At 68.4% G+C, this 112,356-nt stretch carries 101 protein-coding genes, 2 tRNA genes and 1 other RNA gene (2 of these 104 running past the window's edge); 70 read left to right on the top strand and 34 right to left on the bottom strand.

The window, feature by feature from the left end; genetic code table 11:
• Together ACVCMG_RS08840 and ACVCMG_RS08835 are read right to left on the bottom strand one after the other, a co-directional pair.
• On the bottom strand, nt 1–2,621 hold the 5' portion of the coding sequence (locus tag ACVCMG_RS08840) for an ABC transporter permease/M1 family aminopeptidase (protein ID WP_447113896.1). 964 nt of this gene lie to the left of the window's left edge; only the first 2,621 of its 3,585 coding nucleotides appear in the window; its start codon is at nt 2,619–2,621; the stop codon falls past the left edge of the window.
• A 23-nt stretch (nt 2,622–2,644) separates the two neighbouring features.
• The gene (locus tag ACVCMG_RS08835) at nt 2,645–3,529 is read right to left on the bottom strand and encodes an ABC transporter ATP-binding protein (protein ID WP_395121118.1); all 885 of its coding nucleotides are present in this window, start codon (nt 3,527–3,529) and stop codon (nt 2,645–2,647) included.
• A gap of 232 nt (nt 3,530–3,761) precedes the next feature.
• Between ACVCMG_RS08835 and aceF the strand changes: the two genes are divergently transcribed.
• The 3 genes from aceF to dapB all read left to right on the top strand — a co-directional run bounded on the left by aceF (nt 3,762) and on the right by dapB (nt 7,928).
• Entirely contained in the window at nt 3,762–5,111 is a 1,350-nt protein-coding gene (gene aceF, locus ACVCMG_RS08830; RefSeq protein ID WP_447113895.1) for a dihydrolipoyllysine-residue acetyltransferase, read from the top strand.
• Nucleotides 5,112–5,125: 14 nt separating this feature from the next.
• Entirely contained in the window at nt 5,126–7,024 is a 1,899-nt protein-coding gene (gene lpdA, locus ACVCMG_RS08825; protein ID WP_447113894.1) for a dihydrolipoyl dehydrogenase, read from the top strand.
• A 103-nt stretch (nt 7,025–7,127) separates the two neighbouring features.
• Nucleotides 7,128–7,928, top strand: a complete 801-nt coding sequence (gene dapB / locus ACVCMG_RS08820; protein ID WP_447097440.1) for a 4-hydroxy-tetrahydrodipicolinate reductase — start codon at nt 7,128–7,130, stop codon at nt 7,926–7,928.
• Between the two features lie 96 nt (nt 7,929–8,024).
• On the opposite strand, the gene ACVCMG_RS08815 is transcribed toward dapB, so the two are convergent.
• Both ACVCMG_RS08815 and ACVCMG_RS08810 read right to left on the bottom strand, forming a co-directional pair.
• A complete protein-coding gene (locus ACVCMG_RS08815) occupies nt 8,025–8,489 on the bottom strand; it encodes a hypothetical protein (protein ID WP_447113893.1) in 465 nt (154 codons plus the stop codon).
• Nucleotides 8,486–9,067 carry an RNA polymerase sigma factor gene (locus ACVCMG_RS08810; protein ID WP_395121126.1) on the bottom strand — a complete coding sequence of 194 codons (582 nt, stop codon included), beginning with the start codon at nt 9,065–9,067 and terminating at the stop codon, nt 8,486–8,488. Before ACVCMG_RS08810 ends, ACVCMG_RS08815 begins: the two co-directional genes overlap by 4 nt.
• Before the next feature lie 115 nt (nt 9,068–9,182).
• On the opposite strand from ACVCMG_RS08810, the gene ACVCMG_RS08805 reads away from it, so the two are divergent.
• The 4 genes from ACVCMG_RS08805 (at nt 9,183) to ACVCMG_RS08790 (ending at nt 12,576) form a co-directional block, all read left to right on the top strand.
• Nucleotides 9,183–9,509, top strand: coding sequence for a hypothetical protein (locus ACVCMG_RS08805; protein WP_395121128.1), 327 nt, complete (start codon nt 9,183–9,185; stop codon nt 9,507–9,509).
• 57 nt (nt 9,510–9,566) lie between these two features.
• Nucleotides 9,567–10,193, top strand: coding sequence for a trimeric intracellular cation channel family protein (locus ACVCMG_RS08800; RefSeq protein WP_447113892.1), 627 nt, complete (start codon nt 9,567–9,569; stop codon nt 10,191–10,193).
• A 119-nt stretch (nt 10,194–10,312) separates the two neighbouring features.
• The gene (locus ACVCMG_RS08795; RefSeq protein WP_395121131.1) at nt 10,313–11,263 is read left to right on the top strand and encodes an ABC transporter ATP-binding protein; all 951 of its coding nucleotides are present in this window, start codon (nt 10,313–10,315) and stop codon (nt 11,261–11,263) included.
• Nucleotides 11,260–12,576: an ABC transporter permease gene (locus tag ACVCMG_RS08790; RefSeq protein WP_447113891.1), complete on the top strand. Its 1,317-nt coding sequence runs from the start codon at nt 11,260–11,262 to the stop codon at nt 12,574–12,576. The genes ACVCMG_RS08795 and ACVCMG_RS08790 overlap by 4 nt, the downstream gene beginning before the upstream one ends.
• Nucleotides 12,577–12,583: 7 nt before the next feature.
• Here ACVCMG_RS08790 and coq7 read toward each other — a convergent pair whose 3' ends face one another.
• Nucleotides 12,584–13,225: a 2-polyprenyl-3-methyl-6-methoxy-1,4-benzoquinone monooxygenase gene (gene coq7 / locus ACVCMG_RS08785; RefSeq protein ID WP_395121133.1), complete on the bottom strand. Its 642-nt coding sequence runs from the start codon at nt 13,223–13,225 to the stop codon at nt 12,584–12,586.
• Nucleotides 13,226–13,419: 194 nt separating this feature from the next.
• On the opposite strand from coq7, the gene rplM reads away from it, so the two are divergent.
• The 4 genes from rplM (at nt 13,420) to ACVCMG_RS08765 (ending at nt 16,426) form a co-directional block, all read left to right on the top strand.
• Nucleotides 13,420–13,848, top strand: coding sequence for a 50S ribosomal protein L13 (gene rplM, locus ACVCMG_RS08780; RefSeq protein ID WP_136258848.1), 429 nt, complete (start codon nt 13,420–13,422; stop codon nt 13,846–13,848).
• A 10-nt stretch (nt 13,849–13,858) separates the two neighbouring features.
• Nucleotides 13,859–14,251, top strand: a complete 393-nt coding sequence (rpsI, locus tag ACVCMG_RS08775) for a 30S ribosomal protein S9 (protein WP_136258847.1) — start codon at nt 13,859–13,861, stop codon at nt 14,249–14,251.
• Nucleotides 14,252–14,264: 13 nt separating this feature from the next.
• Nucleotides 14,265–14,339: transfer RNA gene (locus tag ACVCMG_RS08770), tRNA-Gln, on the top strand.
• 164 nt (nt 14,340–14,503) lie between these two features.
• Nucleotides 14,504–16,426 (top strand): chloride channel protein, encoded by a 1,923-nt coding sequence (locus tag ACVCMG_RS08765; RefSeq protein WP_395121135.1) that lies wholly within the window; start codon nt 14,504–14,506, stop codon nt 16,424–16,426.
• Nucleotides 16,427–16,494: 68 nt separating this feature from the next.
• Here the strand turns inward: ACVCMG_RS08765 and rpiA are convergent, their stop codons facing one another.
• The 6 genes from rpiA to ACVCMG_RS08735 form a co-directional block, all read right to left on the bottom strand.
• Nucleotides 16,495–17,136 (bottom strand): ribose-5-phosphate isomerase RpiA, encoded by a 642-nt coding sequence (rpiA, locus tag ACVCMG_RS08760; RefSeq protein ID WP_395121137.1) that lies wholly within the window; start codon nt 17,134–17,136, stop codon nt 16,495–16,497.
• Nucleotides 17,137–17,266: 130 nt separating this feature from the next.
• Nucleotides 17,267–17,719, bottom strand: a complete 453-nt coding sequence (locus tag ACVCMG_RS08755; protein WP_395121139.1) for an EVE domain-containing protein — start codon at nt 17,717–17,719, stop codon at nt 17,267–17,269.
• Complete coding sequence (locus ACVCMG_RS08750; RefSeq protein ID WP_447101081.1) at nt 17,716–18,348, bottom strand: 5-formyltetrahydrofolate cyclo-ligase; 633 nt, start codon at nt 18,346–18,348, stop codon at nt 17,716–17,718. Before ACVCMG_RS08750 ends, ACVCMG_RS08755 begins: the two co-directional genes overlap by 4 nt.
• A gap of 78 nt (nt 18,349–18,426) precedes the next feature.
• Nucleotides 18,427–18,613, bottom strand: a non-coding RNA gene (gene ssrS / locus ACVCMG_RS08745) — 6S RNA.
• A gap of 65 nt (nt 18,614–18,678) precedes the next feature.
• Nucleotides 18,679–18,987 (bottom strand): cell division protein ZapA, encoded by a 309-nt coding sequence (locus ACVCMG_RS08740; protein WP_447105431.1) that lies wholly within the window; start codon nt 18,985–18,987, stop codon nt 18,679–18,681.
• Between the two features lie 8 nt (nt 18,988–18,995).
• Nucleotides 18,996–19,229, bottom strand: coding sequence for a TIGR02449 family protein (locus ACVCMG_RS08735; protein ID WP_136258838.1), 234 nt, complete (start codon nt 19,227–19,229; stop codon nt 18,996–18,998).
• 108 nt (nt 19,230–19,337) lie between these two features.
• Here ACVCMG_RS08735 and ACVCMG_RS08730 point away from each other — a divergent pair, with 108 nt between their 5' ends.
• The 4 genes from ACVCMG_RS08730 to cydB all read left to right on the top strand — a co-directional run bounded on the left by ACVCMG_RS08730 (nt 19,338) and on the right by cydB (nt 23,728).
• Nucleotides 19,338–19,901, top strand: a complete 564-nt coding sequence (locus ACVCMG_RS08730; protein WP_447113890.1) for a UPF0149 family protein — start codon at nt 19,338–19,340, stop codon at nt 19,899–19,901.
• Between the two features lie 71 nt (nt 19,902–19,972).
• Nucleotides 19,973–21,238, top strand: coding sequence for an aminopeptidase P N-terminal domain-containing protein (locus tag ACVCMG_RS08725; protein ID WP_447099591.1), 1,266 nt, complete (start codon nt 19,973–19,975; stop codon nt 21,236–21,238).
• 100 nt (nt 21,239–21,338) lie between these two features.
• The gene (locus ACVCMG_RS08720) at nt 21,339–22,715 is read left to right on the top strand and encodes a cytochrome ubiquinol oxidase subunit I (RefSeq protein ID WP_447113889.1); all 1,377 of its coding nucleotides are present in this window, start codon (nt 21,339–21,341) and stop codon (nt 22,713–22,715) included.
• Nucleotides 22,716–22,717: 2 nt separating this feature from the next.
• The gene (gene cydB / locus ACVCMG_RS08715) at nt 22,718–23,728 is read left to right on the top strand and encodes a cytochrome d ubiquinol oxidase subunit II (protein ID WP_395121149.1); all 1,011 of its coding nucleotides are present in this window, start codon (nt 22,718–22,720) and stop codon (nt 23,726–23,728) included.
• A 13-nt stretch (nt 23,729–23,741) separates the two neighbouring features.
• On the opposite strand, the gene pepQ is transcribed toward cydB, so the two are convergent.
• The 6 genes from pepQ to rph form a co-directional block, all read right to left on the bottom strand.
• Nucleotides 23,742–25,058: a Xaa-Pro dipeptidase gene (gene pepQ, locus ACVCMG_RS08710; protein WP_395121151.1), complete on the bottom strand. Its 1,317-nt coding sequence runs from the start codon at nt 25,056–25,058 to the stop codon at nt 23,742–23,744.
• Between the two features lie 112 nt (nt 25,059–25,170).
• Nucleotides 25,171–25,530 (bottom strand): PilZ domain-containing protein, encoded by a 360-nt coding sequence (locus ACVCMG_RS08705; protein WP_395121153.1) that lies wholly within the window; start codon nt 25,528–25,530, stop codon nt 25,171–25,173.
• On the bottom strand, nt 25,527–27,860 hold the full coding sequence (locus ACVCMG_RS08700; RefSeq protein ID WP_395121155.1) for a DUF1631 family protein: 2,334 nt from the start codon (nt 27,858–27,860) through the stop codon (nt 25,527–25,529). The genes ACVCMG_RS08705 and ACVCMG_RS08700 overlap by 4 nt, the downstream gene beginning before the upstream one ends.
• A 73-nt stretch (nt 27,861–27,933) precedes the next feature.
• Nucleotides 27,934–29,100: a radical SAM family heme chaperone HemW gene (gene hemW, locus ACVCMG_RS08695; protein ID WP_447113888.1), complete on the bottom strand. Its 1,167-nt coding sequence runs from the start codon at nt 29,098–29,100 to the stop codon at nt 27,934–27,936.
• Nucleotides 29,097–29,696, bottom strand: coding sequence for an RdgB/HAM1 family non-canonical purine NTP pyrophosphatase (rdgB, locus tag ACVCMG_RS08690; RefSeq protein ID WP_447101075.1), 600 nt, complete (start codon nt 29,694–29,696; stop codon nt 29,097–29,099). The genes hemW and rdgB overlap by 4 nt, the downstream gene beginning before the upstream one ends.
• A 1-nt stretch (nt 29,697) precedes the next feature.
• Nucleotides 29,698–30,423, bottom strand: a complete 726-nt coding sequence (gene rph, locus ACVCMG_RS08685; RefSeq protein WP_395121160.1) for a ribonuclease PH — start codon at nt 30,421–30,423, stop codon at nt 29,698–29,700.
• Between the two features lie 76 nt (nt 30,424–30,499).
• On the opposite strand from rph, the gene ACVCMG_RS08680 reads away from it, so the two are divergent.
• From ACVCMG_RS08680 to ACVCMG_RS08640, 9 genes are all read left to right on the top strand, one after another.
• Nucleotides 30,500–31,360: a YicC/YloC family endoribonuclease gene (locus ACVCMG_RS08680; protein WP_395121161.1), complete on the top strand. Its 861-nt coding sequence runs from the start codon at nt 30,500–30,502 to the stop codon at nt 31,358–31,360.
• A gap of 62 nt (nt 31,361–31,422) precedes the next feature.
• Entirely contained in the window at nt 31,423–32,037 is a 615-nt protein-coding gene (locus tag ACVCMG_RS08675) for an AHH domain-containing protein (protein WP_447115383.1), read from the top strand.
• Nucleotides 32,034–32,582 carry a hypothetical protein gene (locus ACVCMG_RS08670; RefSeq protein ID WP_447097427.1) on the top strand — a complete coding sequence of 183 codons (549 nt, stop codon included), beginning with the start codon at nt 32,034–32,036 and terminating at the stop codon, nt 32,580–32,582. Before ACVCMG_RS08675 ends, ACVCMG_RS08670 begins: the two co-directional genes overlap by 4 nt.
• A 96-nt stretch (nt 32,583–32,678) precedes the next feature.
• Nucleotides 32,679–33,308, top strand: coding sequence for a guanylate kinase (gene gmk, locus ACVCMG_RS08665; RefSeq protein ID WP_447097426.1), 630 nt, complete (start codon nt 32,679–32,681; stop codon nt 33,306–33,308).
• Between the two features lie 74 nt (nt 33,309–33,382).
• Nucleotides 33,383–34,219, top strand: coding sequence for an ABC transporter ATP-binding protein (locus tag ACVCMG_RS08660; protein WP_447097425.1), 837 nt, complete (start codon nt 33,383–33,385; stop codon nt 34,217–34,219).
• The gene (gene mlaE / locus ACVCMG_RS08655; protein WP_395121167.1) at nt 34,216–34,992 is read left to right on the top strand and encodes a lipid asymmetry maintenance ABC transporter permease subunit MlaE; all 777 of its coding nucleotides are present in this window, start codon (nt 34,216–34,218) and stop codon (nt 34,990–34,992) included. Before ACVCMG_RS08660 ends, mlaE begins: the two co-directional genes overlap by 4 nt.
• Before the next feature lie 34 nt (nt 34,993–35,026).
• On the top strand, nt 35,027–35,881 hold the full coding sequence (mlaD, locus tag ACVCMG_RS08650; RefSeq protein WP_395121169.1) for an outer membrane lipid asymmetry maintenance protein MlaD: 855 nt from the start codon (nt 35,027–35,029) through the stop codon (nt 35,879–35,881).
• Nucleotides 35,882–35,941: 60 nt separating this feature from the next.
• Nucleotides 35,942–36,625, top strand: a complete 684-nt coding sequence (locus ACVCMG_RS08645) for an MlaC/ttg2D family ABC transporter substrate-binding protein (RefSeq protein ID WP_395121170.1) — start codon at nt 35,942–35,944, stop codon at nt 36,623–36,625.
• Nucleotides 36,622–36,921 carry an STAS domain-containing protein gene (locus tag ACVCMG_RS08640; RefSeq protein ID WP_447115382.1) on the top strand — a complete coding sequence of 100 codons (300 nt, stop codon included), beginning with the start codon at nt 36,622–36,624 and terminating at the stop codon, nt 36,919–36,921. Before ACVCMG_RS08645 ends, ACVCMG_RS08640 begins: the two co-directional genes overlap by 4 nt.
• Before the next feature lie 16 nt (nt 36,922–36,937).
• Here the strand turns inward: ACVCMG_RS08640 and ACVCMG_RS08635 are convergent, their stop codons facing one another.
• Nucleotides 36,938–37,738: an MlaA family lipoprotein gene (locus tag ACVCMG_RS08635; RefSeq protein ID WP_395121174.1), complete on the bottom strand. Its 801-nt coding sequence runs from the start codon at nt 37,736–37,738 to the stop codon at nt 36,938–36,940.
• Nucleotides 37,739–37,964: 226 nt separating this feature from the next.
• Here ACVCMG_RS08635 and rpoZ point away from each other — a divergent pair, with 226 nt between their 5' ends.
• The 7 genes from rpoZ to ACVCMG_RS08600 all read left to right on the top strand — a co-directional run bounded on the left by rpoZ (nt 37,965) and on the right by ACVCMG_RS08600 (nt 46,228).
• On the top strand, nt 37,965–38,255 hold the full coding sequence (rpoZ, locus tag ACVCMG_RS08630; RefSeq protein ID WP_007509529.1) for a DNA-directed RNA polymerase subunit omega: 291 nt from the start codon (nt 37,965–37,967) through the stop codon (nt 38,253–38,255).
• Between the two features lie 121 nt (nt 38,256–38,376).
• Nucleotides 38,377–40,545 (top strand): RelA/SpoT family protein, encoded by a 2,169-nt coding sequence (locus ACVCMG_RS08625; RefSeq protein WP_395121176.1) that lies wholly within the window; start codon nt 38,377–38,379, stop codon nt 40,543–40,545.
• A 156-nt stretch (nt 40,546–40,701) separates the two neighbouring features.
• Nucleotides 40,702–41,085 (top strand): RidA family protein, encoded by a 384-nt coding sequence (locus ACVCMG_RS08620; RefSeq protein ID WP_395121177.1) that lies wholly within the window; start codon nt 40,702–40,704, stop codon nt 41,083–41,085.
• Nucleotides 41,086–41,166: 81 nt separating this feature from the next.
• Nucleotides 41,167–43,281 carry an ATP-dependent DNA helicase RecG gene (gene recG / locus ACVCMG_RS08615; protein ID WP_447101071.1) on the top strand — a complete coding sequence of 705 codons (2,115 nt, stop codon included), beginning with the start codon at nt 41,167–41,169 and terminating at the stop codon, nt 43,279–43,281.
• A gap of 70 nt (nt 43,282–43,351) precedes the next feature.
• Complete coding sequence (locus ACVCMG_RS08610) at nt 43,352–44,287, top strand: nucleoside hydrolase (RefSeq protein WP_395121181.1); 936 nt, start codon at nt 43,352–43,354, stop codon at nt 44,285–44,287.
• A 75-nt stretch (nt 44,288–44,362) separates the two neighbouring features.
• On the top strand, nt 44,363–44,617 hold the full coding sequence (locus tag ACVCMG_RS08605) for a type B 50S ribosomal protein L31 (RefSeq protein ID WP_395121183.1): 255 nt from the start codon (nt 44,363–44,365) through the stop codon (nt 44,615–44,617).
• A 315-nt stretch (nt 44,618–44,932) separates the two neighbouring features.
• Nucleotides 44,933–46,228, top strand: coding sequence for a citrate synthase (locus ACVCMG_RS08600; RefSeq protein WP_447097419.1), 1,296 nt, complete (start codon nt 44,933–44,935; stop codon nt 46,226–46,228).
• Nucleotides 46,229–46,309: 81 nt separating this feature from the next.
• Here ACVCMG_RS08600 and ACVCMG_RS08595 read toward each other — a convergent pair whose 3' ends face one another.
• Together ACVCMG_RS08595 and ACVCMG_RS08590 are read right to left on the bottom strand one after the other, a co-directional pair.
• A complete protein-coding gene (locus ACVCMG_RS08595; protein ID WP_395121187.1) occupies nt 46,310–46,984 on the bottom strand; it encodes a hypothetical protein in 675 nt (224 codons plus the stop codon).
• 57 nt (nt 46,985–47,041) lie between these two features.
• Nucleotides 47,042–49,573: a penicillin-binding protein 1A gene (locus tag ACVCMG_RS08590; RefSeq protein WP_447105439.1), complete on the bottom strand. Its 2,532-nt coding sequence runs from the start codon at nt 49,571–49,573 to the stop codon at nt 47,042–47,044.
• A gap of 254 nt (nt 49,574–49,827) precedes the next feature.
• On the opposite strand from ACVCMG_RS08590, the gene ACVCMG_RS08585 reads away from it, so the two are divergent.
• The 11 genes from ACVCMG_RS08585 (at nt 49,828) to ACVCMG_RS08535 (ending at nt 62,289) form a co-directional block, all read left to right on the top strand.
• On the top strand, nt 49,828–50,886 hold the full coding sequence (locus tag ACVCMG_RS08585) for a pilus assembly protein PilM (protein ID WP_395121191.1): 1,059 nt from the start codon (nt 49,828–49,830) through the stop codon (nt 50,884–50,886).
• Nucleotides 50,886–51,605 (top strand): PilN domain-containing protein, encoded by a 720-nt coding sequence (locus ACVCMG_RS08580; RefSeq protein ID WP_447115381.1) that lies wholly within the window; start codon nt 50,886–50,888, stop codon nt 51,603–51,605. The genes ACVCMG_RS08585 and ACVCMG_RS08580 overlap by 1 nt, the downstream gene beginning before the upstream one ends.
• Nucleotides 51,602–52,252, top strand: a complete 651-nt coding sequence (gene pilO, locus ACVCMG_RS08575; RefSeq protein WP_395121195.1) for a type IV pilus inner membrane component PilO — start codon at nt 51,602–51,604, stop codon at nt 52,250–52,252. Before ACVCMG_RS08580 ends, pilO begins: the two co-directional genes overlap by 4 nt.
• Entirely contained in the window at nt 52,252–52,794 is a 543-nt protein-coding gene (locus ACVCMG_RS08570; RefSeq protein ID WP_395121197.1) for a pilus assembly protein PilP, read from the top strand. The genes pilO and ACVCMG_RS08570 overlap by 1 nt, the downstream gene beginning before the upstream one ends.
• A gap of 55 nt (nt 52,795–52,849) precedes the next feature.
• On the top strand, nt 52,850–55,072 hold the full coding sequence (pilQ, locus tag ACVCMG_RS08565) for a type IV pilus secretin PilQ (RefSeq protein WP_395121199.1): 2,223 nt from the start codon (nt 52,850–52,852) through the stop codon (nt 55,070–55,072).
• A gap of 170 nt (nt 55,073–55,242) precedes the next feature.
• On the top strand, nt 55,243–56,238 hold the full coding sequence (locus ACVCMG_RS08560) for an AAA family ATPase (RefSeq protein ID WP_395121201.1): 996 nt from the start codon (nt 55,243–55,245) through the stop codon (nt 56,236–56,238).
• A complete protein-coding gene (locus ACVCMG_RS08555; protein WP_447105440.1) occupies nt 56,235–57,170 on the top strand; it encodes a DUF58 domain-containing protein in 936 nt (311 codons plus the stop codon). The genes ACVCMG_RS08560 and ACVCMG_RS08555 overlap by 4 nt, the downstream gene beginning before the upstream one ends.
• Nucleotides 57,167–57,703, top strand: coding sequence for a DUF4381 domain-containing protein (locus ACVCMG_RS08550; protein ID WP_395121205.1), 537 nt, complete (start codon nt 57,167–57,169; stop codon nt 57,701–57,703). Before ACVCMG_RS08555 ends, ACVCMG_RS08550 begins: the two co-directional genes overlap by 4 nt.
• Nucleotides 57,696–58,679, top strand: a complete 984-nt coding sequence (locus tag ACVCMG_RS08545) for a VWA domain-containing protein (protein ID WP_395121207.1) — start codon at nt 57,696–57,698, stop codon at nt 58,677–58,679. The genes ACVCMG_RS08550 and ACVCMG_RS08545 overlap by 8 nt, the downstream gene beginning before the upstream one ends.
• Entirely contained in the window at nt 58,676–60,583 is a 1,908-nt protein-coding gene (locus tag ACVCMG_RS08540) for a tetratricopeptide repeat protein (protein ID WP_447115380.1), read from the top strand. Before ACVCMG_RS08545 ends, ACVCMG_RS08540 begins: the two co-directional genes overlap by 4 nt.
• On the top strand, nt 60,580–62,289 hold the full coding sequence (locus ACVCMG_RS08535) for a BatD family protein (RefSeq protein ID WP_447105442.1): 1,710 nt from the start codon (nt 60,580–60,582) through the stop codon (nt 62,287–62,289). The genes ACVCMG_RS08540 and ACVCMG_RS08535 overlap by 4 nt, the downstream gene beginning before the upstream one ends.
• Here the strand turns inward: ACVCMG_RS08535 and ACVCMG_RS08530 are convergent.
• Entirely contained in the window at nt 62,276–62,827 is a 552-nt protein-coding gene (locus ACVCMG_RS08530) for an O-acetyl-ADP-ribose deacetylase (protein WP_447105443.1), read from the bottom strand. The two genes, ACVCMG_RS08535 and ACVCMG_RS08530, sit on opposite strands and share 14 nt — an antisense overlap.
• Nucleotides 62,828–62,891: 64 nt before the next feature.
• On the opposite strand from ACVCMG_RS08530, the gene ACVCMG_RS08525 reads away from it, so the two are divergent.
• The 7 genes from ACVCMG_RS08525 to ACVCMG_RS08495 all read left to right on the top strand — a co-directional run bounded on the left by ACVCMG_RS08525 (nt 62,892) and on the right by ACVCMG_RS08495 (nt 74,526).
• Nucleotides 62,892–63,353, top strand: coding sequence for a MarR family winged helix-turn-helix transcriptional regulator (locus ACVCMG_RS08525; RefSeq protein ID WP_395116007.1), 462 nt, complete (start codon nt 62,892–62,894; stop codon nt 63,351–63,353).
• 177 nt (nt 63,354–63,530) lie between these two features.
• Nucleotides 63,531–64,661, top strand: a complete 1,131-nt coding sequence (locus tag ACVCMG_RS08520) for an efflux RND transporter periplasmic adaptor subunit (RefSeq protein ID WP_395116009.1) — start codon at nt 63,531–63,533, stop codon at nt 64,659–64,661.
• 7 nt (nt 64,662–64,668) lie between these two features.
• Nucleotides 64,669–67,776, top strand: coding sequence for an efflux RND transporter permease subunit (locus tag ACVCMG_RS08515; RefSeq protein WP_447105444.1), 3,108 nt, complete (start codon nt 64,669–64,671; stop codon nt 67,774–67,776).
• 52 nt (nt 67,777–67,828) lie between these two features.
• Entirely contained in the window at nt 67,829–69,268 is a 1,440-nt protein-coding gene (locus ACVCMG_RS08510; RefSeq protein WP_447105445.1) for a Wadjet anti-phage system protein JetA family protein, read from the top strand.
• Complete coding sequence (locus tag ACVCMG_RS08505) at nt 69,265–69,906, top strand: DUF4194 domain-containing protein (protein ID WP_447105446.1); 642 nt, start codon at nt 69,265–69,267, stop codon at nt 69,904–69,906. The genes ACVCMG_RS08510 and ACVCMG_RS08505 overlap by 4 nt, the downstream gene beginning before the upstream one ends.
• On the top strand, nt 69,893–73,324 hold the full coding sequence (locus ACVCMG_RS08500) for an SbcC/MukB-like Walker B domain-containing protein (RefSeq protein ID WP_447115379.1): 3,432 nt from the start codon (nt 69,893–69,895) through the stop codon (nt 73,322–73,324). The genes ACVCMG_RS08505 and ACVCMG_RS08500 overlap by 14 nt, the downstream gene beginning before the upstream one ends.
• A complete protein-coding gene (locus ACVCMG_RS08495) occupies nt 73,321–74,526 on the top strand; it encodes a Wadjet anti-phage system protein JetD domain-containing protein (protein ID WP_447105448.1) in 1,206 nt (401 codons plus the stop codon). The genes ACVCMG_RS08500 and ACVCMG_RS08495 overlap by 4 nt, the downstream gene beginning before the upstream one ends.
• Here the strand turns inward: ACVCMG_RS08495 and ACVCMG_RS08490 are convergent.
• The 4 genes from ACVCMG_RS08490 to ACVCMG_RS08475 form a co-directional block, all read right to left on the bottom strand.
• Complete coding sequence (locus ACVCMG_RS08490) at nt 74,509–75,177, bottom strand: hypothetical protein (protein WP_447105449.1); 669 nt, start codon at nt 75,175–75,177, stop codon at nt 74,509–74,511. The genes ACVCMG_RS08495 and ACVCMG_RS08490 overlap by 18 nt on opposite strands.
• A gap of 128 nt (nt 75,178–75,305) precedes the next feature.
• Nucleotides 75,306–76,742, bottom strand: a complete 1,437-nt coding sequence (locus ACVCMG_RS08485; RefSeq protein WP_447105450.1) for a M20/M25/M40 family metallo-hydrolase — start codon at nt 76,740–76,742, stop codon at nt 75,306–75,308.
• 106 nt (nt 76,743–76,848) lie between these two features.
• Nucleotides 76,849–77,262 carry a large-conductance mechanosensitive channel protein MscL gene (gene mscL, locus ACVCMG_RS08480; protein ID WP_447105451.1) on the bottom strand — a complete coding sequence of 138 codons (414 nt, stop codon included), beginning with the start codon at nt 77,260–77,262 and terminating at the stop codon, nt 76,849–76,851.
• A gap of 82 nt (nt 77,263–77,344) precedes the next feature.
• Nucleotides 77,345–78,031: a fumarylacetoacetate hydrolase family protein gene (locus ACVCMG_RS08475; protein WP_395116017.1), complete on the bottom strand. Its 687-nt coding sequence runs from the start codon at nt 78,029–78,031 to the stop codon at nt 77,345–77,347.
• Nucleotides 78,032–78,269: 238 nt separating this feature from the next.
• Here ACVCMG_RS08475 and ACVCMG_RS08470 point away from each other — a divergent pair, with 238 nt between their 5' ends.
• The 4 genes from ACVCMG_RS08470 to ACVCMG_RS08455 are packed head-to-tail and all read left to right on the top strand — an operon-like array spanning nt 78,270 to nt 82,704.
• Complete coding sequence (locus ACVCMG_RS08470) at nt 78,270–79,511, top strand: efflux RND transporter periplasmic adaptor subunit (RefSeq protein WP_447105452.1); 1,242 nt, start codon at nt 78,270–78,272, stop codon at nt 79,509–79,511.
• Between the two features lie 43 nt (nt 79,512–79,554).
• Nucleotides 79,555–80,241, top strand: a complete 687-nt coding sequence (locus ACVCMG_RS08465) for an ABC transporter ATP-binding protein (RefSeq protein WP_395116021.1) — start codon at nt 79,555–79,557, stop codon at nt 80,239–80,241.
• Between the two features lie 10 nt (nt 80,242–80,251).
• Nucleotides 80,252–81,418, top strand: a complete 1,167-nt coding sequence (locus tag ACVCMG_RS08460) for an ABC transporter permease (protein WP_447115378.1) — start codon at nt 80,252–80,254, stop codon at nt 81,416–81,418.
• A gap of 11 nt (nt 81,419–81,429) precedes the next feature.
• Nucleotides 81,430–82,704, top strand: a complete 1,275-nt coding sequence (locus ACVCMG_RS08455; RefSeq protein WP_395116025.1) for an ABC transporter permease — start codon at nt 81,430–81,432, stop codon at nt 82,702–82,704.
• Nucleotides 82,705–82,745: 41 nt separating this feature from the next.
• Here ACVCMG_RS08455 and ACVCMG_RS08450 read toward each other — a convergent pair whose 3' ends face one another.
• The 3 genes from ACVCMG_RS08450 to ACVCMG_RS08440 form a co-directional block, all read right to left on the bottom strand.
• Nucleotides 82,746–84,134, bottom strand: a complete 1,389-nt coding sequence (locus tag ACVCMG_RS08450; RefSeq protein ID WP_447107179.1) for a short-chain fatty acid transporter — start codon at nt 84,132–84,134, stop codon at nt 82,746–82,748.
• 189 nt (nt 84,135–84,323) lie between these two features.
• Entirely contained in the window at nt 84,324–85,247 is a 924-nt protein-coding gene (yedA, locus tag ACVCMG_RS08445) for a drug/metabolite exporter YedA (RefSeq protein ID WP_395116027.1), read from the bottom strand.
• 63 nt (nt 85,248–85,310) lie between these two features.
• Nucleotides 85,311–85,589 (bottom strand): hypothetical protein, encoded by a 279-nt coding sequence (locus ACVCMG_RS08440; RefSeq protein ID WP_395116029.1) that lies wholly within the window; start codon nt 85,587–85,589, stop codon nt 85,311–85,313.
• A 77-nt stretch (nt 85,590–85,666) separates the two neighbouring features.
• Between ACVCMG_RS08440 and ACVCMG_RS08435 the strand changes: the two genes are divergently transcribed.
• Nucleotides 85,667–86,038, top strand: coding sequence for a Rieske (2Fe-2S) protein (locus tag ACVCMG_RS08435; RefSeq protein WP_395116031.1), 372 nt, complete (start codon nt 85,667–85,669; stop codon nt 86,036–86,038).
• 28 nt (nt 86,039–86,066) lie between these two features.
• Here ACVCMG_RS08435 and ACVCMG_RS08430 read toward each other — a convergent pair whose 3' ends face one another.
• From ACVCMG_RS08430 to ACVCMG_RS08420, 3 genes are all read right to left on the bottom strand, one after another.
• Nucleotides 86,067–87,908, bottom strand: coding sequence for an SLC13 family permease (locus ACVCMG_RS08430; protein ID WP_395116033.1), 1,842 nt, complete (start codon nt 87,906–87,908; stop codon nt 86,067–86,069).
• A gap of 392 nt (nt 87,909–88,300) precedes the next feature.
• A complete protein-coding gene (gene trmB, locus ACVCMG_RS08425; protein WP_447097403.1) occupies nt 88,301–89,005 on the bottom strand; it encodes a tRNA (guanosine(46)-N7)-methyltransferase TrmB in 705 nt (234 codons plus the stop codon).
• Nucleotides 89,006–89,152: 147 nt separating this feature from the next.
• Nucleotides 89,153–91,324: a DUF6600 domain-containing protein gene (locus ACVCMG_RS08420; protein WP_447115377.1), complete on the bottom strand. Its 2,172-nt coding sequence runs from the start codon at nt 91,322–91,324 to the stop codon at nt 89,153–89,155.
• Between the two features lie 267 nt (nt 91,325–91,591).
• Between ACVCMG_RS08420 and ACVCMG_RS08415 the strand changes: the two genes are divergently transcribed.
• The 8 genes from ACVCMG_RS08415 (at nt 91,592) to ACVCMG_RS08380 (ending at nt 98,551) form a co-directional block, all read left to right on the top strand.
• Nucleotides 91,592–91,665: transfer RNA gene (locus tag ACVCMG_RS08415), tRNA-Gly, on the top strand.
• 36 nt (nt 91,666–91,701) lie between these two features.
• A complete protein-coding gene (locus tag ACVCMG_RS08410) occupies nt 91,702–92,178 on the top strand; it encodes an ATP-dependent zinc protease family protein (RefSeq protein WP_447115376.1) in 477 nt (158 codons plus the stop codon).
• On the top strand, nt 92,175–93,077 hold the full coding sequence (gene rimK, locus ACVCMG_RS08405; RefSeq protein ID WP_395116059.1) for a 30S ribosomal protein S6--L-glutamate ligase: 903 nt from the start codon (nt 92,175–92,177) through the stop codon (nt 93,075–93,077). Before ACVCMG_RS08410 ends, rimK begins: the two co-directional genes overlap by 4 nt.
• A 132-nt stretch (nt 93,078–93,209) precedes the next feature.
• A complete protein-coding gene (locus ACVCMG_RS08400) occupies nt 93,210–93,698 on the top strand; it encodes a hypothetical protein (RefSeq protein WP_447105457.1) in 489 nt (162 codons plus the stop codon).
• A gap of 115 nt (nt 93,699–93,813) precedes the next feature.
• Nucleotides 93,814–94,209 (top strand): BlaI/MecI/CopY family transcriptional regulator, encoded by a 396-nt coding sequence (locus ACVCMG_RS08395; RefSeq protein WP_395116063.1) that lies wholly within the window; start codon nt 93,814–93,816, stop codon nt 94,207–94,209.
• On the top strand, nt 94,209–95,918 hold the full coding sequence (locus ACVCMG_RS08390) for a TonB family protein (RefSeq protein ID WP_447105459.1): 1,710 nt from the start codon (nt 94,209–94,211) through the stop codon (nt 95,916–95,918). Before ACVCMG_RS08395 ends, ACVCMG_RS08390 begins: the two co-directional genes overlap by 1 nt.
• 679 nt (nt 95,919–96,597) lie before the next feature.
• Complete coding sequence (locus ACVCMG_RS08385; protein ID WP_395116067.1) at nt 96,598–97,284, top strand: response regulator transcription factor; 687 nt, start codon at nt 96,598–96,600, stop codon at nt 97,282–97,284.
• Entirely contained in the window at nt 97,268–98,551 is a 1,284-nt protein-coding gene (locus ACVCMG_RS08380; protein WP_395116069.1) for a sensor histidine kinase, read from the top strand. Before ACVCMG_RS08385 ends, ACVCMG_RS08380 begins: the two co-directional genes overlap by 17 nt.
• A gap of 20 nt (nt 98,552–98,571) precedes the next feature.
• On the opposite strand, the gene dinB is transcribed toward ACVCMG_RS08380, so the two are convergent.
• The 3 genes from dinB to ACVCMG_RS08365 form a co-directional block, all read right to left on the bottom strand.
• The gene (gene dinB / locus ACVCMG_RS08375; RefSeq protein ID WP_447105460.1) at nt 98,572–99,678 is read right to left on the bottom strand and encodes a DNA polymerase IV; all 1,107 of its coding nucleotides are present in this window, start codon (nt 99,676–99,678) and stop codon (nt 98,572–98,574) included.
• A 61-nt stretch (nt 99,679–99,739) separates the two neighbouring features.
• Complete coding sequence (locus ACVCMG_RS08370) at nt 99,740–101,056, bottom strand: hypothetical protein (RefSeq protein WP_447105461.1); 1,317 nt, start codon at nt 101,054–101,056, stop codon at nt 99,740–99,742.
• Nucleotides 101,057–101,081: 25 nt separating this feature from the next.
• Complete coding sequence (locus tag ACVCMG_RS08365) at nt 101,082–101,996, bottom strand: ATP-grasp domain-containing protein (protein ID WP_447105462.1); 915 nt, start codon at nt 101,994–101,996, stop codon at nt 101,082–101,084.
• Nucleotides 101,997–102,089: 93 nt separating this feature from the next.
• Between ACVCMG_RS08365 and ACVCMG_RS08360 the strand changes: the two genes are divergently transcribed.
• The 8 genes from ACVCMG_RS08360 to ACVCMG_RS08325 all read left to right on the top strand — a co-directional run.
• Complete coding sequence (locus tag ACVCMG_RS08360) at nt 102,090–103,427, top strand: APC family permease (protein WP_395116078.1); 1,338 nt, start codon at nt 102,090–102,092, stop codon at nt 103,425–103,427.
• 33 nt (nt 103,428–103,460) lie between these two features.
• The gene (locus ACVCMG_RS08355) at nt 103,461–105,596 is read left to right on the top strand and encodes a beta-galactosidase (RefSeq protein WP_447115375.1); all 2,136 of its coding nucleotides are present in this window, start codon (nt 103,461–103,463) and stop codon (nt 105,594–105,596) included.
• 95 nt (nt 105,597–105,691) lie between these two features.
• Nucleotides 105,692–106,318 (top strand): OmpH family outer membrane protein, encoded by a 627-nt coding sequence (locus ACVCMG_RS08350; protein WP_395116082.1) that lies wholly within the window; start codon nt 105,692–105,694, stop codon nt 106,316–106,318.
• A gap of 67 nt (nt 106,319–106,385) precedes the next feature.
• Nucleotides 106,386–107,312 carry a M14 family metallopeptidase gene (locus tag ACVCMG_RS08345; protein ID WP_395116084.1) on the top strand — a complete coding sequence of 309 codons (927 nt, stop codon included), beginning with the start codon at nt 106,386–106,388 and terminating at the stop codon, nt 107,310–107,312.
• A 328-nt stretch (nt 107,313–107,640) separates the two neighbouring features.
• A complete protein-coding gene (locus ACVCMG_RS08340; protein ID WP_447115374.1) occupies nt 107,641–108,408 on the top strand; it encodes a TerC family protein in 768 nt (255 codons plus the stop codon).
• A gap of 366 nt (nt 108,409–108,774) precedes the next feature.
• Nucleotides 108,775–108,975 (top strand): hypothetical protein, encoded by a 201-nt coding sequence (locus ACVCMG_RS08335; RefSeq protein ID WP_395116088.1) that lies wholly within the window; start codon nt 108,775–108,777, stop codon nt 108,973–108,975.
• Between the two features lie 72 nt (nt 108,976–109,047).
• Nucleotides 109,048–110,679 (top strand): carboxylesterase/lipase family protein, encoded by a 1,632-nt coding sequence (locus tag ACVCMG_RS08330; protein WP_447115373.1) that lies wholly within the window; start codon nt 109,048–109,050, stop codon nt 110,677–110,679.
• A 93-nt stretch (nt 110,680–110,772) separates the two neighbouring features.
• Nucleotides 110,773–112,356 carry the 5' portion of a M3 family metallopeptidase gene (locus tag ACVCMG_RS08325; protein WP_447097393.1) on the top strand. 606 nt of this gene lie beyond the right edge of the window, so 1,584 of the gene's 2,190 nt are visible here — the first part of the coding sequence; it begins with the start codon at nt 110,773–110,775; its stop codon lies beyond the right edge, outside the window.

Raw genomic sequence — 112,356 nt, 5'->3', positions numbered from 1 at the left:
GCAAGCGAATCGCGCGCGCTCTCCAGCATGCGGTCCACGTTGAAGGCATGCGCGGGGTCGTGATAGACCGACACCTTCACCCCGCCGACATCTTCGCTCTTCACGGCATAGCGCGCGGAAAGATAGGCGAAAAAGTTCAGCATCGGCTGCTGCATCACGTAATGGAAGTAGCGGCGATCGCCCTGCACCCACTCCTTCTGCAGCGTGCCCGGCGCCAGCGCGATCTGGTCGGCGGCCGTCGACACCGTGGTGTCGAAGCTGATCCAGTCGGCGTCGTGGCTGATGTAGGTGTTGGCGCGCGCGGCCTGGTCGCCCAGCGGCGGCATGCGCGGCACGTCGAGCCTGAGGCCGTACTTCCTGCGGTCATTGCGGTCGGTGAGCTGGAACCGACTCTGGTAGCCGAACTGGGGCAGCGTCTGGTTGTTGAAGAAGGTGCCGTTGTGCACCAGGAAGGTTTCGCCCGAGTCGTTGGTGAAGCCCCTGGGTGCGTAGTCGAGGGTGAAGTCGAAGGACATCGACGCGCCCGGCGCCAGCGGCGTCCTGAGCCGGTAGATGGTCACATTGAGGCGCTTGTCCTGCTTCACCGTGTCGTGCGGCGCGAAGTCCAGCGTCGTGGGCGCGAAGCCGTCGGCATGGTTCACGAACAGCTCGGTCACCGGTACCGCGAGCTTGTTGGTGAGGGTGTAGTGCCCGCGGATGAGCAGCTTGCGCTGGTAGGGGTAGATGTCCACGTCGGCCTTGACTGCCGTGATGCGCGGCTGCGGCATCGTGGCGTATTCCGCATAGCGCTTTTCGTAGTCGGCCTGTTCGCGTTTCTGCTCCGTGCTGCTGGTGTAGGTGTTGAGCACGTGGGTGTTGTAGTAGATGAAGCCGCCCAGCCCGGCGAAGCCGAGCAGCGACAACGTCAGCACCGCGGCCAGCGCCGGGTTCGCCCGCGCGCGCGCCTCGCGCAGGCGGCCGCGCCAGCCGGCACCGGTGCCGCGCACCCACAGCAGCGCGGCGAGCACCAGCAGGGCCAGCGCCAGGCAGCCCCAGTACGCGTTGAACCACAGCGCGCCGACGATGAAATGGCCGAAGCCGTTCATGTCCGAGTACGGCACGCTGGGCGCGCTGCCGTAGTTGTAGAGGTTGTCTTCCCAATGCAGCAGGCTGAAAGCCAGTGAGCTGACCAGCCACAGGATGCTGAGCAGATACGCGGCGAACTTGTGGTTGCAGACCACCTGCAGGAACAGCGCCAGCGCCGCCACCAGCACGAACGGGATCGCGTACAACCCCAGCATGCGCAGATACAGCCACGGTTCGATATGCGTGTAGCCGTGGGCGAGTTGCCAGCCCATGCCGACCAGGGCGCCGGCAAGAAGCATCAAGACGATCACCGCAAGCAGCGCGCCGAGCTTCGCCAGCATCGCCACCCAGTCGGGCGCGGGGAAGGCGTCGCTCACTCCGGCCATGCCGTGCGTGCGTTCGCGCCACATCAGTTCGCCGGCGTAGAAGATCACCACGATCATCAGCGACAGGCTGAAACTGCCGTTGATGGTGGCGAGCACCTGGTGGGTGACCGGCCATACCGGCGTGCCGTAGACCAGGCCGGCCGTCGACAGCGAGACGAACATCACCGCCAGCGCCAGCAGCAGCAACACCAGGAACGCGGCGCCGCGCAGCACGCCCAGCGTGTCGAACACGAACTGTGCACGCAGCTGCGCCAGTCGTGCGCGACGGTCGTTGCCGATGGAAACTTTCGGCAACGCGAGCGCGCTGCTGCCGGCCTGCGGGCGCAGCATCGGCGGCTCCGCGCGTTTCTTGCGCCGCGGCAGCTTCAGGCCTTCGCGGTCGGTGCGGAACAGCGCGAACGCGGCCACCAGCAGCAGCGCCGACACCGCCAGCCACAGCAGGCGGTTGAACAGCAGCACGCCATCCAGCGCGGGCAGCAGGTGGTTGGTCTGCTCGGCCGTCCAGTAGCGGGTGACCAGGCCAACGGTGCGCCCGCCGAAGGGATCGAGCATCGCCGCGAGCCAGCGGTTGTCGAGGTCGCGGCTGAGTGCGCCGACGATGCCTTGCAGCACGAAGTAGGCGATCACGCCGATGTAGCTGGCCAGCAGCGAGCGCGTGACCGTGGCCAGCAGGAACAGCAACGCGGCGATGAACAGCAGATTGGGCAGCACCAGCACGCCGAAGCCCCAGGCGTAGCCGCGCCAGTCGGGCGCGCCCATGCGCGCGGCGTCCACCCACGGCATCGCGCCGCCCAGCGCAATGGCCAGCGCGCAGGCGGCGAGGATCGCCACCAGCACCAGGTAGCCGGCCAGGAAGCGCCCGCCGAGGAATGCCTTGCGGCTCATCGGCGTGGCGAACAGCAGCTCCGCCGTGTTCTGCTCGAAATCGCGCGTGGCGGCGGCGGCGATGAACACCACCACCAGCAGGATGCTGAACACCGTCATCACGTCGAGCAGGCGCGCGATCACCAGTGGCGCGTTGCGCGTCACGTTGCCGGTGGCGCCGGCCACCACGATGGCATCGGTGCTGGCCAGTGCGAAGGCGATGCCCACGGCGGCGGCGAGGATGACCCAGAACAGCGGCGCCCTGAGCTGCTGGCGCCATTCGAAGCGGAGGATTTCGAGCAACATGGCTTCCTTCCCGATGGGCGACGTCAGGCGGCGCGCGCGGTGGCCTGCGCGCGCAGGCGGCCGAAGTAGACGTCTTCCAGGTCCGGCGCCACCGGTTCGAAGCCCGCTTCGGGCCGCTCGTCGGCGAGCACGTGCAGCAGGGTGCGCCCCGCGGCGAGGCGCGTGGAGAGGATGTTCATGCGCGCGCGGTAGCCGTCCAGCTCGGCCTTGTCGATGCTGCGCCGCCAGACCCTGCCCTCCAGCGCACGGATCGCCTCGTACGGTTCGCCGGTCAGCAGCACCTGGCCCTGGCCGATGATCGCCATGCGCGAACACAGGTCGGTGACGTCCTCCACGATGTGGGTGGACAGGATCACCACCATCCGCTCGCCCAGCTCGGCGAGCAGGTTGAGGAAGCGGTTGCGTTCTTCCGGATCGAGGCCCGCGGTGGGCTCGTCGACGATGATCAGGCGCGGTTCGCCGATCAGCGCCTGGGCAATGCCGAAGCGCTGGCGCATGCCGCCGGAGTAGGTGCCGAGCTTGCGCTTGCGCACGTCCCACAGGTTGACCTGGCGCAGCAGCGCCTCGACCAGCTCGCGCCGCTCGCCCTTCACGGTGACGCCCTTGAGCACGGCGAAGTGCTCCAGCATGGCCTCGGCCGAGACTTTCGGATACACGCCGAACTCCTGCGGCAGATAGCCAAGCAGGCGGCGGGTGGCCTGCTTGTCGGCGAGCAGGTCCATGCCGTCCAGCGTGATGGTGCCTTCGTCCGGGTCCTGCAGCGTGGCGATGGTGCGCATCAGCGAGGACTTGCCCGCGCCGTTGGGACCGAGCAGGCCGAACATGCCGGCCGGGATGTCCAGCGACACGCCGCGCAGCGCCCGGACGCCATTGGCATAGGTCTTGGAAAGGTCACGCAGGATCAGCATCGAGAAGGTTCCTGTGCCGCGTGCTGCGGCTTGTCATGGCATCAGGGTAGGGCACGAACGCGAACGCCGCGCCCGCTCAAGGTAATGCATACGCCTGCGAATGGAAGGTGCCGTTGGTATGGCCCGGCATGGCGCCGCCCGGGCGCACCGCGCGCGCCTTGGTTATGATTGACGTCTTGACTGGCGCCGCGCCATCCCCGAGCGCCGCACCAAAAGCCTTGCAGGAGTCATCATGGCCGACCTCAAAGAAGCCCGCGTCCCCGACATCGGCCACGACGGCGTGCCCGTCATCGAAGTACTGGTCAAGGCCGGCGACAGGGTCGAGAAGGACCAGAGCCTGGTCACGCTTGAATCGGACAAGGCCACGATGGAAGTGCCCGCGCCGTTCGCCGGCACCATCAAGGAGATGAAGCTCAAGGTGGGCGACGAGGTTTCCGAGGGTGCGGTGATCGCCCTCATCGAAGCCGACGGCGCAGCCGCCGAAGCGCCTGCCGCCAAGCCCGCCGCCGCAGCGCCGGCGCCGGCGGCGCCCGCGCCTGCCCCGGCCCCCGCCGAACCGAAGCCCGCCCCCGTCGCCGCCCCGGCCGCCCAGCCGGGCCACGCGCCCGAAGGCGACGTGTCGCCGCAGGCGCGCCCGCCGATGGATGCCAGCATCGTGATGCCCGGCGACGCGCCGTATGCCAGTCCCGCCGTGCGCGCCTTCGCGCGCGAGCTGGGCGTGGACATCCGCCAGGTCAAGGGCAGCGGCCGTGGTGGGCGCATCCAGCGCGACGATGTCAGCGGCTATGTCAAGCATGCGCTGGCCTCCGGCGCGCGGCCGTCGGGCGGGGCCAGCGCTGCGGTCGGCGGCCTCAGCCTGCTGCCGTGGCCGAAGGTCGACTTCGCCAAGTTCGGCGCGATCGAGGAGAAGCCGCTGTCGCGCATCCAGAAGATCTCCGGCGCGAACCTGGCGCGCAACTGGGCGATGATCCCGCACGTCACCCAGCACGAGGACGCCGACATCACCGAGATGGAGGCGTTCCGCAAGCAGCTCGGCGCCGAGAACAAGGACCTCAAGATCAGCCCGCTGGTGTTCCAGATCAAGGCGGTGGTGGCCGCGCTGAAGGCGTTCCCGCAATTCAACGCCTCGCTCGACGACTCGGGCGAGAAGCTGATCCTGAAGAAGTATTTCCACATCGGCATCGCGGTGGACACGCCCGACGGCCTGGTGGTGCCGGTGATCCGCGATTGCGACAAGAAGGGCCTGCTCGACCTGGCCCGCGACCTGGCCGAGATCTCGAAGAAGGCGCGCGACAAGAAGCTCGGCCCGGCCGAGATGTCCGGCGGCTGCTTCTCGATAAGCTCGCTCGGCGGCATCGGCGGTACCTACTTCACGCCGATCGTCAACGCGCCGGAAGTGGCCATCCTCGGCGTCTCCAAGTCGGTGACCAAGCCGGTGTGGAACGGCAAGGAATTCGCGCCGCGGCTGATCCTGCCGCTGTCGCTGTCGTACGACCATCGGGTGATCGACGGCGCGCTCGCCGCGCGCTTCGCCAGCTTCCTCGCCAATCAGCTCGGCGACATCCGCCGGCTGCTGCTCTGACGGGGGCGATGACCATGGCGAACACGATCGAGATCAAGGTTCCCGACATCGGCGGCCACGACAGCGTGCCGGTGATCGAAGTGCTGGTGAAAGTCGGCGACACGGTGGCGACGGAACAGAGCCTGATCACGCTGGAGTCGGACAAGGCGACCATGGAGATTCCTTCCAGCGCCGCCGGCGTGATCAGGGAGCTGAAGCTCAAGGTGGGCGACGAGGTTTCCGAGGGTGCGGTGATCGCCGTATTGGAAACCGACGGCGCAGCCGTCTCGCCGTCCCCCTCTCCCGCTTCGGGAGACGACCGCAAGGATGCGGGAGGTAGAGCAATGCAAGGAGCAATTGCCGAGGGCAGGGGTGAGGGTGCGGGGTCGCCGGGCAGCCCCAACGAAGAAGCGACCAAGAGCAGCCAGCCTCCTGCGAGCACCCGCCCCTCACCTCAATCTTCTCTCCAGGGGAGAGAGGAAGCGAAGGCGCCGCAGGCGGCAGCGGCATCGTCCAAGCCCGCCGACATCGAGTGTCAGCTGGTCGTGCTCGGCTCCGGCCCCGGCGGCTACTCGGCCGCGTTCCGCGCCGCCGACCTCGGCGTCGACACCGTGATGGTGGAGCGCTATGGCACGCTCGGCGGCGTCTGCCTCAACGTGGGCTGCATCCCGTCCAAGGCGCTGCTGCATGCCGCGGCGGTGATCGACGAGGCCGCGGCGATGGCCGCGCACGGCGTCAGCTTCGGCGCACCGAAAATCGACCTCGACAAGCTGCGCGGCTTCAAGAGCAAGGTGGTCGGCCAGCTCACCGGCGGCCTCGCCACGATGGCGAAGCAGCGCAAGGTGCGCACGCTCGTGGGCACCGGCATGTTCGTGTCGCCGCACGAGATGGAAGTCCAGACGGCCGAAGGCACGAAGCTGATCCGCTTCGAGCACGCGATCATCGCTGCCGGTTCGCAGTCGGTGAAGCTCCCGGCGTTCCCGTGGGACGACGAGCGCGTGGTGGATTCCACCGGCGCGCTGGAACTCAAGGACGTGCCGAAGAACCTGCTGGTCGTCGGCGGCGGCATCATCGGCCTGGAAATGGCCACGGTGTACTCGGCGCTGGGCAGCGCGGTGACCGTGGTTGAGTTCATGGACCAGCTGATCCCCGGCGCCGACGCCGACCTGATCAGGCCGCTGGCCAAGCGGCTGGGCAGCAGGCTCAAGGGCGTGCACCTGAAGACCAAAGTGGTCAGCGCCAAGGCGACGAAGAAGGGCATCGAGGTCGGCTACGAGGGCGACAGCATCCCCGAGACCACGCTGTTCGACCGCGTGCTGGTCGCGGTGGGCCGCTCGCCGAACGGCAACAAGATCGGCGCGGACAAGGCCGGCGTGGCGGTGAGCGAGCGCGGCTTCATCAACGTCGACACGCAGATGCGCACCAACGTGCCGCACATCTACGCCATCGGCGACCTGGTCGGCCAGCCGATGCTGGCGCACAAGGCCACCCACGAGGCGCACGTGGCGGCCGAAGCGGTGGCGGGGCTGAAGAGTCACTTCGACGCGCGGGTGATCCCGTCGGTGGCGTACACCGACCCGGAAATCGCCTGGGTCGGCGTGACCGAGCGCGAGGCGAAGGAAAAGGGCCTGAAGGTCGGCGTCGGCAAGTTCCCGTGGGGCGCCTCGGGCCGCGCCATCGGCATCGACCGCACCGAGGGTTTCACCAAGCTGATCTTCGACGAAGACACCCACCGCATCGTCGGCGCCGGCATCGTCGGCGTGCACGCCGGCGACCTGATTTCCGAGCTGGCGCTGGCGATCGAGATGGGTGCCGAGGCGGCCGACATCGCGCTCACCATCCATCCGCATCCCACCCTGGGCGAGTCGGTCGGCATGGCGGCGGAAGTCTACGAAGGCACCATCACCGACCTGTACCTGCCGAAGAAGAAGTAGGCAGGGCGGTGGCGGAAAGCGGAAGCCCGGGGTGATCCGGGTTTTTCCGCGGGCAGATCCGAAGGTAGCGCGAGCGCCGGGCGCTCAAGGCAGCGAGGCCGCCATGTCATTGAAGGTATGCGTCGCCGGCGCCACGGGATGGGCCGGCTCCGAACTCGCCCGTGGCATCGCCGCGGCCGGGGACCTGGCACTGCTGAGCGCGGTGTCGCGTCGCCATGCCGGGCAGCTGCTCGGTGACGTGCTGGGCGAACCGCGGCTGGCGGCGCCGGTGTTCGCCACGACCACCGAGGCACTGGCGCAACCCTGCGACGTGTTCGTCGAGTACACCCATCCGGACAGCGCCAAGGCGAACATCCTCGCTGCGCTGGAGCAGGGCGCGCACGTGGTGGTGGGCACCTCGGGCCTCACCGACGCGGATTACGCGCAGATCGACGCGCTGGCGCGCGAGCGGCGGCGCGGCGTGCTGGCCTGCGGCAACTTCGCGCTGACCGCGGTGCTGCTGATCAAGTTCGCCGAGATGGCGGCCAAGCTGATCCCGCAGTGGGAACTCATCGACTACGCCGGCGCCGGCAAGCCGGACGCGCCCAGCGGCACCGTGCGCGAGCTGGCCACGCGCATGGGCAAGGTGCGCCAGCCGCAGCTGGAGGTGCCGCTGGAGCGGACGGTCGGCCTGCGCGAGACGCGTGGCGGCACGCTGGCCGGCAGCCAGGTGCACGCGTTGCGCCTGCCCGGTTTCGTGCTCGGCGCCGAGGCGATCTTCGGCCTGCCGGACCAGACCCTGACGATCCGCCACAACGCCGGCGGCAGCGCCAAGCCCTACGTGGACGGCGCGCTGCTGGCGATTCGCAAGGCGCCCGGCCTGCTCGGCCTGCACCGCGGGCTGGACGCCGTGCTGGATCTGTAGGAGCCCGCTGGCGGGCGATGCTTTTACGTCACGCGACGAAGAGCATCGCTCGCCAGCAGGCTCCTGCAAGCCGGGTGGAAGGGCATCGTGGCCGGCTCAGTTCGGCCGCTCCCCTATCTGCCGCTGCCATAGCCCCAGCAGCCACGACACGCCGAGGCAGCCGCCCAGCGCCAGCAGCCAGCGCGTGGCCGGGGCGTGCGGGGCCGGCAGCAGCGCCGCGAACGAGGGCAGCCAGGTGCCGCCGTAGATCGCCACCACCGCGCCCGCGGCCACGGCCAGGGCAATCGCCAGCGCCAGCGTCAGCAGGGATTCGACCGAGCGACCGGCGGGACCGGCCGCGACCCGCGCAGCCAGCTGTCGCGCGAAATCTGCCGACAGCGCGTCCGGCAACGGTTCGCGCAGGGTGCGCGCGAGCAGGCGGTAGCGTCGGCTGCGCGCATCGTCGCCGGTGGAGTCGAGCTGCAGGCGCTCGCGCCGCATGGCGTTTTCCTGCGCCAGCCATTCGCGCTCCTGCGCGGCGTCGTCGAAGGGCGGGATGTGGTCGTCGATGTGCTGGATCATGCTGCAACTCCGGTCCGTGTTTCGAGCGCACCGCGCAGGCGCAGGCGCGAGCGGAACAGGTGGCTCTTGATGGTGCCGTTGGCCAGTCCTGTCATCCGGGCGATCTCCGGAATGGTGGCCTCTTCGAGGTAGTACAGGGTCAGCAGCGTGCGCTGCAGGGGCGGCAACTGCTCGATCGCGGCGTGCAGGTGCCGCGCCGTTTCCTCATCCGCGCAGGCCGCCTCCAGGTCGAAGCCGTCGCCGATGTTTTCCACCAGCGCGTAGTCGTCGCTGTCGTCGCTGGGCTCGACCAGCGCAATGCGCTTGTGCTGCAGGTGGCGCAGCGCGATGGTGTACGCGACGCGGCCGATCCAGGATTTCAGCGCGCTCTCGCCGCGGTACTGGTGCAGGCACTGGTGCACGCGCAGGAAAGTGTCCTGGCACAGCTCGCGCGCGTCCTCCGGGTTGCGCACCATGCGCTGGATGATGTGCCAGCACAGTCCCTGGTGTTCGCGCACGAGACGTTCGAACGCGCCCGGCCGGTTGGCCAGCACGGCGTCGACCAGCTCGCGGTCGGGGCTGCTGCGGATGTCATCCATGGGCAATGGATACGTGCCGGCGGGAAACGGTTGCGGCGATCTTGCTGCAACCGTTCGGTGAAAGCCCGTATCCAAGGTCACGAAGGTCCACCATCCGCCACCGAGGAGTCACCCCATGAATTTCGAAGCCCTGATCCCGATCAGCCTGTTTGTCTGCATTGCCTATGCCATCAAGGTCGTGGTCGACGCGCGGGTGCGCCAGCGCATGGTCGCCGCCGGTGGTTCGGCGGACCTGGTCGACTCGGTGCTGCGCGACGAGGAGCTGCGCCGGCGCCATTCCTCGCTGCGCTGGGGCATCGTGCTGGTCGCGCTGGCGCTCGGCTTCGGCCTGATCCAGTGGTTCGGCTGGCAGGACGTCACCCCCGGCATGGTCGCCGTGCTGGCCGGCGCCACCGGCCTGGGCAACCTGGCGTTCTTCGCGATCTCGCGCAAGCTCGCCTGAAGCTGGTTCAATGGCGGGCATCGCCGCGCTGTCGGCATGCCCGCATGAGCCGGTCGCGTGAACGAACAACTGCTGTTCAACCTGGTGGACCTGGCCGGCACGTTCGCGTTCGCGATCAGCGGCGCGACCGCGGCCAGGCGCGGCAACCTCGATCTGTTCGGCATCCTGGCAATCGCCTTCATTACCGCGTGCGGCGGCGGCATCGCGCGCGACCTGTGCATCGGCGCGATCCCGCCGGCCGGCCTGTCGGACTGGCGCTACCTGTTCACCGCCGTGGTCGCCGCGCTGCTGACCATCGTGGCCTATCCGTGGGTGGAGCGGCTGACCTATCCGGTGCGGCTGTTCGATGCGATGGGGCTGGGCCTGTTCGCGGTGTATGGCGCGCACAAGGCGCTGGCGTACGGCAACCACGCCGAGGTCGCGATCCTGCTCGGCATCGTCACCGCGGTCGGCGGCGGCATGGCGCGCGACGTGCTGCTGACCCGCGTCTCGATCGTGCTGCAGCGGGAGATCTACGCTTCGGCGGCACTGATCGGCGCCGCACTGACGGTGCTTGGCGAACATCTCCACTGGCCGGCGGTGTGGGCGACCTGGCTGCCGATCCTGGTGTGCTTCGGCCTGCGCTTCCTGTCGCTGCACCTGCACTGGAACCTGCCGCGCTTCGGACGCAGCAAGCCGCACTGACGTGCCGCTCTTCCTCCCGTGCGCGGCACGCACTGCCATTGGTCACCTTTGCCCGGTTGGCATCGCATGCTAGTTTTCCGGATTCGGGCGGGGAGCCCGTCATTCCAGGGAACTGCTACATGACTGCAGCGAGCGTGCGCATCGAGTCCGTCACCAAGCGTTTTTCCGGGCACACGGCGGTGAACCGCCTGTCCATGGAAATCCCCGGCGGCGGCATCTTCGGGCTGCTTGGCCCCAACGGCGCCGGCAAGTCCACCACGATCCGCCTGATCATGGGCATCCTGGAGCCGGACGAAGGCAGGATCGTGCTGTTCGACTCGCCGCACAACAGCCGCGCGCTGTCCCAGCGCATCGGCTATCTGCCGGAAGAGCGCGGGCTGTACAAGAAGATGAAGGTGCTCGACCACCTGATCTTCCTGGGCGAGACCAAGGGCATCGGCCGCGCCGACGCGCGCAAGCGCGCGCAGGCCTGGCTGGAGCGGCTCGGCGTCAGCGACTGGGCGCAGAAGAAGGTCGAGGACCTGTCCAAGGGCATGCAGCAGAAGGTGCAGTTCGCCGGCGCGCTGCTGCACGAGCCCGAGCTGGTGATCCTCGACGAACCGTTCTCCGGCCTCGACCCGGTCAATGCGCAGGTGATGAAGGACATCGTGGTGGCGATCGCCGCGGAGGGCCGCACCGTGCTGTTCTCCACCCACGTGATGGAGCAGGCCGAGCGCATGTGCGACCGCATCGCGATCATCGCGCGCGGCGAGATGGTGGTGAACGGCACGGTGGCGCAGGTCAAGGAGGATTTCGGCGGGCGCCACGTGGCGCTGGGCTTCACCCACGACAAGGCGCGCGCCGCGAACATCCTGGCCGATCGCGCGCTGATCGCCCGCGTGGACGATTACGGTGCCTCCGCCGAGCTGCAGATGGCCGATGGCGCCGACCCCGAACAACTGCTCGCGGCGCTGGTGCGCGAAGGCGTCGGCCTGCGCCGGTTCGAGGTGGTCGAGCCGTCGCTGCATGCCATTTTCATCGCCAAGGTCGGCGCCGAAGCCGCCACCGCCCACGCCGGAGTCGCCGCATGAAGAAGATCATTGCCGTTGTCCGCCGCGAGTTCGTCGAACGCGTGCGCACCAAGGCGTTCGTGATTTCCACCGTGCTGCTGCCGGTGTTCATGGTGGCGATGGTGTTGTTGCCCGTGCTGATGATGAGCGGCGGCGACCGCACCAGCCGCGTGGCGCTGGTGGATGCCTCCACCACGAATCTCGGCCAGCGCGTCAGCCAGGCGCTCGAGTCCGAAAAAATCGGCAAGGGCGCCGACGCCAAGTCGCGCTACACCGTGCAGGTGTTTCCCGCCACCGGCGACGAGCTTGCCAGGGTGCGCGACGGGCTGATCGCCGAGACCGGCTTTTCCAGCAGCAAGAAAAAGAATGGCTGGAACGGCGTGATGGTGCTCACTGACGAAACCCTGGCTACCGGCAAGCTCGCCTACTACGGCGGCAACGTGGGCTCGCTGGAAGCCATGAGCAAGTTGCAGCGCGTGGTGTCGAATGCGCTGACCGGCGTGCGCCTGGCCAAGTCCGGCGTGGACACGGCCCTGCTCAAGCAGGCGATGAAGCCGGCCGACATGGACACCACCAAGGTCACCGACGGCAAGCAGACCGGCCAGAGCGGCACCGAGTCGTACCTGATCGCGTACTTCATGGGCTTCATCCTGTACATCGCGATCCTGATCTACGGCCAGCAGACGATGACCTCGGTGATCGAGGAAAAGACCTCGCGCATCATGGAGGTGCTGACCTCGTCGCTGACCCCGTTCCAGATGCTGCTGGGCAAGGTGCTCGGCGTGGGCCTGGCCGGGCTGGCGCAGATGGGGATCTGGGGCGGCACCGCGCTGGTGCTCAGCAGCCAGCGGTTGCCGCTGGCCGGCATGTTCGGCATGAGCGCCGATGCGGCGCAGAGCTTCCCGATCCCGAGCATGCCGCCGGGGTTGCTGGTGGTGTTCCTGCTGTATTTCGCGCTGGGTTTCATGCTCTACGGCGCGCTGTACGCGGCGATCGGCGCGATGTGCAACACGATCCAGGAGACCCAGCAGTACGCGATCTTCGTCACCGTGTTCATCATCGTGGGCTTCTTCGCGGTGTTCGCCCTGATCAAGGACCCGACCGGTCCGCTTGGCGTGACGATGTCCTACGTCCCGTTCTTCGCGCCGTTCACGATGCCCGTGCGCTGGTCGCTGACCTCGGTGCCGCCCATGGAACTGGTGTTGTCGCTGACGCTGATGGTGCTCGCCCTGCTGGCCTGCGTGTGGCTGGCCGCGCGGATCTACCGCACCGGCATCCTGATGTACGGCAAGAAGCCGTCGTGGGGCGAGCTGTGGCGCTGGATCAGGGCGTGATGCGGGTTCAGATGCGGTAGGCGACGGTCTTCATCAGCATCGAGCTCACGTGCATCAACTGCGGCAGGGGAAATGGCAGCTCGATGCCGCCACGCTGCTGCGCGGCTTCGGCGTGGCGGATCTCGTCGGCCTGCATGGTGGTCAGCACCGCGCGCGAGCGCGCATCCTGCGGCGGCAGCTTTTCCAGGTGTTCGGCCAGGTGGGTTTCCACCTGACGTTCGGTTTCCACCACGAAACCGAGGCTGAGCGGGTCGCCGGCCAGTGCGGCGGCGGCACCGATGGCATAGCTGCCGGCGTACCACAGGGGATTGAGCAGGCTGGGGCGGCTGTGCAGTTGCTGCAGGCGTTCGGCGCACCAGGCCAGGTGGTCGGTCTCCTCGCTCGCGGCGTGCAGCAGGTGTTCGCGGTTGTCGGCGTCGCGCGCCAGCGCGGCCTGGCCCACGTAGAGCGCCTGGGCGCAGACCTCGCCGGTGTGGTTGACCCGCATCAGGCCGGCGGCGTGGCGGCGCTCGGTCTCGTCCAGGTCCGACTCGGCGATGCCGGCGGCGGGCGAGGGGCGTGTGGCGGGCGGCGTGCCCGCGATCGCTTCCAGGGCGCGTTCGCCGGCCATCAGCAGGCGATCGAGGCGGCTCAGGTGACGGATGCTCATGGTCTTCCAGGCGGCGGGCAGGGGCGGGACTTCTCAAGCCCGCCGGCGTTCATGCTATCATTGCCGACTCACAGCTCGCCGGCCGGTGGGCTTGCGCCCTGGATGACAGCTCCGCTATCATCTTGCGCCTTTGTTCCACCGAAGCATGCTTCCCATCATGGGTACCGCCTCCCGGCGGTCGACAGGTATTTGAAATGAAAACGTTCAGCGCCAATGCCGACAACGTCAAGCGCGACTGGTTCGTGGTCGATGCCACGGACAAGACGCTCGGTCGCCTGTCGACCGAGATCGCCCGTCGTCTGCGCGGCAAGCACAAGCCGGAATACACCCCGCATTGCGACACCGGCGATTATATCGTCGTGGTCAATGCCCAGAAGGTGCATGTCACCGGCGCCAAGCTGGACGACAAGATGTACCACCGCTTCACCGGCTACGTCGGCAACCTGAAGACCATGAGCCTGAAGGACCTGCTGGCGACCCACCCGGAGCGCGTGATCGAGATCGCCGTCAAGGGCATGCTGCCGAAGAACCCGCTGGGCCGCGAGATGTACCGCAAGCTCAAGGTGTACGGCGGCGCCGAACATCCGCATACCGCACAGCAGCCGCAGGCGCTGGAGATCTAAGGAAATGAGCATGACGACCCAGCAGAATTACGGCACTGGCCGCCGCAAGACCTCCGCCGCCCGCGTGTTCCTGCGCAAGGGCAGCGGCGCCATCGAAGTCAACGGCAAGTCGCTCGAGCAGTTCTTCGGTCGCGAGACCTCCTGCATGATCGTGCGCCAGCCGCTGGAGCTGACCGAGAGCACCGGCAAGTTCGACATCAAGGTGACGGTCGCCGGTGGCGGCATCACCGGCCAGGCCGGCGCGATCCGCCTGGGCATCGCCCGCGCGCTGGTCGAGTACGACGAAAGCCTGAAGTCGCCGCTGCGCAAGGCCGGTTTCGTGACCCGCGACGCCCGCGAGGTCGAGCGCAAGAAGATCGGCCTGCACAAGGCCCGTCGTGCGACCCAGTTCTCCAAGCGCTAAACTGAAGCTCTACAGCCCCGTCGCCAAGCGGTAAGGCACCTGACTCTGACTCAGGCATTCGGTGGTTCGAATCCATCCGGGGCTGCCAAATCCGATCGAAAGCCCGCCTTCCGGCGGGCTTTTTCGTTGGCGCGGCCGGTTGTGGCAGCGATACGCAAATTCGCAGAAAATTACGTGATCTGGCGCGGCCTTACTCTTTTTTTCTGCATTGCAGCAGCGTAAAATTCCCGCTTTCCACGCTGTGAAACCTCGATGACGCCAGCCACTGACGATCCTGTCGGGCACGCCGACGTGCGCACGGTCGGCAGCACCGACGCGCTGCCGATCGCCCCCGCCCTGGGGCTGTCGCTGGATGCGGCGCGGATGCCGCGCAAGTCCACCCTGGTCAACCACCGCATCCTGCTGATCAGCGTGCTGGCGGTGATCCTGGGCGTGGCCTCGGCCTACGTGGCGCAGCTGCTGATGCTGCTGATCAACCTCATCACCGACCTGTGCTACTACGGCCGCATCTCCGACGTGATCGGGCCGAACGCGAGGCCAGGTTCGTTCGTGTTGTCGCCGGCCGGCACTGCCATCGGCGCCTGGGTGATCCTGATGCCGGCCATCGGCGGCCTGACTGCCGGCATCATGGCGCGCTGGGGCTCGCGCGCGATCCAGGGTCACGGCATCCCCGAGGCGATGGAGCAGATCCTCACCAACGAATCGAACATCCCCGCGCGGATGACCTGGCTCAAGCCGGTGTCCTCCGCCTTCGCCATCGGCACCGGCGGCCCGTTCGGTGCCGAGGGCCCGATCATCTCCACCGGCGGCGCGCTGGGTTCGCTGATCGGGCAGTTGCTGCGCGTCACCGCCAACGAGCGCAAGGTGCTGCTGGCAGCCGGCGCGGCGGCGGGCATGGCGGCGGTGTTTGGTGCGCCGGTGGCCTCGCTGGTGCTGGCCGTGGAGCTGCTGCTGTTCGAATTGCGCCCGCGTTCGCTGATCCCGGTGGCGCTGGCCACGGTGACCGCGGTGGGCGTGCGCTACGCCAGCTACGGCGCGGCGCCGGTGTTCCCGATGCCCGACGTGCCCGAGCCCGGCAGCCTGGCGCTGGCGGGTTTCGTGCTGATCGGCGGGCTGGTCGGGTACGCCTCGATCTGGGTGACCCGCGCGGTGTACGGCGTCGAGGACCTGTTCGAGAAACTGCCGATCCATTGGATGTGGTGGCCCGTCATCGGAGCACTGGTCGCCGGTTTCGTGGGCTGGATCGACCCGCGCACCCTGGGCGTGGGCTACGACAACATCGACGCCCTGGTGCAGGGGCATTTCGGCCTTGCCGTGCTGCTCAGCTTCGGCGCGCTGAAATTCATCTCCTGGGTGATCTCGCTGGGCAGCGGCACCTCCGGCGGCACGCTGGCGCCGCTGTTCATGATCGGCGGTTCGCTCGGCGCGGCGCTGGCCATCGGCTTCAACTACGCGCTGCCGGCATTCCACATCGACCTGCGCATCGCGGCGCTGGTGGGCATGGCGGCGATCTTCGCCGGCTCCTCGCGCGCACTGCTCACCGCCGTGGTGTTCGCCTTCGAGACCACGCGCCAGCCGGCGGCGCTGTTGCCGCTGCTGGGCGGCTGCACGGCGGCCTACCTGATCTCGGCGTTGATCATGCGCAACACCATCATGACCGAGAAGATCGCCCGCCGCGGCGTGCGCGTGCCCTCGGAATACGCCGCCGACTACCTGGAGCAGGTCAGCGTGGGCACGGCCTGTTCGCGCGACGTGGCCACGCTCAAGACCACCCAGGCGCTGGCCGAGGTACGTCGCTGGCTGAACGACGAGGCGCCGCACTCGCATCACCAGGGTTTCCCCGTGGTGGACGAGCGCGGCCGCGTGCAGGGCGTGCTGACCCGGCGCAGCCTGCTCGATCCGCAGTGGCATTACACGCTGACCCTGGGTGAGCTGATCACGCGCCCACCGGTCGCGGTGAACGAGAACCACTCGCTGCGCGAAGCGGCCGACCACATGGTGGCCGAGAGCGTAGGCCGCGTGGTGGTGGTGAGCAAGGACGACCCGCACAAGCTGGTCGGCATCCTCACCCGCGGCGACATCCTGGCCGCGCACGGCAAGCGGCTGCGCGAGGCGCGCTACGCCGGACGCCACATCAAGCTCGGCAAATCGAACAAGCCAAGCCCCGCCGCGTAGGGCAGGCACGGTCCGCCGCCCTCCCGCGAGCACCGACGACAGCGGCGCGCCGTGGGTGCCGCTCCGACTTACATCTCGCGATCGCCGACCAGCACCACGTCGGCCGGCCGGCGCGCGAACAGGCCGACGGTGACGATGCCCGGGAGCTGGTTCAGCTGCTCCTCCAGTCCTACCGGGTCGGTGATCTGCCAGCCGTGCACGTCGATGATCCAGTTGCCGTTGTCGGTGACCACGCCATCGCGCCATACCGGATTGCCGCCCAGCTTGACGATCTCGCGGCCGATCAGGCTGCGCGCCATCGGGATCACCTCGATCGGCACCGGGAACTTGCCGAGCAGCTCGACCCGCTTGCTGGAATCGATGATGCAGACGAACTTGTCGCTGGCCGCGGCGACGATCTTCTCGCGCGTGAGCGCCGCGCCGCCGCCCTTGATCAGCCGCTTGTGCCCGTCGCACTCGTCGGCGCCGTCGATGTAGATCGACAGCGGGCCGGTCGCGTTGAGGTCGAGCACCGGGATGCCGAGCTTCTTCAAGTGCGCGGTGGATTGCTCCGAGCTGGACACCGCACCCTGGATGCGATCCTTCAGGTCGGCCAGTGCGTCGATGAAGAACGCCACGGTGGAACCGGTGCCCACGCCGACGATGGCGCCATCCTCGACATAGCGGATCGCGGCTTCGCCGGCCTGGCGTTTTTCGTTGGCGTTGCTCATGGGGGTGCGGTCCCGAAGAAAACCGCATTATGGCGGTCAGCAGTCCGCGCGGCGAGCACGGCTCTTGCGGCTCCCGATTCAGAGGGCGGGCAATGCCACCCTGCGAGCGGAGCCCGGTGGATGCGGGTCATCACTCGAGAGCGAGGATGTACTCCCAGTGCGCCGCCTCCACCGGCATCACCGACAGCCGGTTGCCCTTGCGCAGCAGGGCCATGCCCTCCAGCGCGGGATCGCCCTTGAGCTCGTCCAGGCTGATCGTGCGCTTGAGCTTCTTCACGAACTTCACGTCGACCAGCATCCAGCGCGGGTTGTCGCGCGAGCTGCCGGCGTCGAAGTACTTGCTCTTGGGATCGAACTGGCTGGGATCGGGGTAGGCGTCAGTGGCCACTTCGGCGATGCCGACAATACCGGGTACGGCGCAGTTGGAGTGGTAGAAGAACACCTTGTCGCCGGGACGCATGCCGTCGCGCATGAAGTTGCGCGCCTGGTAGTTGCGCACGCCGTCCCAGGGTTCGCGCTTCTTGCGTTTCAGGTCATCGATCGAGAAGGCGTCCGGTTCGGACTTCATCAGCCAGTGGTTCATGCGGCGTGCTCCGGCGAGTCAGGATGGTCGGGACCGGTGCGGTTGCAGTCGATCAGTTCGCGTTCGGTGGCGACGAAATCCAGCGGCACGTCCCAGTCCTGCTCGTCGATCTCGGGCAGTTCCTGGAACGCATAGGCGATGCCGACCAGGAGTGGTTCGGTGGGGCGCACCTGTTCATTGAGGAAGGCGAAGCCGCGGTCGTAGTAGCCGCCGCCGTGGCCGAGCCGGTTGCCGCGGCGGTCGAAGCCGAGCAACGGGACCAGCACCAGGTCGAGCTGGAACGGTTCGAACAGTTCGCCCGGCTGCGCCGGTTCGGGAATGCCGTAGCGGTTGGCCTCCACCGCGTCGCCGGGCTTCCAGGCGGCAAAGCGCAGCTGCCGGCCCGGGCCGGTCACCGGCAACAGAAACTGCTGCCCGCGTGTGGCCAGCGGGGGGATCACCAGGTTCAGCGGCAGCTCGCCGTGGCTGGCCCAGTAGCCGGCGACCCGCTGGTCGGTGAAGTACTCGGGAAGTTGTTCCAGGCTGCGGCGCAGACCCTGCGCGGCCGTGATGCGTTCGGTGGGGGGCAGTGCGCGGCGCTGCTGGGCCAGGCGCTGGCGAAGCTCGCGGCGTTGGGCGGGGGCGTCCACGTGTCGCTCGGCTCCGTCATGGGTGCGCCCTGTTCGTCATCCGGCAATCCGGATGACGAACAGGGCGGGAATCAAGTGGCGTAAACCGCAATGCCGCTGCCCACCAAACGACCTTGATCCACGATGGATCAGGTGGGAGGGCAACATGGCCTCGAGGCTTTCCGCACGCGGCGGACATGCACAACAGCCGATGTAGAGCCGACCCGGGGCCGTATTTAGGAACAAGGCAAATGTAAGAGTGTGCTGGCGAACACCGCAGAAAACGCCGAGGTCAATTCTAGGCGCTTGCCCGGAAATGTCCACCGTTCGCCACGGCGTGGCGCGCGCCGTTCAGGACTTGGCCGGGTCGCCTTCGAGCGCCGCGCTGAGCTTGTTGCGCAGGCTGGCCAGCCCGTCGCTGAGGCGCTGGTTCTGCCCCTCGTGCTGCTTGCGCAGGATGATGAACTCGTGCGCGACGCTGATCGCCGCGAGTACGGCAAGGCGCTCGAAGCCCGGTGCCTTGGCGTGGGCGCGCAATTCGCGCATCTTGCGGTCGAGGTATCCGGCCGCCTCCAGCAGGCCTTCGCGTTCTTCCGGCGCGCAGGCGATCAGGAATTCGCGATCGATGAGTCGCAGCGCGACCGGTTCAGTGCTGGACATGGGTTCGGTCAACCGTTGCTCTCAAGCGATTTCAGCCGCTGGATCATCGCCTCGACCCGGCTGCGTGCCTGCTCGTTGCGTGCCAGCAGGCCGGCGCGTTCGCCGGAAAGCTGCTCCTGGCTCTGGCGCAGGCTGCGGTTCTCCTCGCTGAGCCGGCGCACGGTATCGAGCAGGCGATCCATCTGCTGGCCCAGGGCGGCCAACTCTTGCTGGACAGGGTCAACATGGTCTGGCGTGCTCATGCGCGAAACTATAGCAGGACGCCGGCGGATTTCCGCCTCGTGGCGCACGCTGCCGGCAGCGTGCGGCGGCTGCATTAAACTTGGCTCACTGACCGCAGGACAAGCGCCGTGACCGATACCGACGAGATGGACCACGAGGAGCTGCAGGCACTGGTCGTGCGGCTGCGCCTGGGCACCAGCGCCAGCGAATTGCATGGCTCGCTGACCGGCTACCTGGCCGGTGGCGGGGCGGTGGGCGGCGATGCGCTGCTCGGCGTGCTGGAACTGGATGGCGAGGCAACCGAACCCACCGCCGCGGACCGCGCCGAACTCGATGCACTGGCGCGGCAGAGCCAGGCGGCGCTGGTCGATGCCGAGCTGGGCTTCGAGCCGCTGCTGCCGGCGGACGACCGCCCGCTGCACGAACGCGCCGACGCCGTGGTGGAATGGTGCCGCGGCTTTCTCGGCGGCTTCGGCCTGGCCGGCGCCGCCGTCCAGGCGTCGCTGTCGGGCGAGGCGCAGGAGGTACTGCGCGACCTGGGCACGATCGCCGGCTCCTCGTTCGATTTCGGCAACGAGAGCGAGGACGAGGACGCGCTGATCGAGGTGCACGAATTCGTGCGCATGGCGGCGATGCTGCTGTTCGCCGAGTGCGGCGCGCGCGATGGCGTTGGCGGGAACACCGTGCATTGAATGCTCCCACGGCCAGCCTGGCGGGGCTTGCGATCGCCGCCGAGGAGTTCGCGCGTCGCCGCCGCCAGCTGATGCAGATGGCCGGCCCCGACGCGGTGCTGCTGGTGGCCGCCGCGCCCGAGCGCATGCGCAACGCCGATGCGGCGTGGCCGTATCGGCAGAACTCCGACTTCCACTATCTGGCCGGCTTCCCCGAGCCCGATGCCGTGCTGGCGCTGCTGCCCGGACGCGCGCATGGCGAGGCGGTGCTGTTCTGTCGCGAGCGCGACATCGAGCACGAGCGCTGGCACGGCCCCAGCATCGGCACCGAGCAGGCGGTGGCGGCCTGGGGCATGGACGATGCGTTCCCGATCGACGATATCGACGACATCCTGCCCGGCATGATCGAGGGCCGCGCGCGGGTGTACTGCCACTTCGGCCACGAGCCCGCGTTCGACGCGCAATTGCTGGGCTGGATGCGCCGCCTGCGCCAGTTGCGCGGCGGCGGCGTGGTGCCCAAGGAGTTCGTCGCGCTGGGCCACTTGCTGCACGATCTGCGCCTGTTCAAGTCGCGCGCCGAACTCAAGCTGATGCGCGCTTCTGCAGCGATCGCGGTGGAGGCGCAACTGGCCGCGCTGCGGCTGGCGCGGCCGGGTCGTCACGAGTACGAGGTCGAAGCCGAACTGCTGGGCACGATCCGCCGCCACGGCGCGGTGCCCGCGTTTGCGCCCACCGTGGCCGGCGGCGCGAATGCCTGCGTGATGCACTACCAGGGCAATCGCGCACCGCTGCGCGAGGGCGAGCTGCTGTTGATCGACGCGGGCGCGGAACTCGATTGCTACGCCTCGGACATCAGCCGCACGTTTCCGCCCAACGGTCGCTACAGCCGCGAGCAGCGCGCGCTGTACGAGGTGGTGCTGGCCGCGCAGCTGGCGGCGATCGAGCAGGTGCGGCCCGGCCTGCCGTTCAACGCCGCGCACGGTGCGGCGGTGCGCGTGCTGAGCGAAGGCCTGTGCGCGCTCGGCCTGCTCGACGGCGATGCGGACGCGGCGGTCGCCAGCGGCAGCTACCGGCGGTTCTTCGCCGCCAAGACCGGCCACTGGCTGGGCCTTGACGTGCACGACGTGGGCGACTACCGCATCGACGGCGAATCGCGCCTGCTCGAACCGGGCATGGTGCTGACGGTGGAACCGGGGCTGTACGTGGCGCCGGACGATCGCTCGGTGGCCGAGCGCTGGCGCGGCATCGGCATCCGCATCGAGGACGACGTGGCGGTGACCCGCGACGGCCACGAGGTGCTGACGGCGGCGATGCCGAAGGACCCGGTCGAGATCGAGGCGCTGCTCGCGGGGCGCTGATCCCCACGCGGCGAAACGCCACGCGGCGTACCGCCGCGCACCACGAGGCGTGCACGTTTGCCGGCTTATAGTCGGGCGATCCAAGCCGCAGGCGATGACGATGACGGCCGAGTTCCTGTCGCGGATCCAGTTCGGTTTCGTGATGTCGTTCCACATCCTGTTTCCCGCGTTCACCATCGGCCTGGCCAGCTGGCTGGTGTTCCTGGAGGCGCTGTGGCTGCGCCGGCGCAGCGAGATGTTGCGCGACCTGTACTTCTTCTGGCTCAAGGTGTTCGCCGGCTCGTTCGGGCTGGGCGTGGTTTCCGGCATCGTGATGAGCTTCCAGTTCGGCACCAACTGGGCCGGCCTCTCCACCGTGGCCGGCAACGTGCTCGGGCCGCTGCTCAACTACGAGGTGATGACGGCGTTTTTCCTGGAGGCCACCTTCCTCGGCGTGATGCTGTTCGGCTGGAATCGCGTGGGCCACCGCACGCATTTCTTCGCCACCTGCATGGTCGCGCTGGGCACGCTGATCTCCAGCTTCTGGATACTGGCGGCGAACAGCTGGATGCAAACGCCGCAGGGCTACGCGGTCGTCGACGGGGTGATCCATGCCACCGACTGGTGGGCGGCGATCTTCAACCCGTCGTTCCCGACCCGGCTGGTGCACATGGTGCTGGCGTGCTTCCTGAGCACGGCACTGGTGATCGGCGGCGTGGCGGCGTGGTATCTGCTGCGCGGCATCTGGCAGGACAAGGCGCGGCTGATGCTGCGCTGCGCGCTGGCGCTGGTGGCGTTGGTGATCCCGTTGCAGATCTTCGTGGGCGATCTCTCCGGCCTGGTGGTGCGCGAGTACCAGCCGGCCAAGCTGGCGGCGATCGAGGCACGCTGGACCACCGGGAAAAGCGTGCCGCTGACCCTGTTCGCGTGGCCGGACGAGAAGGCCGAGCGCAACGATTACGCGCTCGACGTGCCGCACCTGGGCAGCCTGATCCTCACCCACAGCTGGAGCGGCGAAGTGCAGGGGCTGAAGGATTTTCCCGTGCACGACCGCCCGCCGGTCGCCGCGCCGTTCTTCAGCTTCCGCATCATGGTCGGCCTCGGCGTGCTGATGTTGCTGCTGGCACTGACGGGCGTGCTGCTGTGGTGGCGCCGACGCCTGTTCGAGCACCGCTGGTACCTGCGCTGCTGGATCGCGATGATGCCGGCCGGTTTCATTGCCCTGCTCACCGGCTGGTACACCGCCGAGATCGGCCGCCAGCCGTGGGTGGTCTACGGCGTGATGCGCACCGTCGACGCCGCCAGTCCGGTGGCAGCCTCCAGCGTGCTCACCTCGCTGATCGTGTATTTCGTCACCTACATGATCCTGTTCGGCTTCGGCAGCTGGTACCTGTTCAAGGTGCTGCGCCACGGTCCGGAGGCGGCACCGCCGCGATTCGGCGCCGAGGCCACCGCGGCGCGGCCGCTGGCCGTGGTCGACGATGGCGGGGAGGACTGAGCATGGAACTTTCCACGACGCTGCCGGTGGTGTGGTTCCTGATCATCGGCTTCGCGATCATGATGTACGTGCTGCTGGACGGTTTCGTGCTCGGTATCGGCATCCTCACCCCGTTCGCCGATGACGAGGCGCAGCAGGAGCTGATGATGAACACCGCCGCGCCGATCTGGGACGGCAACGAGACCTGGCTGGTGATGGGCGGCGCCGGGCTGATGGCGGCGTTCCCGCGCGCCTATGCGGTGATCCTGTCCAGCCTGTACCTGCCGGTGCTGGCGATGCTGATCGCGCTGATCTTCCGCGGCGTGGCGTTCGAGTTCCGCTTTCGGGCGCATACCTCGCGACGCATCTGGGGCGTGGGGTTCCACCTGGGCTCGGTGGTTGCGGCGTTTGCGCAAGGCCTGATGCTGGGCGCCATCGTCGAAGGCATGCCGGCCGAAGGCGGCAAGTACCTGCACGGCGCGTTCGCCTGGTTCAGCCCGTTCGCGGTGATGACGGGCATGGCGCTGGTGTTCGGCTACGGCCTGCTCGGCGCGACCTGGCTGGTGCTCAAGACCGAAGGCCGGCTGCAGCGCATCGCGCGCGACCTGACCCGCCCGCTGATGCTGGCGGTGATCGCGTTCATGGTGATGGTGAGCGCGTGGCTGCCGTTCCTCGATTCGCGGTTGATGGATCGCTGGTTCGCCTGGCCGAACTTGCTGTATCTGTCGCCGCTGCCGATCCTCACCGTGGCAGTCGCCGCCTGGTTGTGGCGCGCGGTGCTGGCCAATCGCGAGGTGGCGCCGTTCGTGCTTGCGCTGAGCTTCTTCGCGCTGGGCTTCCTCGGCCTGGTGGCCGGCATGTGGCCGAACATCGTGCCGCCCGACATGAGCATCTGGGACGCTGCCTCGCCACCCTCCAGCCAGGGTTTCGTGCTGGTCGGCGCGGCCGTCATGATCCCGGTGGTGTTGTTCTATACCGCGTACTCGTACCGCGTGTTCCGCGGCAAGGTGCGCGCCGGGGAGGGGTATCACTGACTCGCGGGTGAGGTCACGCGGCGGCGAACGCGTTGCGGGTGAGATTCTCCGGCTCGCCCTCGGTGCACACCACGTCGTCCTCGATGCGGATGCCGCCGTACTGCTTGAACGCCTCGACCTTGTGCCAGTCGATGTCCTTCGCCAGCGGCTTGTCGCGCAACTCGGCCAGCAGCATCTCGATGAAGTACAGGCCGGGCTCGATCGTCACCACCATGCCGGGCTCCAGCGTGCGGGTCATGCGCAGGTACGGGTGGCCGTCCGGCCGCGGTACGGTATCGCCGCGGTCGTTCCTGGCGAAGCCGCCCACGTCGTGCACCTGCAGGCCGATCGAATGGCCCAGGCCGTGCGGGAAGAAGGCGCGGGTGACGCCGCTTTCGAGTGCCGATTCGGCCTCCATGCGGATGAAGCCGTGGTCCTTCAGCAGCGCGGCCAGTTGCCGGTGCGCATGCAGATGCAACTCGGCGTAGGGGCGACCGCTGCGCACCATCGCGGCCTGGCTTTGCTGGTTCGCGTCCATCGCGTCGATCAGCGCCTGGAATTCGCCTGCGTCGGCGGCGGCGTGGGTGCGCGTGATGTCGCTGGCGTAGCCCGAGGCGCTGGCACCGGCGTCGATCAGCAGCGAACGCGGGCGTGCCGGCGGTTGCCGGGTGAAATCCATGTAGTGCAGCACGGCGCCATGCTCGTTCAGCGCCACGATGCTGGAGTAGGGCAGTTCGGCGTCGATCTGGCCAGCCGCCGCCAGGTAGGCCTGATGGATGCCCAGCTCGCTGGCGCCGGCACGGAATGCCTGTTCGGCCGCGCGATGCGCGCGCGTGCCGATGCGGCTGGCCGCGCGCATCAGTTCCAGCTCGTACGGCGTCTTGTACGCGCGGTGGTAGTGCAGGTAATCCAGCACCGCGGGAGGGTTGTTGAACGCGATGCCGGCGACGGCGGCGTTCGCTTCGCCGATGCTGGCGCAGCGGCCTTGCGGCAGCTCGGCCACCGCTTCCTCGGCGGTGCGCACCACGACGATCTCGAAGCCGTCCACCCAGTAGCCGGCGGGCGCATCCGGCACCACGTGCCAGTAGTCGCGCGGCTGCAGGAAGATCAGCTTCGGCTTGCGGCCCGGGGTGTACGCGATCCAGCTGCCCGGCGCGTCGGTCAACGGCAACCAGTGCTTGAATGGCGGGCTGACGGCGTACGGGTAGTGATTGTCGTCGAGGAACTTGACGCCGGGCATGCCGGCGGCGATCAGCAGGTGGTCGAAGCCGCCGCGGGCGAGCGCCTGCTCGGCATGGTGCTGCACCGTGGCCAGGTGCGCGGGATAAAGCGTGGCGAGTCGATCATGCATGGAGAACTCCCGGCAGGCGCACGGGAAAGGCCCGGCGAATCAGCAAAGACGAATCGCCATGATGACGCCCGCAGGTCGGCAGTTCCAGTGGAGGTGATGCGGCCAGTCGCGCCTACGCCTGCGCCAGCCAGCTTTCCAGGCGCGCTGCGTCGATGTCGGTGATGGCGATGATCCGGTAGCCGGCCCAGATCTGGCCGGAGCTGGCGGCGTGCTCGTGCCATTGCTCCTGGATACCCACCTCGATCGGCTGCGACTGCACCAGCGCGCGGCCGGTGGCGGGCAGGTCGATGCGTACCTGGTACAGCGCCTCGCTGCGCGGTGCCTGCGAGGTGATCAGCAGCAGGCCGGTGCTGGACAGGTTGCCCAGGTGGCCGATCGGCTCGCCGCGGATCACGTCGGTGACGATGGCGTTGCCGGGCGCCCGCTTGCGCGGCGCACGACGCTGGTTGGCGGGGCTGTTGGGCGGATTCATCGGTGGCGGAACTCCGCGGGTTTGCCGCTGCGCCCGCTTGCGGCGGCCTGGCGCAGGCTGCCGGTGAGGCCGCGCCACGCGCGGTCGAGCAGGCTTTCCGGCTCGGCCGGCACTTCGCAGACGCGGCCGCGGGCAACTTCGTGGGCGAGCTGGGCCATGGTCATCTCCTCGCCGCGCTGGCCGCGCCGGCTGACCAGCAGGCAGCGTCCCGACATCGGCGAATACCAGGCCAGCTTGCGTCGCGCGATCTGCCCGCTGGCGGGGTCGATGAACTCGAACCAGCTGCCGAACGGCAACTTGCGCAGATGCTGCTCGATGCGCGCCTCGCGCGGATCGACCGCCGGCGGTCGGGTCGATGTCGCCGTTGTCGTTGCGGGCCGCGGCGGCGTCGGCTTGACGATCGGGCTGGCGATCGCGGCTTCGTGGCTGGCCTGCTGTTCACCCAGGCGCTGGTGCTGCTTCAGTCGCAGCGCGAGATCGGTGGCGCTGGGCAGCTCGCTGGCCGGATCGGGCGTACCGACGCCGAGCAGGCGTTGCGCCACCTGCACCGATTCCTCCGCGTGCATGCCGATCTGCTGCAGGCCGCTTTCCACTTCCTGCTGCAGCTGCCGCGGGTCGGGCACCGGCAGGCGGCCGAGCAACTGGTCGGTGATCGCCAGCTGCGCCTTGAACGCGGGGCTGTCCTCGCCATGACGCAGCAGGGTCAGCGCGAGCACGTCGGACCAGGCGCGGTCCAGCAGGGCGCGCAGCAGTCCGCGCGGCGGCGATTGCGCGAAGCGGTCCGCCATCAGTTCGCCGGCGCGATGGCGCGCCTGGTCCAGCCGTTCGCGGCCCTGCGCCGCTTCGACGTGGCGCCGTTCGGCGGCCTGCGCCTTGCGCGTCAGCAGCGCCAGATGGTGTTCGATATCCGCCAGCAGCGTGGTGTAGAGACCGGCGCTGGGCGGCTCCTGGTTGGCGCGGCTGACCAGTTGCTCCAGCTTGCTGGCCAGCGGACGGTTGCTCTCGTCGTCGCTGCCGTCGAGCCAGTCGTTGGCGGCGGCGGCGACGGTGTCGAGCAGCTTGCGCGCGGGATGGTCGCGCTGCTCGAAGAAGTCGTGGTCGGCCACCGCCACGCGCAGCACCGGCAGCTGCAGGTTGCCGAGCAGGCCGCGGGCGTTGCTGCCCTGCTGCAGTTGCTGGCCCAGTTGCTCGAACAGTTCGGCGACCAGCTCCACCGTGTCGCCCTGTTCGCTGGTGAGCTGGGTGCGCGGCGCGCCGGCAGGCTTGCCGAGGTTGAGCTGGGTCAGCAGCTCCTCGCGCAGGCGCGCGGCACTGCGCAGTTCGCGGCTGGCGTGGTCGGTGACCTTGGCCAGATGTTGTTGCAGCGCACCCAGCGCCGATTGCAGTTCTTCCTCGCTGGCGGCCGGCCCGGCGGCTTCGCCGCTGCCCGTGCCCTGGCCGGCGCGCCGCTGCGACAGCAGGTCGCGCAGCGATTCCAGCACGTGGATGGAATCTTCCGGGGCGCCGCCGGTCGCCGGCTTGGCGGCAGCTTCTGCCGGCGCGGCGGGGGTTTCGCTGGCGGCGCCGATCTCGCCCGTGCCCTGGCGCGGGCGCTTGTTGACGTGGCGCGGTGCCGGCACGCTGCGCAGCTGCGGCAGGATGCCGTCGGACTGCCAGCGCAGGTTGATGGTGCCGTAGAGCTCGCTCAGCGCAGGGAGCACGCACTGGTCGAAGTGCTGCAGCAACAACAACTGGTGCTTGAGTGGCAGCTCCAGCGCGGCGCTGGCCTGGTGGAATGCCTTGGCCAGCGCATGCGGGCCAAGTGGCAGCGATGCGCCTTCCAGCGGCGGCGCGCCGATCAGCACCGCCAGGCGATGGCCCAGTTCGTACAGCGCGCGACCATGGCGTGCGTCGCCGCGGGCGCCGAGCTGGTCCAGCGCCATCGTCATCTCCTGCACGCCGGGGTCGAGCAGTTCCAGCGTCTGCCACGGACTGGCGGTGGCCGCGGTTTCCGCATCGGCGGGCCGGTGCGCATGGCGGTCAAGCTCATTGAGCGCCTTGCCCAGTTCTTCCATGAACGCCTGCACCAGCGCGTTCTGCCCCTGCAGCACGCGTTGGCGGCTGGCGAAGCACTCGTGCTGCTCGTCGGATCGGTGCGCGTGGTCGGCCAGCGCGAAGAGCTGCTTCTCGAATTCGCCGATGCAGCGGCGCACGGGTTCGTGGAGACCTTCCACGCACAGGGTGTAGGCGGTCTCGATCAATTGCTGGGCACGCGCCGGCCACCGCCCCTGGTTGAACTGGGCCGTGCCGCGCGATGCCGACATGCGTCGCCGGTCTTGTCCGACGTCCATGCAAAACCTGTGATTTCCCCGGGTTGGCCAAGTCTATGCTGCTTGCCGGGGCTATGCCATCGCCGCGAGCGCGTCAGTCGAGGAAGCTTGCGATCACGTCGTTCAGGAAGCGCTGGCCCAGCGCGGTGGTCTGCAGGCGTTGCGCGTCGCCATGCAGCCAGCCGCGGTCGCGGGCGGCGGCCAGCGCCGCGGCGATCGTCTCCGGCGCCAGCCCCGTGCGCGCGGGGAAATCGGCCATCGGCACGCCGTCGATCAGGCGCAGCGCGTTGAGCATGTACTCGAACGGCAGCTCGGCGGGGGCGACCACGTGGTCGCCCCCGATCCGGCCCGCGCCGCCGGGTTCGCCCATGTAGGCGCGCGGGCCGCGCGTTTTCCAGCGCCGGTGGATCTGGTTGCTGCCGGCGTCGCTGAGCTTGCCGTGGGCCCCGGCGCCGATGCCGAGGTAGTCGCCGAACCGCCAGTAGTTGAGATTGTGTGCACAGCGCCGGCCGGGCTGCGCGTAGGCGGAGATTTCGTACTGGCCGTAGCCGGCTTCGGCCAGGCGCGTCTCGCAGGCTTCCTGCATTGCCCAGGCGTGGTCGTCGTCGGGCAGCGGTGGCGGGTTGGCGGCGAACACCGTATTCGGCTCCAGCGTGAGCTGGTAGTGCGAGATGTGCGTGGGCCCCAGCGCGATGGCGCGCTCGACGTCGGCCAGTGCGCCGTCCAGTTCCTGCTTCGGCAGCGCGTACATCAGGTCGAGGTTGATGTTGGCGTAGCCGGCGTCCTGCGCGGATTTCACCGCGACTTCGGCTTCGCCGGCCGAGTGGATGCGGCCGAGCCGCTTCAGCTTGTCGTCGTCGAAGCTCTGCACGCCGAACGAGATGCGGTTCACGCCGGCGGCGAGATAGCCGTCGAAACGGCCATGCTCGACCGTGCCGGGATTGGTTTCCAGGGTGACCTCGGCGTCGTCGGCCAGCGGCAGGCGCTCGCGCACGCCGTCGAGCAGGCGCGCGATCAGCTCCGGCGCGAACAGGCTGGGCGTGCCGCCACCGAAGAACACGCTGATGACCGCGCGGCCCTCCAGCGCCGCGGCGAAGTCGGCGCGGTCGGCGTCGAGATCGGCCAGCAGGTGGTCGATGTAATCGGCGTACGGCGGCGGCTCGCTGCGCAGGCCGTGCGAGTTGAAGTCGCAGTACGGGCACTTCTTCACGCACCACGGCATGTGCACGTACAGCGACAGCGGCGGCGCGACGATGCTCATGGGCGAAGTTCGCGCAGGCGGTCGTGCAGTTTCGCCAGCGCCTGGCCGCGGTGACTGAGGCGGTTCTTCAGCGCCGGCTCGAGTTCGGCGGCGCCGAGGGTCTGCCCTTGTGGCAGGAACAGCGGGTCGTAGCCGAAACCTTGCGTGCCGCGCGGGGCGTCGAGCACGCGACCGTGCCAGCGGCCTTCTGCGATCAGCGGCGCGGGGTCGTCGGCGTGCTGCAGCAGCGCCAGGACGCAGATGAAGAACGCGCCGCGTCGTTCCGTCGGCACGCCGTCCAGTTCGCGCAGCAGCTTCGCGTTGTTGGCGGCGTTGTCGCCGTGGTTGCCGGCATAGCGCGCCGAGTACAGGCCGGGCGCGCCGCGCAAATGGTCCACGCACAGACCGGAGTCGTCGGCCAGCGCGGGCAAGCCGCTGGCGCGGGCGGCGTGGCGTGCCTTGAGCACGGCGTTCTCCACGAAGGTGAGGCCGGTTTCCTCGATGTCGTCCACGCCGAGGCTGGCCTGCGGCACCACCTCGAAGCCGGCGTTGGCGAGCAGGGCATGGAACTCGGCGAGCTTGCCGCGGTTGCTGCTGGCGAGGACGATGCGCCGCATGTCAGAGTGCGAGCGCCGCGCGCTGCGCGGCGACCAGTTCGCCGATGCCTTTTTCGGCCAGCGCCAGCATCTGGTCCATCTCGTCGCGGCGGAAGGCGTGGCCTTCGGCGGTGCCCTGCACTTCGATGAAGCCGCCGCCGTCGTTCATCACCACGTTCATGTCGGTGTCGCAGTCCGAATCCTCGGCGTAGTCGAGGTCGAGCACCGGCACGCCCTGGTAGATGCCGACCGAGACCGCGGCGACCGCGCCCACGATCGGGTTGCGCTTGAGGTTCTCGCGCTTCATCAGCAGGTTCACCGCATCGACCAGGGCCACATAGGCCCCGGTGATCGCCGCCGTGCGCGTGCCGCCGTCGGCCTGCAGCACGTCGCAGTCCAGCGTGATTACCCGCTCGCCCAGCGCCTGGCGGTTGACGCAGGCGCGCAGGCTGCGGCCGATCAGCCGCTGGATTTCCATGGTGCGGCCGCCCTGGCCGCCGCGGGCGGCCTCGCGCTGGGTGCGGGTGTTGGTGGCGCGCGGCAACATGCCGTATTCGGCGGTGATCCAGCCCTCGCCTTTGCCGCGCAGCCAGGCCGGCGCGCGATCCTCGATGCTGGCGGTGCACAGCACGCGGGTGTCGCCGAAGCTGACCAGCACCGAGCCTTCGGCGTGGCGGGTGTAATGACGTTCGAGGCTGACGGTGCGCAGCTGGTCGCTGGCGCGGCCACTGGGGCGGCTGGGATTCATGAAGGGTGGCCGGATTGGGCAAGGGGGACCGGAGAGTTTACCATTGCGTCCTTTCCCCGATGTCCGGAAGGCGCCGATGATCCGCAGCATGACGGCCTACGCCAGTGCCGAAACCACCGGCCCCGCGGGCACGCTCAGCTGCGAGCTGCGCACGGTCAACCATCGCTACCTGGAGCTGAGCCCGCGCTTGCCGGACGACCTGCGCGCGTTCGAATCGCAGTTGCGCGAGCGGGTGGCGGCGAAGCTGTCGCGCGGCAAGCTGGACCTCACCGTGCGTCGCGCGGGCGAGGGGCGCGGCGAGGCGTTGCAGGTGAACGGCGCACTGCTCGCGCGGCTGTCCGAGCTGAACCTGGACATGGCCGCGCTGTTCCCCGGCCTGCAGGTGCAGTTCACCGAGCTGCTGCGCTTTCCGGGCGTGATGCAGCAGGCCGAGGTCGATCCCGAAGCGCAGCAAACCGCGCTGTTCGACGTGCTCGACCGCGCGCTGGATGCGCTGGCGGCCACCCGCGAACGCGAGGGCGAGAAGCTGGGCGCGATCCTGCACGAGCGGCTCGACGCGATCGAGCGCGTGGTCGCCGAGGTGCGCGGCTGGATGCCGGAGATCCGCACCGCGCTGCGCACCCGGCTGGAAACCCGGCTGGCCGATCTCAAGCAGCCGGTCGAGCCGGGCCGGCTGGAGCAGGAGCTGGTGCTGCAGATCACCCGCAGCGACGTGGACGAGGAGCTGGACCGGCTCGCCACCCACATCGCCGAGACGCGCCGCGTGCTGGGCCTGGCCGAACCGGTCGGCCGCCGGCTGGATTTCCTGATGCAGGAGTTCAACCGTGAGGCCAACACGCTCGGTTCCAAGTCGGTCGACGCGCGCAGCACCAACGCGGCGGTCGAGCTCAAGGTGCTGATCGAGCAGATGCGCGAACAAGTGCAGAACATCGAGTAGTGCCGGCCGGCCCGGATCGAGCCGCGGTTGTGGTTTCAAATGCATGCGTTCTGGAGATGGGCATGGCAAGAGACGGAAGGCCGGGTGCGCCCCGCGGGGGGTTGCGCCAACCACGGCGCACCACGGCGCAGCTCAGGGTGAATGCGGCTCGCGTAGTAGGCGGGCTCAACCCGAACGCTGCCGTCAATGATGTCATCCTCGAGGCCGCGAAAGCGGAGGTCCGTTACCGGAATGGAGTGACGCTGCCCGCAAATGCAGAGCGGCTTCTGGCAGACGCCAGACGCGAGGGTGCGAGACACTCGACTGACTTGGCGCGGAACTTGGCGTCGGCAAATATCGACCGGCCGAAGGGCGCCGCGGCCCACCACATCGTGGCCCATGGAGACTCGCGAGCTTTTCCGTCGCAGGAATTGCTGTTTGGCTGGGGTATCGCCATCAATGACGTTGACAATGGCGTCTATCTGCCCCGCTTCAAGAAAAGCATCGTCACCGGCATGCCTGACGCCATCAAGCACTCGGTTTTGCATACAGGGCTCTACCATCTTGAGGTCTATGCGCGACTGGTCGACATTGATCAGGGTGCGGAGCACAGTCAGGCAGGACGCGAAGCGCTTCGGGGAATCAAGACGCAGCTGCTTGACGGAACCTTCCCCTACCGGTCGGGAGACGGGGCATGACAGTCTGGGAGATCAAGGCTGGCCCAGCCGACCGGATGGCGATGCTGGTGGTGCCGCAGGCCGAACAGGTCATGGGCGCGATGAAGCGCTTCGGTGGCAATGGCAATGTTCTGCATTGGCACGAGCGACCAAAGCTGCAGGTGTACGCCGACAAGCGCCGGAAGCGCCTGCCACGAAGCGACGTCAGCCCCTTTGTCCCCGGGGCGTTGGTGTTGAATTCCAAGGCGTTCGCCACGCTGGGCGGGTTCCTGGCTGATTTCGGGCAGTTGCTGGAGCTCGATGTCGACGGCGAGGTCGAGTACTTCTTCAACGCCACGCACCTCGTGCCGTGCATAGACCGCGAGCGATCCGAAACGCGCCCCGGTGGCACGGTGGGCCGGGAAGCGTTTCTCGCCAACGCCGTTCCGTCCGAGGCTGCGGTGTTCAAGGATCCGGCGACCGCACGCTCGCGTCTTTACACCAATGATGCCGGCAAGCGAACCTTGGAGGATGTCGCCGCTGCACATTCCGTCAGCGGCTTGGTCTTTACTCGGGCCGGCCTGTGATGTGCGATGCCCTCCATGGTGGCTTGATTCGATGCAAGCGCGTTTGCCATGGAGCTTGCCGGGCATGACGAGGCACGCGAAAGGTTGCTTGTCACCATGATGGAAATCGGAACGCTGTTCGTGGTTGCCGCGCCTTCGGGCGCCGGCAAGTCGACCTTGGTCAATGCGCTGCTGGAGCGCGACAGCGCGATTTCGCTGTCGGTGTCGCACACCACGCGACCACCGCGGTCGGGCGAGCTGTACGGACGTCACTACTATTTCGTCGAGCGCGAAGTGTTCGAGCAGCAGGTCGCGGAAGGGATATTCCTGGAGCATGCCGAGGTGCACGGCAACCTCTACGGCACCTCGCGCAACACCGTGCAGAAGCTGCTGGCGCAGGGGCGCGACGTGCTGCTGGAGATCGACTGGCAGGGTGCGCAGCAGATCCGCGCGAGCAAGCCCGACTGTGTCAGCGTGTTCATCCTGCCGCCGTCGCGGGCGGAACTGGAACGGCGCCTGCGCGGCCGCGGGTCGGACAGTGCCGAGGTGATCGAACGCCGGCTGCGCAACTCGCGCGGCGAGATCGCCCACGCCCACGAGTTCGACTACATCATCGTCAACGACCGCTTCGAAACGGCGCTGGACGATCTGCAGGCGATCGTGCGCGCGGTGCGCCTGCGCGGCGCGCTGCAACTGCGCCGGCACGAGGCGCTGATCGCCGAACTGCTGGACGGCGAGGCCGGTTGAACCGCGGCGCCTGCGCATGGTCTTAGTCCGACGCTTCCGCTACCTTGTCCGCTTACCCACCTCCTTTGCCGCCCATGAACGAAACCGCTCGCGCCACGCCTGACGACGCCACCCTGGTGCGCATCCGCGGGCTGACCACGGTGCTCAACGGCAAGACCATCTTCGACACGCTGGATCTCGACATCCCGCGCGGCAAGATCACCTCGATCATGGGCCCCAGCGGCACCGGCAAGACCACCCTGCTCAAGCACATCACCGGGCAGATGCGCGCCGATGCCGGCAGTGTCCACGTCGATGGCCACAATGTCGCCGAGCTGTCGCGCGAGGAGCTGTACAAGCTGCGCGAGGGTGTGGGCTACCTGTTCCAGAACTCCGCACTGCTGACCGATTTCGACGTGTTCGAGAACGTGGCGTTCCCGCTGCGCCAGCACACGAAACTGCCGGAGGTGCTGATCCGCAACCTGGTGCTGATGAAGCTGCAGGCGGTGGGTTTGCGCGGCGCGGCGCGGCTGATGCCGAACGAGCTGTCCGGCGGCATGGCGCGGCGAGTGGCGCTGGCGCGGGCGATCGTGTTCGACCCGCAGCTGATCCTGTACGACGAGCCGTTCGTGGGGCTGGACCCGGTGGCGCTGAACCAGGTGCTGAAGCTGATCCAGACGCTGAACCAGACCCTCGGCATCACCAGCGTGCTGGTCTCGCACGAACTGCCCGCGGTGCAGCGCATCGCCCACCATGTGGCCCTGCTGTCCAACGGCAAGGTGGTGGCACAGGGCAACCCGGCGACGATCGCCGACGACGGCTCGCCGTGGACGCGGCAGTTCTTCGGCGGCGAAGCGGACGGCCCGATCCCGTTCCGCTACCCGGCTGGCGACTACGCCGCCGCGCTGGGCTTTGCCGAGGCAACGAAATGAACGCGCACGCCCCGCAACCCCGCAACGTGTTGACCCAGTCGCTGGCGCAGATCGGCGGCTGCGGCCTGTTTCTGCTGACCCTGCTGGCGGCGATCCCGCGCAGCTTCCGCTACCTGCGCGAAACCGTCCGTCAGCTGTGGTTTGTCGGCGCCATGAGCCTGACCATCATCATGGTCTGCGGCCTGTTCGTCGGCATGGTGCTGATGCTGCAGCTGTACCACGTGCTGTCGATCTTCGGCGGCACCTCGGCGAGCGGCATGGTGGTGGCGCTGTCGGTGTACCGCGAGCTGGGGCCGGTGGTCACCGCGCTGCTGTTCGCCGGGCGCGCCGGCACCGCGATCACCGCCGAGATCGGCCTGATGCGCGCCACCGACCAGATTTCCGCGATGGAGATGATGGCGGTCGACCCGATCGCCTACGTCGCCACGCCGCGCTTCCTGGCCGGCCTGATCGCGATGCCGCTGCTGTGCTGCGTGTTCTGCGCCATGGCGATCTTCGGCGGCCACCTGGTCGGCGTGACCTGGCTCGGCATCGACAACGGCACGTTCTGGTCGAACATGACTGCCCAGGTCGACGTGCACACCGACATCGTCAACGGCGTGCTGCTGAAGAGCCTGGCGTTCGGCGCGGTGGTATCGCTGATCGCGGTGTTCCAGGGCTTCACCACGCCGCCGACCAGCGAGGGCGTGGCGTACGCCACCACCCGTACCGTGGTCGCCTCGTCGATCGCCATCCTGGCGCTCGACTTCGTCCTCACCGCCTTCCTGATGTGACTGCCATGACCCATCGTTTTCCGAGGATTCTGCCGTGAGCCAACCGAGAAGTTCCTATGCCGTCGGCACCGGCCTGTTCATCGTGCTGGGCTTCGCCGCGCTGGCCTACCTGGCGACGCAGACCAGCTCGGTGGCCAACAACGTGCGCCAGGGCGACAGCTACGACGTCACCGCGCAGTTCACCAACATCGGCCAGCTGAAGGAGCGCGCGCCGGTGAAGATCGCCGGCGTGCGCGTGGGCCAGGTGCAGGCGATCACGCTGGCGCCGGGGCGCGACGCGGCCGAGGTGAAGCTGTCCATCGACAAGCGCTACGACCACATCCCGCAGGATTCGGTGGCGACGATCTTCACCAGCGGCCTGCTCGGCGACCAGTACGTGGGCATCGACTACGGCAGCGCGAAACAGATGGTGGCCGCCGGCGGCACGCTGGCGCGGACCAAGTCGTCGCAGCCGCTGGAGGAGATGCTGGGCAAGTTCTTCGGCGCCGGCGGCGTGGTCGACAACATCGGCGGCAGCTACACGGTCAAGGCCGATTTCACCAACGTGGGCACCTTGTCGGCGGGCGCGCCGGTGAAGATGGCCGGCGTGGTGATCGGCAGCGTGCAATCGGTGCGCGCCGACCCGACCAAGCTCAACGCCGAGGTCATCCTGGCGATCGACAAGCGCTACGACCAGATTCCCGACGATTCGGCCGCCGCGGTGTTCACCAGCGGTTTGATCGGCAGCCAGTATGTTGCGATCCAGCCGGGCGGCTCGCCCGACGTGCTCAAGAACGGCGACGAGATGATCCTGACCCAGTCCGCGATGCAGCTGGAGGATCTGATCGGCAAGTTCCTGGTCAACGGTTCGCCCGGCGACAAGAAGGACGCCGGCAGCGGCAAGCAGTAGAACCCCATCGAATCCCCGTCGGCGGCGCCTGCCGCCGGCCATGCCCCAAGGAGTAACCCCATGCTGCGCAGACTGGCCCTTGCCACCGCCCTTGCGTTCGCCACTGTTGTGGTCGGTGCCCCGGCGTTCGCCCAGGATGCGGCCACGGCCGCCGCGCCGGCGGCCGTCCAGCAGACCCCGGTGCAGATCGTGCAGGGCATCGCCGACCAGCTGGCCACCGCGATCGAGGGTCACCGCGACGAGCTCAAGCGCGACAAGGAAAAACTGATCGCCATCATCGACGACGTGTTCCTGCCGCACTTCGACATCGACTACGCCTCGATCCTGGTGCTCGGCCGGCATGCGCGCGAGGCCACCCCGGCACAGCGCGACCGCTTCGCCAAGGCGTTCTACAACTCGATCACCCATCGCTACGCCGAGGGTCTGCTCAACTACACCCGCGGCAAGGTCAAGGTGCTGCCGTTCAACGGCGACCTCAACGACAAGCGCACCGTGGTGCGCACCCAGGTGGTGCTGGACGACGGCAAGCTGGTGTCGATCGACTACGCGTTCCGCAAGAGCCGCAGCGGCGACTGGAAGGCGTACGACGTGATCATCGAAGGTATCTCCTACGTCACCAATTACCGCAACCAGGTGGACGCGGAGATCCGCAAGGTCGGCATCGAGCAGCTGATCACCAACCTGGAAACCCAGGGCGAGAAGGCACTCGACACGCTCGACAAGGACAGCAAGGACAGCCAGTGAACGCGCCCACGGGTTTCCGCCTGGACATCGTGGCGCCGACTGTCCTGGCGGTGAACGGCGTGCTTGATTTCGGCACCGCCGCGGCTGCGCTCGCAGCCATGCGCGCGGCGCTGGATGGCGAGGTGACGCAACTGGACCTGGCGGGCGTCAGTCATTGCGACAGCGCCGGCCTGGCCTGCGTGCTGGCTGCCGCCGCGGAAGCGAACCGGCGAGGTCGTCCGTTGCCGGTGGTCGGGATGCCGGCCAGCATGCAGGCGCTGGCCCAGGTCTGCGAGGTCGATACGCTGCTGGCGTGAGTCGTGCCCGCAGGGCTCAGTGCTGGTCGTCCTGCTTGGGGTGACCCTTTTCCCAATCGTGCTGCTGTTCCAGCAGCTCGTCCGGGTCGAAGCCGGGCGTATCCAGTCCCTGCATCCGTTCGATCAGCGCCGCCGGCGGGTTGCCGTCGTAAAGCTTGTACAGGCGCTGTTGCCGGTAGGCGTCGCGGATGAACACGTACGGGTCGTAGGCCGATTGCAGGAAACTCTCCGCGTCGATCGCGCGCGAGCGCAGCGTGATCAGATACATCGCCTGCGGCGCGTACTGCAGGCCGTTGTAGTGGTGGTTGGCGGCGTACAGGCTCAGCGGATCGAAGAAATAGCTGTCCACCGGCATCCGCCACATGTCGCGTGCGGTGCTGGGGCCGAACAGCGGCAGCATCAGGAAATCGCCTTCCGGCGCACCCCAGCGTGCCAGCGTGATGCCGAAGTCGTTGTCCTCGATCGGCAGTCCCAGTTGGCTGGCCGGGTCGAAGAAACCGCCGATGCCCAGGGTGAGGTTGACCAGGAAACGGGCAGTGCTCTGCAGGGCCTGCTTGGGCCGCGCCTGCAGCAGGTCGTTGGCGACCGTGACCGGGGTGCGGATATTGGTGAAAAAGTCGCTGAACGAACGCCGCACCGGCGGGTTGGTGACCTTGCGGTAGACCAGCGCCACCGGCCGTATGGCCACTTTGTCCACTGCAGTATTGAACTGGTACGCCTCGCGGTTGTACTTCTCCAGCGGGTCGTCGGTGCGCGGCTTGGCAATGGCGCAGCCCGCCAGCAAGGCGATCGCGAGCACCGCCAACCAGCGGCTCATGGAATGGGGGCGAGGCAATGAGGGCATCGTGCGGTGGGGATTCGCGTCGGGGACAGTATAAGTGTACTGTCTGGTTTTATATCTTGCACGGCTTTCGGGCCGCTTTCGTGAATGCAGCCGTATTCGCGGCCAGCCCACCATGATACGCGTCGCCCGCATTGCCAGCAAAGCACCTGCTGGCTACACTGGTCGACCGTATAAGTCACTATTCTCCGAAGGATTTCACATGGCACGCATTACCGTGGAGGACTGCCTCGAGGTGGTCGACAACCGATTCGAGCTGGTCCTGATGGCCACCAAGCGCGCACGACAGCTCGAGAAGGGTGCCGAACCGGCGGTCAACCCCGACCACGACAAGCCCACGGTGCTGGCGCTGCGCGAGATCGCGGCCCGTCGCATCGACCAGGCCACGATCGACCAGATCGACAAGGCCGAGCGCGAGCGCGCCGAGCGCGAAGCGCTGGAGTGGGCCGCCGCGGAAGTCGACGACGACCTTTCCAAGGGCGGCGACGACTGATGGGCGATGACTGCCGGCGCTGCCGCGATCATGCCTTGCAGGGCATGAGCAAGCGCGCGCGCCCGACAGTCTCCGGACACCTCGCTTCCGGGGTGGGCGCCTGAGCCGGCGCCAGGCACCGATGCCCGCGACCGCTCCACCGGCTCCGGTCGATCCGGCCGCCTGGCCACCCTACGTGCTGGCGCTGAAAGAGCGCATCGCTTATCTGCCCCCCGCACAAGTCACCCTGGTGTTGCGTGCGTACGCCGTCGGCGCACAGGCGCATGCGGGGCAGGAGCGCAAGAGCGGGGAGCCGTACATTACCCACCCGGTGGCAGTGGCCAGCATCCTGGCCGAGCTGGGGCTGGATGCCGAAACAATCATCGCGGCCATCCTGCATGACACGCTGGAAGACACCGAACTGAGCCGCGAAGCGCTGGCCGGCGAGTTTGGCGAGGTGGTGGCCGAGCTGGTGGACGGCGTCACCAAGCTGGACAAGATGCGCTTCGGCACGCGCCAGGAAGCCGATGCGGAAAGCTTCCGCAAGATGCTGCTGGCGATGGCGCGCGACATCCGCGTGATCCTCATCAAGCTGGCCGATCGCCTGCACAACATGCGCACGCTGGGCGCCAAGGACCAGGGTTCGCGCCGCCGCATCGCGCGCGAGACGCTGGAGATCTTCGCGCCGATCGCGCAGCGCCTGGGCATGAACAAGTTCAAGGCCGAGCTGCAGGATCTAGGCTTCCGCGCGCTGTATCCGGACCGCTACCGGGTCATCAGCGAGCGCATCCGCGCCGCGCTGGGCAACCGCCGCGAGGTGATGAGCAAGATCGAGACCGCGCTCACCACGCAGTTGGCGTCCGAGCATCTGAGCGCCCACGTGGTCGGGCGGATCAAGTCGCCGTGGAGCATCTACTCGAAGATGCGCAACGAGCACAAGACGTTCGCGCAGCTGATGGACGTGTACGGTTTCCGCGTGGTGGTCGACAGCGCCACCAGCTGCTACGTGGCGCTTGGTGCGGTGCACGCGCTGTACAAGCCGGTGGACCGGCGCTTCAAGGATTTCATCGCGATCCCCAAGGCGAACGGCTACCAGTCGCTGCACACGGTGCTGCTCGGGCCGTTCGGCGCGCCGATCGAGGTGCAGATCCGCACCGCCGAAATGGATTCCGTGGCCGAACGCGGCGTGGCGGCGCACTGGGCCTACAAGACCGATTCGGGCCCGGCCAACAGTGCCCAGGTGCGCGCGCGCGAATGGCTGGCGTCGATGGTGGACAGTTCGGCGAACACGGTGTCCTCCTCGGAGTTCATCGAGAACGTCAAGATCGACCTGTTCCCCGACGAGGTCTATTTGTTTACCCCCCGCGGCGACATCCTCTCGCTGCCGCGCCATGCCACTGCGCTGGATTTCGCCTACGCGGTGCACACCGACGTGGGCGACCACGCGGTGGCCGCGCGCGTGGACAAGAAACTCACCCCGCTGCGCAGCCGGCTCGAATCGGGCCAGCTGGTGGAAATCATCACCGCGCCCTCGGCCGTGCCCAACCCCGCGTGGCTGGAGGTGGTGGTCACCGGCAAGGCGCGCACCGCGATCCGCCAGTACCTGAAACATCTGCAGCACGAGGACGCGGTCGATTTCGGCCACCGGATGCTGGATCGCGCGCTGGATGCGCTCGGCAGCAGCCTCGACGCGATCGCGCCGACGACGCTCGACCGCTTCCTGAAGACCTCCAAGTTCAAGCGGTTGGAGGAGCTGCTCTCCGACATCGCGCTGGGCAACCGCATGCCTGACGTGGTCGCGCGCCAGTTGCTGGGCTCGCGCTGGAAGAAGGCCGCCGGCTCCAAGGCAGGCGTGGCGCTGGCGCAGGAGAAGATCCGCATCAGCGGCGGCGAGCGCGGCGTGCTCAGCTTCGCCAACTGCTGCCACCCGCTGCCCGGCGACGACATCGTCGGCTACCTGTCCTCCGGCAAGGGCATCGTGGTGCATCGCGTGGAGTGCCCGAACGTGGTCGAGTTGCGCCGCTCGCCGGAACGGCTGGTGGCGATCGAGTGGGATCGCGACGTCAAGGGCGACTACCGCGCGCAGTTGCACATCGAGGTGATCAACCGCCCGGGCGTGCTCGCCACCGTGGCGGCGGCGATTGCGGCGGCCGATTCCAACATCGAGAACGTCGAGTACGTCGAGCGCGATGCCTCGGCGGCCACGCTGCTGTTCTCGATGGAAGTGAAGAGCCGCAAGCACCTGGCCGACGTGATCCGCCGCGTGCGCCGCACCGGCGTGGTCAGCGCGGTGCGGCGGTATCCGCTGTAACCCGGGAATCGGTGATCGGGAACGGTTCGGGCGTTCCGGGGTGTTTGCTTTCCTCCGGTGCGGCGATAGTCTTCCCGAATCCCGAATCCCGAATCCCGAATCCCGAATCCCGAATCCCGAATCCCGAATCCCGAATCCCGAATCCCGAGACCGCCCATGTCCCGCAGCATCATTTCCACTGGCCAGGCACCGGCCGCCATCGGTCCGTATTCGCAGGCCGTGCGTGCCGGCAACACCGTCTATTTTTCCGGCCAGATCCCGCTGGACCCGACCACCGGCAGCCTGGTCGACGGCGACATCGGCGTGCAGACGCGACGGGTGTTCGACAATCTCGCCGCGGTGGCGCAGGCTGCCGGCGGCTCGCTGGCGCAGATCGTGCGCGTGGGCATCTATGTCACCGACCTCGCCAACTTCGCCGCCGTCAACGCGGTGATGGCCGAATACTTCCAGCAGCCGTATCCGGCGCGCTCGACCATCGAGGTTTCCGCGTTGCCGAAGGCGGCGCAGGTAGAGGTCGATGCGATCATGGTGCTGGACTGATCCACGTCGCGGCTGTCGCCGACAGCCCGCAGCGGCGGCATCCTTACGACTGACGGGGATGCTCGGTTAGGCTTGGGTTTCATGGCCACGCGCAACGCCCGTCCCGTTTCTCCCGCCATTGCCGACCCCGGCATCGCGCCGCTCGCCACGTTGCCCGGCGTGGGCCCGGCGCTGGTCGCGTCGCTGGGCAAGCTCGGCCTGACGCGGGTGCAGGATCTGTGGTTCCACCTGCCGTTGCGCTACGAGGACAAGACGCGCATCACCGCGATCGCGGACTTGCGCGCCGGGGAACGCGCGCAGGTCGAGGGCGTGGTCGAGGCCGTCGAGCGCGGATTCCGCCATCGCCCGCAACTCAAGGTGGCGATCGGCGACGCCAGCGCGCAGACCCTGCTGCTGCGCTTCTTCCATTTCAATCGTGCGCAGGCCGAACAACTGGTGCCGGGCACGCGGCTGCTCTGCTACGGCGAGGTGCGCCACGCCGCGCAGGGGCTGGAGATGGTGCACCCGAGCTACCAGCGCCTGGGTGGCAGCGAAGCCTCGGTGGTCGACGAGCAGCTCAGTCCGGTGTATCCCACTACCGAGGGCCTGGGCCAGAAGCGCCTGGTCGCGGTGATCGGCAAGGCACTGGCCCTGCTGCCGCCGGCCGGGCAACTGGAGCTGATTCCGCCGGCGCTGTGCCGCACGCACGGCCTGACCTCGCTGCGCGATGCGCTGCTCTACGTGCACCGGCCACCGCCGGACGCGCACCTGGGCCAGTTGCTGCTCGGTCGCCACCCGGCCCAGCAGCGGCTCGCCTTCGAGGAGTTGCTGACCCAGCACCTTAGCCTCAAGCGCCTGCGCGCCGTGGTGCGGCAACGCCGTGCGCCGGTGCTGGGCGCACCGCGGCAGCTGCATCGGCAATTGCTGCGCGCATTGCCGTTCCGCCTCACCGCGGCGCAGCAGCGCGTGAGCGAGGAGGTCGCGCGCGACCTGGCGCAGGCCCAGCCGATGCTGCGCCTGGTACAGGGCGACGTCGGCAGCGGCAAGACCGTGGTGGCCGCGCTGGCCGCGCTGGCCGCGGTGCACGCGGGCTACCAGACCGCCCTGATGGCACCGACCGAATTGCTGGCCGAGCAGCATCTGCGCAACTTCCGGCAGTGGTTGCAGCCGCTGGGCATCGAGGTGGAATGGCTGGCCGGCAAGGTCACCGGCAAGACACGCCGGCAGGCGCTGGCCCGCGTGGCCGACGGCGCGGCGGTGGTGATCGGCACGCACGCCTTGATGCAGGAGGGCGTGGCATTTGCGCGGCTGGGCCTGGTGATTGTCGACGAGCAGCACCGCTTCGGCGTGCAGCAGCGGCTGGCATTGCACGAGAAGGGCCGCCAGGACCGACTGGTGCCGCATCAACTGGTGCTCACCGCCACGCCGATTCCGCGCACGCTGGCGATGAGCGCGTATGCCGATCTCGACGTCTCCTCGATCGACGAATTGCCGCCCGGACGCACGCCGGTGCAGACCATCGCGGTATCCAATGCGCGCCGCGCCGAAGTGATCGAGCGCATCCATGCCGCCTGCGCCGAGGGGCGGCAGGTGTACTGGGTGTGCACCCTGATCGAGGAATCCGAGCAGCTGCGCGCGCAGGCGGCCGAAGTCGCCCACGCCGAGTTGTGCGCGGCGCTGGAGGGCTTTGCCGTGGGTCTGATCCACGGCCGCATGAAGGCAAAGGACAAGCAGGCGGTGATGGACGCGTTCAAGGCCGGCGAGCTGGCCGTGCTGGTGGCCACCACGGTGATCGAGGTCGGCGTCGACGTGCCCAATGCCAGCCTGATGGTGATCGAGAACAGCGAGCGGCTTGGCCTGGCACAGCTGCACCAGTTGCGTGGTCGCGTCGGCCGCGGCGCGGTGGCCTCCAACTGCGTGCTGCTGTATCAACCGCCGCTGGGCCAGCTCGCGCGCGAGCGCCTGCAGGTCATGCGCGAAACCAGCGACGGCTTCCGCATCGCCGAGAAGGATCTGGAACTGCGTGGCCCCGGTGAAGTGCTCGGCACCCGCCAGACCGGCCAGCTCGCCTTCCGCATCGCCGACCTGTCGCGCGACGCGCACCTGCTGCCCGCGGTGCAGGCGGTGGGCGAACGCATGCTGGCCGAGTTTCCCGACCAGACCAGCCGGTTGATCGAGCGCTGGATCGGCGGCGCCGCGCGGTTCGCAGATGCGTGAGCGGTCATCGGCAGTCGCCCCCCGCCGTTTCATCCCATAAACTGGACGGCTGGACAGGAACCCGATGCACATGACCAAGCCGCAACTCCTGATCGACACCGATCCCGGCGTCGACGACGCCCTCGCCATCCTGATGGCCGCCGCGCATGCCGACATCGCCGGCCTCGGCATTGCCGCCGGCAACGTCGGCCTGGAGCACACCCTGCGCAACGCACGCACGCTGGTCGACCTGCTTGGCCTGGCCACGCCGGTGTTCGCCGGTTGCGCCATGCCGCTGGTGCGTGCGCCGGAGGAAGATGCCGCGTTCGTGCATGGGCGTGACGGTTTCGGCGACGTCGGCTTCGCCGAGCCCGCCGCCGCGGTCGCCGCCGAGTCCGCTGCGCTGGCGCTGCTGCGCCTGACCCTCGAGCGTCCCGGCGAGCTGACCCTGGTGGCACTGGCGCCACTGACCAACCTGGCGCTGGCATTGCGGCTCGACCCCGGCCTGCCGCAGCGGGTGAAGCGGCTGGTGGTGATGGGCGGCGCGGTGACCGGCCACGGCAATACCGGCAAGGTGCCGGCCGAGTTCAACATCGGTTTCGACCCCGAGGCTGCGCACGTCGTGTTCGAGGCGTTCCCGTCGTTCGACCTGGTGGACTGGGAGGCAACCCTGCGCCACGCCTTCGACGACGCGGAGTTCGACCGCTGGCTCGCTGCCGGTGACCGGCGCGCGGCGTTCTTCGGCAAGATCGCGGCGACCGCGCGGGGCTACAACGCCAAACACGACCGCCACGGGCTGGTGGCGGCCGATGCGCTGGCGATGGCGGTCGCGCTCGACCCGACCATCGTCACCCGCAGCGAACGCCGCGCGGTCGCGGTAGAGCTGGACGGCCGCCTGACCCGCGGCGCCACCGTGGTCGACTGGAAAGGGCGCCTGGGCCGGCCGGCGCAGGCCAACATCGTGCTGGAGGTCGACCACACCCGCTTTGCCGCGATGGTGCAGCGCGCGCTGGGGGTGCCCGGCTGAACCCCCCGTGCTTGCGCGTTCCCGGCGTTGCCCGCTACAATGCCGCTCTTTTCACCGCCGCATTCAGAGTCTGTCATGAAAGCCGATACCCATCCGAACTACGCCCCGGTGGTGTTCCAGGATCTGTCGTCCGATTTCTCGTTCCTCACCCGGTCGACCATGTCCAGCAAGGAAACCGTCAAGTGGGAAGACGGCAATGAGTACCCGCTGATCAAGGTGGATATCTCCAGCCATTCGCACCCGTTCTACACGGGCAAGCAGAAGACCCTGGACGTGGGTGGCCGCGTGGACAAGTTCCGCCGCCGCTACGCCGGTTCGGTCAAGGAATAAACCCTTTTACCTCCGCTCCCTCCGGGTTGCGGGCGGTTCGAGACACGGGGCAGGCGCAGGCTTGCCCCGTGTCTTTTTCGTGCCCGGCGTACGACCATTCGCCATCGAATGCGCGACCGCCGTTGTGCGATAATGGGCAGTGGCCCGATGCCTGCAGCAGAGTGGCGCAAGTCTTCGCGGAGCTTGTTCCAGCCGGTTTCCGGCATCGGTTGCGTCGCGTGCTTTCCCCGGCTGCCGACATCCACCCTTTCCCTTGCCGCGCGATGACGTCCCCACCGTCGTCGCCGGCGACGAACCACATGCGAGGAGGTTTCCGTGTCCGACCCCAAGACCGTCAAGCTGGTCGATGAATCGAGCCACAAGAGCAGCGAACTGCCGCTGGTTTCCGGCACGCTCGGTGCCGCGTGCATCGACATCGGCACGCTGTACAAGGACACCGGCCATTTCACCTATGACCCGGGCTTCGGCAGCACTGCCAGCACCAAGAGTGCCATCACCTACATCGACGGCGACAAGGGCGTGCTGCTGTATCGCGGTTACCCGATCGAGCAGCTGGCCGAGAAGTCCAGCTTCCTCGAAGTGGCCTATCTGTTGCTCAACGGCGAGTTGCCCAATGCTGCCGAGTTCGACACGTTCGAACATGACATCACGCATCACACGATGATGCACGAGGCGCAGAAGAACTTCTTCCAGGGCTTCCACCACGACGCGCACCCGATGGCGATGCTCGCCGCGGCAGTGGCGTCGCTGTCGGCGTTCTACCACGACAAGCTGGACGTGGAAGACCCGGCCGACCGCAAGATGGCGGCGATCCGCCTGATCGCCAAGATGCCGACCATCGCGGCAGCCTGCTACCGCTACACGATCGGCTGGCCGGTGCGCTACCCGCGCAACAACCTCGAGTACGTCACCCGCTTCCTGCACATGATGTTCGAGGTGCCGAGCGAGCCGCTGCAGATGAACCCGGTGGCGGCCAAGGCGCTGGACCTGCTGTTCATCCTGCATGCCGACCACGAGCAGAACGCGTCCACCTCCACCGTGCGCCTGGTCGGTTCCACCGGTGCCAACCCGTATGCCTCGATCGCCGCCGGCATCACCGCGCTGTGGGGCCCCGCCCATGGCGGCGCCAACGAGGCGGTGCTCAAGCAGCTGGAGGAGATCGGCACGCCGGACAACGTCGAGTCGGCGATCCTGCGCGCCAAGGACAAGAACGACAGCTTCCGCCTGATGGGCTTCGGCCACCGCGTCTACAAGAACTTCGACCCGCGCGCCAAGATCATTCGCGAGATGTGCCACAAGGTGCTGGACGAGCTGGGCGTCAACGATCCGATGCTGGACGTGGCGATGAAGCTGGAAGAGGCGGCGCTGAAGGACGACTACTTCGTCGAGCGCAAGCTGTATCCGAACGTCGATTTCTACTCCGGCATCATCTACAAGGCGCTGGGCATCCCCACCGAGATGTTCACCGTGATGTTCGCCATCGCGCGCACCGCCGGCTGGATCGCGCACTGGATCGAGCAGCACGAAACCCCCGGATCGCGCATCGGCCGTCCGCGCCAGGTCTACACTGGCGCCGACGTGCGTGATTACGTGCCGGCCGGCAAGCGCTGATTCACCGCTTGGGCTGATCCTCGGTTTCGCGCAGAACGCCCCGGCCCGGCCGGGGCGTTCTGCATCTGGCGCTCGGCGCGGTCAGCGCAACGCGGCGCGCAGGCGCTGTTCGAAGCCCTCGTCGGCATCGTCCTCGGCCAGCAGCATCTCCACCTGGGCCAGCGCGGCGCGGCGCATCGGCCGGTCGTCGGTGCGATCCAGCGGCGCCTGGCGCAGCGCGTTGCGCGGCAGCACGGTGAGGTCGAACGGCACGGCGTCGGCGGCGAACAGCAGCACCGGGTACTCGGGCTGCTCGGTGCGGCTGTAGCGCAGGCGGCGCACCTGCATTTCCAGCGGCACGCCGTGCTCGCGCAGGAAACGCACCACCGCTTCGGCATCGTCGCTGTACACGTGCAGGCACACCGCCGAATGCATGTCGGCGGTGCCGTCGAGCACGGCGCCGACCAGGCGCGGTTCGAACGGGGCGAGGAAGGTCATCGCCTCGACCGCCGCCTCGCGCCGCTGGCGCAGCAGCTGGGGTTGGCTGTCGCCGAGGAACAGGCGCTGGTGTTCGCGCAGCGCCTGTTCGATCTCGAGGTTGCGCGGCAGCGCCTGGCTGTCGAGTATGCCCAGCCGTTCGGCGGCCTTGAGCTTGGCATGGTGGAAATTGCGGATGCCGTGCTCGCTCATCAGCCGGGCCGCTTCCTGGGCCACGCGCAGGCGATTGCGTTGCAGCCGGTCATGGGCGTGGATGCGGTGGTGTTCGCCTCGGGACATGACGCACTCCTCGACATTGGATGGCGGCGTCCGGGAGCGGCGTCGCCTGCCCCCGGGTCAGAAGATCTCGTAGGCGTGCTGCTTGTCCTGCTCCTTCTGCTGGGCGGCCTGGCTGCGCAGGCGGTCGACGTCTTCCACCTTGAACATCTCGTTCATGCCGTTGGGGTCGTCCGCACCGGTCGGCAGGCCGCTTTCGCGGTTGATCCATACCGTACTGATTCCGGGCGGCATCGGCAACGTGCTGGGCGGCAGCCCCTTCAGCGCCGCGCCCATGTACTGCATCCACACCGGCAAGGCCGCCTTGGCGCCGAATTCGCCGCGGCCGAGCGAGCTGTAGTCGTCGAAACCCACCCAGACCGCGGTGGACAACTCGCCGTCGAAGCCGACGAACCAGGCATCGCGATGGTCGTTGGTGGAGCCGGTCTTGCCGGCCAGGTCGGGGCGCTCCAGCGCGCGCGCGGCCGAACCGGTGCCGCGCAGGATCACGTCCTTCATCAGCGAGGTGATCAGGTAGTCGTTGCGCGGACCGATCACCCGCGGGGCGAGCACCGGCGCATGCCGGGCGCCGTCGTGGATGTCGGCCGGCAGCACCGCATCGCCGACACCGTCGACGCTCTCCGACTCGGCGGGCGCGTCCGTGCTGCCGGCGGTCGCCAGGCGATTGGCCGGCGGCCGGGCCATGTCCGGCGGCGGCGGGCCGGGCGGGCGCGTGTCGAGCAGGCGTTCCTGGCAGTTGCGGCAGGCGCGGGCGGGATTGGCCAGGTACACCGGCTTGCCGTCGCGGTCGTCGATCTCGTGAATGAAATACGGCGTGACCAGGTAGCCGCCGTTGGCGAACACGGCGTAGCCGCGCGCCATGCCCATCGGCGAGACCGAGGCGGTGCCCAGCGCCATCGACAGGTTGGCCGGGATCGCGTCCTGCGAGAACCCGAAGCGGGTGGCGTATTCGCGCATGTAGCTCACCCCGATGGCATCCAGCAGTCGCACCGAGACCAGGTTCTTCGATTGCACCAGCGCCTCGCGCAGGCGCATCGGGCCGGCGAACTTGCCGTCGTCGTTGGACGGCGTCCAGATGCCGTTGGGGCGCGAGGGGTCGGGCAGCGCCAGCGGTGCGTCGTTGACGATCGAGGCCGGGGTGAAGCCGCGATCGAAAGCGGCGGAATAGAGGTACGGCTTGAAACTCGAACCCGGCTGGCGCGCGGCCATCACGGCGCGGTTGAACTTGCTGCGGTTGAAGTTGAAGCCGCCCACCAGGGCCTCGATCGCGCCATCTTCCGGATTGAGCGAGACCAGCCCGCCCTGCACGGCGGGTATCTGCGCCAGCTGCCAGTTGCCCTTCTCGTCGCGGGCCAGGCGGATGACGTCGCCGCGCTTGAGCACGGCATCGACCCGCGTGGGCGCGGCGCCGACGCGGCTGTCGCTGATGTGCGGCCGAGCCCATTTCACCGCGTCGAGGTCGAGCCGGGCGCTCTCGTGACTGGACAGGTACACGCTGGCATGGTCGGCGTCGCTGCTGATGACCAGTCCCGGCTGCATACCCGAGACGCTGCCGTAACTGGCCAGCACCTGGTCGAAATCCGCCTCGCCGGCGCCCTCGGCCAGCTCCTTGTGCGCCTCCGGCCCGCGCCAGCCATGGCGGTGGTCGTAGGCGACCAGGCCGTCGCGCAGGGCGTCCACCGCCTCCTGCTGGCGCATGCTCTGCACCGTGGTGCGGACCACGTAGCCTTCGGTCAGGGCGTCATTGCCGAGGCGGTCGAGCACCTGCCGGCGCACCATCTCGGCGAGGTAGGGCGCGTCGACCTCGATCGGCTGCTCGTGGGCAAAGGCGCGATTCGGCTCGGCCACCGCCTGTTCGTACACTGCCTGGGTGATGTAGTTGTGCCGCAGCATCTCGCCGAGCACCCAGTTGCGCCGTGCCATCTCGCGCTTGGGGCTGTTGATCGGATTGACCGCCGAGGGCAGCTGGAAAGTGGAGGCGATCGCCGCGCATTCGGCCACGGTGAGCTGGTCCAGCGTCTTGCCGTAGTAGTACTCGGCCGCCGCCGCCACGCCATAGGAACGATGGCCGAGGAACATCTTGTTGAGGTAGAGCTCCAGGATCTGGTCCTTGGTCAGCTCGTGCTCGATGCGCAGCGCGATGAAGATCTCGGTAAGTTTGCGCGAGTACAGCTTTTCCGGGCTCAGGAAGAAGTTGCGCGCCACCTGCTGGGTGATGGTGGAGCCGCCGGGTCCCTTGTCGCCGCCGGTGATGATCACGTGCCAGCCGGCCCGGGCGATGCCGCGCCAGTCCACGCCGGGGTGGTGGTAGAAGTCGGCGTCCTCCGCCGACAGCACCGCGTGCTTGAGCCGGTCGGGCACCTCGGCGATGTCCACCGGGATGCGCCGGGTTTCGCCGAAAGTCGCGATGAGCTTGCCATCGGCGCTCAGCACGCGCAGCGGCACCTGCATGTGATAGTCCTTGAGCACCGCCACCGAGGGCAGCCGGGGAGCTATCAACCAGTACGCCACGCCTGTCGCGAGCACTGCCAGAAGCAAACCGGAAAAGGCCAGGAGCAGTGCCCAGCGCAACAAACGCTTGAAAATTCGCATGGTGTGGATAGCGAGACCTGAGTCAAAGCATGACAGAGTATAGATGTAGCAACATGCTCGTCAGGCAACCGAGGACGGCTCCGCAAAGCAAGAGGCGCGCCAGCCGGGCAAGCTCTGCAAATGTGGTGGACATCACGCCAATTACTTGAGAAAGTTCCTGTAGACCGTTGCCATTGCGTTAATTTTTAGATTTAATGCCACTGCGCATCCCGCCAGAACTCTGGTCAGGGCGTCAGCGGCAAGGGGGACACACCGTGGGGCTCTTTACACCGAAGAAGCCGGCGCTGATCGGCGTCGACATCAGTTCGACCGCCGTCAAGCTGCTGCAGCTGAGTCAGGCGGGCGGGCGCTATCGCGTGGAGCACTACGCGGTGGAACCGCTCCCGCCCAATGCGGTGGTCGAGAAGAACATCGTCGAGGTCGAGGCGGTGGGCGACGCGATCCGGCGCGCCCTGGCCCGCTCGGGTTCCAAGCTCAAGCACGCCGCCGCCGCGGTGGCCGGGTCGGCGGTGATCACGCGGATCATCCCGATGACCAGCGAGCTATCCGACGATGACCTCGAAGGCCAGATCCAGGTCGAGGCCAATCAGTACATCCCGTATCCGATCGACGAGGTCAGCCTCGATTTCGAGGTGATCGGCCCGGTACGCGACAACCCGGACATGAACAACGTGCTGCTGGCGGCCTCGCGCACCGAGAACGTCGACATGCGCGTGGCGGCGTTGGACCTGGGCGGCCTCACTGCCGGCGTCATCGACGTGGAGGCCTTCGCGATGGAGAACGCCTTCGCGATGGTCGCCGACCAGCTCAACGTCGGCCGCGACGCCCTGGTGGCGGTGGTCGACATCGGCGCGACCATGACCACGCTTTCCGTGCTGCGCAACCAGCGCACCATCTATTCGCGCGAACAGGTGTTCGGCGGCAAGCAGCTCACCGACGAGATCATGCGCCGCTTCGGGCTCTCCTACGAGGAGGCTGGCCGCGCCAAGCGCAAGGGCGGCCTGCCGGAGTCCTACGAGACCGAGGCGCTGGAGCCGTTCAAGGAGTCGCTGATCCAGCAGATCAGCCGCCTGCTGCAGTTCTTCTTCGCCGGCAGCGAATACAGCAAGGTCGATCAGGTGGTGCTGGCCGGCGGCTGCGCCTCGATCGAGGGACTGGGCCCGATGCTGGAAGAGCAGCTCGGCGTGCCTTGCGTGGTCGCCAACCCGCTGGCCCGCATGTCGTTGTCGCCGCGGGTGCAGGCCCAGGCGCTGGCGCAGGATGCCCCGGCCCTGATGATCGCGGTCGGCCTCGCCCTGAGGAGCTTCGACTGATGGCACACGTCAACCTACTTCCGTGGCGCGCGGAGCGGCGCAAGCAGCGCGAACGCGAGTTCTACATGCAGCTGGCCGCCGCTTTCGTGGCCGCCGTGCTGCTGCTGCTGCTGTGGATCTTCTGGATGGACCAGCGCATCGACAACCAGAACGACCGCAACGCCTACCTGCAGACCGAAATCAAGCAGCTGGACGTGCGCATCGCCAGGATCAAGGATCTGGAAAAAGTGCGCGAGCACCTGCTGGCGCGCAAGCAGATCATCGAGCAGTTGCAGGCCGATCGCTCGCAGATGGTGCACCTGTTCGACGAACTGGTGAAAACCATCCCGACCAGTGCGCGGCTGACCGCGCTCAAGCAGAGCGGCCAGTCGATGTCGCTCGACGGCGTGGCGCAGTCCAACGCCAGCGTCGCCGAGTACATGCGCAACATCGAGTCCTCGCCGTGGATGGGCCATGCGGACCTGCGCAAGACCGAAAACACCCATGATGCGACCCGCATGCCCTACCAGTTCGGCCTCAACGTGACGCTGAGCCGGCCCAAGACCGACGAGGTCGACCCGACCAAGGCGCAGGTGGAACCGACTACCTCCACGGCCACGCCGGCCGTACCTGCAGCGCTCAACGCGCCGCCGGCCAGCGCGACCTCCGCCACGGCCAGGTCAACGCCGGAAGTCACGCCCACCCCTGCCGCCGCTGCCAAGGGAGGTGCCGGATCATGAGTTTCTTCAGCGATCTGCAAAACCTCGACAAGAACAACGTCGGCGGCTGGCCGCAGTCGGTCAAGATCTTCTTCACCGTGCTGGTCCTCGCGGTGGTGCTGCTGGTGGGCTGGTACTTCATCGTCAGCGACCAGCAGGACAGTCTCGACACGCTGGCCACCAAGGAGAACAGCCTCAAGCAGGAGTTCTCCACCAAGCAGGCCAAGTCGGTCAATCTCGAGGCGCTGGAGCAGCAGCTCAACGAGATGCAGGACATGCTGCGCCAGTTGCTGCGCCAGCTGCCCAGCAAGACCGAGATGCCCGAGTTGCTGATCGACATCTCGCAGACCGCGCAGGCCGCGGGGCTGGAGAGTGACCTGTTCGTGCCAGGCGCGGAAACGCCCAAGGACTTCTACGCGGAGAGACCGATCGCCTTGAAGTTCACCGGCACCTACCATCAGTTCGGCACCTTCATCAGCGGCGTGGCTTCGCTGCCGCGAGTGGTCATCCTCACCATGCACGACGTCTCGCTGACGCCGAAGGCGCCGACCAAGGCGGGCACGGCTGGCACCGGACAACTGGTGCTGGAGGGCACGGTCAAGACCTACCGTTATCTCGATGACGACGAAAGCGCTGCCGCGGCAACCAAGGCGGGGGCGAAGAAATGATGAACAAGTCGATTGCCCGCAAGTCCGCCGGCGTGACGCGGCTGCTGCTGATCCTGCTGGCTGTGCTGGTTCTGGCCGGTTGCACCCGCGGCATGTCCGACCTGCGCACCTGGGTCGCGCAGGAGAAGGCCAAGAAGGGTGCGCCGATTCCGCCGCTGCCCGTGATCAAGACCTTCGAGACGTTCAAGTACGAAGACCAGGACAAGCGTGATCCGTTCAGCCCCAGCACGGCCGAACTGCAGAACGACAACGCGACCAGCGGACCGCGGCCGGACGCCAACCGGGCCAAGGAGCCGCTGGAGATGTTCGCCCTCGACAGCCTCAAGATGGTCGGTACGGTTGGTGTCGGTCCGAAGATGGAGGTCCTGATCAAGGACCCGGGTGGTGTCATCCATCGCGTCCATGTGGGGGAATACATGGGACAGAACTACGGACACATCACCGCCATCAGCGAAGACCATGTCGATCTGGTCGAGTTGGTATCCAACGGCAATGGTGGCTGGATGGAACGTCCCGCCAGCGTCGCACTCGGCGAGCAATAGGTACACAGGGGCAGATGCAATGACCAACCAATTCCAATCCGTGCGGGGCCGAGTCATGCGCCATGCGAGCCGTTACTTCCTGATGGGCCTGCTGATCGTCGGTGCCACCTGGGCCAGTGCCGCCATCGCGGCCACCACCACGCTGAAGAACATCAGCTACGACGCCTTGCCAGGCGGCAGCGTCCAGCTGCACCTGAACTTCGGCGACGGCCCGGTGCCGGAGCCGAAGATCTTCACCACGGACAATCCGCCGCGCATCGCGGTCGACCTGCCCGATACGACCAATGCCGCCGGGCGGCACATGGACATCGGCAAGGGTTCGACCTCCGGCGTCTCGGCAGTGTCTGCCGGTGGGCGCACCCGAGTGGTGGTCGAGCTGATGCGCGCGTCGAGCTACCGCGCCAGCGTCGATGGCAACAGCCTGGTGCTGACGATCAACAACGGCACCGCCGACCAGGCGGTCACCACCGCCTCCACGATCGACCCGACCAAGCGGCTGCCGTCGTCCTCCGATGGCCCGGCGATCTCCAACATCGACTTCCGTCGCGGCCCGAACGGCGAGGGCCGCGTGCTGGTCAGCTTCAGCGGCAGCGGCGCGCAGCCGGAAATGACCCGTCAGGGCGACAAGGTGGTGGTCACCATCGATCACGCCAACCTGCCGGCCAACCTCGCGCAGCGCCTGGATACGCTGGACTTCGCTACCCCGGTGCAGTCGATCACCAGCCGCGTCGGCAACGGTGGCGGCGCGCGCATCGAGATCGACACCAAGGGGACGGTCGAGACCTCGGCCTACCAGACCCCCGACCAGTACGTGGTCGAGGTGGCACCGAAGAAGGCCGCCGCCAAGGATGAGCGCCTGGCCAAGCTGGACGCGCAGCCCAATTACAACGGCAAGCGCGTCACCTTCAACTTCCAGGACATCCCGGTGCGCTCGGCGTTGCAGCTGATCGCCGATATCTCCGGGCTCAACCTGGTCGCCTCCGACAGCGTCGGCGGCAGCGTCACCCTGCGCCTGGTCAACGTGCCGTGGGATCAGGCGCTGGACGTGATCCTGCGCGCCAAGAGCCTGGACAAGCGCCGCAACGGCAACGTCATCTGGGTCGCGCCGCAGGCTGAGTTGGCCAAGTACGAACAGGATCTGGCCGACGCCAAGCTGAAGGCGCAGGACACCGCCGAGCTGGTCACCGACTACGTGCCGATCAGCTACGGCAAGGCCTCCGACATCGCCAAGCTGCTGACCACCGGCAGCATGCAGGGTGGCGGTGGCGGCGGCGGCGCCAACGCCCAGCGCGGCTTCCTCTCGCCGCGCGGCAGCGTCTCGTTCGACCAGCGCACCAACACCCTGCTGCTCAACGACACGCCGGAGAAGATCAAGCAGTTGCGTGAGCTGATCGCCGTGCTGGACAAGCCGGTGCAGCAGGTGCTGATCGAATCGCGCATCGTGGTGGCCACCGACGACTTCACCCGCGAGCTGGGCGTGAAGTGGGGCGTGTCGGGCAACCAGACCAACAACAACAACATCATCACCACCGCACCGACCGGCGATGGCGCGCTGAAGTACGGCACCGGCGTGCACAACAACATCGTCAACTACAACAACGCAGTCACCGACTGGGTGGCCAACGGCAGCCAGGGTGCTCCGCCGCATCCGGGTGCGGTGACCTTGCCCGGCGGCTTCAACGTGAACATGCCGGTGAACGGCGGCAGCACGCTGGGCTTCGCCATTCTCGGCGCCAACTACGCGATCGACCTGGAGCTCTCCGCAGCGCAATCCGAAGGCCGTGGCGAGGTGATCTCCAGCCCGCGCGTGATCACCGCCAACCAGCAGGAGGCCGTGATCCGCCAGGGCCAGGAAGTCGGTTACGTCACCTACCAGAACCAGGGCTCCGGCACCGGTGGCGCACCGACCGCCTCGGTGCAGTTCAAGGACGCCGTGCTGGAGCTGAAGGTGACCCCGACGATCACCGCCGACAACCGCGTCTACCTGGCGATCAACGTGAAGAAGGATGCGCTGGCCGGCTTCCTCAACACGCCGAACGGCCAGGTGCCGCAGATCGACACGCGCGAGGTGAACACCTCGGCGCTGGTCGACAACGGCCAGACCGTGGTGCTCGGCGGCATCTACGAGGTCAACAAGAGCAACACCGTCTCCAAGGTGCCCGGGCTGGGCGACATCCCCGGTCTCGGCGCGCTGTTCCGCAACACCAAGCGCAGCACCACCAAGGCGGAGCTGCTGATCTTCGTGACGCCGCGCATCCTCAGCGACACCTTGCAGTAAGCCGCCACGCAGCGGCGAAGAAAAGGGGCGGCTTCGGCCGCCCTTTTTCGTGCGCGCCGGCCGCCGGCGCACGTCACATTAAACTTCCCGTGCCGATGATGGTCTGAAGCACGCCGACGCGTCCGCTCTCCAAGGATGCCGCAGGCCTTGCCCCGTAACTGGAACTGCCCATGGACATGCCCGAAAACCCGCCTCTCGGCGCGCTGCAGCAATCGTTCGCCCGCCTGCGCGAGGAGCTGGTGGATTGCATCATCGGCCAGCCGAAGCTCATCGATTGCCTGCTGGTGGCGCTGCTGGCCGACGGCCACCTGCTGGTCGAAGGCGCGCCCGGCCTGGCCAAAACCACCGCGGTGAAGGCGCTGGCGGCGCGGATCGAGGCGGATTTCCACCGCGTGCAATTCACCCCCGACCTGCTGCCGGCCGACCTCACCGGCACCGACGTGTTCCGGCCGCAGTCGGGCAGTTTCGAGTTCGAGCGCGGGCCGCTGTTCCACAACATCATCCTGGCCGACGAGATCAACCGCGCGCCGGCCAAGGTGCAGTCGGCCCTGCTCGAGGCGATGGCCGAGCAGCAGATCACCGTGGGCCGCAGCACCTGGAAACTGCCCGAGCTGTTCATGGTGATGGCCACGCAGAACCCCATCGAGCAGGAGGGCACCTTCAGTCTGCCGGAGGCCCAGCTCGACCGGTTCCTGATGCACGTGACGATCGGCTATCCCGATGCCGCGGCGGAGCTGGCGATCCTCAAGCTGGCGCGCGAGCAGGCCAGTCGGCGCGCCCACCCGGCCGCGCCGCCACGCGCGCTGCTCAGCCAGCACGAGGTGTTTGCCGCGCGCGATGCGGCGATGGCCGTGCACATGGCGCCGGCGCTGGAGGAGTACCTCGCGCAGCTGGTGCTGGCGACGCGCGACGCCGGCCGTTATGGCGCGGAATTGAAGCGCTGGATCGCCTGGGGCGGGAGCCCGCGCGCCACCATCGCGCTGGATCGCTGTTCGCGGGCGCAGGCCTGGCTGGCCGGCCGCGCCTACGTGTTGCCCGAGGACGTGCATGCAATCGTCCATGAGGTGCTGCGCCATCGGGTGCTGCTCAGCTACGAAGCGCAGGCCGAAGGCATCACCCCCGACCAGGTGGTGGCGCGCCTGCTGGATCTCGTGCCGCTGCCGTGAGTGTCCTGGCGCCACAAGTCGCGGATGGCAATGGCGCAAGCGAGGTGTCGCTGGCCGAGCTGATCGCGTTGCGTGCGCGCGTCGGCTCCGTGCGCATGGCGCCCCTGAGCACGCGCGCCGCCCGCCACGGCCAGCAGTCCAGCCGTCTGTACGGCCGCGGCATGGATTACGCCGAGTCGCGCGTCTACCAGGCCGGCGACGATGTGCGCCGACTCGACTGGCGACTCACCGCGCGCAGCGGCAAGCTGCACACGAAGCTGTTCCAGGAGGATCGAGAAGGCTGTCTGCTGATCCTGCTCGATACCCATGCCAGCATGCATTTCGGCACACGGGTGCGTTTCAAGTCGGTGCAGGCGGCTCGCGCGGCGGCACTGGCCGCGTGGTTTGCCACCCGTGCCGGCGAGCGCGTGGCGATGCTGGGCTTCGGCGGCGTCGACCAGTGGTTGGCGCCGCAAGCCGGCGCGCATGGTGCACTCGCCGTATGCGGTGCGCTGGCGCGATGGCACGCGGCGGATCGCGCCGATCAACAACAGCCGCTCTCCGATGCGCTGACACGCGCGGCACACGTGGCGCGGAGTGCGAGCCGCGTCCTGCTGCTCAGCGACGGCTTCAGTTGCGACGCCGCCGCGCGCCAGCGACTGATTGAACTGACCCGGCACGCGGGCGTGGCCGTGCTGGTCACGGCGGATGCGCTGGAGCTGGAGCTCGCGCCGCCGGGGCGCTATCCGCTGGAGCATGCAGGCGAGCGTCGCGAGGTGCGGCTGCAATCGGCGCATCAGCGTGCAGATTTTCGCCAGGCATTGGGTGCAGGCGCCCGACGGCTGAGTGAGTTGGCCGGCTCGCTGGGTCTGCGCCACGCCACCATCGATACCGCGGCCGATCCGCTCGATGCCGTGGCGGGCCTGATCGGTCGCAAGAGGTCGCCGCGATGATCGCGGCGGCGACGCCGCCGACGGCCGCTGCGCCGGGGCCGGTACTGCGCGACATCCACCTGCCGGCCGAACCCTCGTGGTGGCCGCCCGCACCCGGCTGGTGGCTGCTTGCCGTGCTCGCGCTGCTGGTGTTTGCGGGCCTCGCGTGGGTTTGGCAACGCCGTTGCCGCGTGCGGCAACGGCAGCGGCGCATTCTCGGCGAGCTGGAGAACCTTGTCCGGCGGCACCGCGAGGACGGCGATCGCGCGGCCCTGCTCGGCGGCCTGCATCAACTCTTGCGGCGCGTCGCCCGCGAACAGGACGCCGCCGCGGTGCATCTGCGTGGCGATGCCTGGCGGCACGTCCTGGCGCGGGTGCCGGTGGACGCGGCCACGCAGGACAGCCTGCATCGGCTGGAGCAGCTCATCTACCAGCCACCCCGCAGCGGCGACGAGAACGATCTCGTCGAGGCCGCACGGCGGTGGCTGCGTTTGGCCGTAAAGCCGTCCACATGGAAGCGGAAGAAGCCCTCCTCGGAGCCAGCCGATGCCTGAATTCGCCTGGCCCTGGGTCGTACTGCTGTTGCCGTTGCCGTGGTTGCTGCGCTGGTGGTGGCGTGCGGCCGCCCCGGGCGTCGCGCTGCATCTGCCACAGCCGGGTGTGAAGCTGGATTCGGTGGCTGATCGGCGCAACCACGGTGCCGCGCCGTGGCTGCTCGGGCTGGCCTGGTTGTGCCTGCTCGCCGCCGCGGCGCGGCCGCAGTGGCTGGGTCCGCCGCAGGCGCAGCAGCGCAGCGGGCGGGCGATGATGATGGCGGTGGATCTCTCCGGCAGCATGCGCACGCCGGACATGCAGCTGGCCGGCCAACCGGTCAGCCGCTTCGGCGCGGTGGAGGCGATCGCCAGCGACTTCATCAGCCGGCGCCGCGGCGACGAAATGGGCCTGATCCTGTTCGGCAGCCAGGCCTATCTGGTCACGCCGCTGACCTACGACCTCTCGGCCGTGCGCGCGCAGCTGCAGACCGCGGCGGTGGGCTTGGCGGGCGACCAGACTGCGATCGGCGACGCCATCGCCGTGGCGGTGAAGCGATTGGCGGGCCTGCCGGAGGCAGCGCGCGTCCTGGTGTTGCTCACCGACGGCGTCAACAACGCCGGCGGCATCGCTCCGCGCGAGGCGGCGCGTGCCGCCAAGGCCGCGGGCGTGCGGATCTACGCCATCGGCATCGGCGCCACCGCGATGCAGGTGCCGGGATTCTTCGGCCTGCAGATGGTCAACCCCTCGGCCGACCTCGACGCCGACATGCTCAAGGCGATCACCGCCGAAACCGGCGGGCGCTTCTTCCGCGCCACCGACAGCAGCGAGCTGGCCGACGCCTACCGCACCATCAACGCGCTGGAGCCGATGCCGCGGCAGGGGCCGGCGTTGCGGCCGCGCCACGAACTGTTCCGCTGGCCGCTGCTGGCTGCGCTGGTGTTGCTGCTGCTGGCGATCGTGCCCACCCGGCTGCGTGTGCGGGAGCAGGCGGCATGAGCGAGCTGCTGCAACAGTTCCATTTCCTGCACCCCTGGTGGTTGCTGGCACTCCTCGGCCTGCCGCTGCTGGCGCTTCCGTGCTGGCGGCGCGACAGCGGCCAGCTGATCCTGTCGCGACTGGTCGACCCGGCTTTGCTGCCACGGCTGCTGCGCGGACAGCCGCGCCAGCGCCAGTTGCCGCTGTGGCTGTTCGCGCTGGCCTGGCTGCTGGCCACGCTGGCGCTGGCCGGGCCGACCTGGAACCGCGTCGAGCAGGCGCTGTACGCCAACCGTCCGGCGCAGGTGCTGGCGATCTCGCTGTCGCGGCACATGCTGGCGCGCGACGTGGCGCCGAGCCGGCTCGATCGCGCACGGCTCAAGGCGCACGAGCTGCTGGCGGCCAACCGTGCCGGCCTGAACGCGCTGATCGGCTACGCTGGCGAGGCCTTCGTCGTCGCGCCGCTGACCTCCGATGCCCACAGCCTCGACGATCTGCTCGACGCGATGGCGCCCGACACCATGCCGGTGGACGGCAACGACGCGGCCGCGGCGATCGACCGCGGCGTGCGCCTGGTCCAGCAGGCGAATGCCGACGGCGGCACGCTGGTGCTGATCACCGACCAGGCGGATGCCGCCGCCGACGCGGCCGCGCGCAAGGCGCTCGCCGCCGGCGTGCGCGTCTCGGTGCTCGGCGTGGGCAGCGTCCACGGCGGCCCGGTCCCGCTGCCCGAGGGCGGCTTCCTGCACGACGCGCAGGACCGCATGGTGCTGGCCGCACGCGACGACGCCGCGCTTGACGCGCTGGCGCGCGCAGGCGGCGGCGTCTACGTGGCGATGAGCGCCGACCACGGCGACATCGACGCCCTGCACGCGCAACTGCGCAGCAGCGGCGCCGCCCAGGCCAGCGGCCAGCACGGTGCGCAGTGGCAGGATCGCGGGCCGTGGCTGTTGCTGTCGCTGCTGCTGGTGGCCGCCACGGCGTTTCGCCGCGGCTGGATCATGCTCGTGCTGCTGGTCAGCCTGCCGCTGCTGCCGCGCACGGCGCAGGCCGGCACCTGGCAGGACCTGTGGCAACGCCCCGACCAGCAGGCCGTGCAGGCGCTGCGCGACGGCCATGCCGTGCAGGCGCAGCAACTCGCCCGCGATCCCGCCTGGCGCGGCGTGGCGGCTTACCGCGCCGGCGACTATGCCGCGGCGGCGGACGCGCTGCAGCACGCTCCCGGCAGCGATGCCGCCTACAACCGCGGCAATGCGCTGGCGAAAGCGCAGCAGTATCGACAGGCGATCGAGGCCTACGACCAGGCGCTGCAAATCGATCCGGCCAATGCCGACGCCAAGGCCAACCGCCAAGCCGTGGAAGAGTGGCTGAAACGGCAGTCGAAGCAGCAAAAATCCTCGCCGGACAGCACGGGCCAGAACAAGTCCGAGCAGGACAAGTCGGGCGACGACAAGTCGGGCCAGGAGAAATCAGGCCAGGAAAAATCGGGTGGGAACAAATCGGAGCAGGACAAGTCGGGGCAGGGCAAATCCGACAAGAGCCAGTCGCCTTCCGGTGCGGGCGAACAGGACAAGCCGTCGAACGGTTCGCAGCAACCCGGCGACGCCGGCACCCACGATCAGCCCGCACCGCGCAGTGCGCGGGAGCGCGCCGAGCAGAAGGCGCAGGCCGAGCAGGCGCAGCGCGCCTTGAAGCAGCAGATGGACCAGGCGCTGGCCGCCGGCCAGCCAGCGGACGCGAAGTCGCCGGCCACGCACCAGCTCGGCACGCTGGACCGGGATGATCCGCAGTCGAAGCTGCCGGCCGACCTGCGCCACGCGCTGCAGCGCGTGCAGGACGACCCCGGCGGCCTGCTGCGGCGCAAGTTCGAACTGGAATATCGCGAGCGCCACGGTGGTGGCGCGCAGGAGGACGACCAGCCATGAGTCACGCACGCATCATCGTCTTGTGCCTGTTCGCGCTGATGCTGGTGCCGGTCGCGCACGCGGCGCAGGTGAGCGCGACGCTGGATCGCGATCACGTGCAACTGGGCGACACGGTCACGCTCAATATCCGCGTCGAGGGCGCCGCCGCGTCCGCCGCGATGCCCGACCTGCAGGCGCTGCAACAGGATTTCAGCATCCTCGGCACCTCGCAGAACAGCAGCCTGTCGGTCGAGAACGGCAAGGCGACGTCCAGCCTCACCTTCGGCATCGCGCTGCGGCCTCTTCGCGCCGGCAGCTTGCAGATCCCGTCGCTGCAGGTCGCCGACGAACGCACGGCGCCGCTGTCGCTGCAGGTCGACGCGCAGGGGCCCGTGGCGGGTGCCGCGCCGAATCGCGACGTGTTCATGGAGGCGACGGTGGAGCCACAGCGCGGCTATGTCGGCGAGCAGTTCAGCTATGTGGTGAAGCTGTTCTACGCGGGCAACCTCAGCGGCGGCTCGATCGACATGCCCGATGTCCACGGGGCGACGCTGCAGCCGCTGGGCAAGGACATCGGCTACGACACGCAACGCGGCGGCCGCAGCTACCACGTGCTGGAACGGCGCTATGCGCTGATCCCGCAGCAGGCCGGCCGGCTGGAAATCCCTGCAGCGAGTTTCCAGGGCAGTGCGGTTGACCCGTACGACCCGGGCAGCTTCTTCGGCGCCACCAACAACGTCTCGGCCAGCGCCGCGCCGGTGGCGATCGATGTGCAGGCGGCGCCTGCGGATTGGGGCAACAAGGCGTGGTTGCCGGCGCGGGCGTTGAGCCTGACGATCGACGGCTGGCCGGACGCGCAGCAGCCGGTGCGCGTGGGGCAGCCGCTCAACCTCACCATGACGTTGCGCGCCACCGGCTTGTCCGACGACGCGCTGCCGAGCCTGAGCCTGCCGCCGCTGGACGGCGCCACGGTCTATCCCGACAAGCCGGTCAGCCGCAACCACGTCGCCGGGCAGTGGACCGTGGGCGAGCGCGAGCAGGCGTTCGCCATCGTGCCCGAGCGCTCCGGCCCGCTGACGATCCCGGCGACCACGGTGACCTGGTGGAACGTGCTCACCGACCGCCAGGAGGTGGCACAGATCCCCGCGCGCAGCATCGAGGTGCTGCCGGCGATCGGCGGCAGCACGGCATCACCTGCAGGCGCGGTGCCGGCGGCGACGACTGCGCCCGCCACGACCGCACCCGTGCCCATGCCCGCGCCCGCCGGTGCCATGCCATGGCGCTGGATCGCGCTGGCCAGTCTCGCGCTGTGGTTGCTCAGCGTGCTGGCCTGGTGGTGGCAGCGTCGGCGGCGCGCCATGCCCAAAGCTTCCCCGGCGCCCGCGGTTGTGCCGGACAGCGCGCGCCGGGCGCGACAAGAGTTCATCAGCGCCGCGCGCGGCACCGACGCCGCACGACAACTGCACTGCCTGATGGCCTGGGCGCGCGCCGAGCGACCGCACGTCCAGCATCCGGGCGAGTTGTCCGCTGCCCTGGACGATGCGGCACAGCGCGCGGTGATCGACGACTTGCAGCGTCGTCGCTACGCCGCCGGTACGGCGGCGGGCGACGTCGGCGGCACGGCACCGGCGGAGGCGTTCAAGCGGGGTTTCGCCTGGCGCCAGACTGGCACGGGCGATCACTCGGACGACGCGTTGCCGCCGCTGTATCCGTTCAAGCTGCGTTGAAGGGTGTGCCGTCGTCCGGCGTGGCGTCGCGCACACGCCGGAAGATGTCGGCCACGCTGTTGCTGAAGCAGCATACGGTGATGCTGACGCGATCGTCGCGGGCGAGTTCGTCGCGCAGGCTGGCCAGCGCCACCGCGGCTGCCTGCGCCACCGGATAGCCGTACACGCCACAGCTGATTGCCGGGAACGCGATCGTGCGCAAACCGTGCTCGCGCAGCAGCAGCATCGCGTTGGCGTGGCAACTTGCCAGCAGTCGCGCCTCACCCTGCGTGCCGCCCTGCCACACCGGGCCGACGGTGTGGATCACGTGTGCCGCCGGCAACGCGAAGCCCGGCGTGATGCGCGCCTCGCCAGTCGGACAGCGCACGCCCGGACGCACCGACGGAAGCTGCCGGCAGGCCTGCAGCAGCGCGGGACCGGCGGCGCGGTGGATCGCGCCGTCGACGCCACCGCCGCCGAGCAGGCTGGCATTGGCGGCGTTGACGATGGCATCCACGTGCAGCGTGGTGATGTCGGCAATGACGATGTCCAGGGGCATGGCTTTGCAGGAGGCGGGCGGCTTATGCTGCCCTCAGGTTTCGGGCGGCCGGGGGCAGCGCATCATGGCGAAAACGGAAGACCTATCCTTCGGGTATCTGCTCAACGACGTGACCTTGCTGTTTCGCAAGCATTTCGATCGGCGCGCGGTGAGATTCGGGCTGACCCGCGTGCAGTGGCGCGCCACCAAGATGTTGTACCACCGCGAGGGCTTGCGCCAGACCGAACTGGCCGAATCGCTGGAGATGGAGCCGATCGCGGTGGGCCGGGTGATCGACCGGCTGCAGGCCGCGGGCTTCGTCGAGCGCCGCGCCGATCCGCGCGACCGCCGCGCCTGGCGACTCTACGTCACCGACCGCGCACGCGTCGTCATCGGCGACATGGAGCTGATCGCGCGCGACCTGCGCAAGGATGCCACCGCGGGCATCGAGTACGCCGAACTCGAACACGCGCTGGGCGTGCTCAACCGGATCAAGGAAAACCTGCAGGCGCTGGATGCGGGCGAGAACCCGGGCGCCTCCGACTGATCCGCGCGATGTCATGTGCCATCGGTCCTGCACGGGTTGCCGGCGCGCGGGCGCAGAATGGAGCGTCGCCGGTACCGGGTGGGCCCCTGGCCCCCACGGCCGGGCAAAAGCATTGAATGTCGTGGTCAAGCCGCGTGTCGCCCACGCGCCGGTTGACCCGGCGTGGCCGGAGCGAGCATGCCGCAGAACAAATCCGGGAAACTGCTGCTGATGGCAGCTGCGCTGCTGCTCGCCGGTTTCGGGGCGCAGCAGTTCTGGCGCGGACGCGATGGCGCGGCGAGCGCGCAGGCGACCCCACCCGCCCAGGCCGTGCCGGTCAGGGTCGCCACGGCGCAGCGCGGCGACATCGATCTCTCGTTGAAGGTGATCGGCAGCGCGCAGGCGTGGTCCACGGTGACCGTGCAGTCGCGCGTCAGCGGCCAGTTGCAGGCGCTGTCGTTCAAGCCCGGCGGCCATGTCGCCAAGGGCGACACCATCATCCGCCTCGACCCCAGCCTGCTGCAGTCGCAGCTGGACGAGGCGAAGGGCAACCTGGCCCGCGACCAGGCGCAGTACGCCAACGCACAGGCCCTGCTGAAACGCTACGGCCCGCTGCTCAAGGACGGCTACGTGGCCAAATCGGCATACGACGAGGCCAAGGCCAACGCCGGCCTGTATGCCGCCGCGATGAAGGCCGACCAGGCGGCGGTGGAACTGGCACGCACGCAACTGGGCTATGCCACGATCCGCGCGCCGTTCGACGGCATCGCCGGTGCGCCGCTGGTGTATCCCGGCGCGCAGGTCAGCGCCAACAGCACCGATCTGGTGGTGCTCAACCAGGTGCAGCCGATCCACATCCGTTTCGCCGTGCCCGAAGCCGAACTGGCCGGGCTCAAGGCCGCGCATGCCCGTGGTGCGGTGCCGGTGATCGTGCGCTTGCCGGGCAAGGCCGCGTCGATGCAGGCCACGCTGGACTTCATCGACAACGCGGTGGACGCCAGCACCGGCACGATCCAGCTCAAGGCCCGCTATGCGAATGAGGACGATGAGCTCACGCCCGGCCAGTTCGTCGAGATCACCCTGCCCACCACGCGGCTGACCCACGTGGTGACGGTACCCGCGGTGGCGCTGCAGAACTCGCCGCGCGGCAGCTTCGTGTTCGTGGTCGATGCGGGCGGCGTGGTGCACCAGCGGATGGTCACGATCGGCAGTGGCGCGGCCGACCGCGTGGTGGTCAGCAAGGGTCTGGACGGCGGCGAGCGGGTGGTCACCGATGGCCAGTTGCTGCTGGTCGACGGCGCGCGCGTGCGCGTGCTGAGCGGCGGTTGAGCGGGCCATGAACCTGCCTGCGCTGTGCATCCGCCGGCCGGTGATGACCGTGCTGCTGATGGTTGCCCTGGTGGTGTTCGGCGTGGTGGCTTATCCGAAGCTACCGGTGAACGAGTTGCCGAACGTGGATTTCCCCACCATCTCGGTCAGCGCCAAGCTGCCCGGCGCCTCGCCGGAGACGATGGCCACCGCGGTGGCCACGCCGCTGGAGAACGAGTTCTCCACCATCGCCGGCATCTCCACGATGACGTCGACCAGCGCCTTGGGCTCGACCTCGATCACGCTGACCTTCGGCCTGGACCGCAACATCGACGCCGCCGCGCAGGACGTGCAGGCGGCGATCTCGGCGGCGCAACGGCAATTGCCCACGACCATGCCGACCCCGCCCACCTTCCGCAAGGTCAACCCGGCGGACAAGGCGATCCTGTATCTCACCCTGAGCTCGGACACCTTGCCGCTGTCGACGGTGAACGAGTACGGCGAGACCCAGCTGGCGCAGCGGCTGTCGATGGTCGACGGCGTGGCCCAGGTGAACGTGTTCGGCTCGCAGAAGTACGCGGTGCGCATCAGCGTGGATCCGAACAAGCTGGCCGCCAACGGCATCGGCATCGACACGCTGCAGCAGGCCATCGCCGACGCCAACGTCAACCTCGCCACCGGCTCGCTCAACGGCAGTCGGCAGTTGCTGCAGGTCAGTTCGGACGGCCAGCTGCAGCGCGCCGCGCCGTACAACGACATCGTGGTGGCCTATCGCAACGGCGCGCCGATCCGGCTGTCCGCGCTGGGCCACGCCAGCGACGGCGTGCAGAACGACCAGGTCGCCAGCTGGTTCGACGGCAAGCGCGCGATCGTGCTGGCGATCGACCGCCAGCCCGGCTCCAACACGGTGGCCACCGTGGACCGCATCCGCGAGGTGCTGCCGCAGTTCCAGGCCAGCCTGCCGCCGTCGGTCAAGCTCGGCGTGCTGTACGACCGCTCGGAATCGATCCGCCATTCGGTCGACGACGTGCAGTACACCCTGCTGCTGGCCGGCGTGCTGGTGATCCTGGTGATCTACCTGTTCCTCGGCAACGCCTCGGCCACGCTGATCCCGGCGCTGGCGCTGCCGGTCTCGGTGATCGGCACCTTCGGCGTGATGTACGCGCTGGGCTACAGCCTGGACAACCTCTCGCTGCTGGCGCTGACCCTGGTGGTCGGCTTCGTGGTGGACGACGCGATCGTGATGCTGGAGAACATCGTGCGCCACGTCGAGCAGGGCATGGAGCCGTACGAGGCGTCGCTGAAAGGTGCCGCGGAGATCGGCTTCACGATCTTCTCGATGACGATCTCGCTGGTGGCGGTGTTCCTGCCGGTGATGTTCATGGGCGGCATCGTGGGCCGGCTGTTCCACGAGTTCGCGGTGACCATCAGCACCGCGATCCTGATCTCCGGTTTCGTCTCGATCACCTTGACGCCGATGCTGTGCAGCCGCTTCATCAAGCATGGCGGGCACGCGGAGAAATCACGCGTGGTGCGCTGGTTCGACCAGGGCTTCAACCGCGTGCGCGACGGCTACAACCGCTCGCTGGCGTGGTCGGTGCAGCGCCCGCGCGTGGTGCTGGGGGTGTTCTTCGCCAGCCTGCTGGCCACCGCGGCGCTGTTCGTGCTGGTCGACAAGGATTTCATCCCGGCCGGCGACACCGGCCAGCTGATCGTCAACGTCGAAGGGCCCGACGACATCTCGATCACCGCGATGAAGGCGCGCCAGCAGGAACTGGCTGCGATCGTGGCGCAGGACCCGAACATCGACAGCTTCATGTCGTCGGTGGGCAGCGGCGGCTCGCGCGCGACCACCAACAACGGCACCATGTTCCTGCGCCTGAAACCCGCCTCCGAGCGTGCGCTCGATCCGGCGCAGATCATCCAGGAGCTGCGGCAGAAGTTCGCCCGCATCCCCGGCATCCGCGCCTACATCCAGAACCCGCCGGCAATCCAGGTCGGCGGCCGGCAGTCCAAGGCGCAATACCAGTACACCTTGCAGTCGGTCGACCTGGATGCGCTGTACGCGGCGTCCGGCAAGGTGGAGCGCGCATTCGGCGCCTTGCCCGGTTTCCAGGACGTCACCAGCGACCTGGACCTCAACGGCCCGGCGATCGCGGTGCAGGTCGATCGCGCCCGGCTGGCGCCGCTGGGCCTCACCATGCGCCAGGTGCAGAAGGCGCTGGGTGCGGCGTTCGGCGCCAACCAGGTCTCCACCATCTACGGCTCGGCCACGCAGTACTGGGTGATCCTGCAGGTCGCCTACGCGCTGCAGGATGATCCGGCGGTGTTGTCGCAGCTGTACGTCACCTCCGGCAGCGGCGCGCTGGTGCCGCTCAGCGCGGTGGCCAGCTTCCAGCGCACGGCGCGCCCGCTCACGGTCAACCACCAGGGCCAGCTGCCCGCGGTGACGATCTCCTTCAACCTGGCGCCCGGGGTCAGCCTGAGCCAGGCGGTGAGCCGCATCGACGGCGCGATGGCGCAGTTGCACCTGCCGGCGACGATCACCGGCAGCGTGCAGGGCACCGCGCAGGCGTTCCAGGATTCGATGCAGGGCATGGGCCTGCTGCTGGTGCTGGCGGTGTTCGTGATCTACCTGGTGCTGGGCATCTTGTACGAGAGCTTCATCCACCCGCTGACGATCCTGTCCGGCCTGCCGGCCGCCGGCGTCGGTGCGCTGCTCACGCTGATGATCTTCCGCGCGCCGCTGGACCTGTTCTCCTTCGTCGGCATCGTGATGCTGATCGGCATCGTCAAGAAGAACGCGATCATGCTGATCGACTTCGCGCTGGAGCGGCAGCGCGTCGAGGGCATGGCGCCGATGCAGGCGATCGTCGAGGCCTGCCACGTGCGATTCCGCCCGATCATGATGACCACCATGGCGGCATTCGCCGGCACCTTGCCGATCGCGCTGGGCATCGGCGCCGGCGCCTCGGCACGCCGACCGCTGGGCCTGGCCGTGGTCGGCGGCCTGCTGGTGTCGCAGGTGCTCACGCTGTACCTGACGCCGGTGATCTACCTGTACATGGATCGGCTGCAGCAGCGCTTCGGGCGAAAGCGCGCCCAGGTCACCACGCTTCCGGTCGGCGAGCCCTGAGACATTCTTGTCGCATAATCCGGGGGTTGATGACATCCGGACGGAGCTCCGCTTGACCACCCCAGCCACGCCGCCGCTGTTCGCGGTGCTGCCCCCCAGCCTGTTCGCTCCGCTGGCCGCCGCCAATCGCGAGCGCTACTGGGAATTGCTGTGCCGGCTGTTCGAGCAGTTCTTCGGCCCGGACGCGCCGCTGCCGCCGAGCATCGGCTTCCAGCGCCGCGAGATCACCGCCGCTCTTGAGAACTATCTGCTCACTGACGATCCCTGGGAAAGCGAGGAAGGCGACGTACCCGGCGCCTCGCTCACCGATCGCGCCAACGCCATTCACGAACGCTTCCGCTCCACCGGCTGGCTGCGCCAGGAACGCGTCGGCGCGCGCGAGATGGTCTCGATGACGCCGGCGGTGTCGCAGTTCCTCTCCACCCTGGTGGAGTTTGCCGAGCACGGGCCGACCTTCGTCTCGGCCAAGGTGCGTTCGATTGAGCTGCAGCTGCAGCAGGTGGTCGAGGGCAAGGCCTTCGGCGACGCGCTGGATGAGGCAGCCGACCAGGCGCGCCGGCTGCTGGTGTCGCTGTCGTCGATGAGTCTGAAAGTGCGTGACCTGATGCCGGAGCTGAGCCGTGCGGAAAGCACCGCACAGTTCGCGCGGCAGTGGTTCGAGCGTTACGTCTCCAGCTTCTTCGTTGGCGACTACGCCGACCTGCACAAGGCCGATCATCCACTGGCGCGGCGCAGCGCGATCCTCTCGATGACGCAGCAGGTCGAGGGCACCGCGCTGCGCGAGACGATGCTTGGCTGGTATCGCGAACACCTCGCGGGCGGCGATACCGAACGTGCCGAGGCGCGCCTGCAACGCAGTTTGCGCCGGCTCTACGAACTGGAACGTATCGACGAATACCTGGGCCGCCTTGACGAGGACATCCGCCAGGCCAACCGTCGGGCGCTGGCCTTCCTCGACTACCGCCTGCGCGCGCCGGACAAGCTCGACGTGCTGCTGCGCCGCGCCTGCCGCGGCGTGCTGCAGGCGCCGGAAGACGCGCTGCGCCTGCCCGTGGCGCCCGGCGCGTTGATGGACGACGCGCAACTGCGCCCGCCGCGGCGCAAGCCGCAGCCGATCCCGCGCAGTGCCAACGCCGTGCAGCAACCCACCCCCGAACAACTGGCGCGGCTGAGCCTGCTGCGGCGGATGAAGCGCGCGCGGCTGGTAAACGCCGAGGACATGGCGCGCTACGTCGGCCGCCACCTGCCGCCCGACGGCAGCGTCGATTCCGCGCAGCTGGCGATCACCTCCATCGAGGACCTGCGCGCCTACCAGACCCTGCTTACCCTGGCCCTGCGCAGCCACCGTACAGGCGGCCTGCGCCGCGACGATCCGCTGGCGCGGTTGCTGCGCGGCTTCCGCGTCGAGCTGCTGGACGTCGGCGAAGCGGGCGACAACGACTATCTGCGCGCGCCGCGCTTCATCATCAGCCGGCTGAGGAAAACCGCATGAAACGCAGCTGGAACACCCTGAGTCAGATGTCCAACGGCGTCTACGCCGTGTCGGATTTCGAGCGCGCCGCCTATCGCCTGGTCACCGAGCAGGTGCTGTACGCCAGCGACCGCGGCGCGCGCGTGGCCTATCACCTGATCGAGGACCACTTCGACGACTACCTCGCCGCGCTGGCGCCGCTGGGCATCCGGCTGGAGCGCAACGCGCACTACCGCTACGTGGTGGCAATGCCCGCGTACGGCGAAGGCACGCCGGTGACGCTGGAAGAGACGCTGTTGCTGCTGGTGCTGCGCCAGCGCTACGACGAGGCCGCGCGGCAGGGACAGATCGAGGACCAGGGCGAGGTAGTGATGGAACTGCCCGAGCTGCAGGAGGCCTACCAGGCGCTGGTCGGACGGGCGATGCCCGACGTCGGCACGCTGCGCGCGCTGGCCCGCACGCTCAAGCGCTGGGGCGTGTGCCGGCTGGTCGAGTCCGAGCGCGACGACCCGCAGCCGTTCCACCTGCGCGCGCGCCCGGCCATCGTCGAGGTGGTTGGCGAGCAATGGCTGCAGCGGCTGGACCAGCACAGCCGCGACGACGATGCACCCGGTGACGACGCCGACGAAGCCACGGAGGACGACGATGCAACTGCTTGAGCGCGTGCACCTGGTGCAGTTCTTCCTGTTCGAGGCGCAGACGCTGATGCTGGATGCGACCAGCGCGATCATCGCGCCCAACGGCGCCGGCAAGAGCGCGCTGCTGGATGCCCTGCAGATCGTGCTGCTGGGCGGCGACCGCAGCCGTATCCGCTTCAACGCGCAGGCCGGCGGTAGCGCCCGCGCACGCAGCATCCGCGACTACTGCCTGGGCGTCTACCGCAGCGGCGAGGATGGCCGCAAGCGGCGCACCGCCACCACCTACATCACGCTGGTGTTCCGCGACCAGGACAGCGGCGTGCCGCTCACGTGCGGCATCGCACTGGGCGCCTCGAAAGACGAGCCGGACCACCGCATCTACGGCCAGTACATGCTGCCCGGCGTGGCGCTGGAACTGGACGATCATCTGGAGCGCAGCCAGGGCAGGGAACTGCCGCTGGAATGGACCGCGTTCCGCGAACTGGCCCTGCGCCGTTGCCGCGATGCCGGCAGCAGGCCCGAGCTGCACCCGACCAGCGAGCGTTTCGTCAAGGATCTGCTGTTCCGCCTGCGTGCCGCGCCCACCGCCCATCCGGACGTCAGCGCCTACCGCAAGGCGTTCCAGAATGCGCTGAACCTGCAGCGGGTCGAGGACGTCGACCTGTTCGTGCGCACCCTGGTCGCCGAGGATCGTCCCACCGACATCGCCCGCTTCCGCGCGCTGCTGGACACGTTCCGCCAGCTCAAGGAAAAGATCGAGCAGGTGGTGCAGCGCATCGGCGCCGCCGAAGGCGTCGAGCAGCAGTACGGCAGGATCGCCGCGCAGGCGATGCGCGCCGCGTCGTATCGCGCACTGGCCGCCGAATACGCGCGCGACCTGCTGGCCGAGCAATCGGACCAGGCCGAACAGGCCTGCGAGCACGCCGGCGACAAACTCGCGGCCACCCAACGCGCCTTGCTGGAAGCGAACCTCGAACAGCAAGCGGCCGAAGAAGCGCACACGCAGGCCAACGCGCGCCTGCAAGGCAGCCAGGGCTACGGCGAGCAGTCGCAATTCGACGAACTGGCCGCGCGCGACCGCGACCGCCTGGCGCAGGTGAAGAAGGAATTGCTGCGCGAGATCGGCTTCGTCCGCGACCAGTTTGCGGACATCCGCAAGCTGGGCCTGCCCACCGTGGATGCCGGCGTGCTGGCCAACGCACAGACCGGATGGAACGACTGGTACACCACGCTCGCGGCATTGCCTGCCGACGCCGGGCTTCCATGGGAAGCCGAACCGATGCACGCGCAGGCGCGCCACGCACTGCTGGCGGCCAAGCCGCTGATCGACGCCGTGGACGGCCATGCCCGTGCGCGCCATGCCGCTTTCGACGAAGCGCAGGCCCGGCTCGATGCCGCGCGCCAGAACCAGAAGCGCCTCGCCGCCGGCCAGGCCGAACTGCACCCGGACGCGGTGCGCCTGATGAGCTACCTGCGCGACGAAGGCATCGACGCGCAACCGGTTTGCGACCTGGTGCGGGTGAAGGACCCGGCCTGGCAGCCGGTGATCGAGGCCTACCTGCGCAGCAACGTCGAGGCGCTGCTGGTTCCGGCGGCCGACGAGGAACGTGCCACGAAACTGTATCGCTCGCTGCAGGGCGGCCGCTCGGTCTACGGCGTCAAGCTGGCGCTCTCCAGCCAGGCGCGCAGTGGCCGCGGCGCCGAACGGCCGGCCAGCGACAGCGTGGCCGCACTGCTGGACGGCGACAACGCCGACGCGCTGGCTTTCCTGCGGCGCCAACTGGGCGAGCTGCGCTGCATGGATACCGAGGCCGAGCTGATCCGCAGCCGCCAGGGTATGACCCGCGACGGCCTGCTCGCCAAGGGCGGCAGCATCGAACGCCTGCGCCTGCTGGCCACCGGCGACATGAAGATCGGCGCCACCGACAACCGCGTGCGCCTGCGCGTGCTGCGCGAGGAGATCGAAACCGCCGAGCGTGACGTGCGCCAGCTGAAGCCGGAACTGGACCGCGCCGAAGCCTGCCAGCGCGGCCTGGCGCGGCTGGCCAATCCCGACGAGGCGGCGCAGTCGCTGCACGACCGCGTGCTGGAACATCGCCAGGTCGAACACCGCTACCGCGCGGCGATGAACAACCGCCAGGCCACGCTCGATCCGGACCTGCTGCGCCTGGGCGAGCAGGTGCGCGAACTGCACGAGCGCATGCTCGAATGGCGCAAGCAGGCCAACCGCCTGATCGGCGAGGAGGCGCTGGCCGCGCGCGCCTTGGACGACGCGAAGAAACTGCTCGACGGTCTGCGCGCCCAGGAAGACATCGTCGCCCGCCGCGCGGTCGAAGCGTTTGCCGCCCCGGACGTGGACAACAACCGCGTCGAGCGCCAGCGCGAGGAACTGGATGCGAAATTTCCCACCCTGGAAGAACGCGGCCGCCGCTGCGGCGAGCGCGCCGCCGAAAGCGACACCCGGCTGCGCAGCCTGCTGCCCGAAGCCTGGAGCGCACTGTCGCAATACGCCAGGGACCACGGCGTCACCACGGACTTCGCGCCCGACCAATGGCGCCCGGCGCGCGCGCTGCTGCAGAAAGAGCTGGCCTACCTGCGTGACACCGAGCTGGCCAACTATCAGGGCGAGGCCGAGCAGGCTTATGCCACCGCGGTTGAAACCTTCCGCGCCAACGTCGCTTCTGCGCTGTACGACAATTTCAGCAAGCTCAAGTACCAGATCAACACGCTCAACCGCACGCTGCGCAGCAGCCCCTCGTTCTCCAACAACGAGCGCTACCAGTTTCACTACGAGGTCGCGCCGGAGTACCGCGAGCTGCACCGCTTCATCCAGCGGGTGGCCGACGTCGGCGGCGAGGACAATCTCTTCGGCAGCGCCGGCGAGGTACCACCGGCGTTCCGCGAGCTGATCGAGGACAACGCCGCCACCCGCGCCGCAGCCTCGCCGCTGGATGACTACCGCCGCTTCTTCCGCTTCGAGGTGCAGATCCGCCAGGACGAGCACGTTATCGGCACGCTCAGCGAACGCATGCGCTCGGGCTCCGGTGGTGAGCATCGCGCCCCGCTTTACGTGATCGCCGGCGCCGCGCTGGCCGCGGCCTACGGCAAGAGCGAGGCGCATCCGGGCGGCATCGGCCTGATCCTGCTCGATGAATTCGGCGACAAGATCGACGCGCAGAATGCCCGCGCCACCGTCGACTACCTGCGCTCGCTCGGCCTGCAACTGATCCTGGCCGCGCCGGATACCGCGCAGGGCACCTTGAGCGGCGTGCTGGAAAGCTACATCGAGCTGTTCCGCGACGGCGACTTGCTGCAGGCCGAACGTACCGAGGTGAAGAAAGCCGCGCGCGAGCTGCTGCTCAGCGACCAGTTCGACCTGCATCCCGAGCTGCTGGTCGAGGAGGCGGCTCGCATCGCCCGCGGGCAGGCTTCCACGTGAGCGCGGCGCGGCAGGTACTGGAACGCCTGCTGCGCCGCGCCGAAAGCGCGCGCCTGCGCGGCGCCGACGAGCACGTCTCGTTGCCGATGACGAGCGCCGCCGAGTATGCGGCGCTGCGCTCATTGGACGAGCTGGAGCGTTTCCACGCCGAGGTCGCCCTGGCCGAACGCGCAGGCGCAGTGATTGCGCAGCGCGAAGGCCGCAGCGGCGACGGCTCGCGGCTGTTGCGGCTGGGCGTGGCCGATCTTGCCGCGCTGGCGCGGCACCTCGGCGTGCCGTTGCTGGACGAACAGGTGGCCGCGGCCATGCAGACGCTCGACGCGTGGACCGTGCGCTTCCCCGTCATCGTCGACGTGATCGAGGCCTGGCGCCAGGGCCGCAAGGTGCGCAGCTGCGGCGCCGAAGCTGCCGCCGAGCTCGCGCGTGCCGCGAAAGCGGTCGCCGCCCGCGCGGACGACCCTGGCCACGAGCGCATCCTGCGCCGCGAAAGCGTGCGCCTGTTCGGCGACAGCAAGCAGCTGGAGAAGCTCACGCCGTGGCTGGAGATCCTGGCCACCGGTGAGCTGGCCGCCAGCGGCCTGTCGAAGGACGAAGTGTGGTCGGCCATCGGCCTGCGCCGCGAACCGCAGCCGATGCTGCTGGCCGGCAGCGGCTCGGTGGAACTGGCCGACGCCACGCTGCCGCTGGTGCGCCCCTACCTGGGCCTGCCGGTCGAATCGGTGCGCGCGGTGACGACGCCGGCGCGTTATCTGCTCACGGTCGAGAACCTTGCCAGTTTCCATGACGCCACGCGTGTGCCGGGCGCGGCCGGTGGATTGCTGATCTACACCGGCGGCATGCCTTCGCCAGCGTGGCGGGCGGCTTACGCGTGCATCCTCGGCGGGCTTCCCGCTGCGTGGCCGGTCTATCACTGGGGCGACATCGACGAGGGCGGCTTCCGCATCGCGGCCGTGCTGGCCGGCGTCGCGCGTGATACGGGGCAGGTGTTGCGTCCATGGCTGATGTCGCCGACCGTGCTGGATGCCTCCATCCTGAGTGCCGCCGACGTGCCGGCGCCATCGGTGCTGACCGCCATGCGGCATTGGGCGACGCGAGCGGGCTGGGCACCGGTGGCGGAGGCGCTGGCGCGGCAACCGGTCCGGTTGGAACAGGAACGCCTCGATCCCTTGATGCCCGATCCGGATTCATCCGGCGCGCAGTGAATCCCCCAGATCCAGCCGATCGTCGAAGTCGAGGATCAGCTGGCGGGGAACACGCTCCGCACGCTGCCGTCGCCATGGTCCCGAGCGCAGCGAAATGTCCGCGGGAATCGATTCCAGCGGAATGGGATGCTGATGGGCCGCGATCCAGCGGGCCTTGGCGCAACAGTGGTATGCGTGGGAAACGGAGATCAGCAATCGGGTGGCGACGGTGCGCATGCGCTGGTCGTGTCGACGCAGCAGCATCGCCCAGGCGAGGGCCAGCGAGAATGGCAGCAGATCCTCGTCCGGCTCGTCCACCGCTGCCTCGGCGTCCAGCAGTGCGGACAGCGGATCGCGTCCGTCGTCGCTGACCAGACGAAGAGCCAGTGCGTGGCAGTGTTCCTCGCCGCTGCGGCCGTGATCGAGTCGCGTAGCGAAGCGGAACTTGCGATCGGCATGGATCAGCTTGCGGCACAGGCGCCGGATCACCTGCTCTTGGAAGGCGGGATCGAGGAAGGTGTCAGGTGCCCAGCCCCGTTCGCCGGCGAGCTCTCGAGCCTCCAGCCAGGCCTGTTGGCGGACATCCTCGTAACGATGCTGGCCTCGAGTCGCTCCCGCGATGCCACGCAAGGTGTCCTCACGCTGCACGAGAAACTGCATGAGTGCGTCCATCGCGCCTCGCCGGGCGGCCTCGATGGTTCGCGTTTTTACACCGGAAGGCCCGCCGGGGCCAGTGATGGTCCGGCGGTGGCCCTGCCGGTTGCCTCACCGGCGCAAGGGAACTGCGGCAGAACGCTTCGTCACTCGCCGGTGCCGTCCTTTGCGAACGCGCCAGGCGCCGAGCCGAAATTGCCGTCGGCCTGGGCGGCCATGTAGACCCACGCCGCGTAGACCGCCACGTTCTGCGCCAGGTCGGCCGGGTCGATCTTGTCCAGCGTGTCGTTGGCGGTGTGGTGCCAGTCGAAGTAGTGCGTGCCGTCCTGGGTCAGGCTCAGCGCGGCCATGCCGCGGGCGTGCATCTGCGACAGGTCCGAGCCGCCGCCGCCGGGGCGGCTGGCGTCGTAGGCCACGCCCAGCGGCGCCAGCACGCTGGCGATCTGTGCGATCGCGCCGCGCGCCTCGGGTTTCACGCTGGCGCTCATGCGCCAGATCCGGCCAGCGCCGAAATCCGAATCGGTACCGAGCTGGAACTTCGCCACCTCGCCGGCATGCTTCTGCGCATAGGCGCGCGAGCCCCACAGGCCCATTTCCTCGTTGGCGAAGGCGATCACGCGGATGGTGCGGTCGGGGCGCTGCGGCAGGTCGCGGATCAGCTTGGCCGCGGCCATGGTGATCGCGATGCCGGCGCCGTCGTCGATCGCGCCGGTGCCCGGGTCCCACGAATCGAGATGGCCGCCGATGGCCACTACCTGGTCCGGATGCTTGCGACCGGTGATCTCGCCGATCACGTTGGCGCCGGTGTATTCGCCGACGATGCCGCAATCCAGATCCATCCGCACCGTCACCGGCTTGCCGTAGGCGAGCACGCGATCGAGCTGGTCGGCATCGGGGTTGGACAGCGCGGCGGCGGGAATCGCCCGGGCTTTCGGGTCGCGGAAGCCGGTGACGCCGGTGTGTGCGATGCGCTGGTGCTCATCCGTACCGGCCGAGCGCAGCAGGTAGCCGGCGGCGCCCTTGGCCGCGGCGATCACCGCGCCAGTGGTGCGCACGGCCGAGCCCATGCCGTAGTCGTGGCCATCCTTCTGGCGATGCATGCGGTAGTCGACGTAGACGATGCGGTCCTTCACGCTGGCCGGGTCGGCCGCCTTGAGCGCGTCGAGGCTGTCGAACTTCACCACCTGCGCGGTGAGTCCGCCCGCAGGCGTGGCAGGCGAATAGCCCAGTGCGGTGAGCACCAGCGGCTGCGGAAACGGGGCCACGATGGCACCGCTCTCGCTGCGGCGCTGCCACAGCGGAAACGTCACCGGCTCGCTGTAGACCTTGTCGAAGCCCAGCTCCCTGAACTTCGCCAGCGCCCATTGGCGCGCGCGCAAGTCGGCTCCGCTGCCGGCCAGGCGCGGCCCCACCTCGGTGGTGAGCGAGGTCACCACGGCCATGGCGGTGCCGTCGTGCAGCGCCTGGTCGCGCAACTGTTCGGCCGTCTTTACGGCCGTGGCGGGAATCGTGGTGGCGGCGCTGGCGATGCCGCCGGCCAGCAGCAGGCCGGCAGCGAGCAAAGTGAGGGGGAGACGGCGCATCGGGGCACTCCGCGGAGGAAACCCCGATTATGGCGTGGCGGCCGGGTCGTGCTTAGGCCAGAAGTCATGGGCGGCGGCAGCGACCAGGGCCGCTACCGCCGGCGGGTCACGGCTGTCTGTTCTTCAGCAGGTCGCGAATCTCGGCGAGCAGGGCGACGTCGGCCGGCGGCGCGGCGGGCGCCTCCTCCTGCTTCCTCTGCATGCGGTTCATCGCCTTGATCACCATGAAGATCGCGAACGCGATGATGATGAAGGTGATGATGGTGTTGATGAAGCTGCCGTAGCTGATCGCCACCTCGGCAATCTTGTGTGCCGGATCGCTGTCGTCGGCCGGCTTGATCACCCACTTCAGTTTGGAGAAGTCGATGCCGCCGGTGATCCAGCCGATCGGCGGCATGATCACGTCGCTGACCAGCGAGCTGACGATCTTGCCGAACGCACCGCCGATGACGATACCGACGGCCATGTCCATCACGTTGCCGCGCATCGCGAACGCCTTGAATTCCTGCAGCATGCTCATGCGTTTCTCCCCGGGTTTTGCCAGATGGCAGGGGGGACTTTAGCGCAGCGTGAGGGCGCAGGACAGGCGGCGAAACGCGGTTTCAGACGATCTGTCCGGCCAGTTCGGCCACGCCGACCAGCTCGGCGTGAAAGCGGTCGCCGCGCTGGAGCGCCGCCACCCCGGCGGGCGTGCCGGTGAATACCAGGTCGCCGGGTTTCAGTTCGAACAACCGCGACAGCGCGGCGAGGATGTGCGGCACGTCGTGGATCATCTCGCCCAGGCGCGCCTGCTGGCGCAGCTCGTCGTTGACGTGCAGGCGCAGCACGGTATCCGCGTCGACGCTCGCCTGCGCCGCCGGGCGCAGCGCGGAGACCGGCGCGGAATGGTCGAATGCCTTGGCTACGTCCCACGGATGACCTTTCGCCTTGGCCTGCGCCTGCAGGTCGCGCCGGGTCAGGTCCAGCCCCACGCCGTAGCCCCACACCAGCGCGGCCGCGGCAGCCGGTTCAAGCTCGCGTCCGCCCGCGCCCAGCGCCACCACCATCTCCACTTCGTGGTGCAGGTCGGCGGTCGCCGTGGGGTAGGGCACGTCGGCGCCGTCGGCAACCACCGCATCGGCCGGCTTGCAGAAGAACATCGGCGCGGCCTTGTCCACCGTGGCACCCATTTCGCGCGCATGCTCGGCGTAGTTGCGGCCGATGCAGAACACCCGGCGGACCGGAAAGCGCTGGTCGCTGCCGATGACCGGCAGGCTGGGGATGGCGGGTGCGGCAAGGATGTAGTTCATGTCGGCAAGCGTAGCAAAGCCGGGCGGCGCAATGGCGGGGGAACCGCAGCAGGGCCGCTGCGACAGTCCTGCAGGGTGTCGATTCCACCCGACCTCGTTCGTCAATGCTTGATGGCGCCGGTCTCGGCACGGTGGCAGGTGACAGCTGTCACCAACGATGATTGATGCTGTGCCATGGCAGGGCGCAGCCACGTCGTCCATGCTGGAAGTCGTCACTGGGCAGCCGTAAAAAACGGGGATGGATGTGGATAACGATGAACTGTTGAAAGAACTGCGCATCGAACGCCACCAGCGCGAGGACCATGGTGATGGTCGTGGCCGCTGGCCATGGATCGCCGGAGGGCTGATTGCGGTGCTGGTGCTGCTCGGTGGCGCGGGCTGGATGCTGCTCGGGCATCGTGCGGTGGCCGTGCAGACGGCCACTGCGGTCGCGCCCACGGCCAACAGCGAAGCCGGCGCGGTGCTGCAGGCCACCGGCTACGTCACCGCGCGGCGGCAGGCCACGGTGTCGGCGCAGATCACCGGCACGCTGACCGCCGTATTGATCGAGGAAGGCGATCACGTGACGCAAGGCCAGGTGCTGGCCCGGCTGGACGACAGCGGCTACAAGGCCAACCTGGCGGCCGCGCGGGCGCAGGCGGACGCGGCCCATGCACTGGTCGCGCAGAACCGGGCGCAGCTGGCGCAGAGCGTGCACGATGCGGCGCGGCTGCAGTCGCTGGCCGCCCGCGGCCTGGTGTCGAAACAGAGTGCCGAACAGGCACAGACCCAGGTCGACAGCCTGCGTGCCCAGCTGGATTCGCAGCGGCAGCAGGCCAGGTCCGCCGACGCGCAGGCCCATGTGGCGAAGGTGAACTTCGACTACACCGTGGTACGCGCGCCGTTCAGCGGCGTGGTCACCACCAAGGACGCGCAGGTGGGCGAGATCATCTCGCCGCTTTCCGCCGGCGGCGGCTTCACCCGCACCGGCGTGGGCACCATCGTCGACATGGGTTCGCTGGAGGTCGACGTCGACGTCAACGAGGCGCACATCGGCCGCGTGAAGCCGGGCATGTCGGCCGAAGCGGTGCTGGATGCGTATCCGGACTGGCGCATTCCTGCCCACGTGGTCGCCATCGTGCCCACCGCGGATCGTGGCAAGGCCACCATAAAGGTGCGCGTGGCGCTGGAAAGGAAGGATGCGCGCGTGGTGCCGGACATGGGCGCGCGGGTGTCATTCCTGGAAGAAAAACAAGGCGCCAGCGCGCCGCTGCCGCAGGGCGTGCTGGTGCCGGCCACTGCAGTCGCACAGCGCGATGGCCGCAGCGTGGTGTTCGTGGTCGACGGCGAGGCGGTGCGCCAGCGCACGGTGAGCCCGGTGGCGCAGGCCTATGGCGAGTTCCGCCTGTTGCCGGCCGCGGTGAAGCCGGGCGACAGCGTGGTGGTTTCGCCGCCGGCCGAACTGCACGATGGCTCGGCCGTCCAGACGAAGAAGCCGTAATTCGATTCACAACTCCTGCAAGCATGTTCACTGGAGATCCACCATGGGCGCATTGATCGAGATCCACGACCTTGCCAAGACCTACACGCGCGGCAAACAGAAAGTCGAAGTGCTGCACCACGTCAACCTGGACATCGCCGAAGGCGATTTCCTGGCGCTGATGGGGCCATCGGGCTCCGGCAAGACCACCTTGCTCAACCTGATCGGCGGGCTCGACACGCCCAGCGCCGGCAGCATCCGCGTGGGCGGCCAGCGCATCGACCAGCTCGGCGGCGGCGCGCTGGCGAAATGGCGCGCCTCGAACGTGGGCTTCATCTTCCAGTTCTACAACCTGATGCCGATGCTCTCGGCCCAGCGCAACGTCGAGTTGCCGCTGCTGCTGACGAAGCTTTCGGCCGCACAGCGCAAGAAGAACGCGGCCATCGCGCTGCAGCTGGTCGGCCTCTCCGATCGCGCCAGCCACAAGCCGAGCGAACTGTCCGGCGGCCAGCAGCAGCGCGTAGCGATCGCACGCGCGATCGTTTCCGACCCGGCCCTGCTGGTCTGCGACGAGCCGACCGGCGATCTCGACCGCCAGTCCGCCGAGGACGTGCTCGGCCTGCTGCAGCAGCTCAACCGCGAACACGGCAAGACCATCGTGATGGTCACGCACGATCCGAAGGCCGCCGAATACGCCAGCCACACGCTGCATCTGGACAAGGGCACCCTGGTCGAACAGGCCGCGGCGTGAGGAGACGGCGATGAAATACTTTCATCTGATCTGGGCTGCGCTGTTCCGGCGCAAGACCCGCACGATACTCACCCTGGTGTCGATCATTGCCGCGTTCCTGCTGTTCGGCATGCTTGACGCCGTGCGCACCGGGTTCGACCAGGCCGGCAACAGCGCCAACGGCGCCGAGCGGCTGCAGACCGGCTCGCGGCTGTCCTTCATCCAGACCCTGCCGCAGTCGCTGGAGGCGCGGATCGCCCAGGTGCCCGGCGTGAAGATGGTCACCTATGCGAACTGGTTCGGCGGCGCCTACCAGGACCCGCACAACCAGGTCTTCAGCTTCGCGGTGGAACCTAACTACCTCGACCTCTATCCGGAGATGGAAGTGAGTCCGGCCGAGCGCAAGGCGTTCGAGACCACCCGCACCGGCGCGCTGGTCGGCGAAAAACTGGCCCAGCGGTTCCACTGGAAGGTGGGCGACAAGATCCCGATGCAGTCGACCATCTTTCCCAACCATGAAGGCAGCAAGAACTGGACCTTCGACATCGTCGGCATCCTGCATTCGAAGGACAAGAAGTCCGGTGGCTTCTACGACCAGATGTTCCTGCTGAACTGGAAATATTTCGACGAAACCACGCCGTACAACCGTGGCCAGGTCGGCTGGTATGTCACCCGCGTCACCGACGTCAACCAGGCCGATCGGGTGGCCAAGGCGATCGATGCCATCTCGGCCAACTCCGATCACGAGACGCGCACGCAGACCGAAGCCGCCGCCACCGCATCGTGGATGAAGCAGCTGGCCGATATCGGCCTGATCGTCACCTCGATCATGGGCGCGGTGTTCTTCACCCTGCTGCTGCTGTCGGGCAACACGATGATGCAGGCGGTGCGCGAACGGACGTCCGAACTGGCGGTGCTGAAGACGATCGGCTTCTCCAGCCACAGCGTGCTGGCGATGGTGCTGGCCGAGTCGGTGCTGCTGTTGCTGCTCGGCGGCGTGCTGGGTCTGGCGCTGGCGACGCTGGTGGTCGGCGGCGTGCATGCGGCGATGGGCGGCGCGATTCCGATGGCGCCGGTGGATGGCGGCATCTGGTTGCGTGGGGTGCTGTTGATGATCGCCGCCGGCTTGCTGGTCGGTGCTTTGCCTGCCATGCGCGCGATGCGGCTGAACATCGTCGACGCATTGGCTGGCCGCTGAGGAGAACGACCATGTTCCTGCATTCCCTGATGTTGTTTTTCTCCGCACTCACCGTGTTTTCGGTCGTGTTGCTCGCCGTGTGGATGCTGTTCGCCCGCCAGGGCAGGCAGGCCATCTCGGTCACCGCGGTCGGCATCGGCACGCTGCGCCAGCGGCTTGGCATGTCGTCGGTGATCGTGATCGGCATCGCCGGCGTGGTGGCGGTGCTGGTGGCATTGCTGGCGATGAGCGATGGCTATCGCGAGACGCTGAGCAAGACCGGCAGCACGGATACGGCCATCGTGATGCGCGGCGCATCCGCCTCCGAGGTGATGTCGGTGCTCGACCATGACAGCGTGACGCTGATCCCGCAGACCGCCGGCATCGCCAAGGACGCCAAGGGCCAGCCGATCGCCTCGCCCGAGCTGGTGGTGGCCGCGAACCTGCCGATCAAGGGTGGCCAGCCGGACGAAGAGGGCAGCGTGCAACTGCGCGGCGTCAGCGACCAGGCCTGGGCGGTGCGGCCGAACCTGAAGATCGTCGAGGGCCGCAAGTTCACCCCAGGCATGCGCGAGCTCATCGTCGGCAAGGGCGCCGCGCGGCAATTCGCCGGGCTGGAGCCAGGCCATCAGGTCCGTCTCGGCAGCCAGCTGTGGACCGTGGTCGGCGTGTTTGCTTCCGGCGACTCGATGGATTCGGAAGTGTGGGGCGATGCCGGCGTCGTGGCCGATACCTACCGCCGTGGCAGCAGCCGCGCATCGGTCACCGTGAAGCTGGCCGATCCTGGCGCATTCGATGCCTTCAAGGCCACGCTGGAAGCGAATCCGCAATTGAAGGTGGACGTCAGCACCACGCTCGACTATTTCAGCAAGCAGTCCGAAGGCATGAGCAGCTTCCTGACCATCATCGGCATCGTGGTCGGCTCGATCATGGCGATCGGCGCGATCTTCGGTGCGCTCAACTGCATGTTCGCCGCGGTCGCGGCACGGGCGCGCGAGATCGCCACGCTGCGGGCGATCGGCTTCCGCGGGCTGCCGGTGGTGGTGGCGGTGATGCTCGAAACCATGTTGCTTGCGCTGCTCGGCGGCCTGATCGGCGGCTTGCTGGCGTGGCTGGTGTTCAACGGCTACAGCGCGTCCACACTCGCGGCCGGTTCGGTCGGCAAGCTCAGTTTCGAGCTCAAGGTCTCCGCCGAACTGCTGTGGGTCGGGCTGTTGTGGGCGCTTACCATCGGCTTCATCGGCGGATTGTTCCCCGCGGTCCGCGCGGCGCGATTGCCGGTGACCACGGCGTTGCGCGAGCTATAGCGTCGATGGCGGGAGCGCATGGCGCGCTCCCGCCCTGCCGGCTACGGCATCACCGGCGGCACGTAGTCCAGCGTCATGCCCAGCAGCCACAGCATGCCCAGCACCAGCGGCACGTGCACCACCAGTTGCACGAAGGTGTAGCCGACCACGTCGCGCGCTTTCAGCCCCAGCACGCCGAGCAGCGGCAGCATCCAGAACGGGTTTATCAGGTTGGGCAGCGCCTCGGCCGCGTTGTATACCTGCACCGCCCAGCCCAGGTGCACGTGCAGGTCGTTCGCCGCCTGCATCACGTACGGCGCCTCGACCAGCCACTTGCCGCCACCGGAGGGCACGAAGAAGCCGAGGATCGCCGAGTACGCGCCCATCACCGCGGGGAAGCTTTCCTGCCCGGCAATGTGCACGAACAGGTTCGACAACCGGTGCGCCAGGGTGGAGCCGTCGGCGCCGGGCACGTGGGTGAGCAGGGCGGCGATGCCGCCGTACAGCGGGAACTGGATCAGCACGCCGGCGGTGCTCGGCACGGCGCGATGCACCGCGTCGAGGAAGCTGCGCGGGCGCCAGTGCAGCAGGAGCCCTGCGGTCAGGAACAGGAAGTTGTAGGTATTGAGGTTGGCGATCGCGGTCACCGCCGGCTTGGTCGCGAACTCGTGGCCCAGCCAGCCCAGCCCCAGCAGGCCGATCGCCAGCGCCAGCAGCGGGCTGTATTCCAGCCATTCGCCCGGGCGCGTGCGCGGCGGCAACGCGGGCGTCGAGCTTTCGCCGATGTCGAAATCCTTCGAGGTGCGGGCGTTCGCATCCGACGGCGCGGTGAACCAGCACACCAGCAGCGACACCACGATCAGCACCGCGGTCAGCACGATCGACTGCCACAGGAAGATGGTCTGGCTGAAGGGCAGCACGCCGGTGATCGCGAGCAGGCCCGGCGGCATGCTGGCCGGGTTCGCCTGCAACTGCGCCGCCGACGAGGACAACCCCATCGCCCAGATCGCGCCCAGGCCGAGATACGCGGCCGCACCCGCCGCGCGGTAATCCATGTGCAGCTCGTCGCGCCGCGCCAGCGCGCGCACCAGCAGCCCGCCGAACACCAGCGAGAAACCCCAGGAAAGCAGCGACGCGAGCATGCTTACAAACGCGACGTACACGATCGCGCCGCGTCCGGTGCGCGGCGCGCGCGCCAGCACGTCGATGAAGCGCGCCACCACCGGCGCAGTGGCCAGCACGTAGCCGCCGATCACCACGAAGGCCATCTGCATGGTGAACGGGATCAGGCTCCAGAAGCCGTCGCCGAAGGCGTTGACCGTGGCCACGGGCGCGGCGCCGAATGCGAACGCGGCCAGCGCCACCAGCACCACGCCCAGCGCCGCGAACACCCAGGCATCGGGGAACCAGCGCTCCGCCCACGCCGCGCTGCGCAGGGCAGCGCGCGCCATCCAGCCGTCTTGCGATGCGTTCATGCCGTTCTCCGCCGTGGTCGGGTCATCGTCGCGCCGCGGCAGCCGTGCCGGCAAGCCGACCATGGTCGAGCGCACCATCAGGGGTAGGAGCCCGCTTGCGGGCGATGCTCTTGGGGCAGGGATTCGGGATTCGCCAGAGCAGGAGCATCGCCCGCGAGCGGGCTTCTACGGTTTCGCCACGCGCCGTGTCCTGGCGAGCGTGATCACCGCCACGCCGGCCAGGATGATCGCCATGCCGGCCAGGTCGAACGGTCCCACGTGCTCGCCGGCCAGCAGCACGCCGAACAGCACGGCCACCGGCGGGTTGACGTAGGCGTAGCTGGTGGCCAGCGCCGGGCGCGCGTGCTTGAGCACGTACAGGTAGGCGCTGAACGCGATGATCGAACCGAACACCGCCAGGTAGACCAGTGCCAGCGTGGCGCGGGTGCTCGGGTGTGCGGGCAGGTGCTCGCCACTGGCGAAGCCCACGACGAGCAGGGCGAGGCTGGCGCACAGCATCTGCGCGGCGGTGTTCATCGGGCCGGGCGGCATCGTCTGGCGTCGGCTCCACACCGAGCCGAACGCCCATGCCGCCGCGGCCAGCAGCAGGGCGGCCGCGCCCAGCGACGAGCCGGCCAGGCTGCTGCCCAGGTTGAGCACGATCACGCCGGCGAAGCCGATCGCCAGGCCGATCGACTCGCGCCGGTGCGGCCACTCGCCGTACATGCCGGAAAACAGCGCCGCGAACAGCGGCATGCTGGCCACCGCCACCGCGGCGATGCCCGAGCTCACCCGTTCTTCGGCGAAGCACACCAGTCCGTTGCCCATGCCGAGCAGCAGCAGGCCGGTGATTGCCGCGTTGCGCCACTGCAGCGGTGTCGGCGGCGCCATCCCGCGCCAGCGCAGGAAGCCGTACAGCGCGATGCCGGCGCCGAGGAAGCGCACGCCGGCGAGCAGGAACGGCGGGTAGCTTTCCAGCGCGAAACGGATGCCCAGATAGGTCGAACCCCAGATCACGTACAGCGCGAACAACCCCAGCGGGATCAGGACGCGGGGATCGGTCAGGCGGCGCGGCGCGTCGGCCGCGAGGGAGGCGGGGATTTCGGACATGGGGAAGGATCGGGTGGGGGAGCCGCATTATCCCCGTGCCGCGGGTAAGCGCGCACGTGCGCCTCAATGCGTGACGGGACGCCCCTGGCGGATCACCCGGAACTCGCCTTCCAGCACCGCCGGCTGGGGTTTCGCCGAGCCCTGGGTCGGCACGCCGGCGGGTGCCTGCGCCTGCTTCCACTGGCGAATCGCCAGCACGATCACGCCGCCGATCAGCAGCACGCCGGCCACCACCAGGCCGAACACCAGCAGCACGCCGATCACGGCCAGACCCAGCAGCAGCGACAGGAAGCGCGCCAGCGGATGGCGTGGGCGACGCATGGAATGCAGGTAGAGGCGCATGTGTTAAAAACTCGTGTGGTAAAATCAACGACTTACGCTACCACGATGGGGCCTCGCGAACCGCGAGGCAAGTGCCGATGGATACAGTGAACGAGACCGGATCGTCGCAGGCGCATGCCGTATGCGCACTGGAGCAGGTACCCGATGGCGGCGCCACCGCGGTGGACGCGATGCTGGCCGATGGCGAGGAGAGCCTGATCCTGCTGCGCCGGGGCGAGCAGGTCAACGGCTATCTCAACATCTGTCCGCATGCCGGCAACCGGCTCGACTACGCGCCGGGCAAGTTCCTGCTGAAGAACGCCAGCCTGATCTGCGCGGTGCACGGCGCGGTGTTCAACCAGGCCGACGGCCTTTGCACCGGTGGTCCCTGCCGCGGCCAGTCGCTGCGCGCCGTGCCGCTGCGGGTGGTCGACGGCTTCATCTGCCTCGATCCCGCCGCGCTGCCCTGAAGTTCGCCGACTCCCGAATCCCGGCTGCTCAGCGGAACATCAGGTTCACCATCAGCAGCGTCGCCACCAGCATCAGAACCGTCAGCGGCGCGCCGACGCGCAGGAAATCCTTGCCCTTGTAGCCACCGGGGCCGGTGACCATCATCAGCGCGGGGTGGCCGGCGCTGATCAGGAAGGTGTTGGAGGAGGACACCGCCACGATCAGCGCATAGGCCGCCGGATTGGCGCCGGTGGCCACCGCCACGCTGATCGCCACCGGCACCATCATCACGGTGGCGCCCACGTTGGACATCACCTGGGCAAAGAGCAGGGTGAGCAACGCCACGCACAGTTGCAGCACCCACGGCGCGACGCCGCCAAGATGCGTCAACACCAGCTGCGCAAGCCAGGCGGCGGTGCCGGTGGCGTCCATCGACCAGCCCAGCGGGATCAGGCAGGCGACCACGAAGATCGTCTTCCAGTTGATCGCCTTGTACGCCTCGTCCATGTTCAGCACGCCGGTCAGCAGCATCGCGATCGCACCGGCCATCATCGACAGCGAGAGGTCGAGCGGAGTGAACAGCGCCAACCCCTGCGCCATCAGGAAGAAACCCACCGCCTGCCAGATCTTGCCGGGGCGCTGCTCCTCCTTGGGGATGTCGGTGACCACGACCAGGTCCTTGTCCTCGGCGGCCAGCGCCAGGTCGCGCCAGTTGCTGTGCAGCACCACCGTGTCGCCGGCGCGCAGGCTGACCCCGCGCACGTCGTCGCGGAACACCTGGTCGCCGCGGGTAATCGCCAGCACCGAGATGCCGAAGCGCTTGCGCAGGCGCAGGTCGGCCACGGTCTGCTTGATGAAGCGCGACACCGGCGGAATCACCACTTCGGAAATGCCCGCGCGGGTGGGGTTGAACAATTCGCCCAACTGACGCATGCGGGTGGACAGCCGGCACAGCTGGTTGTTGGCGAACCGGTTCAACTGCTCGCGCGGGCCGAGCACGCCGAGTACCGAGCCGACCCAGATCACGTGATCGGCCGGCGGCGCCATGCGTGACTCGTTGCCGCTCTTGATCGCCAGGATCAATGGCGCCTGGTGCAGCGCTTCGGCCTCGCCGATGCTCATGCCCACCAGCGGGCTTTCCGCGGTGACGGTGAGCTCGGCGGTCTCGCCGCCGATGCCGTAGGTCTCGGCGAAGTAGCTTTCGGTGCGCCCGGGGGTCACCTTCAGGCGTTCGTCCTCGTGCCCGGGCAACAGCTTGTGTCCGAAGAAATAGAAATAGGCCACGCCCACCGCGGCCAGCACCAGGCCTATCGGCGTGACACTGAACAGGCCGAACTTGGGGATCGTGTGCGCGCCCGGCGGCAGGTTGAGGTTGGCGCTGGCGATCAGGTCGTTGAGGATGATCAGCGGCGAGTTCGCGATCAACGTGGTGTTGGTGGCGGTGAAAATGCAGAACGCCATCGGCAGCAGCAGCCGCGAGATGGGTACGCCGGTGCGCGCGGCGAGTCGGCTGCTGATGGGGATCATCAGGGCCGCCAGCGCCTGGCTGGGGATCACCGCGCTGAACAGGCTGGCCACCACGTTGATGACCAGGCTCAGGCGCGATTCCACGCCGTTGGCCATGCGCATCATGACGCGCGCGGTATAGGTGAGCACGCCGGCGCGATCCAGGCCTTCGCCCATGATCATGATGGCGATGATCGAGATCACCGCGTTGCCGGCGAAGCCGTCGAACACCTTGTCCGCGGGAATCAGCCCGATCAGGCCGATGGCCACCACCACCAGCAGCGCCACCATGTCGGCGCGGATCCAGTCCAGCACCAGCATCAGCATGGTGAAGCCCGCCAGGCCCAGCACCAGGATCATTTCCGGGGTGAGCGACAGGCCCATCAGCGCAGGTCTCGCGGGGGCGACGCGCGCAAGTGGTCAGGCGATGGCAGTGGAAGCTTCACGCTGCGACGATTCGTCCCTGGATGGATCGCTTGAGTATAAGCGGGCCCGCGCGCGAGCTGGTGAATCGGAGGGCAAGAGCGGCACAGGGAGGATGCGGCGCGGCGGCATGGGCGTACCGATTCTGGCTCCTCCCCCTGCTGGCAGAGGGAGGCTGGGAGTACCGACGCCGGGTGCCCCCTTGGGTACTTCCTGCGCCGCCGCCACCTGGCCGGCCACGAGTTCCGCTGACAATAAATATCCGCTGGCCGGCCACAGCGCGGATCTCGTCTGCATCCCGGCGCGCCTGTTGCACTTCCTCCCTCGCGAAGCAGGGGAGGGTTGGGGTGGGGTCAAGCCTTTCGGTACAGCAGATCCCGCACCCCGTGCCCCAGCTTCAAGCCACGCCGTTCGAAGTGTGTCTCGATGCGCCACTCGGGTTTGTCGGCGTATGCGCCGGGGGCGATGGCGTTGCGCCAGCCGGGCGCGGCTTCCATCACCTCCAGCATGTGCTCGGCATAGGGCTGCCAGTCGGTGGCCAGGTGCAGCAGGCCATCGGAGGCCATGCGCGAGGCGAGCAGGGCGACGAATCCGGGTTGGATCAGGCGGCGCTTGTGATGGCGCTTCTTGTGCCAGGGGTCGGGGAACCAGATGCGCGCCTCGGCCAGCGTCGCGGGGGCGATTTCGTGCTCCAGCACCTCGACCGCGTCGTGCTTGTAGATGCGCACGTTGTCGGCGTCGCGCGCGGCCAGTGCGTTCATCAGGCGGCCGACGCCGGGCCCGTGCACTTCCACGCCGAGATAGTCGCGCGCCGGGTCGTGCTCGCTGGCCCAGGCCAGCGCCTCGCCGTTGCCGAAGCCGATTTCCAGCACGCGTGGCGCATGGCGGCCGAAGCTGGCGTCCAGGTCCCGCGGGGTGCCGGCGTAGTCCAGGCCATAGCGCGACCACAAGGTGTCGAAGGCGCGCTGCTGCGCCGGGGTCATGCGCCCCTCGCGCAGCACGAAGCTGCGGATGCGGCGCAGGTGCGCCGGCAGGTTGTCGGTGTCGCCAGCGGTCATGCGAGGGTCCAGGGGCCAGCAGGTGGCCGGCGCCACGAGGCCGCCGGCAGGAGCGGGCGAAGGCGCGCGCCCGCCGCGGGCGGCAGACTTTAGCAGGTCGGCGCGGGCGGGCTTTCCATTGCCCGTCGTGGCCGTCATCGGGTCAGCTCAGCGCTGGTGATCCTTGCGGGGGTCGGCTTGCCGCAAGCGTTGCGCGTCGGCGCGCGCCGGCGGCGGCGCCTCGCGCCGCGGCGGCGGCGTGTAGCGCGGTGTCGGTGCGGGCGGCGGCGCCTGTCGCTGCATCGGCTGCGGCCGTGGTTGCTCGCGCGTGAACGTGGGGCGGGCGATCTCGCGCGGTTGCTCGCGATTGAAGGTCGGGCGGGCAATCTCGCGCGGTTGTTCGCGATTGAAGGTCGGGCGGGCGACTTCGCGCGGTTGCTCGCGCTCGAAGTTGGGGCGGCTCATCTGCGTACGCTCGATGCGCGGCTCGGGGCGCGCGCGCGGCGGGTTGACCACCGACTCCGGCATGCGGGCGCGGCGTTCCGGCATGGCCTGCCCGTCGGCATCGGCGCGGCGGATCGGCGCCACCCGCGGCAGCGAGGGTTCGCTGCGCGCGGCCGGGCTGATGTAGCTGACCCCGGGTCGCGGCATCGCCGCCGATTCATCGCGCCGACGCTCCTGCGGGTGGGCGTAGCGTGCCGAGCGCAGTTCCTCGCGCGGCATCGGCGTGGCGCGGTTCACGCGCTCGGGTACCGGCAGCGTGGCGGCGTCGTCCGCGCGGCGCGCCGGCAGCCGGGGCCGATCGGCAACCGCCGTCGCGGACATCTCGGCGCGGCGGGGATTCAGCACGCGCACATTCGATACCGGTCGCGGCTGCACTCGCCCGTCGCCTGGCCGGTGGGCGAGCTCGGCGGCCACCATGGGCGGCGCGCGGCGGGCGACCACCTCGCGCTGGAAGCCGCCGGTGGGCAGCTGGCGCACGTGCCCGCTGCGCTGGTCGATCGCGTTGCGCGGCAGCGGACGGATCATGTCGACGCCACGCGGTGCCACCCGGGTCGACGCCAGCCGGGCCGGATCGAGCTTGACCTGGTGGCGCTGCACGCCGGCACCGGCGGCAAACTCGCGTGCCGACATCGCGGTAATGCCTCGCGGCGCGTAGCGGTTGGCGTAGTGCTCGTCGAATGGCCGGTTGTTGCGGTAGCGGTCGTAATGGCTGGCGACGCGATCGTCGACGATCACGCGGGTGATGTGCCGGGTCACGCGGATGTTGTTGACGTTGACCCGGCGGTAATAGTCGCGATCGCAGCGGTACCACGGGTTGTAGACCTCGCCCGGGCCGAGCGGGAACCAGCCGACCGGACCACTGCCGATGCCCACCGAGAAACCGCCGCCGCCGATGAAGGCGACCAGTGCCGGTGCGTAGATCGGCCGCGCGTAACGCGGCCCGGGGATCCAGCCCCAGCCGCGATGGGTGTGCGCCCAGCGGCCGTAGTGGTACGGCGCGTAGCCCCAGGGCATGGCGTCGATCCAGGTCCAGCCCCACGGCGCGATGTAGGCCCAGTGGCCGTCACGGTACGGCGCCCAGCCCACGGCGACGTTGCTCGGATACCACACGGCGCCGTAGTCGCTGTCGTCCTGCCATTCGCCGTACTGGTCCAGGTCCTGGTAGCCGACCACCTCGGGCGAGACGTACTGGCCGCTGCGCGACTGCGCATAGCGCTGGTCGCGCTGGTCCACCCAGGCGTCGAAATCGTCGCCGCCGTCGATGTCGCTGATCGCGATGGCGGCCAGGTCGGAGTCGACGAAGCGGTAGCTGCGCCCGGCGAACACGTCGCGCTTCGTGTTGTTCTCGCCGTACACGGTGGCCTTGCCGTCGAACACGGTGACGCGCGTGGCGCCGCGGTCGATATCCACGCGTACGCGGCCGGGCTGGTCGATCACCAGCGCCACCGTCGGCGTGTCGATCTCGTAGCTCTGGCCCTGCTCGAGCTGGCGCACACTGAGGCTCAGCGTGCCTTGGGTCAGTTCGATCTGCGCCAGTTGCTCGTCCAGGTCGAGCAGGCCCATGTCGGTGCGCTGGTCGAGCCGCAGCGTGGCGCCGCCCAGTTCCAGCTCGGCGCGCGCGTCGTCGCCGCTGGAGAGCTTGTCGCCGGTGGTCAGCGGGCGGTTGACGCTGGCGTCGCTCCAGTCGCGGGCACCGGCCGGCAGCAGGCCGAGGTCGCCGCTGGACCATGACAGCCGCGCCACCCGGCTCGGCGGCGCGTAGCCGTCGTCGCCAGCGGCCGTCTGCGCATGGGCGGCGCCGATGCCGGCGAGCAGCAGGCCGAGCGCGAGCAACACGGCATGTCGCGAAGGTGAAGCGAACAGTCTGGCCAAGATCCGCATGACGGTCTCCCCTGTGAACGGTGGGCGCCGGTGCCCGATGCGGGGGCGCATCGGCGGTCGCGTGTGTGGATTATGTGCATGGACAACGTTAGGCCAACCTTAGGCGCAGACGCGGCGACCACTGCCGGTTCAGCCGCCGGCCATTCGCGGTTAAGCCGCCATTGGGCCGCGCCGGCAGTTCCAAAGCACGCGGCGCACGGGTTACCATGCGCCGACCCACCGGCGGGTGTAGCTCAATGGTAGAGCTGTAGCTTCCCAAGCTACTGACGAGGGTTCGATTCCCTTCACCCGCTCCACTCCCCGATCCCGCGATTTGCGAACTGTCTCGAACCATGGCGGATCCGATCGCTGCACGGCTGGTGATCCTGGGTTGGCGCGAGCGACTCGCCCTGCCGGCGTTGGGCATCGCGCGGCTCAAGGCCAAGCTCGATACCGGGGCGCGCAGCAGCTCGTTGCATGTCGACACGCTGGAACCGTTCCGGCGCGACGGCGAGGTGTGGCTGCGCTTCTCGCTGAATCCCGGGCGACGCACGCCGGTGGTGCACGCCGAGGCCCGCGCCGTGGACCGGCGCATGGTCACCGACACCGGCGGGCGCCGCTCCGAGCGCTGGTTCATCCGCAGTGAGGTGGAGCTGGCGGGGACGCGCTTCAGCGTTGACATCAACCTCACCGATCGCCGCCATATGCTGTTTCCGCTGCTGCTCGGGCGCACCGCGCTGGCCGGGCGTTTCGTCGTCGACCCCTCGCTTTCCTATACCCAACCCTCGCCGTGGCCGACCCCCGCCACGGACGTCGCGAGCCCCGCATGAAGATCGCCATCCTGTCGCGCAACACCCGGCTGTATTCGACCAAGCGCCTGGTCGAGGCGGCCCGCGAGCGCGGCCACGTGGTGCGCGTGCTCGATCCGCTGCGCTGCTACGTGCGCATCGCGCCCGGCGCAGTGGCGATCCGCTACAACGGCAAGCCGCTGCGCGACATTGACGCGGTGATTCCGCGCATCGGCACCTCCACCACGTTCTACGGCACCGCGGTGCTGCGCCAGCTGGAGATGATGGGCGTGTACACGCCCAACCCGTCCGATGCGGTGCTGCGCGCGCGCGACAAGCTGCGCTGCCTGCAGATCCTCGCCGCGCAGGGTATCGACATGCCGGTCACCGTGTTCGGCGACAACCCGGACGACACCGCCGACGTGCTGGCCCTGCTCGGCGAGCCGCCGCACGTGATCAAGCTCAACGAAGGCAGCCAGGGCACCGGCGTGGTGCTGGCGGAGAAGCGCAGCGGCTCGCAGAGCGTGATCGAGGCGTTCCGTGGCCTGTACGCGAATTTCCTGGTGCAGGAGTTCATCGCCGAGGCGAACGGGAGCGACATCCGCTGCTTCGTGGTCGGCAGGAAAGTGGTTGCAGCGATGCAGCGCGAGGCCAGCCCGGGCGATTTCCGCGCCAACCTGCACCGCGGCGGCAGCGCGGTGGCGGCGAACCTGAGCGCGGAGGAGAAGCGCCTCGCGGTCAAGGCCGCCGCCGCGCTGGGCCTGGGCATCGCCGGCGTCGACCTGCTGCGCTCCCGGCGCGGCCCGCTGCTGCTGGAGGTCAACGCCTCGCCCGGCTTGGAAGGGATCGAGGCCGCTACCGGCGTGGATGTGGCGGGATTGATCGTGGAACTGCTTCAGTCACGCGTCCGTCATCTGGCGGGAGTAGCGCCGCCCGGCTAAGACAGCCGCAAAGGACGTTAGTACGAAACTTTTCGTTGACAGTTCCGAATAGGCCTTTCTATGATCCCGGACAGGGCGATCTCGCGACGGGCAACCCACCATGGGATGCGGCTTGATTGGGGAGAGAAAGACATGAAGCTGAACGGTTGGATGATCGGCATCATCGTTGCTGTTGCGCTTATGCAGGTTGGTATCGTGCAAGCCTCCAAGACAAAGGTGATCGTGAAGGCGGAAACCAGGGATGACTTCGTGGCGGTGGTTGCCGCGATACATCAACAGATGCAGCCAGGCGGCCAATATGAGCATGTCAGCGCGAGTGAGCGTGCCAGCATCGATCAGCACTTCAACGATATGCAGGGGATATTCGACAAATACGGCACGGTCGCCCAGATGGACGAGAAGGCGAAGGTCCGGCTGTTCAACGATCAGGAGTTCGTGAATGCAACGCTTACGAAGCGCGACAACAAGCGCTTGGTGTGCGAGCACGTTGCGCCGGTGGGATCAAACATTCCCCGGACCAGCTGCCGCACTTACGGCGACATCATGCGATCGCAACGGGACACGAACCGAATGTTGAACGATATGAGGCGAGTTCAGGAAACGAGAGGCGGCGGCGGCTGAGGCGTCCGTCAACGGCCGGTGCCCGAGGCCAGTTTCGAAGGAGATGTCAGCTGGCCTCCCACGCGGATCAGCGGCTGCCTGTCTCACCACGACCCCGTGCGGAGCATGCATTCAGATGAAAAAAATTGCCGAGGACATGCGGAAGCCGACCAAGGCCGAGATGGAAATCCTGAACGTCTTGTGGGCGCGCGATGCCTGCACGGTTCGTGAGGTTCATGACGTATTGCGCCTGGGCGATCGTACCGGTTACACGACGGTGCTGAAGCTGCTTCAGCTCATGCACGCCAAGGGGCTGGTGGAGCGGGACGACTCGCAGCGCGCCCACATATACCGTGCAGCGGCCAGCAAGAAGCGCACACAGAAATACCTCTTGATGGATTTGGTGCAACGGGTATTCGACGGCTCGTCCTCGCAGCTGGTATTGCAGGCCCTGGGCAGCCAGCCAACCAGCCGCGAGGAACTGGATGCGATCCGCAAGCTGCTGAACCAGCTCGACAGGGAATCGCCGTGATGGCCACGCACATGATCTGGTTCACGCTGATTCGGGTGATTGGATGGACTCTGGTGCATTTCCTGTGGCAAGGCACCTTGCTTGGCCTGGTGTATTTTTCCGTGAGATCGATCCTTCCGCGTGGCACGGCACGCTATCGCTTCGGGATGGGGATTCTGTTCGCGCTGGCCGCGTGTCCATTGGTCACGATGTGGCAATTGCTGGACACCGTGTCCTTGACGTCCGCGGCGGGTCAAGCGCCCGCCATGTCGTTGGTCGTCGGTGAACCGGTCGCTGGCGGCGCCGGGCATGCGGTTTCGGGATTCGATGTCTTGCTGCCGTGGCTGGTGCTGGCCTGGTCGATCGGAGTGCTGCTGCATTCGGTCCGCGCCTGCATGCAGTGGCGTGCGTTGAAGATGCTGGTGCGCGAGGCCGAGCAGTTGCCGCAATGGCAGCAACGGATTGCCGACATGGCCGGGCGTTTCGCCCTGCATCGGCGCATCACGGTACTGGGCAGCCGCATCATCAGTTCGCCGGTGCTGATCGGCTGGATTCGCCCGGTGATCCTCCTGCCCATGGCCGTCGTGTGCGGCTTTCCCGCGTCCCAGGTCGAGTTGATCCTGGCTCACGAACTGGCCCATTTGCGCCGTTGGGATCCGCTGGCCAACCTGTTCCAGGTCGTGCTGGAAACTGTGCATTTCTATCATCCTGTGGTGCGGTGGATATCGCGGGACGTCAACAACGAGCGCGAGATCTGTTGCGACCGGTTGGCTCTGGCCCTGGGCGGTGGCAGTCGTCGGGAGTTTGTTGCGGTGCTGGCCGAACTCGGTGACCTGCGTATGCGGCAGAAGAGCCTGGTGCTGGCGGCCAATGGGGGCGTGTTGCTGGATCGCGTGCAACTGATGGTGTTGCCGCAGCAGCAGGTTGGCCGCTTGCGCAAGGGCGGATATACGGTGGCGCTGGTGCTCTGTGCGGCGATGGCCATGCTGACCGTGCGCTTGCAATGGATCCAGGCTCAAATGAACGGCGGCATGAATGTCGCGATCAGGCAGTTGCACGAACTGGTGATGCCTGCCGCCCTGCCTCTGATGAGTCCCCCTTCGACGTGGCAGGTGCCCAATCTTCTGCAGATCCCGTCAGGGGCGATCCGGCTGGTCGAGGCAAAGGTCACCGCTGATGCTCCCGGTGCCATGGCGTTCGCCAGGCCTGTCGATTTGGGCCGGCCGGCAGCGGTTTCGCTGGTCAATCTCAGGTCGGACGCGTTTGACGTGCTGGCGATGAGGCCGATGGAGGCCATCGCCGACCCAGCGGCCACCGTGGTTACGCCGACCCCGGTGCGGGTCCGTCAGCCGGTCTATCCCCGGCGCGCGCTCAGCGATGGCATCGAGGGCCGGGTCGTGGTGGAGTTCGCCTTGGGCAGGGACGGCGGCGTGCGCGATTTGCGCCTGGTCAGCTCGGTCCCGGTTGGGGTATTCGACCAGGCTGCCCTGGACGCCATGCGCTCCTGGAAATATGCCGTGCCGGCGGGGGTGGCGTCGACCCGCTATCGACAGATTCTCTCGTTTACGCTCAAGAGCGCGAGCGCCGGCCGCCAAGACGGGCAGGCGGCTGCCACGGAGAATATCCAAGCCAAGTCGGTGTGCCAGATTCCCACGGGCACGCATATTTGCCGTTGGCCGGACAATGAAACCACGCCCGACAAAGTCGCTCCCGGCGCCGTCTCCCGATAGCCTGGTCGGTCCCCGTCATGTGGCGCCCGCGTGCCCCGAAGGATTTCGCCCGCCCTTCCGGTCTGCCACGAGGGAAGCGCGGCGGCGCCCCCTGTTCTCGTCATCGGCAGAGCGCTGAAACCGGGTAACGGAGTGACGCGTGGCCTGCCGGCCAGGTGGTTAACCGGCATCTAACCTGAGTCTCGCTATAAGTTCCGCGTTGTCTGTCGGCGGGTGAGCCCGTGATGGATGGCAGGTGATGGTAGCGGGGCAGTTGTTTGGGTCCAGGTGGGCGACGGCGAGTCGTGCATCTGGGCCTTTTTCTTGGAGACCCCGGGAAGAAGGCCACTTCCCGTGGCTTTCTTCTGTCGCAAGCCCGGTACGAGCCCGGACTTGCTCACGCGAACCAGGCACGGGTGTGCCCGATCCGCGTGCGGCCATCGGGCCACTGCTCCGGCATTGCCTCAACTCGGGCATCGGGCAATTGCTCCATGCATTGCCTCAACTCGGGCGTCGGGCAATTGCGCCATGCATTGCCTCAACTCGGGCATCCATGCCCTCGCCATGCCCTCGCCATGCTCTGGCCGTGTCCTCGCCATGGCCGAGAGATTGAAAATCGCCATCTTTCAGCGCCGCGTTCACGCAAGCTTGTTAAGCTGGCAATCCCACCGGCCCGGCGCCGGTTGTGCAGGAGTGGCACATGCGCGTATTGGTGATAGAAGACAACAGCGACATCGCCACCAACATCGGCGATTACCTGGAGGACCGCGGCAACGTGGTCGATTTCGCCGGCGACGGCGTGACCGGGCTGCACCTGGCGGTGGTGCACGATTTCGACGTGATCGTGCTGGATCTGACCCTGCCCGGCATGGATGGCCTGGAGGTGGCGCGCAAGCTGCGCCACGAGGCGCACAAGCAGACCCCGATCCTGATGCTCACCGCGCGCGATGCGCTGGAACAGAAGCTCACCGGCTTCGAGTCCGGCGCCGACGACTACATGACCAAGCCGTTCGCGCTGCAGGAGCTGGCTGCGCGGCTGGAGGTGCTGGCGCGCCGCGGCAAGGGCCCGCAGAGCCGCGTGCTGAAGGTGGCCGACCTTACCTTCAACCTCGACACGCTCACCGTGAATCGCGAGGGCAAGTCGATCCAGTTGAACCCGATCGGCCTGAAGCTGTTGCAGGCGCTGATGGAAGCGAGCCCGTCGGTGGTCACCCGGCAGGACCTGGAGCAGCGCGTGTGGGGCGAGGAGTTGCCCGATTCCGACTCCCTGCGCGTGCACATCCACGGCCTGCGCGCGGCGATCGACAAGCCGTTCGGCAAGCCGCTGATCCACACGCGGCACGGCATTGGCTACCGCATGGTCGAGCCGGATGCAGTCCAGGCGTAAGCTTCGTTACCGCTTGATCGTCTCCTTCGCGCTGTTCGGCTTCGGCCTCAGCGCGTTGTTTGCCGTGGCCTCGCTGTACGTGCGCGCCAAGGTGGAGGATCAACTGGTGGTGTCGGCGCTGCAGCACGACGTGGACCAGGCGGTCGACAAGGTGATCGCGCACCCCGACCAGCAGGCCAGCTCCGAACTGATCGACGCCTGGTTGTGGAGTGACCGCACCATCTACAAGGCACCGCTGGATTGGCAGGGGCTTTCCACCGGTGTCTACGACATGAACGACGTGGACGAACAGGGTCGCCCCCGGCACTACAAGCTGGCGGTGCGGCGCAAGGACGGCATCATAGGTTTCGTGCGCTACGACGTGAGTCGCGAGGAACTGGGCAAGCGTCAACTCATCACCGCGCTGGTGCTCGTGGTGTTCCTGTTCAGCGTGCTCTCGCTGGCGATCGGCGTGTGGCTGTCGCGCAAGGTGCTCAAGCCGGTCAGCGAACTGGCCAATCGCCTGCGCGATTTCCGCAGGGCCGGCAAGGCCGAGCCGCTGGCGCCGCATTTCGCCGACGACGAGGTGGGCGAGCTGGCGCATGCGCTGGACGAGTATTCGGCGCGGCTCACCGCGATGGTCGAGCGCGACCGCGAGTTCAACTCCGACGTCAGCCATGAACTGCGCACGCCGCTGGCGGTGATCGCCAGCACCACCGAGCTGCTGCAGGGTTCGCCCGACCTCACGCCCAAGCTGGCCGAACGGCTCAAGCGGATCGAGCGCGCCTCGCGCCAGGCCACCGAGCTGATCGAGGCGCTGCTGCTGCTGTCGCGCGCCGAGCGGCGCGGCCCCACCCGCGGCGAGACCACCGACGTCGGCAAGGTCGCCGCCGACGTGATCGAGAGCCAGCGCCCGCAGATGCGCGGCAAGCCGCTGACGATCGAGCTGGACGTGCGCGGCGCGGTCAGCGTCAACGCGCCGGCCTCGGTGCTGGCGGTGGCGCTGACCAACCTGATCGGCAACGCGATCAAGTACACGCTGGAGGGCAGCGTGCAGGTGGTGGTCGGCGATGGCGGCGTCGAGGTGATCGACACCGGCCCGGGGATCAAGCCGGAGGAAGCCGAGCGCTTGTTCCAGCGCGGCGTGCGCGGCGAGGGCGCCGGCGGCAGCGGCGCCGGCCTGGGCCTGGCGATCGTGCGCCGCCTGTGCGAACTGTATGGCTGGGATGTCGCGATGCGCCCGCGTACCGACGCCAACGGCGCGATCGCCAGCATCGCGTTCTCCTAGGCGCAACCCCCGCGATCCCGTTAACCGCTCCCGCGTGCGGGTGAGGACGTGGCGGTGTCGAACAGGTCCGTCTGTGCCTGGTAGCTGTCGCGGTCGACGAAACCGGCGAGCCCCACGCCGACCAGCCGATAGCGCGTGGTCGTCGGGCGTTCCACGCGCTCGCGCAACGTGCAGGCGATCTCGCCCAGCTCGCGTGCCGAACGTGGCCGCTGCGGCGGTGTGAGGCTGCGGGTCAGGGTGTGGAAGTCGGCCGTTTTCAGTTTCAGCACGACGGTGCGGGCGACCCGTTCGCGTTCGCGCTGATAGCCGCTCCACGCCTTGTCGGCCAGGCGGCGAATGTGCGGCTCCAGCTCGTCCAGCGGCAAGTCGTGCTCGAAGGTGTCCTCGGCGGAGATCTGCAGCGTGGGTCGCTCCGGCTGCACGGGATGCTCGTCGATGCCGTGGGCCAACTCGTGCAGGCGCCGGCCCCAACGCCCGAAACGCAACTCGAGCGTGGCGACGGCGAGCGCGCGCAACTCCCCCACGGTGGCGATGCCCAGCGCGGCGAGCTTGCCCTCCATCACCTTGCCCACGCCGGGCAGGCGACCCACCGGCAGCGGCGTGAGGAAGTCCAGCACCTGGCGCGGGCGGATCACGCACAGGCCGTCGGGCTTGTTCCAGTCCGAGGCGATCTTGGCCAGGAACTTGTTCGGCGCCACGCCGGCGGAGGCGGTCAGTGCGGTCTCTGCACGGATCGCCGTGCGGATCGCCTCGGCGGTGGCGGTGGCCGAGGGCAGCGCGGTTTTCGTGGTGGTGACGTCGAGGTAGGCCTCGTCCAGCGACAGCGGCTCGATCAGGTCGGTGTGGCGGGCGAAGATCTCGCGGATCTGTCGCGACACCGCCTTGTAGCGCACGAAGTCCGGCGGCACGAACACCAGCTGCGGACACAGGCGTTCGGCGCTGATCGCCGGCATCGCCGAGCGCACACCGAACACGCGCGCCTCGTAGCTGGCCGCGCACACCACCGAGCGCGCGCCGCGCCAGGCCACCGCCACCGGCTTGCCGCGCAACGCGGGATCATCGCGCTGCTCCACCGAGGCGTAGAACGCATCCATGTCGATGTGCAGGATTTTCCGCGGGGCGGACATCTGAGGAGCGCGGCCTGGCGTGCTGGGGGCCTTGGCATTGTACGCAGCCTCGCCCGGGCGTTCAGCGCCAGAACGGGATCACGTACTCGTCGATCGGGTCGCGTTCCGGCTTGCGGCCGGGCGCGGGTGGCGCGTTGGCCACCCGCAGTTCGTGGCGGCCGGGCGCGAGCGGGCGCACGTCGATCATCGCCACCAGCGCCGGCCGTCGTGCCCGCGCGTCGCTGCCGGTTTCGTAGCGCAGGCCGGCCACGGGCTTGCCGTCCAGGGTCACCGCGTGCAGCTTGCCCAGGCAGTCGAGCGTGTGTTCGGCGCGGGCCTGCGCTTCTGTCATGTCGAGCGCCGCCGCGCACTGCCGCCGCAGGGCCGCAGCGTCGCGGCCGGGCTGGTAGGGCACGACCAGCCGGAGATACGGCGAGTCGATGACGGCGCTCTGGATGTAGGGCACGGCGGGGTCGCGGATCAGGTCGCGCTGGTCGTCGTAGTAGGCGGCATTGATCGCATGGCTGCCGTTGGCAAGGTACGGGAAGGCCGCGTACTCGCCCAATCGGTAGGGAGAGCCCGAAGGCAGCAGGGTCAGCGCCCCGAAGATCGCCGTGGGCGCGACGATCAGCCAGACGAGCAGCACGAAGCGGACTTCGCCGATGCGGCTGGAGACCAGCAACCAGACGTACTGGGTGCGGCCGACGCCGATTCGCGCGTAGAACCGCAAGGTCGCCCCCAGAACGCGCCGCAGCCGGCCTGTCGGCGCCAGCCGGCTGCCGAACCGGCGATCGATCAGGTGCGCCACCAGGAACGGAAGCATCACTGCGGCAAAGACGGGGAGCACGAAGTCGAACAGGTCGACGCGGAGGTCGAACACCCGCTGCAGCGTTCCGGTGACGCCGAACACGACGCTGGCGACGAGACAGATCACCAGCAGCAGGATGCCCAGCATCACGCCCAGCGCGAATACCACGGTGGCGCGATTGTCCGCGCGCTCGATGCCGATGCCGGCCGGCGCCAGGCGCTGCTGTTCCAGGGCGCGTCGCACCGGGCCCATGCGCAGGCGTTCCCAATGCACGCCTTCGGGGAACACCGAGTGCAGACCGACCAGGGCGATCCACTGCGCGCGCAGGATCAGGTGCAGGGTGAAGGTGATCGCCAGAATCAGCGCCGCCGATTTCAGGTAGACGAACACGGTGATGAGCGCCGCCACCGTGGCTTCGTTGAAGCGCGGAACCAGCGCATACATGCGATCGTCCAGCCAGCCCGGCAGCTGCAGCATGGCGAATACCGCCACGCCGGAGATCAGCAGTTCGACCTCCCAGGTCGGCGTGGTGTGGCGAGGCAGCGCATCGGCTTCCTGCACGGACTCGGTGGACGGATCGTTGACGGTCATGCAGCAAGGTTTCCGGTGGTTGGCCTCAATGGCTGGGCGAAGATAGCGCGGCACGCCGAAGCGCAGGATGGTTGGCCAGCAGGTGCGCGAAGCGCTCGGCCGCCTGCGGTTGCCCGGCGAGGAACAGCGACGGTTCGATCAGCTCCAGTTCCATCAGCACGAAACGCCCGCCGCTGACCACGCCATCCACCCGCGCATACGCCGGCACGTCGTGGCCCGCGACAGCGAGCGCGGCCAGGGCGCGCCCGGCCGCGGCGCGCGTCGCGGCATCGGGCACTGCCGGTTCGCTGCGGCCGCCGTGTTCGTCCTGCACGCGGTAGTCGCCCGCGGCGGGGCGCTTGATGACGGCGTGGCTGTACTCGCCGCCGAAATACAGCAGCGACCACTCGCCGGCGCCGGCGATTTCGGAAAGGTACGGCTGCACCAGGTAATCCAGTGCCGTCGGCAACTGCGCCACGGCCGCGGCGAACGCATCGTCGCCGACCTCGCCACGCAGGGTCTGCCACGCGCCGCCGCTGATCGTCGGCTTGACCACCACCGACGCGCCGGGCATCGACGCCAGCACGCGCGCCAGTTCGCCGCCGTGCGCCAGCCGGGTCGGGATGGTCGCCACGCCCAGGCGCGCGAGTTCGAACAGGTAGCGCTTGTCGCTGTTCCAGCGCAGCAGGCGGCTGTCGTTCAACGTGGCGACGCCGAGCCGGTCGAGGCGATCCAGCCATTGCCCGAACGCCGCGGGGTGCTTGTGGTAGTCCCAGATCGTGCGGATCAGCACCAGGTCGAATGCCGACCAGTCGACCTGCGCGTCGTTCCACACGCACACCGTCGGCGGTATGCCGAGTTGCGCCAGCGTGGCGGCGAGGTGCGCGTCGTCCGGGTCGATCCAGGGGCGCGCGGCACAGGTGGCGAGGGCGAGTCGGGCGGGGTGATCGGGCAACGGCATCGGCGCAATCTAGCAGCGCTGGCCGGCGTTGCGCGCGGTCCCGTGCCAGACGGGACTGGTGAAAGCGTCCCCGACAATGGCAAGGTAGCCGGCGTGCTGACCGAACCCGCCAATGCCTACGCCCGCCGCCTGAACACCTGGGACGCCGCGATGATCGTCATCGGCGGCGTCATCGGTGCGGGCATTTTCCTCACCCCGTCGACGGTGGCGCGGCATACGTCATCGGGCGTCGAACTGCTGATCCTGTGGGCGATCGGCGGCGGACTGACCCTGGCCGGCGTGCTGTGCTACGCCGAACTGGGTGCGCGGCGGCCGCAGGCGGGCGGCATCTACGTCTACCTGCGCGAGGCGTTCGGCCTGATGCCGGCGTTCCTGTTCGGCTGGACGATGGCGCTGATCAACTATCCCGGCAGCGTGGCGGCAGTGGCGACGATGTTCGCCGAATACCTGTGCAGCGCGCTGGGGCTTGGCGGGCAGGGTTACGTGAAGCCGGTGGCGGTGGGCGCGATCGTGTTCATCGTGGGCATCAACCTGTTCGGCATTCGCGCCGGCGCCTGGCTGCAGAACGTGTTCACGGTGCTCAAGCTGCTGGCGATCGCGCTGCTGGTGATCACCGGCCTGGTGCTGGCGCACGAACACCTGGGCGTGGCGCTGATCGGCCAGCCGGCCACGCCAGCCTCGCCGTGGGCGTTCGCCGGTGCGCTGCTGCCGGTGCTGTTTTCCTATGGCGGATTCCACTACCTCAACGACCTGGCCGGGGAGGTGCGCAATCCGCAGCGCACCCTGCCGCGCGCGTTGGGCATGGGCATGACCGGCGTGGTGATCTGCTACCTGCTGGCCAACTGCGCCTATCTCTCCGGCTTGGGGCATGCCGGCCTCGCCGCCAGCGACGCGCCGGCGGCGGACCTGCTGCGCCGCCTGTTCGGCGAGCGCGGCGCCACCGTGATCGCGGTCGGCATCGCCTGCTCCACCTTCGGTTATTGCGCGATCGCGGTGGCCGGTGGTGCGCGCGTGCTGCAGACGATGGGTGCCGACGGGGTGTTCTTCCGCGCCGCGGGGCGGGTCGACCCGCGCACCCGTGCACCGCAGGTGGCGCTGGCCGTGCTCGGGGCGTGGGCGGTGGTGTTGGCGCTGTCCGGCACCTTCGGCCAGCTGCTCAACTACACCACGGTCGGCGAGTGGCTAGGCCACGTGTTCGGCATCGGCACGCTGTTCTGGTACCGCAAGCATTTCATCGACGAGCCGGCGCCATACCGGGTGCCGTTCTACCCGTTGCTGCCGCTGATCTTCGTCGTCACCGTGTTCGGCGTGATCGTCGCCAGCGCGATCCACGCGCCGCGCGATGCCGGCATGAGCCTGGTCATCATCGCGCTTGGCGTGCCGGTGTACTACGGCTGGCAGCGCTGGGTGCGCCGGCATCCGCTGGCGTAGGCTGGCGGCGGGTTGCTGCCGGCGGGGACGCCGATGAACGTGCGTGTGTGGATGGCTTGCTTCGGCCTGGCCCTGCTGGGCGCCGGCCATGCCGCGGGCATGGATGCGGCGCGCCGCGAGGTCGTCGGCACCCTCCAGCTGGAGCAGGTGCGACGGGTAGGTGGTGTCGAGCATGCCGCCGACAGCGTGGCCCAGCGCCGCTACACCTTCGCACCGGCGGCGCAGCCGTCGATCGTGCTCGTGCCGCGCAGCGGGACGTGGGACTGGTCGGACCAGGGCGAGCTGCACCTGCGCGTGCAGAACGCGATGCCGTGGGCGGTCACGCTCGATGTGGAGATCGACAGCGCCGGCCAGCGCCTGCAGGCGCGCGTGGGCTTGCCGCCGGGACCGGCGCAGACGCTGGTGGTGCCGCTGCGCGCCAGCTCGCCGCGCGCGCAGGGCATGCAGGTCGGCCCGCCGATGCCGTTCGATGATGGTGGTCACAAGGTGTTGCTGGCGACCACCGTGCGTGGCGCGCTGGACCGGCGCCGCGTGCAAGCCATCCGCCTCGGCATCCCCTCGCCGCAAGCGGAACAGACACTGCTGCTCGGCGGCATCAGCACGCGGCCGGGTGAGCCGACCGTGCACGCGGCCTACGCCGGCATCGTCGATCGTTACGGGCAATCCACCCGCGCGCAGTGGCCGGAGAAGATCGGCTCCGATGCCGCGTTGCGCGCGGCGGTGCACGCGGATGCGGGCAGCGCGGCCCCGGCCGCCGATGCCTACGGTGGACAGCCAGGCCAGGCGCTGGATCGCACAGGCTGGTTCCACGTGCAAAAGCGGGGCGGTCGCTGGCGGCTGGTGACGCCCGACGGCCACGCGTTCTTCTCGCTGGGCGTCAATGCGGTCAACGCCGGCGGCGGGCGCAGCTACGTGGAGAGTCGCGAGTTCATGTTCGACGACCTGCCGCCCGATCGCGGCGAATGGGCGGCCTTTTACGGACGCGGCGACAGCCGGCGCCCGGGCGAGGGCGCCAGCCAGGGCATCGCGTACAACCACGGCCGCTGGTTCGATTTCTACGCAGCCAATCTCCACCGGATCGACGGCAGCGACTGGCTGGCCGCCTGGCGCAAGCGCACGCTGGATCGGCTGCAGGCCTGGGGCTTCAACACCCTCGGCAACTGGAGCGATGCCGCGCTGGGTGCCGCGCATCGCCTGCCGTATACGCGTTCGATCAACATCGCCGGCGACTATGCCGACGTCGCCAGCGGCTACGACTACTGGGGCCGCATGCCCGATCCGTTCGATCCGCGCTTTGCCGTCGCCACTGAGGCGGCGGTGGCGAAGGCCAGCGCGGGGGTGACCGACGATCCCTGGCTGCTCGGCTACTTCGCCGACAACGAACTGGCGTGGGCCGGCGAAGGGCCGCAAGGGCGTTGGGGATTGGCGCGGGGCACGCTCGCCGGCGACGCGCGCAGCCCGGCCAAGCAGGCTTTCGTCGCGATGCTGCGCCAGCAGTACGCCACGCCGCAGGCGCTGGGTGAAGCCTGGGGCATCGAGCTGCGTTCATGGGATGCGCTGCAGGCCACCGGCTATGCGGCGCCGGCGCCGAACGAGGCGCATCCGGCACTCGCCCGCGACTACAGCCACTGGCTGCGCCGCTACGCCGACGCCTATTTCCGCATCGTGGCCGCGGCGCTCCGCCGCCACGATCCGCATCACCTGTTTCTGGGCGGACGCTTCGCGGTGTACACGCCCGAGGCCGTCGCCGCCTGCGCGCGGTATTGCGACGTGGTCAGCTTCAACGCCTATGCCGACCTGCCGCAGCATCATGTCGACATGGCGTTGATGCGGACGCTGGATCGGCCGGTGCTGCTCGGCGAATTCCATTTCGGATCGAACGACCGCGGTCCGTTCGGTGCGGGCGTGGTGCCGGTGGCCGACGAGGCCGCACGCGGCGCGGCCTACGCGCGCTATCTAGCCGCCGCCACGACGAACCCGCTGGTGGTCGGCGCGCACTGGTTCGAGTACGCCGATCAGCCGCTCGCCGGTCGTCTGCTCGACGGCGAGAACAGCCACATCGGCCTGGTCGGCATCACCGACATTCCGTTCGGCGGCTTCGTGCGGGCGGTGCGTGCAGCCAACCGGAGCGTGGCGGCGCCGCCGCGGGGTGCCCCGAACGGGCGCTGAATCGCGACGCGCGCGCGATCGGCTATGCTGGGGAACCACGCAGCCGGCATGTGGTCGGCTGAACTCGTGACCTCAATTCATCCGGAACCGCCACCATGAACCTGCCTCGTCTCACGCTCGCTGCCGCGCTCGCCCTCGCCACCGGTTTGTCCGTCGTTCCCGTCCAGGGGGCGCACGCCCAGAGCGCGCAAGCCGCCGACGAGCTCGGCGGCAACGCGGTGGCCGGCGTGTGCATGCTCTCGCGCGAGGCCGTGTTCGCGCAGTCCAAGGTCGGCAAGGCCGCCAGCGAGCGGCTGGGCCAGTTGGCCGAGCAGGCGAACAGCCAGTTGTCGAACCAGCGCAAGCCGCTGGATGCGGACATCCAGGCCTTCCAGCAAAAGGCCGCCTCGCTCACCGAGGACCAGCGCAAGCAGCAGGGCGCGGCGCTGCAGCAGCGCATGCAGACCTTCCAGTCGCAGGCCGGCGAGCAGAACGAGCGCATCCAGCTCACCCGCGCCAAGGTGATGCAGCGGATCGGCCAGGAAGCGCAGCCGGTGGTTGCCGCCAGCTACAAGAAGCACCAGTGCGGCCTGTTGCTCAACCGCGACGCGGTGCTCGGCGGCAACACCAGCAACGACCTGACCAGCGACGTCGTGCAGGGTCTGGACGCCAAGCTCACCACGATCAGCTTCAACCTCGAACCGCTGCCGGCCAAGGGTGCCGCGAACGGCGGCGCGAAGTAAGCGTCCCCAGGCCATCGGGACCGGCGGCGCGGCCGCCGGCTTCCCGTCGCCCACGCACGGAACCACGATGAACCAGTCCAGCTTCTATCCTGTCGGCACGGCGCTCCAGCCCTGGGGCGAGGCCGAACGCGAGGCATGGCGCTCGCGCCAGCGCGTGCAGCGCAGCTACGCGGATGACGTGTTGCGCCGGATCGACGCGCTGCGCGCGCACTGGGCGGTGGCACCGTACGGTGAGCTGGCCTATCCCGACGCACGCCATCCGCTGTACGCCCTGCGCAGTGCATCCTGGCGCGACGAACTGCCGGTAATGCTGGTCACCGGCGGCGTCCACGGCTACGAAACCAGTGGCGTGCACGGTGCGCTGCAATTCGCCGAGCAGCATGCGGCAGACCTCGCCGGCCGGGCCAACCTGCTGGTGGTGCCGTGCGTGAGCCCGTGGGGCTACGAACGCATCCAGCGCTGGAATGCTGCTGCGCTCGATCCCAACCGCTCGTTCCATGCGCACAGCCCGGCACAGGAATCGGCCGCGCTGATGGCGCTGGTGGCGCCGCTGCGCGAGCGCGTGCTGATGCACATCGATCTGCACGAAACCACCGACAGCGACGAGGCCGAGTTCCGCCCGGCCCTGGCGGCCCGCGACGGCAAGCCGTTCGAACCCGGCACGATTCCCGATGGCTTCTACCTGTGCGCCGACAGCGCGCAGCCGCAGCCCGCGTTCCAGCAGGCGATCATTGCCGCGGTGGCCAAGGTCACCCATATCGCGCCGGCCGACCCCGACGGCACCATCATCGGCTCGCCGGTGGTGGCGCATGGCGTGATCGAATACGACTACGGCCGGCTCGGCCTGTGCGCCGGCATCACCGCCGCGCCGTTCAAGACCACCACCGAGGTCTACCCCGACAGCCCGCGCGCCACGCCCGCGCAATGCAACGACGCCCAGGTGGCGGCGGTGGTGGCAGCGATCGACTTTGCGCTGGCGCATCCGGCCGGCTGACGCCGACCGCCCGGCGTGGTCACGCGCCGAGGCTGTGCTAGCATCGACCGCTGAAGGGGAGTAGCTCCCGATCGCTGTCGCCGTCATGACGGGCCTTGCGCCCCGGTGCAGCAGCAAATGACACAGCCATTTGCGAGCAAGACCTTCGCCGTCCCACGGCGAAGGTGCGTCCTGCAAAGATGCCTTTCCGCCGTGGCCCCAGAGCCTCACCGGAGCATCAACCCGCCCTTTGGCGTCCAGAACCCATCGTGAAGCGCGCTTGCGCGCCTTCGCCGTTTCCGCGGGCCAGGATGCTTTCCGGCCGGCGCCCCTTCGATAGAGACCACCCATGGAACAACTGGCCAACCCCGAAATCTGGATCGCCCTCGCCACGCTGACCGCGCTCGAGCTGGTGCTGGGCATCGACAACATCATTTTCATCTCGATCCTGGCCGGCAAGCTGCCGCCGGAACGACGCGACAAGGCGCGGCGCCTGGGCATCATGCTGGCGGCCGTGTCGCGGCTGGGCCTGTTGCTGGCGATTGCCTGGATCGTCGGACTCACCGCGCCGCTGTTCGAGCTGTTCGGCCACGCTTTCTCGTGGCGCGACCTGATCCTGATCGGCGGCGGCCTGTTCCTGATCGGCAAGGCGACCCACGAGATCCACCAGAAGCTGGAGGGCGCCACCGAGCACGTCAGCATCGGCGGCGCGGCCGCGGCGACGGCCACCTTCGGCGGCGTGATCGTGCAGATCATGCTGCTGGACATCGTGTTCTCGCTGGACTCGATCATCACCGCCGTGGGCATGGTCGATCAGCGCTGGGTGATGGTCACCGCGATCCTGGCCTCGATCGTGTTCATGCTGATGTTCGCCAGGCCGCTGGGCGAGTTCGTCGAGCGCCACCCCACGGTCAAGGTGCTGGCGTTGAGCTTCCTGATCATGATCGGCCTGGTGCTGATGGCGGACGGCTTCGGCCAGCACATCCCGAAGGGCTACGTGTACGCGGCGATGGCGTTCTCGGTGTTCGTGGAGCTGATCAACCTGGCGATCCGCCGGCGCACGCAGCGCCCGGTGGCGCCGGTGGCGCTGCACGAAAAGTACGCATCGGGCGAGTAGCGGCACAGGCACAAAAAAAACCCGCAGAGGGGAGTCTGCGGGTTGGGGGTCCATCTGTGTCGGGTGCGGAGGAGGAGGGGGAGCCTCGCCGCACGGTGGGAAGCGTGTCTCACGACATGGGGATAATGTACTAAGCGGTATGTTAATGGAGTGTGACTGGCCGGTGCGCCCGTGTGCAACCTCGCGGACGCAGCGGGCTGAACCGTTGTCCGGCCGCACGGGCGACGCTGTCCGCGGACAGCCGCCCGCAGCGGCAATCGACATAAAACATAAAATAAATCAAAAGCTTGGAACAAATTTTCGGGTTGGCACGGCGATTGCTCCATGGACAGCACAGGGACTTTCTGTTCAATCGGAGAACGCGTCATGAAATTCGAATCCATCTTTCTGACCATGCTGTTCGTTGCCTGCTCCAGCGTCTGCGTGCTGGTGATGGGGGCAATGCTGGCCGCCAGCCCGTCGTCGTCGCAGCAGGCCAGCGCGCGCCGTGCCGCACCCGCGGTCGCCGTGCAGGCCGATTGCGCCAAGCCGGTTGCGATGGATGTGTGCGGCGCGGACGAGGTCTGAGGCGCTGCGCCAGGGATGACATCGACCAGGCCGGCGCCTAGGCTGCAAGGCAGGTATTCACGGGCCGCCACGATGTTCGATCCGACTGCATCACCCGCGCCGCGGAAGGCGCGCCTGCTCGCCAGCATCCTCGCCGGGGTGATCGGCCTCGCCGCCTTCGCGGCTCACGCCGCTGCCCCGCTGCCTCCGCCTCGCGTGTCACTGGCCGATGGCAGGATCGAAGGCAAGCTTGCGACGGCGAACGGCATGGCGCTGGAAGAGTTCCAGGGTATTCCGTACGCGGCGCCGCCGACCGGTCCGCTGCGCTGGAAACCGCCGCAACCCGCTCCGGCCTGGAGCGGCGTGCGCCAGGCGACGCGCTTCGGCCCGCGCTGCATGCAGCTGCCGCTGTTCGGCGACATGCGGTTCCGCTCCGCCGGGATGGGCGAGGACTGTCTCTACCTCAACGTGTGGAAGCCTGCAGGCGCAACCGCCAGGCTGCCGGTGCTGGTGTATTTCTTCGGCGGCGGGTTCGTTGCCGGCGACGGCTCGGAGCCGCGCTACGACGGCGCCAGCCTGGCCAGCCGCGGCATCGTCACGGTGACGGTGAACTATCGCCTGGGCGTATTCGGCTTCTTCGCCACGCCGGCCCTCGCTGCCGAATCGCCGCAGCACGCGGCGGGCAACTACGGCTTGCTCGACCAGGTCGCCGCGCTGCGCTGGGTGCGCGACAACATCGCCGCTTTCGGCGGCGACCCGGCGCAGGTGACGATCGCCGGCGAGTCGGCCGGTTCGATCGCGGTGAGCGCGCTGATGACCTCGCCGCTGTCGCGCGGGCTGTTTGCCCGCGCGATCGGCGAAAGCGGCGCCCTGATCGCGCCGATCGCGCCGGTGCCGCTGGCGACGATGGAGCGCCGCGGCGAGGCTTTCGCGCAGCGTCTCGGCGCCGACTCGCTGACCGCGCTGCGTGCGTTGCCGGCCGATCGCCTGCTGCAGGCCACGCGCGAGCAGCACGGCGACGCCGACGCGAATCTCGACGGCTGGTTCCTGCGCGAGCCGCCCGCGGCCACCATGGCCCGCGGCGGGCAGGCGCCGGTGCCGCTGCTGCTGGGGAGCAATTCGCAGGAGGACCATTACACCGCGATCCTGAAAGATCAGCCGCCGACGCCGGCCAATTACCGCGCAGCGCTGAAGCGGCTGTTCGGCACGCAGGCGGCGCACGCACTGGCGCTGTACCCCGGCGACGACGCGACGCAGGTGAAATCCTCCGCCACCGCGCTGGCCGGCGACATGTTCATCGCGCACACCACCTGGCGCTGGATGGACCTGCAGCGCCGCCACGGCGGCGCGCCGGTGTATTTCTATTATTTCGACCAGCCGCGCCCGGCCAAGCTGGCGCCGGCGCCGGGTGAAACGCCCGATCCCGGCGCCGTGCACAGCGGCGAGATCGAGTACGCGCTGGGCAACCTGGCGGGCAATCCGGTCTACGCGTGGACGGCTGCCGACCGCGCTGCGTCCGCCACGATGGAAGGCTACTTTGCACAGTTCATCAAGACCGGCGATCCCAACGGCGCGGACCTGCCGCCCTGGCCCGCGGTGCACGAATCCGCTGGCGGACTGCTGCGCCAGGTGATTGCGGCGCATTGCCGTACCGAGGTCGACCACGGGGCGGCGCGGCAAGCGTTCCTGCAGGCTTTCTTCGCCACGCATGCGGACCCGTTGTAGCGGATCTCGCGGTGTTCACCCATGGCTTTAGTCATGGGTGCGTGGCGCAGGCTTTGGGTAGGATCGGGGTTCCCCCACGTCGAGCGAACCTTGATGAAGCCCACCCTTTCCCTGGCGATGACGATCGCGCTGACCAGCTCCATGGCGGCCTATGCCGACACCGCGGCGGACAAGCAGCACGCAGGCGCACACGCCTCCCACGCGGCGGCTGCCGACGTCCGCGCCAATCCGTTCTTCGCCGAAAGCACGCTGCCGCTGCACTACCCCGCGTTCGACAGGATCAAGGACAGCGACTACGCGCCCGCGTTCGACCGCGGCATGGCCGAGCAGCTGCGTGAAGTGGCGGCGATCAGCGCCAACCCCGCTGCGCCGACCTTCGACAACACCATCATCGCGCTGGAGAAATCCGGCGACGTGCTGCAGCGCACCTCGACCGTGTTCTTCAGCCTGTCCGGGGTCGAGAACAACGATGCGCTGAAGAAGCTGCAGGCCGAGTACGCGCCGAAGCTGGCCGCGCACCGCGACGCGATCACGCTGGACCCGGCGCTCTTCGCGCGCATCCAGAAGCTGTACGACGCGCGCGCCAGCCTGGGCCTGGATGCGCAGGGCGTGCGCCTGATCGAGCGCTACCACACCGATTTCGTGCGGGCCGGCGCCAGGCTGTCCGACGCCGACAAGGCGCACCTGAAGCAGATCAACGGCGAGCTGGCCAGGCTCGGCACCAAGTTCACCCAGAACGTGCTGGCCGAGGTCAACGACTCGGCGCTGGTGGTGGACAGCCGCGCCGAACTGGCCGGCCTCACCGACGCCCAGATCGACGCCGCGGCCGCCGCCGCCAAGGCGAAGGGGCTCGATGGCAAGTACGTGATCGCCCTGCTCAACACCACCGGCCAGCCGCCGCTGGCGCAGTTGGAGAACCGCGCGCTGCGCGAGCGCCTGTACAAGGCCTCGATTACCCGCGGCAGCCGCGGCAACGCGTACGACAACACCGCGATCGTGTCGCAGGTGATGAAGCTGCGTGCGGAGAAGGCGGGCATGCTCGGCTACCCGACCTGGGCTGCCTACGTGCTGGCCGACCAGACCGCGAAAACGCCGGAAGCGGTCAACGCCATGCTCGGCAAGCTGGCGCCGGCGGCAGTCGCCAACGCCAGGCGCGAAGGCGTCGCGTTGCAGGCGATGATCGACAAGGAACAGGCGGCGAAGGGCCAGCCCACGTTCGCGCTGCAGCCGTGGGATTGGGCCTACTACACGGAGAAGGTCCGCGCCGACAAATACAATTTCGACGAGAGCCAGCTCAAGCCCTACTTCGAGATGAAGAACGTGCTGGAGAACGGCGTGTTCTACGCCGCCGGCCAGCTCTACGGACTCAAGTTCAAGCAGCGCACCGATCTTCCGGTCTACAACCCCGACGTGCTGGTGTACGACGTCTACAATGAAGACGGCAGCCAGCTGGCGATCTTCCTGGCCGACATGTACGCGCGCCCGTCCAAGCGCGGCGGTGCCTGGATGAACTCCTACGTGGACCAGTCCGGGCTCACCGGCAACCTGCCGGTGGTGGCCAACCACCTCAACATCACCAAGCCGACCAGCGGCCCGACCCTGCTGACCTGGGACGAGGTGACCACGGCGTTCCACGAGTTCGGCCACGCATTGCACGGCATGTTCTCCAACGTGAAG

Source organism: Rhodanobacter sp. UC4451_H18 (genome assembly GCF_052978225.1).
This window is presented reverse-complemented; position numbering and strand designations above follow the sequence as displayed.

Excerpts from the sequence above, each read along its gene's own strand:
- ACVCMG_RS08835 (WP_395121118.1), bottom strand. The coding sequence starts at position 3,529 with ATGCTGATCCTGCGTGACCTTTCCAAGACCTATGCCAATGGCGTCCGG.
- aceF (WP_447113895.1), top strand. The coding sequence starts at position 3,762 with ATGGCCGACCTCAAAGAAGCCCGCGTCCCCGACATCGGCCACGACGGC.
- lpdA (WP_447113894.1), top strand. The coding sequence starts at position 5,126 with ATGGCGAACACGATCGAGATCAAGGTTCCCGACATCGGCGGCCACGAC.
- dapB (WP_447097440.1), top strand. The coding sequence starts at position 7,128 with ATGTCATTGAAGGTATGCGTCGCCGGCGCCACGGGATGGGCCGGCTCC.
- ACVCMG_RS08815 (WP_447113893.1), bottom strand. The coding sequence starts at position 8,489 with ATGATCCAGCACATCGACGACCACATCCCGCCCTTCGACGACGCCGCG.
- ACVCMG_RS08810 (WP_395121126.1), bottom strand. The coding sequence starts at position 9,067 with ATGGATGACATCCGCAGCAGCCCCGACCGCGAGCTGGTCGACGCCGTG.
- ACVCMG_RS08805 (WP_395121128.1), top strand. The coding sequence starts at position 9,183 with ATGAATTTCGAAGCCCTGATCCCGATCAGCCTGTTTGTCTGCATTGCC.
- ACVCMG_RS08795 (WP_395121131.1), top strand. The coding sequence starts at position 10,313 with ATGACTGCAGCGAGCGTGCGCATCGAGTCCGTCACCAAGCGTTTTTCC.
- ACVCMG_RS08790 (WP_447113891.1), top strand. The coding sequence starts at position 11,260 with ATGAAGAAGATCATTGCCGTTGTCCGCCGCGAGTTCGTCGAACGCGTG.
- coq7 (WP_395121133.1), bottom strand. The coding sequence starts at position 13,225 with ATGAGCATCCGTCACCTGAGCCGCCTCGATCGCCTGCTGATGGCCGGC.
- rplM (WP_136258848.1), top strand. The coding sequence starts at position 13,420 with ATGAAAACGTTCAGCGCCAATGCCGACAACGTCAAGCGCGACTGGTTC.
- rpsI (WP_136258847.1), top strand. The coding sequence starts at position 13,859 with ATGACGACCCAGCAGAATTACGGCACTGGCCGCCGCAAGACCTCCGCC.
- ACVCMG_RS08765 (WP_395121135.1), top strand. The coding sequence starts at position 14,504 with ATGACGCCAGCCACTGACGATCCTGTCGGGCACGCCGACGTGCGCACG.
- rpiA (WP_395121137.1), bottom strand. The coding sequence starts at position 17,136 with ATGAGCAACGCCAACGAAAAACGCCAGGCCGGCGAAGCCGCGATCCGC.
- ACVCMG_RS08755 (WP_395121139.1), bottom strand. The coding sequence starts at position 17,719 with ATGAACCACTGGCTGATGAAGTCCGAACCGGACGCCTTCTCGATCGAT.
- ACVCMG_RS08740 (WP_447105431.1), bottom strand. The coding sequence starts at position 18,987 with ATGTCCAGCACTGAACCGGTCGCGCTGCGACTCATCGATCGCGAATTC.
- ACVCMG_RS08735 (WP_136258838.1), bottom strand. The coding sequence starts at position 19,229 with ATGAGCACGCCAGACCATGTTGACCCTGTCCAGCAAGAGTTGGCCGCC.
- ACVCMG_RS08725 (WP_447099591.1), top strand. The coding sequence starts at position 19,973 with ATGCAGATGGCCGGCCCCGACGCGGTGCTGCTGGTGGCCGCCGCGCCC.
- ACVCMG_RS08720 (WP_447113889.1), top strand. The coding sequence starts at position 21,339 with ATGACGGCCGAGTTCCTGTCGCGGATCCAGTTCGGTTTCGTGATGTCG.
- cydB (WP_395121149.1), top strand. The coding sequence starts at position 22,718 with ATGGAACTTTCCACGACGCTGCCGGTGGTGTGGTTCCTGATCATCGGC.
- pepQ (WP_395121151.1), bottom strand. The coding sequence starts at position 25,058 with ATGCATGATCGACTCGCCACGCTTTATCCCGCGCACCTGGCCACGGTG.
- ACVCMG_RS08705 (WP_395121153.1), bottom strand. The coding sequence starts at position 25,530 with ATGAATCCGCCCAACAGCCCCGCCAACCAGCGTCGTGCGCCGCGCAAG.
- ACVCMG_RS08700 (WP_395121155.1), bottom strand. The coding sequence starts at position 27,860 with ATGGACGTCGGACAAGACCGGCGACGCATGTCGGCATCGCGCGGCACG.
- hemW (WP_447113888.1), bottom strand. The coding sequence starts at position 29,100 with ATGAGCATCGTCGCGCCGCCGCTGTCGCTGTACGTGCACATGCCGTGG.
- rdgB (WP_447101075.1), bottom strand. The coding sequence starts at position 29,696 with ATGCGGCGCATCGTCCTCGCCAGCAGCAACCGCGGCAAGCTCGCCGAG.
- rph (WP_395121160.1), bottom strand. The coding sequence starts at position 30,423 with ATGAATCCCAGCCGCCCCAGTGGCCGCGCCAGCGACCAGCTGCGCACC.
- ACVCMG_RS08680 (WP_395121161.1), top strand. The coding sequence starts at position 30,500 with ATGATCCGCAGCATGACGGCCTACGCCAGTGCCGAAACCACCGGCCCC.
- ACVCMG_RS08675 (WP_447115383.1), top strand. The coding sequence starts at position 31,423 with ATGGCAAGAGACGGAAGGCCGGGTGCGCCCCGCGGGGGGTTGCGCCAA.
- ACVCMG_RS08670 (WP_447097427.1), top strand. The coding sequence starts at position 32,034 with ATGACAGTCTGGGAGATCAAGGCTGGCCCAGCCGACCGGATGGCGATG.
- gmk (WP_447097426.1), top strand. The coding sequence starts at position 32,679 with ATGATGGAAATCGGAACGCTGTTCGTGGTTGCCGCGCCTTCGGGCGCC.
- ACVCMG_RS08660 (WP_447097425.1), top strand. The coding sequence starts at position 33,383 with ATGAACGAAACCGCTCGCGCCACGCCTGACGACGCCACCCTGGTGCGC.
- mlaE (WP_395121167.1), top strand. The coding sequence starts at position 34,216 with ATGAACGCGCACGCCCCGCAACCCCGCAACGTGTTGACCCAGTCGCTG.
- ACVCMG_RS08645 (WP_395121170.1), top strand. The coding sequence starts at position 35,942 with ATGCTGCGCAGACTGGCCCTTGCCACCGCCCTTGCGTTCGCCACTGTT.
- ACVCMG_RS08635 (WP_395121174.1), bottom strand. The coding sequence starts at position 37,738 with ATGAGCCGCTGGTTGGCGGTGCTCGCGATCGCCTTGCTGGCGGGCTGC.
- rpoZ (WP_007509529.1), top strand. The coding sequence starts at position 37,965 with ATGGCACGCATTACCGTGGAGGACTGCCTCGAGGTGGTCGACAACCGA.
- ACVCMG_RS08625 (WP_395121176.1), top strand. The coding sequence starts at position 38,377 with ATGCCCGCGACCGCTCCACCGGCTCCGGTCGATCCGGCCGCCTGGCCA.
- ACVCMG_RS08620 (WP_395121177.1), top strand. The coding sequence starts at position 40,702 with ATGTCCCGCAGCATCATTTCCACTGGCCAGGCACCGGCCGCCATCGGT.
- recG (WP_447101071.1), top strand. The coding sequence starts at position 41,167 with ATGGCCACGCGCAACGCCCGTCCCGTTTCTCCCGCCATTGCCGACCCC.
- ACVCMG_RS08610 (WP_395121181.1), top strand. The coding sequence starts at position 43,352 with ATGACCAAGCCGCAACTCCTGATCGACACCGATCCCGGCGTCGACGAC.
- ACVCMG_RS08605 (WP_395121183.1), top strand. The coding sequence starts at position 44,363 with ATGAAAGCCGATACCCATCCGAACTACGCCCCGGTGGTGTTCCAGGAT.
- ACVCMG_RS08595 (WP_395121187.1), bottom strand. The coding sequence starts at position 46,984 with ATGTCCCGAGGCGAACACCACCGCATCCACGCCCATGACCGGCTGCAA.
- ACVCMG_RS08590 (WP_447105439.1), bottom strand. The coding sequence starts at position 49,573 with ATGCGAATTTTCAAGCGTTTGTTGCGCTGGGCACTGCTCCTGGCCTTT.
- ACVCMG_RS08580 (WP_447115381.1), top strand. The coding sequence starts at position 50,886 with ATGGCACACGTCAACCTACTTCCGTGGCGCGCGGAGCGGCGCAAGCAG.
- pilO (WP_395121195.1), top strand. The coding sequence starts at position 51,602 with ATGAGTTTCTTCAGCGATCTGCAAAACCTCGACAAGAACAACGTCGGC.
- ACVCMG_RS08570 (WP_395121197.1), top strand. The coding sequence starts at position 52,252 with ATGAACAAGTCGATTGCCCGCAAGTCCGCCGGCGTGACGCGGCTGCTG.
- pilQ (WP_395121199.1), top strand. The coding sequence starts at position 52,850 with ATGCGCCATGCGAGCCGTTACTTCCTGATGGGCCTGCTGATCGTCGGT.
- ACVCMG_RS08560 (WP_395121201.1), top strand. The coding sequence starts at position 55,243 with ATGGACATGCCCGAAAACCCGCCTCTCGGCGCGCTGCAGCAATCGTTC.
- ACVCMG_RS08550 (WP_395121205.1), top strand. The coding sequence starts at position 57,167 with ATGATCGCGGCGGCGACGCCGCCGACGGCCGCTGCGCCGGGGCCGGTA.
- ACVCMG_RS08545 (WP_395121207.1), top strand. The coding sequence starts at position 57,696 with ATGCCTGAATTCGCCTGGCCCTGGGTCGTACTGCTGTTGCCGTTGCCG.
- ACVCMG_RS08540 (WP_447115380.1), top strand. The coding sequence starts at position 58,676 with ATGAGCGAGCTGCTGCAACAGTTCCATTTCCTGCACCCCTGGTGGTTG.
- ACVCMG_RS08535 (WP_447105442.1), top strand. The coding sequence starts at position 60,580 with ATGAGTCACGCACGCATCATCGTCTTGTGCCTGTTCGCGCTGATGCTG.
- ACVCMG_RS08530 (WP_447105443.1), bottom strand. The coding sequence starts at position 62,827 with ATGCCCCTGGACATCGTCATTGCCGACATCACCACGCTGCACGTGGAT.
- ACVCMG_RS08525 (WP_395116007.1), top strand. The coding sequence starts at position 62,892 with ATGGCGAAAACGGAAGACCTATCCTTCGGGTATCTGCTCAACGACGTG.
- ACVCMG_RS08520 (WP_395116009.1), top strand. The coding sequence starts at position 63,531 with ATGCCGCAGAACAAATCCGGGAAACTGCTGCTGATGGCAGCTGCGCTG.
- ACVCMG_RS08515 (WP_447105444.1), top strand. The coding sequence starts at position 64,669 with ATGAACCTGCCTGCGCTGTGCATCCGCCGGCCGGTGATGACCGTGCTG.
- ACVCMG_RS08505 (WP_447105446.1), top strand. The coding sequence starts at position 69,265 with ATGAAACGCAGCTGGAACACCCTGAGTCAGATGTCCAACGGCGTCTAC.
- ACVCMG_RS08500 (WP_447115379.1), top strand. The coding sequence starts at position 69,893 with ATGCAACTGCTTGAGCGCGTGCACCTGGTGCAGTTCTTCCTGTTCGAG.
- ACVCMG_RS08490 (WP_447105449.1), bottom strand. The coding sequence starts at position 75,177 with ATGGACGCACTCATGCAGTTTCTCGTGCAGCGTGAGGACACCTTGCGT.
- ACVCMG_RS08485 (WP_447105450.1), bottom strand. The coding sequence starts at position 76,742 with ATGCGCCGTCTCCCCCTCACTTTGCTCGCTGCCGGCCTGCTGCTGGCC.
- mscL (WP_447105451.1), bottom strand. The coding sequence starts at position 77,262 with ATGAGCATGCTGCAGGAATTCAAGGCGTTCGCGATGCGCGGCAACGTG.
- ACVCMG_RS08475 (WP_395116017.1), bottom strand. The coding sequence starts at position 78,031 with ATGAACTACATCCTTGCCGCACCCGCCATCCCCAGCCTGCCGGTCATC.
- ACVCMG_RS08470 (WP_447105452.1), top strand. The coding sequence starts at position 78,270 with ATGGATGTGGATAACGATGAACTGTTGAAAGAACTGCGCATCGAACGC.
- ACVCMG_RS08465 (WP_395116021.1), top strand. The coding sequence starts at position 79,555 with ATGGGCGCATTGATCGAGATCCACGACCTTGCCAAGACCTACACGCGC.
- ACVCMG_RS08460 (WP_447115378.1), top strand. The coding sequence starts at position 80,252 with ATGAAATACTTTCATCTGATCTGGGCTGCGCTGTTCCGGCGCAAGACC.
- ACVCMG_RS08455 (WP_395116025.1), top strand. The coding sequence starts at position 81,430 with ATGTTCCTGCATTCCCTGATGTTGTTTTTCTCCGCACTCACCGTGTTT.
- ACVCMG_RS08450 (WP_447107179.1), bottom strand. The coding sequence starts at position 84,134 with ATGGCGCGCGCTGCCCTGCGCAGCGCGGCGTGGGCGGAGCGCTGGTTC.
- yedA (WP_395116027.1), bottom strand. The coding sequence starts at position 85,247 with ATGTCCGAAATCCCCGCCTCCCTCGCGGCCGACGCGCCGCGCCGCCTG.
- ACVCMG_RS08440 (WP_395116029.1), bottom strand. The coding sequence starts at position 85,589 with ATGCGCCTCTACCTGCATTCCATGCGTCGCCCACGCCATCCGCTGGCG.
- ACVCMG_RS08435 (WP_395116031.1), top strand. The coding sequence starts at position 85,667 with ATGGATACAGTGAACGAGACCGGATCGTCGCAGGCGCATGCCGTATGC.
- ACVCMG_RS08430 (WP_395116033.1), bottom strand. The coding sequence starts at position 87,908 with ATGGGCCTGTCGCTCACCCCGGAAATGATCCTGGTGCTGGGCCTGGCG.
- trmB (WP_447097403.1), bottom strand. The coding sequence starts at position 89,005 with ATGACCGCTGGCGACACCGACAACCTGCCGGCGCACCTGCGCCGCATC.
- ACVCMG_RS08410 (WP_447115376.1), top strand. The coding sequence starts at position 91,702 with ATGGCGGATCCGATCGCTGCACGGCTGGTGATCCTGGGTTGGCGCGAG.
- rimK (WP_395116059.1), top strand. The coding sequence starts at position 92,175 with ATGAAGATCGCCATCCTGTCGCGCAACACCCGGCTGTATTCGACCAAG.
- ACVCMG_RS08400 (WP_447105457.1), top strand. The coding sequence starts at position 93,210 with ATGAAGCTGAACGGTTGGATGATCGGCATCATCGTTGCTGTTGCGCTT.
- ACVCMG_RS08395 (WP_395116063.1), top strand. The coding sequence starts at position 93,814 with ATGAAAAAAATTGCCGAGGACATGCGGAAGCCGACCAAGGCCGAGATG.
- ACVCMG_RS08390 (WP_447105459.1), top strand. The coding sequence starts at position 94,209 with ATGGCCACGCACATGATCTGGTTCACGCTGATTCGGGTGATTGGATGG.
- ACVCMG_RS08385 (WP_395116067.1), top strand. The coding sequence starts at position 96,598 with ATGCGCGTATTGGTGATAGAAGACAACAGCGACATCGCCACCAACATC.
- ACVCMG_RS08380 (WP_395116069.1), top strand. The coding sequence starts at position 97,268 with ATGCAGTCCAGGCGTAAGCTTCGTTACCGCTTGATCGTCTCCTTCGCG.
- dinB (WP_447105460.1), bottom strand. The coding sequence starts at position 99,678 with ATGTCCGCCCCGCGGAAAATCCTGCACATCGACATGGATGCGTTCTAC.
- ACVCMG_RS08370 (WP_447105461.1), bottom strand. The coding sequence starts at position 101,056 with ATGACCGTCAACGATCCGTCCACCGAGTCCGTGCAGGAAGCCGATGCG.
- ACVCMG_RS08365 (WP_447105462.1), bottom strand. The coding sequence starts at position 101,996 with ATGCCGTTGCCCGATCACCCCGCCCGACTCGCCCTCGCCACCTGTGCC.
- ACVCMG_RS08355 (WP_447115375.1), top strand. The coding sequence starts at position 103,461 with ATGAACGTGCGTGTGTGGATGGCTTGCTTCGGCCTGGCCCTGCTGGGC.
- ACVCMG_RS08350 (WP_395116082.1), top strand. The coding sequence starts at position 105,692 with ATGAACCTGCCTCGTCTCACGCTCGCTGCCGCGCTCGCCCTCGCCACC.
- ACVCMG_RS08345 (WP_395116084.1), top strand. The coding sequence starts at position 106,386 with ATGAACCAGTCCAGCTTCTATCCTGTCGGCACGGCGCTCCAGCCCTGG.
- ACVCMG_RS08340 (WP_447115374.1), top strand. The coding sequence starts at position 107,641 with ATGGAACAACTGGCCAACCCCGAAATCTGGATCGCCCTCGCCACGCTG.
- ACVCMG_RS08335 (WP_395116088.1), top strand. The coding sequence starts at position 108,775 with ATGAAATTCGAATCCATCTTTCTGACCATGCTGTTCGTTGCCTGCTCC.
- ACVCMG_RS08330 (WP_447115373.1), top strand. The coding sequence starts at position 109,048 with ATGTTCGATCCGACTGCATCACCCGCGCCGCGGAAGGCGCGCCTGCTC.